Source organism: uncultured Streptomyces sp., from assembly GCF_947488945.1.
Classification (GTDB): Bacteria; Actinomycetota; Actinomycetes; order Streptomycetales; family Streptomycetaceae; genus Streptomyces.
Window position 1 is genome coordinate 173,015 of sequence record NZ_CANLBS010000005.1, and the last position, 115,343, is coordinate 288,357.

81 protein-coding genes, 2 pseudogenes and 1 riboswitch (2 of these 84 running past the window's edge) are annotated in these 115,343 nt (G+C 73.9%); of the genes and pseudogenes, 44 read left to right on the top strand and 39 right to left on the bottom strand.

The window, feature by feature from the left end; genetic code table 11:
• The 14 genes from gvpJ to Q0994_RS09660 all read left to right on the top strand — a co-directional run.
• Positions 1–119 carry the end of a gas vesicle protein GvpJ gene (gvpJ, locus tag Q0994_RS09595; protein WP_299531600.1) on the top strand. The gene continues 352 nt to the left of window position 1, outside the view, so the window shows 119 of its 471 coding nt (coding positions 353–471); the start codon falls outside the window, past its left edge; it ends in the stop codon at positions 117–119.
• A gap of 2 nt (positions 120–121) precedes the next feature.
• Positions 122–895 (top strand): GvpL/GvpF family gas vesicle protein, encoded by a 774-nt coding sequence (locus Q0994_RS09600; RefSeq protein WP_299531603.1) that lies wholly within the window; start codon positions 122–124, stop codon positions 893–895.
• A complete protein-coding gene (locus Q0994_RS09605) occupies positions 886–1,143 on the top strand; it encodes a gas vesicle protein GvpG (protein ID WP_299531605.1) in 258 nt (85 codons plus the stop codon). Before Q0994_RS09600 ends, Q0994_RS09605 begins: the two co-directional genes overlap by 10 nt.
• A gap of 3 nt (positions 1,144–1,146) precedes the next feature.
• Complete coding sequence (locus Q0994_RS09610) at positions 1,147–2,133, top strand: histone protein (RefSeq protein ID WP_299531609.1); 987 nt, start codon at positions 1,147–1,149, stop codon at positions 2,131–2,133.
• A gap of 6 nt (positions 2,134–2,139) precedes the next feature.
• Entirely contained in the window at positions 2,140–3,243 is a 1,104-nt protein-coding gene (locus tag Q0994_RS09615) for an SRPBCC family protein (protein ID WP_299531612.1), read from the top strand.
• Positions 3,236–3,628, top strand: coding sequence for a gas vesicle protein (locus Q0994_RS09620; RefSeq protein ID WP_299531615.1), 393 nt, complete (start codon positions 3,236–3,238; stop codon positions 3,626–3,628). Before Q0994_RS09615 ends, Q0994_RS09620 begins: the two co-directional genes overlap by 8 nt.
• Positions 3,625–4,503 carry a GvpL/GvpF family gas vesicle protein gene (locus tag Q0994_RS09625; protein ID WP_299531618.1) on the top strand — a complete coding sequence of 293 codons (879 nt, stop codon included), beginning with the start codon at positions 3,625–3,627 and terminating at the stop codon, positions 4,501–4,503. The genes Q0994_RS09620 and Q0994_RS09625 overlap by 4 nt, the downstream gene beginning before the upstream one ends.
• Positions 4,500–4,727, top strand: coding sequence for a gas vesicle protein (locus Q0994_RS09630; RefSeq protein ID WP_299531621.1), 228 nt, complete (start codon positions 4,500–4,502; stop codon positions 4,725–4,727). Before Q0994_RS09625 ends, Q0994_RS09630 begins: the two co-directional genes overlap by 4 nt.
• Positions 4,724–5,002 (top strand): gas vesicle protein K, encoded by a 279-nt coding sequence (locus Q0994_RS09635; RefSeq protein ID WP_299531624.1) that lies wholly within the window; start codon positions 4,724–4,726, stop codon positions 5,000–5,002. Before Q0994_RS09630 ends, Q0994_RS09635 begins: the two co-directional genes overlap by 4 nt.
• Before the next feature lie 24 nt (positions 5,003–5,026).
• Complete coding sequence (locus Q0994_RS09640) at positions 5,027–6,013, top strand: iron-containing redox enzyme family protein (protein ID WP_299531627.1); 987 nt, start codon at positions 5,027–5,029, stop codon at positions 6,011–6,013.
• Positions 6,014–6,302: 289 nt separating this feature from the next.
• On the top strand, positions 6,303–7,484 hold the full coding sequence (locus tag Q0994_RS09645; protein ID WP_299531629.1) for a zinc-dependent alcohol dehydrogenase: 1,182 nt from the start codon (positions 6,303–6,305) through the stop codon (positions 7,482–7,484).
• Positions 7,485–7,618: 134 nt separating this feature from the next.
• Positions 7,619–8,302: a HemK2/MTQ2 family protein methyltransferase gene (locus Q0994_RS09650; protein ID WP_299531632.1), complete on the top strand. Its 684-nt coding sequence runs from the start codon at positions 7,619–7,621 to the stop codon at positions 8,300–8,302.
• 115 nt (positions 8,303–8,417) lie between these two features.
• Positions 8,418–9,308: an SDR family oxidoreductase gene (locus Q0994_RS09655; protein ID WP_299531634.1), complete on the top strand. Its 891-nt coding sequence runs from the start codon at positions 8,418–8,420 to the stop codon at positions 9,306–9,308.
• Between the two features lie 91 nt (positions 9,309–9,399).
• Positions 9,400–9,726, top strand: a complete 327-nt coding sequence (locus tag Q0994_RS09660; protein ID WP_299531636.1) for a plasmid stabilization protein — start codon at positions 9,400–9,402, stop codon at positions 9,724–9,726.
• A 44-nt stretch (positions 9,727–9,770) separates the two neighbouring features.
• Here Q0994_RS09660 and Q0994_RS09665 read toward each other — a convergent pair whose 3' ends face one another.
• Together Q0994_RS09665 and Q0994_RS09670 are read right to left on the bottom strand one after the other, a co-directional pair.
• The gene (locus Q0994_RS09665; protein WP_299531638.1) at positions 9,771–10,025 is read right to left on the bottom strand and encodes a CDGSH iron-sulfur domain-containing protein; all 255 of its coding nucleotides are present in this window, start codon (positions 10,023–10,025) and stop codon (positions 9,771–9,773) included.
• A gap of 132 nt (positions 10,026–10,157) precedes the next feature.
• Positions 10,158–11,096, bottom strand: coding sequence for an adenosine kinase (locus Q0994_RS09670; RefSeq protein ID WP_299531641.1), 939 nt, complete (start codon positions 11,094–11,096; stop codon positions 10,158–10,160).
• 307 nt (positions 11,097–11,403) lie between these two features.
• Between Q0994_RS09670 and Q0994_RS09675 the strand changes: the two genes are divergently transcribed.
• From Q0994_RS09675 to Q0994_RS09690, 4 genes are all read left to right on the top strand, one after another.
• Positions 11,404–12,765 carry an FAD-dependent oxidoreductase gene (locus Q0994_RS09675; RefSeq protein ID WP_299531644.1) on the top strand — a complete coding sequence of 454 codons (1,362 nt, stop codon included), beginning with the start codon at positions 11,404–11,406 and terminating at the stop codon, positions 12,763–12,765.
• 167 nt (positions 12,766–12,932) lie between these two features.
• Positions 12,933–13,565, top strand: a complete 633-nt coding sequence (locus tag Q0994_RS09680; protein WP_299531646.1) for a bifunctional 2-polyprenyl-6-hydroxyphenol methylase/3-demethylubiquinol 3-O-methyltransferase UbiG — start codon at positions 12,933–12,935, stop codon at positions 13,563–13,565.
• Positions 13,566–13,632: 67 nt separating this feature from the next.
• Entirely contained in the window at positions 13,633–15,408 is a 1,776-nt protein-coding gene (locus Q0994_RS09685) for an ABC transporter ATP-binding protein (RefSeq protein ID WP_299531648.1), read from the top strand.
• Positions 15,409–15,530: 122 nt separating this feature from the next.
• Positions 15,531–15,893, top strand: a complete 363-nt coding sequence (locus Q0994_RS09690) for a DUF779 domain-containing protein (RefSeq protein WP_299531651.1) — start codon at positions 15,531–15,533, stop codon at positions 15,891–15,893.
• Between the two features lie 34 nt (positions 15,894–15,927).
• On the opposite strand, the gene Q0994_RS09695 is transcribed toward Q0994_RS09690, so the two are convergent.
• Together Q0994_RS09695 and Q0994_RS09700 are read right to left on the bottom strand one after the other, a co-directional pair.
• Positions 15,928–16,668 (bottom strand): hypothetical protein, encoded by a 741-nt coding sequence (locus Q0994_RS09695; RefSeq protein WP_299531654.1) that lies wholly within the window; start codon positions 16,666–16,668, stop codon positions 15,928–15,930.
• 207 nt (positions 16,669–16,875) lie between these two features.
• Positions 16,876–17,070 carry a hypothetical protein gene (locus tag Q0994_RS09700; RefSeq protein ID WP_299531656.1) on the bottom strand — a complete coding sequence of 65 codons (195 nt, stop codon included), beginning with the start codon at positions 17,068–17,070 and terminating at the stop codon, positions 16,876–16,878.
• 272 nt (positions 17,071–17,342) lie between these two features.
• Here Q0994_RS09700 and Q0994_RS09705 point away from each other — a divergent pair, with 272 nt between their 5' ends.
• A complete protein-coding gene (locus Q0994_RS09705) occupies positions 17,343–18,566 on the top strand; it encodes a S1 RNA-binding domain-containing protein (protein WP_299531658.1) in 1,224 nt (407 codons plus the stop codon).
• Between the two features lie 76 nt (positions 18,567–18,642).
• Here Q0994_RS09705 and Q0994_RS09710 read toward each other — a convergent pair whose 3' ends face one another.
• The 7 genes from Q0994_RS09710 to Q0994_RS09740 form a co-directional block, all read right to left on the bottom strand.
• Positions 18,643–19,776, bottom strand: coding sequence for an acyl-CoA dehydrogenase family protein (locus Q0994_RS09710; RefSeq protein WP_299531660.1), 1,134 nt, complete (start codon positions 19,774–19,776; stop codon positions 18,643–18,645).
• Positions 19,773–20,981, bottom strand: coding sequence for an acyl-CoA dehydrogenase family protein (locus Q0994_RS09715; protein ID WP_299531662.1), 1,209 nt, complete (start codon positions 20,979–20,981; stop codon positions 19,773–19,775). Before Q0994_RS09715 ends, Q0994_RS09710 begins: the two co-directional genes overlap by 4 nt.
• Positions 20,978–21,946, bottom strand: a complete 969-nt coding sequence (locus Q0994_RS09720) for an NADPH:quinone oxidoreductase family protein (protein WP_299531664.1) — start codon at positions 21,944–21,946, stop codon at positions 20,978–20,980. Before Q0994_RS09720 ends, Q0994_RS09715 begins: the two co-directional genes overlap by 4 nt.
• 210 nt (positions 21,947–22,156) lie before the next feature.
• Positions 22,157–22,891, bottom strand: a complete 735-nt coding sequence (locus Q0994_RS09725; RefSeq protein WP_299531666.1) for a helix-turn-helix domain-containing protein — start codon at positions 22,889–22,891, stop codon at positions 22,157–22,159.
• Positions 22,892–23,011: 120 nt separating this feature from the next.
• Positions 23,012–24,307: an alpha/beta fold hydrolase gene (locus Q0994_RS09730; protein WP_299531668.1), complete on the bottom strand. Its 1,296-nt coding sequence runs from the start codon at positions 24,305–24,307 to the stop codon at positions 23,012–23,014.
• Positions 24,308–24,568: 261 nt separating this feature from the next.
• On the bottom strand, positions 24,569–24,766 hold the full coding sequence (locus Q0994_RS09735; protein ID WP_299531669.1) for a hypothetical protein: 198 nt from the start codon (positions 24,764–24,766) through the stop codon (positions 24,569–24,571).
• A 52-nt stretch (positions 24,767–24,818) separates the two neighbouring features.
• A complete protein-coding gene (locus tag Q0994_RS09740) occupies positions 24,819–25,091 on the bottom strand; it encodes a DUF2087 domain-containing protein (RefSeq protein WP_299531671.1) in 273 nt (90 codons plus the stop codon).
• A 184-nt stretch (positions 25,092–25,275) separates the two neighbouring features.
• Here Q0994_RS09740 and Q0994_RS09745 point away from each other — a divergent pair, with 184 nt between their 5' ends.
• Complete coding sequence (locus Q0994_RS09745) at positions 25,276–26,520, top strand: FUSC family protein (protein WP_299531673.1); 1,245 nt, start codon at positions 25,276–25,278, stop codon at positions 26,518–26,520.
• 8 nt (positions 26,521–26,528) lie between these two features.
• Here the strand turns inward: Q0994_RS09745 and Q0994_RS09750 are convergent, their stop codons facing one another.
• The 3 genes from Q0994_RS09750 to Q0994_RS09760 are packed head-to-tail and all read right to left on the bottom strand — an operon-like array spanning position 26,529 to position 31,404.
• On the bottom strand, positions 26,529–27,104 hold the full coding sequence (locus Q0994_RS09750) for an HAD domain-containing protein (protein ID WP_299531675.1): 576 nt from the start codon (positions 27,102–27,104) through the stop codon (positions 26,529–26,531).
• Positions 27,101–28,009, bottom strand: a complete 909-nt coding sequence (locus Q0994_RS09755; RefSeq protein ID WP_299531677.1) for an aminoglycoside phosphotransferase family protein — start codon at positions 28,007–28,009, stop codon at positions 27,101–27,103. Before Q0994_RS09755 ends, Q0994_RS09750 begins: the two co-directional genes overlap by 4 nt.
• Before the next feature lie 59 nt (positions 28,010–28,068).
• Positions 28,069–31,404: a right-handed parallel beta-helix repeat-containing protein gene (locus Q0994_RS09760; protein ID WP_299531679.1), complete on the bottom strand. Its 3,336-nt coding sequence runs from the start codon at positions 31,402–31,404 to the stop codon at positions 28,069–28,071.
• 175 nt (positions 31,405–31,579) lie between these two features.
• Between Q0994_RS09760 and Q0994_RS09765 the strand changes: the two genes are divergently transcribed.
• Complete coding sequence (locus tag Q0994_RS09765) at positions 31,580–32,848, top strand: S8 family serine peptidase (RefSeq protein WP_299531682.1); 1,269 nt, start codon at positions 31,580–31,582, stop codon at positions 32,846–32,848.
• Positions 32,849–33,219: 371 nt separating this feature from the next.
• On the opposite strand, the gene Q0994_RS09770 is transcribed toward Q0994_RS09765, so the two are convergent.
• Together Q0994_RS09770 and eccCa are read right to left on the bottom strand one after the other, a co-directional pair.
• A complete protein-coding gene (locus Q0994_RS09770; RefSeq protein WP_299531685.1) occupies positions 33,220–33,663 on the bottom strand; it encodes a hypothetical protein in 444 nt (147 codons plus the stop codon).
• A 56-nt stretch (positions 33,664–33,719) separates the two neighbouring features.
• Entirely contained in the window at positions 33,720–37,688 is a 3,969-nt protein-coding gene (gene eccCa, locus Q0994_RS09775; protein WP_299532132.1) for a type VII secretion protein EccCa, read from the bottom strand.
• 348 nt (positions 37,689–38,036) lie between these two features.
• Here eccCa and eccD point away from each other — a divergent pair, with 348 nt between their 5' ends.
• The 12 genes from eccD to Q0994_RS09835 all read left to right on the top strand — a co-directional run bounded on the left by eccD (position 38,037) and on the right by Q0994_RS09835 (position 65,029).
• A complete protein-coding gene (gene eccD, locus Q0994_RS09780) occupies positions 38,037–39,431 on the top strand; it encodes a type VII secretion integral membrane protein EccD (protein ID WP_299531687.1) in 1,395 nt (464 codons plus the stop codon).
• Between the two features lie 64 nt (positions 39,432–39,495).
• Positions 39,496–40,986: a type VII secretion protein EccB gene (eccB, locus tag Q0994_RS09785; protein WP_299531689.1), complete on the top strand. Its 1,491-nt coding sequence runs from the start codon at positions 39,496–39,498 to the stop codon at positions 40,984–40,986.
• A gap of 147 nt (positions 40,987–41,133) precedes the next feature.
• Positions 41,134–41,469: a hypothetical protein gene (locus Q0994_RS09790; RefSeq protein WP_299531691.1), complete on the top strand. Its 336-nt coding sequence runs from the start codon at positions 41,134–41,136 to the stop codon at positions 41,467–41,469.
• 88 nt (positions 41,470–41,557) lie between these two features.
• On the top strand, positions 41,558–41,878 hold the full coding sequence (locus Q0994_RS09795) for a WXG100 family type VII secretion target (RefSeq protein ID WP_299531693.1): 321 nt from the start codon (positions 41,558–41,560) through the stop codon (positions 41,876–41,878).
• A 92-nt stretch (positions 41,879–41,970) separates the two neighbouring features.
• A complete protein-coding gene (locus Q0994_RS09800) occupies positions 41,971–42,435 on the top strand; it encodes a type VII secretion system-associated protein (RefSeq protein ID WP_299531695.1) in 465 nt (154 codons plus the stop codon).
• A gap of 2 nt (positions 42,436–42,437) precedes the next feature.
• Positions 42,438–45,752 carry an AAWKG family protein gene (locus Q0994_RS09805; protein ID WP_299531697.1) on the top strand — a complete coding sequence of 1,105 codons (3,315 nt, stop codon included), beginning with the start codon at positions 42,438–42,440 and terminating at the stop codon, positions 45,750–45,752.
• A gap of 5 nt (positions 45,753–45,757) precedes the next feature.
• Entirely contained in the window at positions 45,758–46,255 is a 498-nt protein-coding gene (locus Q0994_RS09810; RefSeq protein WP_299531699.1) for a YbaB/EbfC family nucleoid-associated protein, read from the top strand.
• Complete coding sequence (locus Q0994_RS09815; protein WP_299531701.1) at positions 46,252–46,617, top strand: hypothetical protein; 366 nt, start codon at positions 46,252–46,254, stop codon at positions 46,615–46,617. Before Q0994_RS09810 ends, Q0994_RS09815 begins: the two co-directional genes overlap by 4 nt.
• On the top strand, positions 46,618–58,911 hold the full coding sequence (locus Q0994_RS09820; protein ID WP_299531703.1) for a hypothetical protein: 12,294 nt from the start codon (positions 46,618–46,620) through the stop codon (positions 58,909–58,911).
• Positions 58,912–59,127: 216 nt separating this feature from the next.
• Complete coding sequence (locus Q0994_RS09825) at positions 59,128–62,286, top strand: hypothetical protein (RefSeq protein WP_299531706.1); 3,159 nt, start codon at positions 59,128–59,130, stop codon at positions 62,284–62,286.
• 342 nt (positions 62,287–62,628) lie between these two features.
• On the top strand, positions 62,629–63,678 hold the full coding sequence (locus Q0994_RS09830) for an RICIN domain-containing protein (RefSeq protein ID WP_299531708.1): 1,050 nt from the start codon (positions 62,629–62,631) through the stop codon (positions 63,676–63,678).
• Positions 63,679–63,880: 202 nt separating this feature from the next.
• Complete coding sequence (locus Q0994_RS09835; RefSeq protein ID WP_299531710.1) at positions 63,881–65,029, top strand: aromatic acid exporter family protein; 1,149 nt, start codon at positions 63,881–63,883, stop codon at positions 65,027–65,029.
• Positions 65,030–65,077: 48 nt separating this feature from the next.
• Here the strand turns inward: Q0994_RS09835 and Q0994_RS09840 are convergent, their stop codons facing one another.
• Complete coding sequence (locus Q0994_RS09840; protein WP_299531712.1) at positions 65,078–65,332, bottom strand: DUF6332 family protein; 255 nt, start codon at positions 65,330–65,332, stop codon at positions 65,078–65,080.
• A gap of 125 nt (positions 65,333–65,457) precedes the next feature.
• Between Q0994_RS09840 and Q0994_RS09845 the strand changes: the two genes are divergently transcribed.
• A complete protein-coding gene (locus tag Q0994_RS09845; protein WP_299532135.1) occupies positions 65,458–66,663 on the top strand; it encodes an MFS transporter in 1,206 nt (401 codons plus the stop codon).
• Here Q0994_RS09845 and Q0994_RS09850 read toward each other — a convergent pair.
• From Q0994_RS09850 to Q0994_RS09865, 4 genes are all read right to left on the bottom strand, one after another.
• Positions 66,630–66,956: a hypothetical protein gene (locus Q0994_RS09850; RefSeq protein WP_299531714.1), complete on the bottom strand. Its 327-nt coding sequence runs from the start codon at positions 66,954–66,956 to the stop codon at positions 66,630–66,632. The genes Q0994_RS09845 and Q0994_RS09850 overlap by 34 nt on opposite strands.
• 56 nt (positions 66,957–67,012) lie before the next feature.
• Entirely contained in the window at positions 67,013–67,288 is a 276-nt protein-coding gene (locus Q0994_RS09855; RefSeq protein WP_299531716.1) for a DUF5133 domain-containing protein, read from the bottom strand.
• 175 nt (positions 67,289–67,463) lie between these two features.
• Entirely contained in the window at positions 67,464–69,176 is a 1,713-nt protein-coding gene (locus Q0994_RS09860) for a RecQ family ATP-dependent DNA helicase (protein WP_299531718.1), read from the bottom strand.
• 134 nt (positions 69,177–69,310) lie between these two features.
• Positions 69,311–69,991 carry a ScbR family autoregulator-binding transcription factor gene (locus Q0994_RS09865; protein ID WP_299531721.1) on the bottom strand — a complete coding sequence of 227 codons (681 nt, stop codon included), beginning with the start codon at positions 69,989–69,991 and terminating at the stop codon, positions 69,311–69,313.
• Positions 69,992–70,602: 611 nt separating this feature from the next.
• On the opposite strand from Q0994_RS09865, the gene Q0994_RS09870 reads away from it, so the two are divergent.
• Positions 70,603–71,301, top strand: coding sequence for an HAD family phosphatase (locus tag Q0994_RS09870; RefSeq protein WP_299531724.1), 699 nt, complete (start codon positions 70,603–70,605; stop codon positions 71,299–71,301).
• 268 nt (positions 71,302–71,569) lie between these two features.
• Here the strand turns inward: Q0994_RS09870 and dhaL are convergent, their stop codons facing one another.
• The gene (dhaL, locus tag Q0994_RS09875) at positions 71,570–72,235 is read right to left on the bottom strand and encodes a dihydroxyacetone kinase subunit DhaL (protein WP_299531727.1); all 666 of its coding nucleotides are present in this window, start codon (positions 72,233–72,235) and stop codon (positions 71,570–71,572) included.
• A gap of 50 nt (positions 72,236–72,285) precedes the next feature.
• Positions 72,286–73,284 carry a dihydroxyacetone kinase subunit DhaK gene (locus Q0994_RS09880; RefSeq protein WP_299531729.1) on the bottom strand — a complete coding sequence of 333 codons (999 nt, stop codon included), beginning with the start codon at positions 73,282–73,284 and terminating at the stop codon, positions 72,286–72,288.
• Between the two features lie 501 nt (positions 73,285–73,785).
• Between Q0994_RS09880 and Q0994_RS09885 the strand changes: the two genes are divergently transcribed.
• Positions 73,786–76,137 (top strand): AbfB domain-containing protein, encoded by a 2,352-nt coding sequence (locus Q0994_RS09885; protein WP_299531731.1) that lies wholly within the window; start codon positions 73,786–73,788, stop codon positions 76,135–76,137.
• Between the two features lie 340 nt (positions 76,138–76,477).
• Here Q0994_RS09885 and Q0994_RS09890 read toward each other — a convergent pair whose 3' ends face one another.
• Together Q0994_RS09890 and Q0994_RS09895 are read right to left on the bottom strand one after the other, a co-directional pair.
• Positions 76,478–76,687 carry a hypothetical protein gene (locus tag Q0994_RS09890; RefSeq protein WP_299531733.1) on the bottom strand — a complete coding sequence of 70 codons (210 nt, stop codon included), beginning with the start codon at positions 76,685–76,687 and terminating at the stop codon, positions 76,478–76,480.
• Between the two features lie 114 nt (positions 76,688–76,801).
• Complete coding sequence (locus Q0994_RS09895; RefSeq protein ID WP_299532138.1) at positions 76,802–77,764, bottom strand: zinc-binding dehydrogenase; 963 nt, start codon at positions 77,762–77,764, stop codon at positions 76,802–76,804.
• A 299-nt stretch (positions 77,765–78,063) separates the two neighbouring features.
• Between Q0994_RS09895 and Q0994_RS09900 the strand changes: the two genes are divergently transcribed.
• A complete protein-coding gene (locus tag Q0994_RS09900; RefSeq protein WP_299531736.1) occupies positions 78,064–78,738 on the top strand; it encodes a TetR/AcrR family transcriptional regulator in 675 nt (224 codons plus the stop codon).
• Positions 78,739–78,917: 179 nt separating this feature from the next.
• A pseudogene (locus tag Q0994_RS09905) lies at positions 78,918–79,264 on the top strand (DUF1330 domain-containing protein).
• An 80-nt stretch (positions 79,265–79,344) separates the two neighbouring features.
• Here Q0994_RS09905 and Q0994_RS09910 read toward each other — a convergent pair.
• Both Q0994_RS09910 and Q0994_RS09915 read right to left on the bottom strand, forming a co-directional pair.
• Positions 79,345–82,032: an FUSC family protein gene (locus Q0994_RS09910; RefSeq protein WP_299531738.1), complete on the bottom strand. Its 2,688-nt coding sequence runs from the start codon at positions 82,030–82,032 to the stop codon at positions 79,345–79,347.
• A gap of 197 nt (positions 82,033–82,229) precedes the next feature.
• The gene (locus Q0994_RS09915) at positions 82,230–82,700 is read right to left on the bottom strand and encodes a MarR family winged helix-turn-helix transcriptional regulator (RefSeq protein ID WP_299531740.1); all 471 of its coding nucleotides are present in this window, start codon (positions 82,698–82,700) and stop codon (positions 82,230–82,232) included.
• A 1,054-nt stretch (positions 82,701–83,754) separates the two neighbouring features.
• Between Q0994_RS09915 and Q0994_RS09920 the strand changes: the two genes are divergently transcribed.
• Positions 83,755–84,108, top strand: coding sequence for a tetratricopeptide repeat protein (locus Q0994_RS09920; protein ID WP_299531743.1), 354 nt, complete (start codon positions 83,755–83,757; stop codon positions 84,106–84,108).
• Positions 84,109–84,331: 223 nt separating this feature from the next.
• A complete protein-coding gene (locus tag Q0994_RS09925; protein WP_299531746.1) occupies positions 84,332–85,069 on the top strand; it encodes a dienelactone hydrolase family protein in 738 nt (245 codons plus the stop codon).
• A gap of 362 nt (positions 85,070–85,431) precedes the next feature.
• On the opposite strand, the gene Q0994_RS09930 is transcribed toward Q0994_RS09925, so the two are convergent.
• On the bottom strand, positions 85,432–86,211 hold the full coding sequence (locus Q0994_RS09930) for a CbtA family protein (protein WP_299531749.1): 780 nt from the start codon (positions 86,209–86,211) through the stop codon (positions 85,432–85,434).
• A 19-nt stretch (positions 86,212–86,230) separates the two neighbouring features.
• Positions 86,231–86,446, bottom strand: coding sequence for a CbtB-domain containing protein (locus Q0994_RS09935; protein ID WP_299531751.1), 216 nt, complete (start codon positions 86,444–86,446; stop codon positions 86,231–86,233).
• Between the two features lie 2 nt (positions 86,447–86,448).
• Positions 86,449–86,597, bottom strand: a riboswitch (adenosylcobalamin (AdoCbl) riboswitch).
• A 136-nt stretch (positions 86,598–86,733) separates the two neighbouring features.
• On the opposite strand from Q0994_RS09935, the gene Q0994_RS09940 reads away from it, so the two are divergent.
• Positions 86,734–87,300: a histidine phosphatase family protein gene (locus Q0994_RS09940; protein WP_299531754.1), complete on the top strand. Its 567-nt coding sequence runs from the start codon at positions 86,734–86,736 to the stop codon at positions 87,298–87,300.
• An 86-nt stretch (positions 87,301–87,386) separates the two neighbouring features.
• Here Q0994_RS09940 and Q0994_RS09945 read toward each other — a convergent pair whose 3' ends face one another.
• The 4 genes and pseudogenes from Q0994_RS09945 to Q0994_RS09960 all read right to left on the bottom strand — a co-directional run bounded on the left by Q0994_RS09945 (position 87,387) and on the right by Q0994_RS09960 (position 93,226).
• The gene (locus Q0994_RS09945; protein WP_299531757.1) at positions 87,387–89,501 is read right to left on the bottom strand and encodes a hypothetical protein; all 2,115 of its coding nucleotides are present in this window, start codon (positions 89,499–89,501) and stop codon (positions 87,387–87,389) included.
• A gap of 526 nt (positions 89,502–90,027) precedes the next feature.
• Positions 90,028–90,414, bottom strand: a pseudogene (locus Q0994_RS09950) (helix-turn-helix domain-containing protein); the annotation flags it as partial.
• A gap of 19 nt (positions 90,415–90,433) precedes the next feature.
• On the bottom strand, positions 90,434–91,606 hold the full coding sequence (locus Q0994_RS09955) for a winged helix DNA-binding domain-containing protein (RefSeq protein ID WP_299531760.1): 1,173 nt from the start codon (positions 91,604–91,606) through the stop codon (positions 90,434–90,436).
• Positions 91,607–91,984: 378 nt separating this feature from the next.
• Complete coding sequence (locus Q0994_RS09960) at positions 91,985–93,226, bottom strand: hypothetical protein (RefSeq protein WP_299531763.1); 1,242 nt, start codon at positions 93,224–93,226, stop codon at positions 91,985–91,987.
• A 526-nt stretch (positions 93,227–93,752) separates the two neighbouring features.
• Here Q0994_RS09960 and Q0994_RS09965 point away from each other — a divergent pair.
• A complete protein-coding gene (locus tag Q0994_RS09965; RefSeq protein WP_299531765.1) occupies positions 93,753–95,000 on the top strand; it encodes an amidohydrolase in 1,248 nt (415 codons plus the stop codon).
• Positions 95,001–95,039: 39 nt separating this feature from the next.
• On the opposite strand, the gene Q0994_RS09970 is transcribed toward Q0994_RS09965, so the two are convergent.
• Positions 95,040–95,975: a hypothetical protein gene (locus Q0994_RS09970; protein ID WP_299531768.1), complete on the bottom strand. Its 936-nt coding sequence runs from the start codon at positions 95,973–95,975 to the stop codon at positions 95,040–95,042.
• Between the two features lie 401 nt (positions 95,976–96,376).
• Between Q0994_RS09970 and Q0994_RS09975 the strand changes: the two genes are divergently transcribed.
• On the top strand, positions 96,377–97,486 hold the full coding sequence (locus tag Q0994_RS09975; protein ID WP_299531770.1) for an alpha/beta hydrolase-fold protein: 1,110 nt from the start codon (positions 96,377–96,379) through the stop codon (positions 97,484–97,486).
• A gap of 99 nt (positions 97,487–97,585) precedes the next feature.
• Here Q0994_RS09975 and Q0994_RS09980 read toward each other — a convergent pair whose 3' ends face one another.
• From Q0994_RS09980 to Q0994_RS09995, 4 genes are all read right to left on the bottom strand, one after another.
• Positions 97,586–99,286 (bottom strand): ABC transporter ATP-binding protein, encoded by a 1,701-nt coding sequence (locus tag Q0994_RS09980; RefSeq protein WP_299531773.1) that lies wholly within the window; start codon positions 99,284–99,286, stop codon positions 97,586–97,588.
• Positions 99,273–110,207 (bottom strand): non-ribosomal peptide synthetase, encoded by a 10,935-nt coding sequence (locus tag Q0994_RS09985; protein WP_299531775.1) that lies wholly within the window; start codon positions 110,205–110,207, stop codon positions 99,273–99,275. The genes Q0994_RS09980 and Q0994_RS09985 overlap by 14 nt, the downstream gene beginning before the upstream one ends.
• Positions 110,208–110,271: 64 nt before the next feature.
• Positions 110,272–112,059: an ABC transporter ATP-binding protein gene (locus Q0994_RS09990; protein ID WP_299531777.1), complete on the bottom strand. Its 1,788-nt coding sequence runs from the start codon at positions 112,057–112,059 to the stop codon at positions 110,272–110,274.
• 300 nt (positions 112,060–112,359) lie between these two features.
• Positions 112,360–113,706, bottom strand: coding sequence for a lysine N(6)-hydroxylase/L-ornithine N(5)-oxygenase family protein (locus Q0994_RS09995; RefSeq protein ID WP_299531779.1), 1,347 nt, complete (start codon positions 113,704–113,706; stop codon positions 112,360–112,362).
• Between the two features lie 249 nt (positions 113,707–113,955).
• On the opposite strand from Q0994_RS09995, the gene Q0994_RS10000 reads away from it, so the two are divergent.
• The gene (locus Q0994_RS10000; RefSeq protein ID WP_299531781.1) at positions 113,956–114,903 is read left to right on the top strand and encodes a methionyl-tRNA formyltransferase; all 948 of its coding nucleotides are present in this window, start codon (positions 113,956–113,958) and stop codon (positions 114,901–114,903) included.
• Positions 114,904–115,017: 114 nt separating this feature from the next.
• On the opposite strand, the gene Q0994_RS10005 is transcribed toward Q0994_RS10000, so the two are convergent.
• Positions 115,018–115,343, bottom strand: partial view of an alkene reductase gene (locus tag Q0994_RS10005; RefSeq protein WP_299531783.1) — the end only. The gene runs 778 nt beyond the window's last position; 326 of the gene's 1,104 nt are visible here — the last part of the coding sequence; the start codon falls outside the window, past its right edge; the stop codon is at positions 115,018–115,020.

The window sequence follows — 115,343 nt, forward strand, 5'->3', positions numbered from 1 at the left end:
ACGGCGACGACAGGGACGCCGGGACCGAGGAGACGGAGCGGCCCAGGAAGCGCCGCGCGCCGTCCCGCAGCTCCTCCGCCGCCAGCGGCACCACCCGACGACGCCGTGTGGAGGCGTGACCGTGACCGAGCACGGCGTGTACGTGTACGGCATCGTCGGCCGCGGCACGGCGGTGCCGGAGGGCATGGCCTGTGTCGGCGGTGCCGGTTCCCCGGCCAGGACGGTCGGCGCCGGCAAGGTCCGCGCCGTCGTCAGTGACGCCCCAGCCTCGTTGCGGGCCAGACGGCGCGACCTGCTGGCCCATCAGGAGCTGCTGATGCGGCTGGCGGAGAACGGCCCCGTGCTCCCGATGCGCTTCGGCATGGTGGCGACCGACGAACGGGCGGTGAGCGAGCGGCTGGCGGCCGACGAACGCGCCTGTCTCACCACGCTGAAGGAACTCGCCGACCGGGTCGAGGTCAACGTCAAGGCCTTCCCCGCACAGGACTCGCTCGCCTCGCTGCTCGCCGACGACGCGCGCATCCGGCGGTTGCGCGAGGAGGTGCGGCGCAGGCCTGGCTACGAGGCGAGCGTCCGGCTCGGCGAGGCCGTGGCCACCGCGCTGGCCCGGCGGGCCACCGAGGCGGGCCGCGACATCGCCCGTGAACTGGCCGGGCTGGCACGGTCGACGGTGCCGGGTCCCGAGGTCCACGGCTGCGTGCTCAACGCCTCGTTCCTGGTCGACCGGGACGTGCTCCCGGAGTTCCTCGACACGGCCCGGCGGCACGCGGGGGCGCGCGGCGAACACGTGGACCTCAGGATCGCCGGCCCACTCCCCTGTTACAGCTTCGTCGCGGACATCGCCTCCTCCCCCGCGCCCACGCCCGCCATGGTCGGGAGGCCGTCATGGGACTGATCACCGGACTGCTCACCCTGCCGCTCGCCCCCGTGCGGGGCGTGGTCTGGGTGGCGGAGAAGATCGAGGACGCCGCCGACCGCGAACTGCACGACCCCTCCGTGGTCCGCGCTCAACTCGCCGCCCTCAACCAGGATCTGGAGGACGGGCTGATCGACATCGAGGAGTTCGAACGTCAGGAAGAGACACTGCTCGACCGGCTCCACGCCACCCGCGTGGGCCCCGGCAGGACGATCGAAGGTGACTGACCCATGGAAGACAACACCAAGGTGACCCTCGCGGCGGCCGTGGTCGGCGGTTACGTGCTGGGCCGGACGAAGAAGGGCCGCGTGGCGCTCAGCGTCGCCACGTATCTCGCGGGCCGGCGTTTCGGGCTCGAACCCCGTCAGCTCGCCGCCGAAGGCGTGCGGCGCCTCGGCGAACTCCCCCAAATCGCCGAACTGCAGGAACAGTTGCGCGGCGAGGTCCTCGAAGCCGGCCGCGAAGCGGTGACGGCGGCGGCCAACCGGGGCATGAGCACGCTCGCCGACGCCATCGGAGACCGTACGGCGCGTCTCGGCCAACGCCCGGAGTCCGAGGAGGACGAGGAGGAGGAGGGCGAGGAGCCGGACGACGAGGAGTACGAGGACGAGGACGAGGGCCCGGAGGACGAGGGCCCGGAGGGCGAAGGCCCCGAGGACGAAGACGAAGACGAGGAGTACGAGGACGAGGAGTACGAGGACGAGGAGGAGCCGGACGACGAGGACGAAGAGCCGGACGGCGAAGAGCCGGACGACGACTACGAGGACGAAGACGGGGACGACGAGGAGGAGCCGGAAGAGGACGAGGAGGAAGAGCCGGAACCGCCGCGCCGGGAACGCAAGAGCGGTGGGTCCGGACGGTCCCGTCCCGCCCCCTCGAAGAAGGACGCCGAGGAGCCTCACGCCAAGAAGGCCGCCGAGGGCCCGGCGAAGAAGTCCGCGCCCGCCAAGAAGGCCGCTCCGGCCAAGAAGGCGCCCGCCAAGAAGACCCCCGCGAGCAAGACCGCCGCGAAGAAGGCTCCGGCCAAGAGGGCCGCGACCGGGAGGTCCGCCGCGAAGACTCCCGCCAAGAAGGCCGCCGCGAAGAAGACGGCCGCCAAGAAGGCGCCGGCGAAGAAGGCAGCCGCGAAGAAGTCGGCTCCGGCCAAGAAGACGGCGGCGAAGAAGAGTTCGCCGGCCAAGCGGACAGCGTCCAAGCGTGCCGACCGGCGGAGGTAGCCAGCGATGAGCAAGACCGAGAAGGACGAGAAGGACGAGGGCTCCGGCACCTCGGGAGTCGACCGGATCCGCGAGGAGCTGTCCGGCTATCTCTCGGCGCAGGTCGAGCGGCTGGCCGAGAAGGCCGGCGACAAGCTGACCGACGTGACGGGCAAGCTCGGCGACGTCACCGAGAACGGCGGATCGCTGCCGGCGATCGGCTCGCGCGTCCTGCAGGGCGAGTCCCCGGCGAAGGCGTTCGTGTCGGAGAAGGCCAAGAGCGTCAAGGACAACGTGGTCGACAAGGCGAAGAGCGCCTTCGGCGGCGGTGGCGGCAAGAGCAAGGGCAAGGCCGGCAGCGGCAAGTTCATGAACATCGTCGAGGTGCTCGACGTCGGAGTGCCGCTGCGGACCGCCTACGACCACTGGACGCAGTACGACAAGTTCGGCAGCTTCACCAAGGGCGTCCAGGACGTCACCAAGAACGACGAGTCGGAGAGCGACTGGAAGGTCAAGATCGGCCCTTCCAACCGGAGCTTCAAGGCGACCGTCCAGGAGCAGGTGCCGGACGAGCGGATCGTCTGGACCTCCGAGGGCGCCAAGGGCTCGGTGCGCGGCGCGGTCAGCTTCCACGAGCTGACGCCCACGCTGACCCGCGTCGTCCTCGTGATCGAGTACTACCCCTCCGGCTTCTTCGAGAAGACCGGCAACCTCTGGCGCGTCCAGGGGCGGCGGATGCGCCTGGACTTCAAGAACTTCCAGCGCTACGTCACCCTGACCGACGAGGAGCCCGAGGACGCCTGGCGCGGCACGATCCGCGACGGTGAGGTCGTCGTCTCCCACGAGGACGCCGTCGAGGAGGAAGAGGCCGCCGAGGACGAGGAGTCGGAGGGCGAGGAGTCCGAGGGCGAGGAGTCCGAGGAGGAGCCGGAGGAGGACGGCGAGGCCGAGGACGACGACGCGTACGACGAGGACGAAGAAGAAGGCGACGAGGAGGAAGAGGGCGAGGAAGAGCCCGGGGACGAGGACGAGGAGGAAGAGGAACCGGAGGACGAAGAGGAAGAGGAGCCGGAGGAAGAGGAAGAGCCGGCGCCTCGGCGGAAGAGGGCACGGGGACGTCACCGTGACTGATCTGGATCACCGCCGGGCCGACTATCCGGTCCCCGGGCCTCAGACCACCAACCTCGCGGACATTCTGGAGCGGGTCCTCGACAAGGGCATCGTGATCGCGGGCGACATCAAGATCGACCTGCTCGACATCGAGCTGCTCACCATCCGTCTCCGGTTGTTCGTCGCGTCCGTGGACACCGCGAAGAAGGCCGGCATCGACTGGTGGGAGACCGACCCGGCGCTCTCCTCGAAGGCGTCCCGCAGCGCGCTCCAGGACGAGAACCGGGAGCTGCGCGAGCGCATCGAGGAACTGGAGGCGAGATCGGGCGGCGCCGGATCCGACCGGGACGAGGACACCGCCCGGCTGCCGGGGACCGACCGGAGCAAGGAGAAGCAGCGCACATGACGACACCGCGCACCGGGTCCACGGACGCCGGATCCGCACTCTACGTGTTCGCCGTCTGCCGCGACGCGGATCCGTCCGCCGTGGCGGCGGTCCCCGGGTTCGAGGGCGGTGAGACCGTGCGCACCCTGTCGTTCGGGCCGCTCACCGCGGTGGTGCAGACGGTGCCCGCCGCCGACTTCACCGACGAGGTGTGGCAGGCGCGCCTCGGCGACCGGGGCGAACTGGAGCGGTACGCGCGCGCCCACCACGACGTGGTCACGGCGGTGGCGGCCTCCGCGCCGACGGTGCCGCTGCCGATGGCGACGCTGTACCACGGGGAGGACAGCGCCCTGACCGCGCTGGCCGACCGGGCCGCCGGCTTCGAACGGGTGCTGGCCCGGGTGGCGCACCACGCGGAGTGGGGCGTGAAGGTGTACGTACCGGCGTCGCCCGTGCCGGAACCGGAAGCAGAAACGGAACCGGAACCGGCACCGGAAGCGGCAGCGGCGCCGGCTCGGAGCGCCGCAGCGGTCGGGAGCGGCCCCGCGGGTCGCACTCCCCCGGCGCCCGGGGCGGGGCTCGCCTACCTGAATCGCCGGCGCGGCGTGCAGCGGCGGCGCGAGCGGCACCAGGTCGAGGCGGGGCGGGCGGCGGACACGGTGGACGCGGCGTTCCGCGAGGTCGCCGTCGAGGCGCGCCGGTTGCGTCTGCACGACGCGCAGGACACGGCCGACCGCCGGGTGCACGTCCTCAACGCCACCTATCTGGTGGCCGACGAACGTGCCGCCGAACTCGCCCACCTGGCGCGTTCATTGCGGGAGAGCAGCGGCGCGGAAGTGGTCCTGTCGGGGCCCTGGGTGCCGTATTCGTTCGTGGGAGAGGGAGTGGACGCGTGACCCGTGACCCGGTGCCCTGGAACAAACCCGAGCCGCTGAGCGGGCCCATCGGGGTGCCGCTGGTGGATCTGCTGGACCGGGTGCTGGCCACCGGGGTGGTGGTGAGCGGGGACCTGGTGATCGCCATCGCGGACGTGCCGCTGGTGCGCGTCTCGCTGCACGCGCTGCTGTCGTCGGTGAACGAGCGGGTGCCCGCGCCCTGGGCGGACGGCGGGCCGCTGTGACGGCGCAACGGCTGGACCTGGACCGGGACCAGTTGGGGCGTGACCTGGTCACCCTCGTCCTCACGGTGGTGGAGCTGCTGCGCCAGTTGATGGAGCGGCAGGCGATCCGGCGGGTCGAGCAGGGGGATCTGACCGACGCGCAGGCCGACGAGATCGGCACCACGCTGATGCTCCTGGACCAGCGCATGACCGAACTGTGCGAGCAGCACGGCGTACGACCCGAGGATCTCAATCTCGACTTGGGACCGCTGGGCAGCCTGCTGCCGCGCGACTGACACCGGGCCCCGAGGAGGGCGACCATGACCGCGACCGGCCTCCGTCCGCCACCCGACCTGCACTCCGCGCCGACGCCGCCGAAGGCGCGCGGCCCGCTGTCGGCGGCGGTCCTGGACCACCTGCGCGGCGCGGCGCCGGCGCCCGGCCCCGGGGCCGCGGCGGACGCCGAACCGTACGGCGAGGACCTGCAGTTGGCGCTGTACACCTGTTACGAGCTGCATTACCGCGGGTTCCGGGGCGTCGATCCGGCGCTGGAGTGGGATCCGCCGCTGCTGGCGGCGCGCGCGGCGATGGAGGAGCGGTTCCTGTCGGCGCTGCGGCGGGACGCGACACGGGACGAGCCGCTGGACGCCGTGCTCGGCGAGCTGCTGGTGGAGCCGGTGCACGGCTCCGGCGTGTCGGACTTCCTGAAGGATCGGGGCGAGCTGCGACAGGTGCGTGAGTACGCGGTGCAGCGCTCGCTGTACCACCTCAAGGAGGCCGATCCGCATGCCTGGGTGCTGCCCCGGCTGAGCGGGCGGGCCAAGGCGGGGATGGCGGCGATCGAGTACGACGAGTTCGGCGGCGGGCGCGAGGAGCGGGTGCACGCCCGGCTGTTCGCCGATCTGATGGCGGACCTCGGCCTGGTGACGACGTACGGCCACTACCTCGACGAGGGCAGCGCGGAGATGCTGGCGCTGGTCAACCTGATGTCGCTGTTCGGGCTGCACCGGGCGCTGCGGGGTGCGCTGGTGGGGCATTTCGCGGCGGTGGAGATCACCTCCTCACCCGCCTCCCGGCGGCTGGTGCAGGCGATGCGGCGGGTGGGGGCGGGGCCGGCGGCGGAGTTCTTCTACGCCGAGCACGTGGAGGCGGACGCGGTGCACGAGCAGGTGGTGCGCCGGGACGTGGTCGCCGGGCTGCTGGCCGACGAGCCGGGTCTTGAGGCCGACGTGACCTTCGGCGTCACGGCGACGTCGTTCCTGGAGGACCGGCTGGCGGACCGGCTGCTGACCGCCTGGCGGAGCTGACCGGGGCCGCCACTGGCGCGGCCGATCGTGCCGGGACGGGTCCGGGACGCGGGCCCCGGGAAAGGGGCGTATACCGGAAGGGAAGGCCGAAGACCGGCACCCGATCCTGCGGCACATCGCGGCGGGGCCGGTCGGTGAGGCGTGCCCCCTGCACCGGAGCCACGGTTCTCGGCCCCGGCCGACGCCGGGACCGCGGGCCGCCGGGGAATCCTGCCGCCGGGGTGGTACGCGGCCCCCGGCACGCGGAGCGCGCCCTCACGACCCACGCCCAGACATGCGGAGACGCGACATGAAGGCACTCACCTGGCAGGGCAAGCGGGACGTCCGGATCGAGACGGTCCCCGATCCCCGGATCGAGAAGCCCACGGACGTGATCGTGCGGATCACGTCGACCGGTATCTGCGGGTCCGATCTGCATCTCTACGAAGTCCTCGGGCCGTTCCTCGACCCCGGCGACATCCTCGGCCACGAGCCGATGGGGGTCGTCGAGGAGGTCGGGTCCGACGTCACCGCGCTGGCGGTCGGCGACCGGGTCGTCGTCCCGTTCAACGTGTCCTGCGGCAGTTGCTGGATGTGCGACCGGGGCCTGCAGTCCCAGTGCGAGACGACGCAGGTCCGCTCACGCGGCACCGGGGCTTCGTTGTTCGGCTACACCAAGCTCTACGGACAGGTCCCGGGCGGTCAGGCGGAGTTCCTCCGGGTGCCGTTCGGGAACACGCTGCCGGTGAAGGTCCCGCACGGGCCGCCGGACGACCGGTTCGTGTACCTCTCGGACGTCCTGCCCACCGCCTGGCAGGCCGTGGCGTACGCGGACGTGCCGCCGGGCGGCAGCGTGACCGTGCTGGGGCTCGGCCCGATCGGCGACATGGCGGCCCGGATCGCCCTGCACCGGGGCGCGGGCCTGGTCATCGGGGTGGACCTGGTCCCGGAGCGGCTCGCCAGGGCGCGGGCCCGCGGGGTGAGCACCCTGGACCTGCGCGAACACAAGGACGTCGGCGAGGAGGTGCGCAGGCTGACCCATGGGCGGGGGACGGACGCGGTGATCGACGCGGTCGGCATGGAGGCGCACGGCTCCCCGCTGGCGCACGGCGCGCACAAACTGGTCGGGTACCTGCCGGACGCGCTCGGCGAGAAGCTGATGGAGCACGCGGGCATCGACCGGCTGGCCGCCCTGCTCACGGCGGTGGACGCAGTGCGGCGCGGCGGAACCGTCTCGGTGTCGGGCGTGTACGGCGGTGCGGCCGATCCGCTGCCGCTGCTGAAGATGTTCGACAAGCAGCTGCAGATCCGGATGGGCCAGGCGAACGTGCTGCGCTGGGTGCCCGAGATCCTCCCGCTGCTCGACGACGGGGACCCGCTGGGCGTGGACGACTTCGCCACCCACCGGCTGCCGCTCGCCCAGGGCCCGGCGGCGTACCGCACGTTCCAGGCCAAGGAGGACGGCATGGTCAAGACGCTGCTGGTGCCGTGACCGCACGCCCGCCGCACGGGTGATCGCGACGTCACCCAGGGTGATCCCGAGTGGTGCGCCGAGGTGTCCCGGCGCAGCCTGGACGGGGACCGCGCACCGGCGGACGACGGTGTCCCGGAGAAGGGAACAGCGCGATGACCACCACCGACCTGGCGGCGCTTCCACCGCCCTTCGTCTTCACGTTTCCCGGCGTCTACGCGCCGCAGCACGACACCCGGCTGCTGATGCGTGCCCTCCAGGACGAGCACATCGCGCCGGGCACCCGGGTGCTGGACCTCGGCACCGGCAGCGGGGCGCTGGCCATCAGGGCGGCGCAGCTCGGCGCACGGGTCACGGCGGTGGATCTGGCCCGCCGTGCGGTCGCCACCGCCCGGCTGAACGCCTGGTTCCACCGGCGACGGATCGATGTGCGCCGCAGTGACCTGACGGCCGCCGTGGCGGGGCGCACCTACGACCTGCTGCTGTGCAATCCGCCCTACGTCCCGTCCCCCGATCCCGGGCTGCCCGGTCACGGCGCGGCGCGGGCCTGGGACGCCGGTTCCGACGGGCGGCTGGTTCTGGACCGGGTCTGCGACGGGGCGCGCGCCGCACTGCGTCCCGGCGGTGTGCTGCTACTGGTGCACTCGGGCCTGTCCGGCACCGGGCGCACGCTGGAGCGGCTGTCACGGGCCGGGCTGCGGGCGACCGTCGTCCACCGGGCGGTGGTGCCGCTGGGACCGGTGCTGCGCTCGCGCCAGGTGTGGCTGCGGCAGCAGGGTCTGCTGGCCCCCGGCGCCACCACCGAGGAGCTGGTGGTGATCCGCGCGCGACGGCCCTAGCCGGGCCGGGCGTACGCGCCGACGTCGCGGGCAGGCGAGCTTCCGGGCGGCCTCCCGCAGCTGAGCGCGGGAGGGCGAACGCCGTCCCGTACCAACACGAGGAAGGGGAAGCCCGATGAGCGAGAACGGGCAGCCGCAGCAGGATCCCACCGAGAAGCACCCGCAGCCCGACCTGCCCCAGCAGTCGCAGGAGCACCCGGGCACGACCGAGGCCATGGACCCGCGGCCGGACCACGGGGAGGACTCGTACCGGGGCAGCGGTCTGCTGAAGGACCGGCGGGCGGTCGTGACCGGCGGCGACTCCGGGATCGGCCGGGCAGTGGCGCTGGCCTACGCACGCGAGGGTGCCGACGTCCTGTTCACGCACCTGGCGTCCGAGGAGGAGGAAGCACGGGAGACCGTGCGCCTCGTGGAGGACGCCGGCCGACGGGCCGTTCCGGTCCAGTGCGACATCCGGGACGAGAAGCAGTGCCGGGCGCTGGTGGAGCGCGCGGTCGCCGAGTTCGGCCGGATCGACGTGCTGGTGAACAACGCGGCGTACCAGATGTCGCAGCCGGACGGGATCGCCGCGATCTCCACCGAGCAGTTCGACCGGGTGGTGCGGACCAACCTGTACGGGATGTTCTGGCTCTGCAAGATGGCGCTGCCGCACATCCCGGCGGGCGGCTCCATCATCAACACCACGTCGGTGCAGGCCTACAAGCCCAGCCCGCACCTGCTGGACTACGCCATGACCAAGGGAGCCATCGCCACCTTCACCCAGGGGCTCGCACAGATGCTGGCCGAGGACGGGATCCGGGTGAACGCGGTCGCTCCGGGGCCGGTGTGGACCCCGCTGATCCCGGCGACGATGCCGGACACCTCGGAGTTCGGCAAGCAGAGCCCGCTGGGCCGGCCGGCCCAGCCCGCCGAGATGGCGCCCGCCTACGTGTTCCTCGCCTCGGAACAAGCGAGCTACATCACGGCCGAGATCATGAACGCCACCGGCGGCACTCCGCTGCCGTAGCGGGTCCGGCACACGGCCCGTACGAGGCACGGCGGTGAAGGAGAGGGGTTCCGGCGGGCGCCGGGACCGGGACGACGAAGGAGGAGCGGCGATGCCCGCAGGTTCGAACCGCAAGCGTGAGCGTCAGTACGAGCACATCAAGGAGAGCGCCGAGAAGCGCGGCACGTCCGAGGGGCGGGCGAAGGAGATCGCCGCCCGGACGGTGAACAAGGAGCGCGCCCGCTCCGGTGAGTCGAAGACCGCGAGCCGGACTTCGTTGAAGGATCCGAAGTCGTCGTCGCAGCGGGGCGGTGAGCGTTCGCACAGCGGCGCGCAGGGGCCGACGCGGGACCAGCTCTACGAAGAGGCGAAGAAGAAGAACGTCCGGGGGCGTTCGTCGATGAGCAAGGACGAGCTGCGCAAGGCCGTCGGTCGCTGACCGGATCCGCAGCCGGTCAGCCGGGGCCGGTCAGCCGGGGCCGGTCAGCGGCTCGCCGCCGGGGGCGGGGCGCCGCCGCTGCCCGCGGGCCGCTCGGGCTTGGCGCGGCGGCGGTGGCTGGTGTCGCACCAGGGGTAGAGGCGGCTCCGGCGGCAGGCGCACAGGGCGACGACGAAGCGGTCGGAGACCACGGTGCGGCCGTCCGCGGTGGTCACCTCGACCGGTCCCTCCAGCAGCACCGGGCCGTCGTTTTCCAGGGAGGCGCGGACCCGGCACGGGTGTTCAGGTCGGTGGGCCACGGTGTCCGCCCTTCGTCGGCGGCCGCGCGGGGCGGCCGGGCGGCGGGGTCCGGCACGCGGACCGCGGACGCCGCCCTCCGATCCTCGCGCCGGCCGCCCGGCTCCGCACCCCGGGGCCGGTGGGCCGGCGCCTCAGGCCCCGCGGGACTCCACCGCCGCGACGGCCGCCAGCAAGGCGTCGCGGCCGATCGCGTCCGTGCGGGCCGCCCCGACGGTGCAGGCGTACGCCCCGGCGACGGCACCGTAAAGCCCGCACCGCTCCGGGGGTTCGCCGTCGAGATGGCCCAGCAGGAAGCCGGCGGCGAAGGCGTCGCCGGCGCCGTTGGAGTCGACGACGGGGGCCGGCGGTGCGACGGCGGGCAGGTGGGTGACCCGGTCGTCGGCCAGCAGGCGGGCCCCGTCCGCGCCGGCGGTGGCGACCACGAGGCGGGCCCTGCCCTGTTCCACGATCCGGCGCATGGTGCGCACGGGGTCGGCGAGCGCCGTCGCGGAGACGAAGACGATGTCCGCCCGGCGGGCGAACGCCTCGTGGTAGGGGTTCTCCCCGTCCCAGTCGTGCAGGTCGGTGGAGACGGTCACCCCCTCCTCCTCCAGCAGCGGCAGCGCCCCGGCGCACGGATGCGTGATCGAGACGTGGACGTGCCGGGAGGCGCGGGCCAGGGTGCGCAGCGTCTCCTCCGGGAACCGGTCGGTGTCGCGTCCGCGGCTGTCGTCGTAGAGGGAGAGCCGCCGGCCGTCCGGGCCCACCAGGTTGACCGCGCGCTTGGTGCCGCCTGCCGCCCGTACCCCGGTGAGGGGGATGGCGCGCTCGTGGTGGAGTGCGCGCACCAGGTCGCCCTCGTGGTCGTCGCCGAGCATGTCCAGATGGTGGACGCGCAGGCCGAGCGTGTGCAACGCCACGGAGACGAAGTCCCCGGTCTGCCCGGCACGGCTCTCGATGCCCGGCCGGATCATGTAGCTGTCGGCGTACGGCAGGGGAAGTTCCGGCACGTGCACGATGGTGTCGACGCCTGCGCCGCCGAGGACGAGGACGTCGTACTCGGTGGCCGTGGCGCCGTTTTCGCTGGTCAAGGTGGTACTCCCCCGCGTCGGGACCGCTCGGTGCGCAAGCGAGTCAAGCAGCGGGGCAGTGCTGCCGCAATGACTTGCGGAGAATTTCGGAAACTTCTTGCCGACTGCGCGCGGGGGTTCTGCGGGTGCGCGCCGCCCGTCCCCGGAGCCCCGCACCGAACCGTTCCACGGGGTGCGATCCCCACCCCGGTAGCGACCTCCGCCGCTGGACGACATAGCGTGTACCGGGGTGTAGTAAGTCAAGCCTTACTTTCACCCGACCGTGTACCGCGTTCGACCGCCCCAGGAACGAAGGAACTAGAGCCCCATGACACGCCCCGTCCGCGTCGCCATTGTCGGAGCCGGTCCTGCCGGAATCTACGCAGCCGACGCGCTGCTGAAATCCGAAGCCGCACAGGACCCGGGTGTCTCGATCGACCTGTTCGAGCGCATGCCCGCCCCCTTCGGTCTGATCCGCTACGGAGTGGCCCCCGACCACCCCCGCATCAAGGGCATCGTCACCGCGCTGCACCAGGTGCTCGACAAGCCGCAGATCCGTCTGTTCGGCAACGTCGACTACCCCAACGACATCGGGCTCGACGAGCTGCGTTCCTTCTACGACGCGGTGATCTTCTCCACCGGCGCCGAGGCGGACCGCGCCCTGGACATCCCCGGGATAGAACTCGACGGCTCCCACGGCGCCGCCGACTTCGTCTCCTGGTACGACGGCCACCCCGAGGTCCCGCGCACCTGGCCGCTGACGGCCGAGAAGGTCGCCGTGCTCGGCGTCGGCAACGTCGCCCTCGACGTCGCCCGCATCCTGGCCAAGACGGCCGACGAGCTGCTGCCGACGGAGATCCCGGCCAACGTCTACGACGGCCTGAAGGCCAACAAGGCGCTGGAGGTGCACGTCTTCGGCCGACGCGGCCCGGCGCAGGCAAAGTTCAGCCCGATGGAGCTGCGCGAGCTGGACCACTCCCCCAACATCGAGGTCATCGTCAACCCCGAGGACATCGACTACGACGAGGGCTCGATCGAGACGCGCCGCGGCAACAAGCAGGCGAACATGGTCGCGTCCACGCTGGAGAAGTGGGCCATCCGCGACGTGGGCGACCGCCCGCACAAGCTGTTCCTGCACTTCTTCGAGTCGCCGGTCGAGGTGCTCGGCGAAGACGGCAAGGTCGTGGGTCTGCGGACCGAGCGCACCGAGCTGGACGGCACCGGCAACGTCAAGTCCACCGGCAGCTTCACCGACTGGGACGTGCAGAGCGTCTACCGGGCGGTCGGCTACTACTCGGACGAGCTGGCGAAGCTGCCGTTCGACCCGTCCTCCGGCACGGTCCCGCACGTCGCGGGGCGGGTCATCGCCGGCAGCGAGCCGATGCCGTCGGTGTACGTCACCGGTTGGATCAAGCGCGGCCCGATCGGCCTGATCGGCCACACCAAGGGCGACGCCAACGAGACCGTCGAGTGCGTGCTGGAGGACCGGGCGGCCGGCCGGCTGCCCGAGCCGGTGCAGCCCGAGCCCGAGGCCGTCGTCGAGTACCTGGAGGGACGCGGCGTCCGGTACACCACGTGGGAGGGCTGGCACCGCCTCGACGCGCACGAGAAGGCGCTCGGCGCGGAGCAGGGCCGCGAGCGGATCAAGGTCGTGGAGCGGTCCGCGATGCTGGACGCCTCCGGCGCCTGACCGTCCCGCGCCGCCGCGCCCGATCCCGCCCCCGGCGGCCCTCCGTCTCCGGAGGGCCGCCGGGGGCGGGGCCGTCCCGGGGACCGTACCCGTACGGGGCGTTGTGGTGACGGGCGGCGGGTGCAACGATCCCGGTGGACGCGCGTCGGGCGACGGAGGGACACGGGATGGCTGCGGCACACGGTTCGTCTGCGGCGGAGGTCTTCGACGCGCTCGGGGCCGCCTACGAGACGGCTTTCGCGGACTCGGCGGCCCACCGGGCCTCGCTCGACGGGCTGCTGGCCGAACTGGAGCCGGGCAGCCGGGTGCTGGACGTCGGCAGTGGAACGGGCAGGCCGACGGCGCAGACGCTGGCCGCGGCGGGTCACCGGGTGCTGGGCCTGGACGTCTCCCCGGTCATGGTGGAGCTCGCCGCGCGGCAAGTGCCCGGAGCCGAGTTCCGCCGCGCCGACGTCCGGGAACTCCCGCTGCCGCAGGAGGAGTTCGACGCCGTGTGCGTCTACTTCTCGCTGCTGCAGATGAGCCGGGACGAGCAGCGGGATCTGCTCGCGCGGCTCCACGGGGCGCTACGCCCCGGCGGACGGCTGGTGGTGGCCACCGTCCCACTGGACGTCGAGGGGGTCACCGGTCTGTTCATGGGCCAGGAGGTGAGGGTGACCAGCTTCGGCGCGGACGCGTTCGAGGCGCTGGTGACCGGCGCGGGGTTCACCGTACTCGCGCGGGAGAGCGTCCTGTTCACGCCGTCACACCCGGCCGCGACGCCCGAACCGCACCTTTTCCTGCGCGCCCGGCGGGACTGACGCGCGGCGGCGACCAGCCCTCGGAACACGGTTGCGCCGACGGGCCGCGAACGCTTGCCTGGTCCGCATGCAGCAAGCGGTTTCCCCCTCCCTTCCGTCGGCGCTCGACCACCGTTACCGCGGCGAGCACCCGATCCGTACCCTCGGCTACCTCCTGCGGCCCGACCGCCGCCGGCTCGCGCTCGGCGTCCTCGCCTTCGTCGTGAAGCACAGCCCCATCTGGCTGCTTCCACTGATCACCGCCAACATCATCGACGTCGTCGTCGAGCACCGGCCCGAACGCGAACTGTGGCTGAACGCGGGCACCCTGCTCTTCGTCCTCCTCCTCAACTATCCGACGCACCTGCTGTACGTGCGGTGCCTGAACGGCAGCGTGCGCCGGATGGGCACCGCACTGCGCGAGGCGCTCTGCCGACGCATGCAGCAGCTCTCCATCGGCTACCACGCACGCACCAGCGCGGGCGTCCTGCAGTCCAAGGTGGTCCGGGACGTCGAGGCCGTCGAACAGATGGTGCAGCAGTCCGCGGACTCCGGTCTCGCCGGGATCGTGACGCTGACCGGCGGGCTGATCGTGATCGCGGTCCGGGTGCCCTCGGCGCTGCCCGTCTTCCTGGTGGTCGTGCCGGCCGCCGCCTACCTCGTGATGAGGCTGCGGTCCCGGCTGCGCAGCCAGAACGAGGCGTTCCGGCAGGAGGTCGAGCAACTCTCCGCCCGCGTCAGTGAGATGACCAGCCTGATACCCATCACCCGGGCGCACGGGCTGGAGCACGCCGCGCTCGGCAGGGTGGACGGGTCACTGCGGCAGGTGCTCGTGGCCGGTCTCCGGCTCGACCTGCTGAACGGGCGCTTCGGCGCGCTGGCGTGGATCCTGCTGAACTCGCTCGGTGTCGGCTGCCTCGCCGGGGCCGCCCTGGTCGCCTACCACGGGTGGCTGCCGATCACCGCGGGCGACGTGGTCATGCTGAGCGCCTTCTTCACCACCCTCACCGGCTCCGTCACCACCCTGCTCAGCCTGGCCCCGGCGCTCAGCAAGGGCCTGGAGTCGGTGCGTTCGGCGGGCGAGGTGCTCCAGGCCCCCGACCTGGAGAGCAACGCCGGGAAGGACCCGGTGGAGCACGTGGAGGGCCGGATCGACTTCGAGTCGACCGGCTTCGGCTACGAGGGCGGTGACGGCCCCGCCGTCAGCGACTTCACCCTCTCCGCCCGGCCCGGCGAGACGATCGCGCTGGTCGGCGCGTCGGGCGCGGGCAAGTCCACCGTGCTCAACCTGCTGATCGGCTTCATCCGGCCCACCTCGGGACGCATCCTGCTCGACGGCACGGACATGGCGACGCTCGATCTGCGGACCTACCGGCGGTTCCTGTCGGTGGTGCCGCAGGAGTCGATCCTCTTCGAGGGCACGGTCGAGGAGAACGTCACGTACGGGATGGGTCCCACGGATCCGGCGACCGTGCGACGGGCTCTGCGGGACGCCAACGCCCTCGACTTCGTGGAGGCGCTCCCGGACGGTGTACGGACCCTGGTCGGCGAGCGCGGAGCCCGGCTGTCCGGCGGCCAGAAGCAGCGCCTGGCGATCGCCCGCGCGCTGATCCGCGACCCGAAGGTGCTCATCCTCGACGAGGCCACCTCGGCCCTGGACACCCGCTCCGAGGCCCTGGTGCAGGAGGCGCTGGCGCGGCTGGTGCACGGCAGGACCGTGTTCGTCGTCGCGCACCGGCTGTCCACCATCCGGGGCGCCGACCGGATCGTCGCCATGGAGGGCGGCCGGATCGCCGAGGTGGGCACCCACGAGGAACTGCTCGACCGGGGCGGGGTGTACGCGGCCCTGCAACCGGTCGCCTGACGCGGCCCCGGCCCTCCGGACTCGTCCCGGAGGGCCGCCGGGCTCCCCGGTGCAACGGCGCGGCAACGTCGGTGGCGGTTCACTGGGGGCCACGAGGCGTACGCCCGGCGAGAGGCGGAGAGATGGACGACGTGCAGGCGCCCGCGGTGGAGATCACCCCGGCCGCCGCCGAACTGCTGCGGAAGCTGCGGCAGGACCACGGCGCGCTGATGTTCCACCAGTCGGGCGGCTGCTGCGACGGCAGCGCCCCGATGTGCTACCCGGCGGGCGAGTTCCGCACCGGCGGCTCGGACGTGCTGCTGGCCGAACTGGTCGTGGACGGCGTGGCGGAGCCGGTGCCCTTCTGGATGTCGAGGAGCCAGCACGAGGCGTGGGCGCACACCCGGCTCATCGTCGACGTGGTCGAGGGCCGCGGCAGCGGGTTCTCGCTGGAGGCCCCCGAAGGGGTGCGCTTCCTGATCCGCTCCCGGCTGATCGGCACCTGACGGGGGCCGCCCGGCCGGGCCCGCCGGGCGGTCGTCAGTGCGGGCGGCCCGGGGTGCGGGCCCGGTTGGCGACCAGGGAGCGCCGGATCTGCGCGGCGGACGCGCGGGCGTGCTCCGGGGTGGCCGTCCGGTCGGCGACCGAGGTGACGAAGCGGTACGTGGGCCTGCGGCAGCGGCCGCAGGGGACGTCGCCGTGCAGGAGGTAGCCGTCCTCGCAGTGCCGGTCGGAGCAGTCGGGGCGGGCGATCAGCCACTGGGCGATCACCTGCGGGGTGAACCGCCGGCGGCCTTCCTCGTCCAGCTCGTGCAGGGCGTGCGCCCAGCGGAGGTTCCAGCGGCGCTCGATCCGCTCCCGGAGCTGCACCGCGGAGCGGGCCCCCAGTTCCTCGCGGATCAGCTCGTGGACCTCCAGGGGCACCCGGTGCCCGAGGGCCTGCATGAGCGGGGCGGGCAGGGCGTTCAGCACATAGCGCTGGGGGTCTTCCTTGGACCGCTGGCGCCAGGTGTCGCAGTCGCAGGAGCCGTCGTGGCGCCGGGGGCCCTGGCAGCGGCCGCAGAGCCCGCGGCACTCGGCGCAGAGCCCGCCGTCCAGGCCGGCCAGGTGCGGCGCGGGGGCCCGCCCGCAGTCCCGGCAGCAGGACGCGCACAGCCCGCAGAGCCGTTCGCCGCCGGCCTTGGTGGTCCACGCACGCATCTGGCAGCGGCAGCACAGCCCGCTGTTGCAGTACTCGTGGTGGGCGGCGCCGGAGTGGCGTCCGGGGGGCGGGAGCGACATGGGCCGGGTCTCCAGGTGCGCGACGAGGTGCGGTCAGGTCCTGTCGGGTCGACGAAGCGGGCAGGTTCCTGGACACGACGTTACCGCCCCCGAGGGGGTGCCCGGGACGCGTCGCGGGGCACCGGTGGCGGCGGCGGACCATATGTCGTCCGTCGTCGGCCGACTGGTCGCCGGGACCACGGAGGCGGGTCGCCGGACCGGCCGAGGTCAGGGGCGCAGGCCGCTCACGATGTCGGCGGTGGCGACGATGCCGTCGTGGATGGTGGGGGCCATCCGGGTGCTCGCCAGCAGGAAGCCGAGCAGGGCGCAGACGATGGCGTGCGAGACCTTGAGCCCGCCGTTGCGCAGGAAGATCACCGCCAGGATGAACAGGAACAGCACCACGGAAATCGAAATGGCCATGACGAGCCTCCTCCGCCGCGCCGGATTTGCGGCTTTCGGCCGCCAGTGTGGCGTAACGGGGCGGCCGTTCGGAGGTCCGACGTGTCCGCCGAACGGGTGTTGACGCGCCGTGACCGTTTGGGGCCGGAGCCGGCGGAGTGCGCGCAAGCCACCCCGGCGCGGCGCGGACCGGGGGCTCCCCTACGCTCCGGGGCAGCGACCGCGCCGGGGGCCTCGGGGCTCCCGGCGGGATCCGCCATCCGCCGCTCCGATCTGCCAGGAGGACGCCCGCCGTGCTTCCGCATGTGTACCGGATCACGAAGTACGACCCTCGCGACCGGGGCGACCGGGGCCGCTTTCGAGGCACGGAGGAAGCGGTCGGCGACCACGGGCCGGTCGAGGCCGCCTGCCTGGACGCCGTGGCGGCGTTCGCCGAAGCTCGCGGGATCGGGCGGTTGACCATCCGTGAGCCGGAGGCGGGCACGGGCATCCGCTTCGGGGCAGGGCACCCGGTGCCGGGGCACGGCCTGGCCGGCCTCTTTCCGCCCGACCTGGCCGGCTATCACGACGGCGCGGTGGTGTCCCTCTCCGTCGCCCTGGAACTCGTCCGCGCCATGCTGCGCGAGAGTGGCGCGTGGTGCCGTCTGGAGGCGGAGGGCGAGTTCGCGGTGCATGTCGGCTGGGACCGGTGCCTGTACGTCGGCAGCAACACGGTGTGTGAGGAGGCGGTCGCCCGGACCCGCGGGCTCGGCCTCTTCGCCGAGCGCGTCGAGGGCTCGCCGTACGACTTCGAGGACGACCCGGACCTCGTGCGGCGGCCCGCCGACGACGACTTCTGGGGCCTGGTGCGCAGGTCGCTGGGCACCCTGCTGCTGGAGGAGACGCACGCCCACAACGCCTCGCGCTGGCACCGCCTGACACCCGGCAACCTCGAGTCCGTCCGTGCGCGTCTGGCGCCGCGCGCCATGCTCGCGGTGTGGCCGGACCTGTTCACCGATGTCCCCACGGCCCTGCGCTCGCTGCCGGACGAGGGCCTGGCGGAGATCCTCAGGGAGGACGCCGACGGCCGGATGTGCGGAACAGTCGTCGACATGGGCGTTTCCGAAGCGGTGGCCGCAAGCGTCGCGGGCGCACGGGCCGCGGCCGTCGTCTCCCTGTCCACCGACGAGCGTCACCCGCTGCACACAGCGGTCATGCCGGACCAGGACGGCGTGCTGCGGGCCCGGTGGCAGACCGATCCGACACCCGGCGACCGGGAGTGGGCGTTCATGTCGGTGCTGCGGCCGGGACAACTCGTCACCGGCACGGTCACGGCGGTCGCCGACTTCGGCGTGACCTTCGTGGACCTGGGCGGATGCACCGCGCTGATCAATCTTCCCGAACTCTCGCACGAGCCGGTCGGCTCCCCCGCCGACGCCGTCCGGGTGGGCGAGACGGTCACGGCCGAAGTGGTCGAGGTCGACCTCGGCCGGCTGCGGGTCTCCCTGTCGCTGAAGCGGGTGCGGACGCCGGATTGAGCCCGTCCCGGCACCCCGCCCGGCCGACGCCCTCGTTCGGGCTTCGGCCGGGCGGCATGCGGGCCGGGCGCGCGCATCAGGGGGCGGGCAGCTCCGCCAGGTCCGCGACGGTTTCGCGGTGGCGTCCCGCGGTGCCGTAGGCGATCGAGTCGGCCTTGGCGCGCTTGAGGTAGAGGTGGGCCGGGTGCTCCCACGTCATGCCGATGCCGCCGTGCAGCTGGACGCACTCCTCGGCCGCGTGGACCGCGACACCGGAGCAGTACGACTGGGCCACCGCGACCGCCAGGGCGGCGTCGGGAGCGCTGGTGGCCAGGGCGTCGGCCGCGTTGCGGGCGGCGGCCCGTGCGGAGACGACCTCCAGCCAGAGCTGCGCCATCCGGTGCTTCAGCGCCTGGAAGGAGCCGACCGGCCGGTTGAACTGGTGGCGCTCGCGGGTGTACCGGACGGTCTCGGCCAGGCACCACTCGGCGACGCCGAGCTGTTCCGACGCGAGCAGCCCGGCGCCGGCGAGCAGTCCCTGCCGCACCGCGTCGGTGGCGGCGTCCCCGGTGGCCAGCGGGACGGCGGTCGCGCCGTCGAGCCGTACGGCGGCGAGCGGACGGGTCAGGTCGAAGGGCACCAGCGGCTCGGCGGTGACCCCGTCCTGGTGCGCCTCGACGGCGTGCAGCCCGTCCGCCGCCCGGACCAGCAGCACGTCCGCGCCGGCCGCGTCCGCCACGCCCCGCACGGTGCCGGAGACCGTGCCGGCGTCGGCCGCGACCACGCCCGCGTGCGCGGCGTCGGCCGGCGCGGCGGAGAACGGGACGAGCAGGGCGGCGGTCCTGCGGCCTTCGGCGAGGTCGCCCAGCAGCGCTGCGGCCGGTCCCTGCGCGTCCGCCACCGCGAGCAGCACGGTGGTCGCCACCACGGCACTCGTCAGGTAGGGGGCGGGAGCGACGCTGCGGCCGATCTCCTCGGCCACCACGGCGGCCTCGCGGTAGGAGGCGCCCTGGCCGCCGAGCTTCTCCGGCACGAGGAGCCCGGCCGCGCCGATGCCGCCGGCGAGCGACTTCCACAGCTGGGGGTCGTACGGGGCGCCGGACTCGGCGCGGGCGAGGACGGCGGCGTGGTCGGCGCGGTCGGCGAACAGCGCCCGTACGGCGGAGCGCAGATCCTCCTCGTCCTCGGAGTAGAGCAGGTCGGGGGTGGCGGACGGCTGCGGTGCGGTCATCGGGCGAGGTCCTTCCAGGCGACGTCCTTGTCGTTGCGCGGCTCGGAGGGGAGTCCGAGGACGCGTTCGGCGACGATGTTCAGCAGTACTTCGCTGGTGCCGCCCTCGATCGAGTTGCCCTTGGAGCGGAGGTAGCGGTAGCCGGCGTCTCGGCCGGTGAAGTCGACCAGCTCGGGGCGGGTCATGGTCCAGTCGCCGTACAGCAGGCCCTCGTCGCCGAGGAGTTCGACCTCCAGGCCGCTGATCTGCTGGTTGAGGCGGGCGAAGGCGAGCTTCATGCCGGAGCCCTCGGGGCCGGGCTGTCCCGCGACGAGCTGCTGACGCAGCCGTTCGCCGGTGAGGCGGGCGACCTCGGCCTCCACCCAGAGGGTGAGCAGGCGCTGGTGCAGGTCGTGGGTGCGCAGGTCGGGACGTTCGCGCCAGGTGCGGGAGACGGGGCCGATCATGCCCCCCTCGCGGGGGATGCGGGAGCCGCCGATGGAGACCCGCTCGTTCATGAGGGTGGTCTGGGCGACCTTCCAGCCGTCGCCGACCGGACCGAGCCTGCGACTGTCGGGGATGCGGACGCCGGTGAGGAAGACCTCGTTGAACTCGGCCTCGCCGGTGATCTGGCGCAGCGGCCGGACCTCCACGCCGGGGTCGGTCATGTCGCAGATGAAGTAGCTGATGCCGCGGTGCTTGGGCAGGTCCGGGTCGGTACGGGCGATGAGGATGGCCCAGCGGGCGAGGTGTGCGCTGGACGTCCAGACCTTCTGCCCGTCGATCACCCAGTCGCCCCCGCCCTCGGCTCCGCTCCCTGCGTCGCGCACCGCCCGGGTGCCGAGGGCGGCGAGGTCGGAGCCGGCGCCGGGTTCGCTGAAGAGCTGGCACCAGACCTCCTCGCCGACCCACAGGGGGCGCAGGAAGCGCTGCTTCTGCTCGTCGGTGCCGAAGCCGAGGAGGGTGGGGGCGGCCATGCCGAGGCCGATGCCGATGCGGCGCGGATCGTTGTCGGGGGCTCCGGCGGCGGCGAGTTCGGCGTCGACGGCCGGCTGGAGGGAGCGGGAGGCGCCGAGGCCGCCGAGACCTTCCGGATAGTGGACCCAGGCGAGTCCGGCGTCGAAGCGGGCCTTGAGGAAGTCGGTGCGGCCGGTGGTGGCCGGCGGGTGCGCGGCGAGCAGTTCGCGGGTGCGGCGCAGCACCTCGGCGGTGTCGGGGGCGGTCATCGGGCGGCTCCCTCGGGCAGGACGACGAGGCGGCCGGTACTGGTGCCGTCGGCGACCCGCTGGACGGCGGCGGCGGCCCCGGCCATCGGGACCCGTTCGCCGATCAGCGGCTTGACGACCCCCTTGGCGGCGAGCCGGGTCAGCTCCCGGTGGCAGTCGCGGACGGCCTCGGGGTCCTTGGTGTTGTAGAGGCCCCAGTGAAGGCCGAGGATCGCGTAGTTCTTGACGAGCGCGTGGTTGAGCGCCGGGGCGGGGATGGTGCCGCCGGCGAATCCGACGACGACGACACGGCCCTCGAAGGCGATGCACTTGACGGACTTGGCGTAGGCGTCGCCGCCGACCGGGTCGTAGACCACGTCGGCGCCGCGTCCGCCGGTGGCCTCCTTGACGGCGGCGACGATGTCGTCGGTGTGCCGGTCGATGACGAGGTCGCAGCCCAGGGAGCGGGCGACGGCGGCCTTCTCGGCCCCGCCGACGACGCCGATGACGGTGGCGCCCGCGGCCTTGCCGAGCTGGACGGCCGCGCTGCCGACACCGCCCGCGGCGGCGTGCACGAGCAGGGTCTCCCCCGCCCGGAGGCGGGCCCGGCGGTGCAGGCCGAACCAACCCGTCTGGTAGCCGATGTGCAGGGCGGCCGCCTCGGCGTCGTCCAGCGCCTCGGGGACGGGCAGCAGCGCCGCCTCGTCGGCGACGACGTAGTCGGCGAAGCCGCCGTTCGGGAGCGCGGGGGTGGCGAGCACCCGGCGGCCGTCCTCGGTCTCGGCGCAGACCTCGACGCCCGGCGTGAACGGCAGCGGCGGCCGTACCTGGTACTGGCCGCGGCACAGGAGGGCGTCGGGGAAGTTGATGTTGGCCGCGCGGACGGCGAGCAGCACCTGTCCTTCGCCGGGGGTGGGCCGGTCCGTCTCTTCGAGCCGCATCACCTCGCTCGGCTCGCCGTTCCGGTGCACTCGCCATGCCTGCATGATCGGCCTCCACACACTGTCGGGCGTTTCCACTGCTCCGGCGCATACTAAGCGGTCGCTTGTCCACCTGGGAACACCCCTACGCGGCCGAAATGGCCTCACTGCGGCCGGGCGGGCGGTGGGTGACGACGGGCGGGGCGGCGGGGGCGCAGGCTCGGCGACGGGGGCGGCGGGAGGCGCGCGGACGCGGGCCGGAGAGGCGCATCCCCTTCAGTCCCGGCGCTCCTTCGGCCGGGCGATCACGTGCATCCGTTCCCCCTGCGGACCGAACAGGCTGAGGAATTCGACCGGTTCGTCGTCGGCCGGGCCGAACCAGTGCGGCAGCCGCGTGTCGAACTCGGCCGCCTCACCCGGACCCATCACCAGATCGTGCTCGGCGAGCAGCAGCCTGAGCCGTCCGGACAGGACGTACAGCCACTCGTACCCCTCGTGGGTGCGCTGCTCGGGGGACTCGCAGGAGGAGACGCCTTGCTGGATCAGCTTGAACGCCTGAAGGCCACCGGGGCGGGAGGTCAGCGGCAGTGCGGTACGGCCGTGGAGCACGATCGGCTTGGCCCGGACCCTCGGGTCACCGACCGGCGGCGCGCCCACCAGGTCGTCGAGGGGCACCTCGTGGGCGCGGGCGATGGGCAGCAGCAGCTCCAGGCTGGGGCGGCGGCCGCCGGACTCCAGACGGGAGAGGGTACTGACGGAGATGCCGGTGGCCTCGGAGAGCGCGGCCAGGGTGACCTCGCGTTCCTTGCGCAGCCGGCGCAGCCGGGGGCCGACACCGGACAGCACCGCGTCCAGCTCGGGATCGGCCCCCGCCCGGCCGCCGTCACCCTCGGAACCGGACGACGGACCGGACGACGGGCCGGACGCCGGGCGGGACGCCGGACCGGTCGGCCCCCGGCCGGTCCGTGCCGTGGACGGGTCTTCGTGCGGCTTCCGCCGTTCATGCTCCATACGGTCATTGCAGATTCGGCAACCGGGTTTGTCAAACCCGCCCGTTCCGGGGCCGGGGTTCGGGGCACCGGGTTCGGGGCACGCACTGGACCGGACCAGCGTCCCCGGCCCCGGCCCCGGTCAGATCTCGTCGCGCACCAGCGCCAGCAAACGGTCCAGGACCCGGGGGCCGCCGGCCCGCAGGCCGTCGTGCTCGAACTCGTCGGTCACCCACGTCCGCAGCCCCTTGACGGCCGCGGCCGTCTCCAGCGCGTGCGCGGTGTCCACGTACATGTCGTCGTGGTAGACGGCGGCGGCGACCGGCACCTCGTTGCGGGCGAGGCGCTCCTTGTCGTACAGGACCGGCCAGTCCGTGCGGGCGGCCAGCAGGTCGGCGGTCTCCCGGAGCGGGCGCAGCGCGGGGTCGACCTCGAAGTGCCAGGGGTGGATGGACTCGCCGGTGAAGTACACCGGGCCGTCGCCCGCGAGCGAGGCCGCCGCGTCGAACTGCGGGAACTCGGCGCGCACGCGCTCGGCCGACCAGCCGGTGGCCTCCTCGCCCTGCCCGTAGATCACCTCGTGCACGAGGGCGTAGAGCGGGTGGGCGGCGAACGAGTTGGCGGTACGCATCGCCTCCTGGAAGGCGTCGGAGAGCTCCGGCCCCGCCGGGGTGCGGACGAAGGCGTTCTCCAGCAGGTAGTGGAGCTGGTGGCTGCCGGTGGAGCCGCCCAGCATGATGCCGAGCGACTGGAAGCCCTCGACGGTCAGCACGTGCCCGGCCGACTCCGGGCGGTGCGCCGCGAGATGTGCGGCGATCTCGCGGGCGCGCTCGACGTCCATCGGGTACCGGGCGTAGTGCGCGGCCACCTTCCGCGCGATCCGCGGGTATGCGGCGCGGTAGACGTCGTCGGCGTGCGCGTCGAGCGAGGGCAGCCCGCCCGTGATCAGGACGGCGGCAAGGCCCTCGGGGGCGGCGGAGAGGTAGCGGACCGCGCAGAAGCCGCCGAAGGACTGACCGAGGACGGTCCAGGGAGCACCGCCGGTGAGCTGCGGGCGGATCAGCTCGCAGTCGGCGACGATGCTGTCGGAACGGAAGTGGGCGAGGTACTCCGCCTGCTCGGCGGGGCCGCCGCGGAGCGGCAGCGTCTGCCGGTTCGCCGGGGTGGACAGGCCGGTGCCGCGCTGGTCCAGCAGCAGGACCCGGAAGTCCCGCAGCGCCCGGCCGAGCCATGCCTCGGTACCGGTGAAGCGCCGCGCGCCGAAGCCGGGGCCGCCCTCCAGGTAGACCAGCCAGGGCAGGTCGGAGCCCGTACGGCCGCTCGCCACCGCCTCCCGTCCGAAGACCTCGATCCGCTCGCCACCCGGATCGGCGTGGTCGAGCGGGACGGAGAATCGGCGGTCGGTGAAGACGACGCCCGGATGACGGTAGCTGCTCACGTGGTGCTCCTGAACGAGATGGTTGTCCGACAGTTCAGCACATGACCGTGAGTCGTACGGTTCCGGCCCGTGCACACCGTCCGGCCGGACTCCTACGAGGACGTCCCGCCTGTCCGTGACGAGACGTCACCCGGCACGACGCCGCGGGTGCGACCCGGTCCCGGAGGCGTGGGAGACGGGACGGGAGCCGGCCGGGATGTCGGTGGTGGGCAAACACCTGCTCGCGGAGGCGTGGGAACGCGGGACCGGCGTCCGGGGCCGTCAGTCGAACAGGGCGCGCACGAGTGCGCCGACGGCCCGGCCGAAACCGCGCAGGACGCCCGGCGCGATTTCGCCGAGGTCCACCGCGGTCTCCGCCGCGTCCGGCAGACGGTCCTTGGCGCGGCACCGCCCGCAGCGGCCGCCACGCAGCGCGCGTCGCCGTCGGCAGTTTCCGCAGACCCCCCGGGTGCGTCTCATGCCGCCCAGTCTTCCGCACGCCGCCCGGTGATTCCGCCGGGGGGCCGGGCCGTCAGATCAGCCGGTAGCTGCCGCCGTCGCGGGTCCGGGCGAGGAATCCGCCTTCGACCAGATAGCGGCGCAGCGCGGGAAAGTCGTCGTGGACCGTCAGCAGCGCCGCGTTGACCTCCTTCTCGGAGTACGTGCGCTCCTGGGCGAAGAGCGTGCCGGCCAGGTGGGCGAGGAGCTGCTCCCGGCGGGCGGGCTTGCGTGGGACGACGGTGAGGCGGCCGTGGGAGAAGAGCGCGGCCACCTGGCGCGCGTCGGTCGTCGCGTGATCGGACATGAGCGGGAGTCTCGCAACGCCCCGGCGCCCGCGGCAACACCTTTTCTCCGGTGGCACCCGGGGCGGTCGCCCGCCCGGGGGCGCGGACCGGCCGGTACGCCGTACGGAGGCACCCGGCGACCCGTAATCGATCTTCCCGGCCTTGCGCGGCCATGGGACGGGAGAGGCGGGGCACGCTCTGGGGATGCCTGATGTCTCCTCCTCGTCCGTCGTCAAACTGGTCCGCCGCACCACGGAGCCCGCGTTCGTCCAGGCCGTGCGGTCCACGGCCGCCGCCGTCATCGCGTACTCGGTGGCCGCGTGGCTGCTGCCCCATCCGGCTCCGCTCACCGCCCCGCTGACGGCCCTGCTGGTCGTCCAGGTCACCCTCTACGCGACGCTCACGACCGGCATCCGGCGGGTGAACTCGGTCGTCGTCGGCGTCCTCATCGCCATCGGATTCAGCACCCTGGTCGGGCTCACCTGGTGGAGCCTGGGTCTGACCATCTTCACGGCGCTCATGATCGGGCGGCTGGTGCGGGTGAACGAGTTCGTGGTGGAGGTGGCGATCAGCGCCATGCTGGTGCTCGGGGTGTCGCAGGTGCAGGTCGCGTACACCGCCTGGGACCGGGTGCTGGAGACCCTGATCGGCGCGGGCGTGGGGCTGCTGTTCAACCTGCTGTTCGCTCCCCCCGTGTGGGTGCAGACCGCCGGCGCCTCGATCGAGGAACTCGCCGGGCGGATGGGCACGATGCTGCACGCGATGGGCCAGGAAGTGGTGGGCAACGCCCCGGTGCCCCGGGCGGCGGCCCGGCTGCACGAGGCGCGGCGGCTGGACCACGACATCGTCGAGGTGGACGCCTCCCTGCGGCAGGCGGAGGAGAGCCTGATGCTCAATCCGCGGGTGCGTCAGGGGCTGCTGCACCGGGTGGTGCTGCGTACCGGCCTCGACACCCTGGAGATCTGCGCCGTGGTGCTGCGCGTGCTGACCCGTACGCTCACCGACCTCGCCAAGGCGCGTACCGAGGAGTCGCTGTTCCCCGACGAGGTGGCCGAGGGGCTCACGGAGCTGTTCGACCGGATGGGCGAGGCGATCGAGGCGTTCGCCGAGATGATCACCACCCCGCTGAGCGCAGGCGCCGACGACGCGGAGGAGCACCTGGCGCAGGCGCTGGCCCGCGGTCGCGAGACCCGCGACCGGGTGGCGTTCCTGCTGCTGGACACGGTGCAGGAGCACCCCCGGCAGTGGCAGCTCCACGGCGCTCTGCTGGCGGAGGTGGACCGGGTGCTCGACGAGCTGGACATCGACAAGCGGTCGGAGCGGGTCCTGGAGGAACTGGACCGCCACTCCGCCCAGATGCACCAGCGCCACCCCCGCCTGCGCGCCGTCCAGCGCCGGCTGAGCGGTGCGGCGGCCGTGCGGCGTACGCACGCGGGGGAAGCGGACTGACCGAGGACCTACCGGGCCCCTCGACGCGCCGCCGGTGGAACGCCGCCCGAGCCGTCGAAGGCGGCGAGCGCGCGGAAGTCGGCCGCGCCAAGACCGGCGCGCGGGTCGACGTGGTGCAGCAGCGCGGGTCCGGGGTGGTGTGTGCGGACGTAGGCGTGGTCGAGTGCGCTCTGCTCGTCGTCCACCCAGACGAACGGCCGTCCGGCGGCGTGCTCGACGATCGCCTCGGTCTTCCAGTGCACAGCGTCGGGGCGCTCACGGAACAGGGCGTCGCCGAAGTCGACGAACGGCAGGTCGGGGAGGCCGAGGGCCGGGGCGATCCACCGGTTGGCGCTCTCCATCCAGGTCGTGGCCCATACGAGTGCGTGCCCGAGGGCGAGCAGCGCGGGGCCGTGCTCCGGGTTCAGCCAGATCCGCAGCGGCCGCCGCGGGGTCAGCGGGTTGGCGGGGACCGTGTCTTCGCGGGGCACCCGGAGCGTGGTGTAACCGTCGGGTCTGCGGTGCGGCTTGGCGGCGTACGGGTTGAGGGGCCCGTCCACGTCGAGGTAGAGCAGGGGCACGGTGGCTCCTCCGGGTCGGTTCATCGTGCCGCGGCATCGGTGAGGATCGCGTCGAGGCGGGCCCGGCACTCGGCCACGAAGGCGGGGATCGTGTGCCGGTAGTACGAGATCCCGCTGGCGCCCACCGCGATCGCCCAGGCGCGGGCGCGGGTCCAGGTCGGCTCGTCCAGGTCCAGGGCGTTCCAGTAGGCGGACCGTGCGTCCGGTGGAAGGTCCCAGACCGTGGCGTGCTCGGCGTCGGGGAGGCCGATGGACAGCGCACCGAAGTCGATGACGGCGTGCAGTGCGCCGTCCCTGACCAGCAGGTTGGTCGGTTTGAGGTCGCCGTGCAGCCACACCTGGGGTCCGACGGATTCGGGCAGGGCGACCGCGTCCCGCCACAGTCGCTCCAGGGTGCCGACGTCGAGTTCGCCGCCCACGAGTTCCCGGCAGTCGTCGAGGCACCGGCCGACCCACCGGTCGCAGGCTCCGAGGGGCCCGCCCCGGTACCAGTCGAGGCCGCCCTCACGGGTGGCGCCCATGAGGTCGACGCGGTGGAGCCGGTCCACGATCCCGGCGAGGGCGTTGCCGAACGCGGTCCAGTCCCGGACGGTCTTGGGGCCGGCCTCGTCGCCGTCGATCCAGCGGTGGACCGACCAGACCGCGGGGAAGCCGGCGGCCGGCGTCCCGCGGTGGACGGGGTCCGGGATCTCGCACGGCAGCAGAGGTGCGAGGCGCGGCAGCCACTCCTGCTCCTTGCGCACGGACCGCCCGCCGTCGACGGTGCGCGGAAGCCGCACGAGCAGGTCCTCGCCCAGCCGGTACATCGTGTTGTCGGTTCCCGCACCCGCCGCCGACAGCGGCAGGCCGGCCCACTCCGGGCGCTGGGCCGCCAGCAGGGCACGGATCAGTCGCTCGTCGACCGGGATCTCGTTCTCGTGGAGTGTCACGTCGGCAGTCTCACCGGTCTGGGGCTGGGGACGCGAAGGGGTTTCCCGGTGGGGGCCCGTCAGGGGACGGCCGTGGCCGCCCCGAGGGCCGGCACCGGGGCCGGGACGTCCCCGGGCAGCAGCAGCCGCAGGTCCTCCAGGCCGGGTGCCGCCATCGCGCCCAGCCTGCGGGCCTGACGGGTCGTCATGACCTCCAGGATTCCGCGTGCCGTACGGGCGTTGCCGAACGAACGGTCGCGCGGCAGGGCCGCCACGTGCGCCCGGACGGCCTCCAGGGTGTCCGGCGGACAGTCGTAGCCCGACTCGGCGGCCTGCCGGGAGACGATGTCGACCAGCTCCTCGGTCGTGTAGTGCTCGAACACCACGCTGCGGGTGAACCGCGAGGCCAGGCCCGGATTGGAGGCGAGGAAGCCCGCCATCTCCTCGGTGTACCCGGCCGCGATGACCACCACGTCGTCGCGGTGGTCCTCCATCAGCTTCAGGAGCGTCTCCACCGCCTCCCGGCCGAAGTCGCCGCCGGCCCCGGCGGGCGTGAGCGTGTACGCCTCGTCGATGAAGAGCACGCCGCCCAGCGCGGAGTCGAAGACCTCCTTGGTGAGCTGCGCGGTGTGGCCCACGTACCGCCCGACCAGATCGGCGCGCGCCACCTCCACCAGCTGGCCCGTGGGGAGCACGCCGAGCGAGTGGAGCAGGCCCGCGTACAGGCGGGCCACCGTGGTCTTGCCGGTGCCGGGCGGGCCCGAGAACACCAGGTGGTTGCTCATCCGGGGCGCGGGCAGTCCGGCCGCGCGCCGGCGGGCGCCGGCCGACAGCAGTTGGACGAGGTCGTTCACCTCGCGCTTGACCGCGTGCAGCCCGGTCATCCCCTCCAGTTCGGCCAGCAGCCCGGCCGAAGCGGGCGGCCCGTCGGCAGTCGCCGCCGGTCCCCCGACGTCGGCGGGCAGCAGCCGGGCCAGATCGCTCTCGGCGGGGTCGGGCACGGTGCTCAGCCGCACGGCCTGCCGGTCGACCATCTCCTCGAAGACCCGGCGCGCCTCGCGGCCGTTGCCGAAGGTGGCGTCGCGGGTGGTGGCGGAGTAGTGCGCGGCCAGGGCGGTGAGGGTGCCGGGGTCGAGTTCGTAGCGGTGGGCCCGGCACATCGACTCGGTGATGGTGACGAGTTCGTCCACGGAGTAGTTGGCGAACTCGATGGTCCGGGTGAATCGGGAGGCCAGACCCGGGTTGGAGGCGAGGAACCCGGCCATCTCGCCGGTGTAACCGGCCGCGATGACCACGACGTCCTCGCGGTGGTCCTCCATCAGCTTCAGCAGGGTGTCGACCGCCTCCCGGCCGAAGTCGGCGCCGGAGCCCTTGCCGTCGGAGAGCAGGGTGTACGCCTCGTCGACGAAGAGCACCCCGCCCAGCGCCTCGTTGAACGCCTCGGTGGTCTTGATCGCGGTACCGCCGATGACCTGTGCCACCAGATCCGCCCGCGACACCTCGACCAGGTGGCCGGAGCGCAGCACGCCGAGCTCGGCCAGGATGCCGCCGTAGAGCCGCGCCACGGTGGTCTTGCCGGTGCCGGGAGGGCCGGAGAACACCAGGTGCCTGCTCATCGGAGGGGCCGGCATGCCGAGACGCGCGCGGCGCTGGGCCAGTTCGTTGAGGTGCACCAGGGTGTGCACCTGCTGCTTGACGTCCCCCAGGCCGATGAGCGCCTCCAGTTCCTGGAGCGGTCCCGGCGGCGGTGCCGGTGCCGTCCGGCCGGCCGGTCCTGGCGGGGCGTCGGCGGTCCCGGCGGAGGTGTCGGACCCGTCCCAGGAGTCGGGGAGTTCGTTGCCCGCGCTCATCAGGTCGTCGACGGTGAACCGCTCCCCGGGCCGGGAGGCGCGCAGCCCGGCCCCGCGGTTGTCCCGGACGACGCACCCGGTGACGGTGACCGCCTCGCCGGTCTCCACCCGGATCCCGTCGCCCCGGCTGCCGGTGATCCGGCACGCGTCGAGAGCGGCCCGGGAGCCGTCGGCCAGCAGCACCCCGTGGGCGGCCGACTCGGTGATCCCGGTGCGCTCGGCCGCGATCTCGCCGCCGTGCTCCACCAGAATGCCGGAGGCGGCCCCCGCGTGCGCCCGGCAGTCCACGACGGTGAGCCGGCCGCCGGTTCCGACCCGGAACCCCGCGTCGCCCGCCGACTCCACCTGCACGTCGCGCAGTTCACCGCGCGCACCGGCTCCGGCACGGACGCCGCAGCCGCCCGGACGCTCGATCCGGCAGTCCTCCAGCCGTCCGCGCCCCTCGTCGGTGACCTCGACCCCGTGTCCGGCGGGGGCCACCAGACGGGCCCCGCGCACCAGGGGGTTGGCGCCGCCGCGGATCAGCAGGGCGGTGCCGGCCGCGTCCGTGATCCGCAGTCCGTCGAACTCGGCGACCGAACCGTCCTCCACGACCACCGATCCGGCCGGGTCCGCGCAGTCGCGTACGGAGAGGTGGTGGAAGACCGGCATGCTCGACCCGGCGACCCGGACCGCGGGGGCGGCGGAGGTGTCGAACTCGCAGTTCTCGAAGGTGCCTCCGGAGCGTTCGTCCAGGGTGAGGGCGTGGCCCTTGGTCCGGGTGGTACGGCAGCGGAGTACGTCCGGGACCGCGCCGGCGGCGATCACCAGGCCGGGGCCCGTGGTGTCGGAGACGGTGACCTCCTCCAGCACGGGTCGCGCGTCACTGGTGACGTACACGCCGACGGCGGTGTCGTGGACGTCGGTGCGGACCACGCGGGTGGTGCTGCTGCCCTCCAGGGCGACGGCGGGCTTCTCCGCGCCGGAGACGTCGCAGTCCTCCACGGTGCCGCCGGCCTGCCCGTTGGCGAGGACGCCGTTGCCGCGGGCGTCCCGGATGCGGCAGCCGCGCACGGTGGTGCGGGCCTCCTCGCCCAGGACGACGCCGGACGTGCCGAGGTTCTCGACGACGCAGTCGGCGACGACGCTCCCGGCGGGCGACGTGTCCACGATCCCCGCGCCCTTGGGGTTGCTGACCCTGCATCCCCGCATCGCGACGGCCCCCGACTCACGGGCGAGCACCGCCGTCCAGCCGGAGCCGACGACCGTGCAGCCGTCCATCGCGACCTGCCCGCGCACCGCGTCCACGACGGGGAAGTCCTCCGCCCCGCCGCGCAGGGTCAGATCGGTCAGCGCCACCGCGTCCGCGAGGAGCACCAGGGCGGTGCCGCGCCGGGGGCGTATCTCCACGCTGTCGCGGGGGCCCTCGCCGACGATCGTGACCCGGTTGCGCACCACCAGGTTCTCCGGGTACCGGCCGGGCCGGACACGTATCACCGCCCCGGTACGCGCCCTCTCCAGCGCCTCTCCGATCGTCCGGAAGGCGTCCGGCTGGTCCGGGCACACCGTGAGCAACTGCCGTGACACGCGCGGGCCTCCCTCTCTGCTGTCCTGCGGCCCGATCCTTGCCGCCCAAAGAGGGTGGTCAGTGGTGCGGCGGTGTGGGGCCGGTGAAGCCTGGGCAAACGCCGGGGGCCGCCGGGGGCGCGGGCGTACCGCCGGTGTCATCGGGGCGTCACCTGGCCGGGTTACCTTCCGCGCCATGCGACCCCCCTCCTCCGACCCCCTCCCCCGCGCCGCCCGACGGTCGCGGGACCGGTCCGCCGCCCCCGCACCCGCCGTTCACCGGCCGGCGGCCCGGTGGGCACGGGCGCTGCCCGCGGTGCTCCTTCTGCTGGCGTTCCCGGTGCTGGCGCCGGTGGAGGCCCGCGCGGCCGACGCGGTGGAACTGCCCGTGCTGCCCTCGTCCGTGGCGGCGGACGGGCGCTGCACGAGCGCGTCCCCGCGGACCGCCGAGGCCGTCCCGTGGACCGTGGCGGCGCTGGGCCTGGACCGCGGACAGCGGCTGAGCCGCGGCCGGGGCGTCACCGTCGCCGTGGTGGACACCGGGGTCGGCGTCGTCGTGCCGTCCCTGAAGGGCCGGGTCCGGTCGCTGGGGGCGGGCGGTGGATCCGGGGACTGCGTGGGACACGGGACCTTCGCCGCCGGTCTGATCGCGGGCTCGCCGACGGAAGGGGCCGGTCCGGTGGGCGTCGCCCCGGAGGCCGAGATCGTCTCGGTGCGCGCCGGGAACCGCCAGGGGCAGGTCACCCCCGGTCAACTGGCCGACGCCATCAGGGAAGCCGCGGACTCGGGGGCCGGTGTCGTCTACGTCGCCTCGGCGCTGCGCACCGGCGAGCGGGTGCTGACCGACGCGGTGGCGCACGCCACCGGGCGGGACGCCCTGGTGGTGGCGCCGGCCGCGCCGGACTCCCTCGCACAGGACGCGTCGGGCGACCCGCTCCCCGACGTGCCCTGGTACTGGCCGGCTTCGGCCCCCGGAGTGCTGTCGGTGCTCGACTACGGACCCGGCGGGACCCGGCCCGAAGGCGCTCCGACGGTCGCGGGCGCGGACCTCGCCGCGCCGGGCGACCTCGTCGTCGGTCCGGGTCCGGTGGGCCGGGGCCACTACATCGGCTCCGGCTCCTCCCTCGCCGCCGCGCACACGGCGGGCGCCGCCGCCCTGCTGCGGGCGCGGCACCCCGAACTGGACGCCGGGGAGGTCGCCCGCAGGCTGGTCTCCACCGCCTACCCGGACACGGTCCCGCGCCTCGACCCGTACGCGGCGCTCACCGCGCTCCCGCCGTCGGCGGCGGGGAAGGCTCCCGGGCCCGAGGCCGCCCGCGCCTACCGCCCGCCGTCCTCCGTCCCCCGCGACCGGTCCGTCCTCATCGCGCTGGGAGCGGGGTGCCTCGTCCTGCTCGCCGGGGCGGCGGCCGTGGTGGTACCGCGGGGCAGGGCGCGGGGGTGGCGCCCCGGCGGGGCGGGGTGAGGACCGCCGGAGGGGGCGGAGACCGGCGGGACGGGGTGCCGGGGCGGGCCGGGGGGCCGGGCGGGGCGGCGGGACGGGCCGGCGCGCGGCGGTGCGTGGGGTGGCAAGTCTGAGCTGGTCGGTCAGCCCTCGTGGGGCCCTCGCCGCCGCCGGGCTCCTCCTCGTCTACCTCGCCCACGGCGGCCGGGCCGCGTCCCGCGACCCCCGCACGGGGGCACCGGCGCCTCGCCACCGTGACCGCCGCCGCCTTCACACTGGCCGCTTCGACGGCCGTGTTCCTGGCCCTCTACGCCTCGGACTGCGGCTGCCTGTGACACCGCCCGCACTGCGGACCCGGGTCCGCCCGAGTGCGGGCGGCCGGGCTCGCGCCGTCAGGGGCGCCGGGACGGCACCGGGCGGATGCGCGGCCACCGGGCCGGCATGCGGTCGAGCAGGTCGGCGCTCAACCTGCTCACCGCGAGCAGGTCCGTCCGGTCGGCGGTCAGACGGCTCACCACCCCGAGCCGGTGTACGAGCCGTCCGCGGGCCGTCGTGGTCCCCCAGGTCCAGTCCCGGTCCGGAATCCGGGCCAACTGGTCGGTGGTACCGCGCTCGGCCCGTTGGACCAGGGCGTCACCGCGCAGCGGCCGGCCGACGCAGGCGCCGGTGAGGTCTCCCGCGGACGCGGTGCCCGTAGCGGCGCACCAGGCCGCGCGGTAGGCGGCCTCCGCCCCTTCCAGCAGCGGCTCGGCGGCGGCCGTGACACTGGGCCGAGCCCGGCCCCGAGAGCCTCCCCGCCGTGCGGCGTCCTCGTCACGGCGGACACCCTCCCCCACACCCGCCCTCCTCCGCAGGAGTCCTCCCGGCGGGCGCGCCACCCGCATCGCGCCGCTCAGCCCGGCCGGCCCTCCGTCGGCTCCGCGAGCGCCGTCTGGACCCGGACCGTCTTGCGGCGCGCGATGCGGGTGGCGCGGCCCGGGGGCAGGATCCTGCCCTTGGCGCTGCCGAAGACGTATCCCTCGGAGGGCGGGCAGGACAGCAGCAGACCAGGGGTGTTGACCTCCTGGAGGCGGCGCATCAGGTGGTCGCCGAGGCCCCGGCCGGCGCCGGACGCGGAGCGGGCGACCACGATGTGCAGGCCCACCTCGTGGCCGAGGGCGAGATGGTCGAGCAGAGGGTCGAAGGGCGCGTTCATGGGGCCGGTGCCGAGCATGTCGTAGTCGTCGACGAGGATGAACAGCCGGGGACCCGTCCACCAGTCGGCCAGCTTCATCCGGGCGGGGGCGATCTCGGGGCCGGGGATACGGGTCTTGACCGCGCGGGCGACTCCCCCGACGAGTTCCTTCAGCCCGTCGGTGGACACGGCGTGGCCGAGTCGGTAGTCGTCGGGGACGGCCTCCACCAGTTCGCGCCGGTAGTCCACCAGCATGATCCGGGCCTCCGCCGGGGTGTAGCGGTCCATCACGGCCTTCGCGACGAGCCGCAGCAGGTTCGTCTTGCCGCTCTCGGTGTCCCCGACGACGATCATGTGCGGGTTCTCCGCGAAGTCGTGCCAGACGACGGACAGTTCGTCCTCCTCCAGGCCCAGTGGCATCCGCAGCCGGCCCTCGGCGGGCGGCAGCGCGGAGGCGGCCAGTACGGCGGGGAGCATGCGGACGGGCGGGGCGGGCGGGCCGGACCAGCTCTCGTCGACGGCGGCGACCAGGGCGGCGACGCCCTCGGCGAGGTCGTCCGCGTCCTCGACCCCGTCGATGCGGGGCAGCGCGGTCAGGTAGTGGAGTTTGGCGTCCCGGGTGAGGCCCCGGCCGGGTGAGCGGGGCACCGTGGCCGCCCGGCGCATGTCGATGCCGGAGTCCATGGGGTCGCCCATCCGCAGCTCCAGGTGGGTGGCGGCCTGGTCGCGGACGGCGGCGGAGAGTTCGACCCACCGGGACGTCGTGACGATGAGGTGGACGCCGTAGTTGAGGCCACGGGCGGCCATCGCGTTGAAGGTCGTGATGTGCCGGTCGTAGTCCTGCCGGACGGTGGACCAGCCGTCGATGACGAGGAAGACGTCGCCGTGCGGTTCGTCGGGGAACTCGCCCGCCGCGCGCCTGCGCCGGTAGGACGCCATGGATTCGATGGACTGTTCCGCGAAGAACCGTTCGCGGGCCGCCAGCAGGGTGTTGACCTCGGCGATGGTGCGTCCGACGCGCTCCTGGTCGAGGCGGGAGGCGACGCCGCTGGTGTGCGGCAGGCCGGAGAGCGCCGCGAGCGCACCTCCGCCGAAGTCGAGGCAGTAGAACTGGACTTCGCGCGGGGTGTGGGTGAGGGCGAGGGCGGTCAGCAGGGTGCGGACCATGGTCGACTTGCCGCTCTGCGGGCCGCCGGCGATGGCGATGTGGCCGCCCGCGCCGGACAGGTCGACGGTGAGCAGGTCGCGGAGCTGGTCGAACGGGCGGTCGACGATGCCGATCGGCACCCGGAGTCTGCCGCGTTCGGGCCAGCCGACGGTGGTGAGGCCCAGTTCGGGGTCGGGGGTGAGCGGCGGCAGCACCTGGTCGAGGGTGGCCGGGCGGTCGAGCGGGGGCAGCCACACCTGGTGGGCGGGCGGTCCGGCGCCGATCAGCCGCTCCACCGCGACGGACAGCAGCGTGTCGCCGGTCTCCTCGTCGTCCGGTTCGGCCGCCGGCTCGTCGGGCTCCTGGCGCGGCACCACCCAGCCGGTCGTCCACGGCACGGTCTGGCCGGCCACGCGGGCCTGCGCGGCGTCCCCGCCCCGGTGCCGGTAGGGACCCGAGACGAAGGCGGCGCGGAAGCGGGTCAGCGACTCCACACCGGACTTGAGGTAGCCGCTGCCGGGGGCCGGGGGCAGTTGGTAGGCGTCGGGGACGCCGAGGACACCGCGGCTCTCCATGGCGGAGAAGGTGCGCAGGCCGATGCGGTAGGAGAGGTGGCTCTCCAGCTGGTGCATGCGGCCCTCGTCGAGCCGCTGGGAGGCGAGCAGCAGGTGGACGCCGAGCGAGCGGCCGAGCCGGCCGATCATCACGAAGAGTTCCATGAACTCGCGGTGTGCGGCCAGCAGTTCGCTGAACTCGTCGACGACCACGAAGAGGCTGGGCAGCGGTTGCAGCGGGGTCCCCGACGCGCGCGCCTTCTCGTATTCGAGCAGCGAGGTGTAGTTGCCGGCGCTGCGCAGCAGTTCCTGGCGGCGCATCAGTTCACCGTGCAGGGCGTCCTGCATGCGGGAGACGAGGGCCGCCTCGCCCGCCAGGTTGGTGATGACTGCGGAGGTGTGCGGGAGGGCGTCGAGGCCGAGGAAGGTCGCGCCGCCCTTGAAGTCGACGAGGATGAAGTTCAGCGTCTCGGAGGAGTTGGAGAGGGCCAGGGCGAGCACGAGGGTGCGGAGCAGTTCGCTCTTGCCGGAGCCGGTGGCGCCGATGAGCATGCCGTGCGGTCCGGTGCCGCCCTGGGCGGACTCCTTGATGTCGAGTTCGACGGGCGTGCCGTCCGCGCCCACGGCGATCGGCACCCGCAGCCGGTGGGGGCCGGTGTTGCGGCTCCACAGGGTGGCCGGGTCGTGGCGGGCCAGGTCGGCGATGGAGAGCAGGGTGGTGAGTTCGACGTTGGAGGCGAGGGGTTCGGCCACGTCCGTACCCATGCCCATGCGATAGGGCGCGAGCCGCTTGGCGAGCGCCCGGGTTCCGGCGGGGCCGAAGGAGTCGGGGCGGCCGAGGCCGGTGGTCTGCTCCTTGCGGTCGCGGTCGGTGCGCACCAGGCCGAGCGAGTCCGCCGTCACGTCGAGGCGGAGCGTGGTGCGGCCGGGTCGCCAGGTGAGCGCGCCGTCGAGGTCGAGGACGACGGTGTTCCGCAGGCCGGGCCCGTCCAGCCGGTGGCCGCCCGGCACGCTCCCGCCGTCCACGACGAGAACGGTGTACGGCTCCTCCCGGCCCGGCACCGCGTCCGGGTCGAACGGCGGACGCTCCAGGAACTCCGCGCCCAGCAGGTCCTCCAGCTCGTTGAAGGCGGAGCCGAACATGCGGGCGGGGCCCGCGCCGTCGGACTCCTGCGGGTGCAGATGGTGCGGCAGCCACTTCGCCCACTCCCACTCCTCGCGCCGCTCGTCCGCGACGCAGAACGCGATCCACACATCCTCGGGCGAGTGGAAGGTGACGAGCTGGCCGAGCATCGCCCGGACGACGTCCCGGGTCCGCTCCGGGTCGCCGCGGAACAGCACCCGCGCCCAGGCCCGCAGGTCGACGGAGATCGGCTGGTCGGGGATGGTGGCGTAGGCGCGGACGAAGCTGCGCAGGGCGTGTGCGGCGAGCGGTTCCAGGTCCTCGACGGGGCTGGTGGAGACCGGCATCAGGCGCAGGCCCAGCTTCTGGCTCCCCACCGCGGCCCGTACCACCCCGAAGTCGTCGTCCTGCGGGCGGCGTTCCCAGAGGCGGGTGGTGCCGACCAGCGACCAGAGTGCGGCGGGCTCCGGGTGGCGCCAGGCGAGCGCCCGCTGCTGGTCCGCGACGGCGGCCCTGACCTTGCGCCGGGTCTGGGTGAGGTAGCGCAGGTAGTCGCGGCGTTCGCCCTTGAGCCGCTGCTTGCGCTCACCGCTGCGCCGCATGACCTGACCGACCATCATGGCCCCGGCGGAGAGCACCATCAGGCCCAGGGCGAGGTAGATGAAGCTGCCGCCGCCGCTGGTCATGCCGGGGCGCATGAACATCAGCATCATGGACACCGACATCAGCGCCATCGGCAGGTACGTCCACACCGCGGAGGAGTCGGGGACCACCTCCGGCAGCGCGGGCGGCTCCTGGAGGCTCACCTCTCCCTCGGGCATGTCCGGACCACGCCGGCGGGCCGGCCTGCGGAACAGGACCACACTCAAGGGACGTACTCCTTCGTGCTGTTCGGACCGGGGCGGGTGCGCGGGTCCGGGGTCGGACGACCATCGAGCCGGTCCGGGGAGCGCTTTGGGTGACGGGGCGGGGAACGCGCGGGGCCGGGGTCATGAACGCTTGCGCGGTCACGGTCATAACCGGCGGCCGAGGCTCCCGGACGGTGCGCCGACGCCCTTACGATCCACCCGGCGGCGCACCGGGGACCGACCCGGGCGGACCGCCTCCGCCGTCCCGGCCCGCGCCCCGTTTCCTCCGGCGCGGGACGGGTGTGCCCGGGCGCGGACCCTGCGCCGGGCGGCCGAGCGACCGGGAAGGTGTGACCCAGCACGATGAGCGACAACCAGGTGGCGGGGCTGTGCCGCCTGACGGTGAACGCCCCCGCCAGGACCATCGATCTCGCGGTGCCGTCGGACGGGCCGGTCGCCGACCTGCTGCCGGCGATCCTCGACTACGCCGGCGAGGAGCTGCGGGAGACCGGCATCGAGCACGGCGGCTGGGTGCTGCAACGGCTCGGCGGCGAACCGCTGGACGAGGAGCGGACGCTGGCGTCGTTCGACGTGCGGGACGGCGAGACGCTGTACCTGCGCCCCCGGACCCGGGCGCTGCCCGAGGTGCGGCTCGACGACCTGGTGGACGGGATCGCCACCACGATGAGCGGGCGTCCGTACGGATGGAGCCCGCAGGCGGGCCGGCGGACCCTGCTGGGTCTGGCGGTGGCCGTCCTGGTCACCGCCCTGCTGGCGCTGGCCCTGCCGGGGGGTTCGCTGTCCGGGCGGGCGGCGGCCGCGGCCGCGGTGGGCCTGCTCCTGCTGGCGGGGGCGGGCGCGGCGAGCCGGGCGGTGGGCGACGCGGGGGCGGGCGCCGCGCTGGGCGCGCTGGTCGGCCCGTATCTGGCGCTGGCGGGGTGGCTGCTGACGGCCGGTGAGCCGGCCGGGCCGTACGGGCAGGACGCGTGGGGCCCCGGACTGCTGGCGGCTTCGGCGGCGTGGACCGGGGGTTCGGTGCTCGCCCTGGCGGCGGTCGCCGCGTTCGCGGCGCTGTACCTGTTCCTCGCGGTGCTGTCCGTGTTCGGGGCGCTCGCGGCGCTGCTGGTGCTGGCGGCCGGGGTGACCCCGGCGGGTGCGGCGGCCGTGGTGGCGCTGGCGGCGGTGGTGCTGGGGGCGTTCGTGCCGTCGCTGTCGTTCCGGATGTCGGGGATGCGGATGCCGCCGCTGCCGACCAACGCCTCGCAGTTGCAGGAGGGCATCGAGCCCCACTCGACGTCCGCGGTGGCGGCGCGCGCGGTGGTCGCGGACGGCTGGATGACCGCGTTGTACGGGGCGGTCGGCCTGGTCTGCGGCGGCGCGCTCACCGTGCTGGTGCTGCACGACGACTGGCCGGAGACCCTGATGGTTCTGGCGCTGGTGCTGCTGCTGGTCCTGCACGCGCGGGGCCTCGGGCACGTGGGGCAGCGGTTGTCGCTGACGGCGCCGGCGGCGTGGGGCGGGCTGCTGCTGGCCTTCGCGGCCGTACGGGAGACCTCGCCGGAGGCGCGGCTGCCGGGGGTGGCGGGGCTGCTGGGCGCGGCGGCGGTGCTCTCCGTCCTGTCCTGGAGCGTGCCGGGGCGACGGCTGGTGCCGTACTGGGGACGGGCCGGGGAGATCCTGCATTCGGCGGCCGCCATCAGCCTGCTGCCGCTGGCGCTGTGGGTGCTGGGCGTCTACGGCGCGCTGCGGGCCCTGTAGCGCGGACTCCGCGCCGTTCGACCGACGCCCCGACGACCCCACGACCGATTGAGGAGACGCCGCCGTGCAGTCCAGGCGCGACCAGGTGCAGGCCCACATGTTCGTGATGGGCCGGCTGACGTCCGGCATGCTGCGTACCGACCCGGACGCGCCGGAGAGCCCGCAGGGCCGCACCAACCGGGGCATCGCGATGGGCATCGTGGTGGCGGTGCTGCTGTCGGCCGGGGCGTTCGTCTTCGGTCTGCTGAAGCCGGGCACCACCGACGCGTGGCGGGAGGCGGGGTCGCTCGTCGTCGACGAGGACACCGGCTCCAGCTATCTCTTCCAGGACGGGCGGCTGCGGCCGGTGCGCAACTACGCGTCCGCGCGGCTGCTCGCGGGGGCCGACATGAAGACCGTCACGGTGCGTTCGGCTTCGCTGGAGGGGACCCCGCACGGTACGCCGGTGGGGATCACCGGGGCGCCCGACTCGCTGCCGGTGGCCGGGAAGACGGACACCGGGCCGTGGCAGGTGTGCCAGGACCCGGCCGGCGGCGCCGTCACCCTGGCGGTCGGCTCGGGTCCGGCGGGGGCGGGGCTCGGGGCCGGCGAGGCACTGGTGGTGGCGGGTCCGGACGACGCGGAGTACCTGGTGTGGCGCGGCAGCCGGCTCCGGCTCGACGGCGAGGGCGGCGCGGCGAAGGCGCTCGGTTACGGATCGGCGCCCCGTGCCACGGTCGGCGCGGCCTTCCTCGGCGCGTTGCCGAGCGGTCCCGATCTCACGGCCCCGCAGGCGCCGGGACTCGGTGAGGACGGGCCGGTGGTCGACGGGGAGCCGACCCGGATCGGCCAGATCTTCGAGGTGACCGTGCCGGGCGCGGACGGCCGGTACTACCAGATGCGCCGGGAAGGGCTCGCTCCGGTGACCGCCACCGGGGCCGCCCTGGCGCTCGGCGACCCGTCGGTGCGGGAGAAGGCGTACGCGGGCGCCCGGGCGGCCGCCACCCGTATCGGGACGGACGCCCTGCCTTCGGGGACCGGGTCGGCCGCGGCGGTGGACGGGCAGGTGCCCGACGTGCCGCCGGAGCCCGTTGCCGTCGCCCCCGGTACCGCGGTGTGCGCCCAGGTCACCGCGTCGGCGGCGGGCACCAGGGTCGCGGTGGCCCTGGTGGCGGCGGGCTCCCTGGGGCCGGTGGCGCAGGCGCCGCCCGAGGGGCTGCTGCCCGCCTGCGTGCCGGTCGACCGGATCACGGTGCGGCCGGGCGGGGGCGCGCTGGTGCACGCGCTGGGCGCGGACGGCCGCGACGTGGGCGGCACCGTCTACCTGGTGACGGACACCGGGATGAAGTACCGGGTGTCCTCGTCCGAGTCTCTGGCGGCGCTGGGGCATGCGGCGGGTGCGGCGCTGCGGTTGCCTTCGACGCTGCTGGCCATGCTGCCGACCGGTCCCGACCTGTCCCGGACGTCGGCGGAGACCGGGCGCGCCACCACGACCTTGCCGCCGTGCGCGAGGACGCAGGGACGGGCGGAGGCGGAAAAGGGCAGCGGATCGGCGAAGGCCGCCGCCCCGAGATGAATCACGGATGAATACCCGGAACCGTCGCGGCGGGACGGGGCGACGGTCCAGGAAACACTTCGGACATCTGATTCAACATCAACTCCGGTCTGCATAGGTTGGGTCGTCGTCCGCACCGTTCTTTTCGCACCTCAGGAGGTCCCGCTCATGGCCGGTATGCAGCAGTCGGAGGTCCAGGCCACGCGGAATGGGATCAACGCCCTGGAGCAGGCCTTCACCGGCATTCAGAACTGCCGCCAGGACGTGGAGAACATGAAGCACAACCTCGCCTCGGGCCTCAAGGGTTCCGACGGCAAGGCCTATCAGGATCTGCTCAAGCAGTGGGACGACCAGGCCGAGGTCATCTCCGCCAACGTGCGCGAAATGATCGACACGATGAACGAGACGCTGCGCACCCAGGGCCTCACCCAGGGAGCCTCCAACGACGCCATCAACCAGGCGTACAACGGCTCGCAGGCGATCTTCGACGCCCTCAGGGGCTGAAACCGCCCTGGCTGAAACCGCCCTTTCCCCAGTCCGGTTCCGGCCGGCCTTCCCCGACCTGCCCCCGCATCCCGAGACGAGGACGACGATGAGCGACTTCACCGACGGCTACATCTACGTCGACTACTCCCACATGAACAACGCCGCCGACGACATGGTCAATCAGACCAAGGCGATCGCGAGCATCCTGACCAACCTGGAGGCCGAGCTCCAGGAGCTGAAGAACACCTGGCAGGGCGACGACAAGGCGATGTACGAGCGCAAGCAGGCCGCCTGGGACAACGCCGTGGACAACATGAAGAGCCTGCTGGCCAGCCACTCCCGGCTGCTCACGGACGTCTCCGACAACTACCAGTACAGCGAGAAGTCCCTCACCCAGCTCTGGGAAGGCGTGCGCGTCGGCCGTTGAGCCCACCGCGCCCCACCGGGGCGGCCCGTGCCCCTCCCGTGGGCGGTCCGGCCGCCCCGGCCCGTCACGAACCGAGAGGCCAGGAAGGCGACATGGCGAACACCGCTCCGGTCAATCTGGACAAGGCATGGCTGCAGAGTTTCCTCGACACGGATGTGAAGCACTTCCTGGCGGAGATCAAGAAGATCATGGCCGACGGCACGGTCGGGGGCGAGGTGGTCCCCGCACTGTTCAACCTGCTGCCGGCCGGCGAGCACGGCAGCGGCGTCCTGCCGGGAGCGGCCCTGCCGCTGACGATCGGCGGGATGCTGAAGGACGCGGAGACCAACGGCTCGCACCTCGACACCGCTCTCACCGAGCTGATCACGGCCGTGCATACCATCTTCAAGGACCAGAAGCTGCTTTTCGAGAGCATCGAGGACGGCCTCGAAGACACCCTGGAACAGCTCTTCAAGACGCAGGGCGAGAACCTGGAGAAGATCGACGGCGAGAAACTCCTCGACATCTTCTCGGACGTCGACGACAATCTCGGCGGCGGAAACGGCGAGGACGACTGATCATGGCCGACGGCCCCATTCCGCTGACCAGTGCCAACGATTCCTGGCAGCGGGCCGTGAAGCTCTTCACGGGGTACGACGCCCCCGCCCGCGACACGTTGTTCGAATCGCTCGTGGGCAATGAGGGAATTCCCCAGATGAAGGTGGAGGTCACCAAGCAGGGAAAGGTGACCTACGTCGACGTCGACGATCTCGACTGGATGGTCGAGAACTCCGGCTGGCGCATCGAGAACACCGACTTCGTGATCCCCTTCTACGCCACGAGCGACGACTCGGCGGCCGAGGGCGACCAGGTGTCGATGTACAAGGCGCGCTTCACGCTGCTCGGCAACAAGAGCACCGACGGGCCGCCGGTCGGCGGGGTCGTGGAGGGCGGGGAGTTCAAGAGCCAGTACGACGACCACCTCGGCCTCAGCGGCGACAAGGCCACCTGGAGCACCAAGCCGCTCACCCAGTACAGCTACGGGACCGGCAGGGCCCTGGAGGCGCTGCTGTACCAGGACAACGGCACCCACGGATTCTCCTGGAACGGCAAGAACGTCAGCAACGACCAGGCCGTCACGCTGTCCTCGTTCGACACGGCGGCGGACTCCTTCGACCGTGCCGCCCAGTTCTTCGTCGACCGCTCGGCGGCGATCGAGGAGTGGCAGACGCGCCTGGGCGTGGAGGAGAACGACGCGTGGCGCGGCCAGGCGGCCGGCGTCTTCTGGAACCTGGTCCACACCCTCGGCAAGCAGTACGCGGGCTACGCCGACGACCTGCGTCCGGCCGGGACCGTCGGGTCGAAGCAGGGCACGGAGATCCGGCAGGCGAAGACGGACTTCCGCAACGCCGTGGTCGAACTGCACCGCCGGTGGATGGACTGGGAGCTCTACATGGGCAACCCGCTGCGGTGGCTGCACGATCTGCTCAAGGAGATCGCCGACCACGTGTGGCACCACAACATCCGCCAGATCACCTACAAGATCAATTCGGTGGGCAGCGGGTACTCGTACTCGACGTACACGACCTACCACACGACGGGCGCGTTCAACCAGAACGCCCGGCGGATGGCGAGCGGGTCGGACGACTTCGGGCCGCTGACCGAGCTGTCCACCTGGAAGACCGTCGGGGAACGGGCCATCTCCAACTGGCAGGCGTCCGTCGTCGAGAACCTCGTGAAGCCGGCCGACGAGGCGCTGCGCGCGATCCACAACAGCTGGAGCACCACGGGCTTCGACCCGGGCTCCATCCGGACGCGGTCGGGCGAGTCGCTCTCGGAGAGCTACACCGGGGACGTGAACGAGAAGGAGAAGGAAGCCGCCGAGAAGGCCGCCGCGGACGCCGCCAAGCAGCAGGCGGAGTTCATGCAGTGGCAGAAGGACCAGGCGGCCAAGGCCGAGGCGGCAGCGGCGGCGGCGAAGGCCGAGGCGGAGCGCAAGGAGGCCGAGGCGAAGGCCGAGGCGGAGCGCAAGGAAGCCGAGTACAAGGCCGAACAGGCCGCCGCCAAGGCCGAGCAGGAGCGCAAGGAGGCGGAGGCCAAGGCGGAGCAGGAGCGCAAGGAAGCCGAAGCCAAGGCGGAGCAGGAGGCCAAGGAAGCCGAAGCCAAGGCGGAGCAGCAGGCGGCCGAGGAGAAGGCGGAGCAGAGGGAGAACGAGGCCAGGGCCGAACAGGAACACAAGGAAGCCGAAGCCAAGGCCGAACAGGAAGCCGCGAAGAAGGAAGCCGAAGCCAAGGAAGCCGAACAACTCGCCCGCCAGGAAGCCGCCCAGAAGGAAGCCGAACAGAAGCAGCAGGAAGCCGTGGCCCGCCAGGAGGCCATGCAGCTGACTGCCCTGAACCAGTCGAAGGCCGACCAGGAGCGGGCGCGCAAGGACCAGGAGGCCCAGGTCGCCGCCGCCGAGGAGAAGGCGGAGCAGAAGGAGAACGAGGCCAGGGCCGAACAGGAACACAAGGAAGCCGAAGCCAAGGCCGAACAAGAGGCCGCGAAGAAGGAAGCCGAAGCCAAGGAAGCCGAACAACTCGCCCGCCAGGAAGCCGCCCAGAAGGAAGCCGAACAGAAGCAGCAGGAAGCCGTGGCCCGCCAGGAGGCCGCCCAGTCGGAGCAGCAGGCCCGCCAGGAGGCGGCGGTGGCCGAGGCGGAGCGGGAGCAGGCCGAGCAGCAGGCCCAGCAGCAGGCGCAGTTCGCGGAGCAGCGGGAACGCCAGGAGTCCGTGGTCGCCGAGCAGGCCGCCCGGCAGGAGGAGGCGCAGCGGCAGGCCGAGGCGCAGTACCAGCAGGCGCGGTCCGCGTCCGAAGGGCTGCTCAACGGCGGCCAGGGAGTGCTGAACGGCGGCGAAGGGCTGCTGAACGGCGGCGACGGGCTGTCCTCCGGCACTCCGATCAGCGGCCCGGTCTACGGGGACGGCGTCGACCTGTCGAGCCTCGGCGACGGCCGTACCACCGTCGGCCCGGACGGGCGGGTCGTGACGGACTACCCCGACGGCAGCAAGGTCACCATCGACCCGGCGACGCACGCGGCCACCGTCACGCTGCCCGACGGGTCCTCCGTCTCCGGCCCGCTCAACGCGGGCGATCTGCTGACCAACCCGGACGGCAGCGTCACGCACCTGGACGACCTGGGCCGGGTGGTGACGGAGTACCCCGACGGCGGCACGTCGGTGATCGACCCGGACACGGGCCTGACCACGTACACCGCGCCGGACGGCTCGACGACCAGCGGCTACCTCAACGGCACCGGCCCGGCGGGGACGTCGTACGGCACGGGTTCCCCGTACGACACGCCGTCCTACGAGGAGGAACTGTACGACGACACGCCGTACGAGTCCTCCCGGCCGAGCACCACCGGCGGCATCGGGTACGCCGACGTGGCCGCCGCGGCGGCGCTCAACGGCTCGACGCCGCTGAACACGGGGACCATCCCCGGCTCCGTGCTCAGCGACAGCGACCTGGCGTCCTCGCAGGGCGGGTCCCCGGCGGGCGGAATGCCCATGGGCGGCATGCCGATGGGCGGTGGCGGCGGTCAGGGCGGTCAGTCCTCCGAGCGGGTCCGCAACGTCATCGACGGCGGGCAGACCGGCGGACGGCCCTCCCGGACGGGCCGCGGCGCCCGCACGGCGGCGGGCCGCCAGTTGGAGGAGGCCGACATCACGCTGCCGGGCGCGACGCGCCCCACCGCGACCACCGGCTCCTCCCCGTACCCGATGCAGGGCGGCGCCGGCGGACCCGGTCAGACCCAGACCCAGAGCGGCGACCGGCTCCGGGACGCCTGGGTGCAGGAGGAGGAAGACGTCTGGGGCACCGACGAAGGAGGCGCGCCCGCCGTGATCGGACGATGAACGACATGCCGAGGGAGTCGCTGGAGCCCATCGAGCGGCGGATCGCCCGCGCACGCGCCGAACTGGAGGCCGTACAGGCGGCGGTGGCGCGGGCGGAGAGCGAACTGCGTTCCGCGTCGGTGACCACGCGGTCGCGGGACCGCGCGGTGGAGGCGACGGTCGGACCGCAGGGTCAGCTCACGCATCTGCGGTTCCTGGACAACAAGTACCGGAACATGACGGCCACCCAGTTGGCGTCCTCGGTGCTGGAGGCGGCCGAGGAGGGCCGTTCCGCGATGGCGCACCGGGTCGTGGAGACGTTCGAGCCGCTCACCCGGCCGAGCGGTGACACCCCGGAGTTCGGGGGCATCGACATCGACTGGGAGCGCCTCTTCGGGGACGCCCTGGACGCGGGCGGGGACGGACGCGGCCGGCGTTCGCGCGACCGGCTGCGGGACGAGATCCAGGAGGACGACGCGGACTACTCGCCCGGCGGGCGGCCGAGGGGGGCGAGCCGGACATGAGCGGGACGTACGAGGCGGACACGGCGGGGCTGCGGCGCAGCATCGAGAACATGAAGCGGCTCCCGGAGATGGCGAAGAAGCTCGGCGCCGACTTCCGGCGCCACGAGAACGACTACACCGAATGGCCCGGCTGGACGGACGACTTCGCCCTGGAGGTCCGGCCCCGCTACGACGACAACAACCGCTTCAGCACCGGCTTCGCCGCGGCCCTGTACAACGCGCTGGACGGCCTGGTCGGAGCGACGCTGGCCAACCTGGAGAACATCGAGGGGACGCGCGCCGACGGCACCGACATGATCCGGGAGCACGCGCACAAGACCGACGAGATCCTGGGCGGCTCCGGCGGGAGCGGCAGGCACTGAGTGCAGGAGATCAATTTCCCCCCCGAGGTCGCCACGATGCTCTTCGTGCTGCTCGGCTCCAAGCCGCTGCAGGCGCGCGAGAACCTGGCGTACGACAGCCGGGAGCTGTACCTCGACCACGGCCGGGGCCTGCGCGACCTGCGGGAGGCCGTACGGCAGTCGGTCTCGGAGGCCGGCACCAACCTCCCGCCCGAGGTGGCCAAGCGGTACGTCGCCGGTCTCTCGATGCTCACCGACGACGGCGGGGTCGACCACATCCAGCGGATGATCGACCAGCTCGACGACCTGGCGATGGGGCAGGTCGACCACTCGATGAAGATCCAGGCGTCGAAGTGGGAGATCATCGCCGAGATCGTGATGCTCCTCATCGAGCTGGCCTTCATGGCCGCGCTCGCCGCCTTCACCGGCGGTACGTCGCTCTCGCAGATGGCGCTCGCCCGGGCCCGCAGCCGGCTCGCGGTCCTGATGATCATCGACCGGCTGGTGCGGCTCTCCAAGTTCGCCCCCACCCTCGGCGGCGCGCTGGAGGAGGCGGTCCAGGCGCTCGCGGTACGGCTGGCGCAGATGGCCATCAACCCTCCGGGGCGCAGGCCGGACGGGATCGACTGGAGCGACATCGGGAAGGCGGCCGCCTTCGGCGCGGTGGCCGGGGCCTTCGAGTCCCTCCTGGAGGGCGCCGGGAACTACTTCAAGAAATACTTCAAGAACACGTTCGACGACGTGGACACCTACTTCAAGAACAATCCGTTCGTCGGCGGCGTGGTCAACCACGGCGCGGAGATCCCCGAGGTGTTCATCGTCTCCGGCCTCAGCGAGGGCGCGGCCGAGACGCTGGTCAACTGGGCGTTCGAGGGCAAGCTGGAGTGGAACTGGGACACCTTCCTCGGCGCGGGTTCGGCGGGGGTGGCGACCGTGGCCGCGATGTCCCTCGCGGCGGGCGGCGGGCTGTGGCTGCACAACACCTTCGGCCCCGACGGCCTCAACACCTCGTCGCCTCCGTTCACGGCCGGCGGCTCCTCCCCCGGGTCGGGGCACGGTACGTCGAAGGGGCCCGGCGCGGCCGCCCGGACACCGTCCGCGACGACGAACGTGCCGGGCCCGGCCACCCCGCACCCGTCGGCGGCCGGCGCCTTCACCCCGACGCCGGGCGGGCCGGGCTCCGTCCTGCCGTTCACCCCCGCACCGGCACCGACGCCGACACCGGCCACGGTCGGCGGGACCGGCCGCGGCACCGGCGGCGCCTCCGCCGACACGTCGTCCAAGGGGACTCCCCCGACCGGCCGGTCCGGCGACGGGACCACTTCCTCGACCGGCCTCCCTGCCGGCACGCCCCGTTCCGCCACCGGCCTCCCCGCGGACGTCACCGCGCCGGCCGGCCGGGCCGGGACCGGAGGCCCGGCCCCGGCCGCCCGCCCGACGACGGTCGCGGGGCCGGAGACCGGGGAAACCGCCTTCGACGGGGCGGGTTCCGGAAGGGACGAGCCCGGTGCCCCGCACATGGACGGGGCTGCCGGTGGTACGCCGTCGGGGGGCGCTGCCCCGGCTTCCCGGACGAGCACCGCACCGGGCGGCGCCACGGGCGCTCCCGGCTCGGTCGACTCCCAGGGCTCCACGGGCAGGCGCCCGGAACCGGCGACCGCCGCGGGATCGGAACCGGGCGACATCGACGGCGAGGAGAGCGGCACGCCGGGGGCCGTGGACGCGGGGAGCTCCGTCGGCGGCGTGCGGAACGGCAACGTCGCGGTGGGCACGGGCGCGACGGGCACGGGCGCTGTGGGCACGGACACGACGAACACGCACACGACGGGCACGGACACGACGGGTACGGACGCGACGGGTACGGACGCGACGGGTACGGACGCGACGGGTACGGACGCGACGGGTACGGACACCGTCACGCACGACATGGGCACGGGTGCTGCGGGATCGGTCCCGACCGGTGCCCCGGGATCAGGCACACCTGTCACGGGAACGGGCACGCCGGGAACGGGAACCCGCGCCGCGGGCACGGGTGCCGGCGGCACGAACATCGCGGACCCGGCGACGGGCAGCCGGCCGCAGTCCGCCGGGTCCTCGCAGCCCCGCCCGGCGCCGGCCTCCGGCGCTTCCCCCCGCAGCGAGGCGTCCACGGGCGCCGACCGGTCCCCCGCCCACGCAGCCCTGTCCGGCAGAGAGACGGAGACCGACACGGGCACCGGCACCCGCACCGACCTGGGCGATGCCGCCGACGCTCCGGCGCCGGCCGTCGGCGGGCACCCGTTCGGGCAGGGGCCGGCCTGGGAGACGGCGCGCGCGGCGGCCCCGCCGGTCACCCGTGCGCACACCTGGGTGGACCCGGTCGCCTCGCCGCCCGACCCGGCCCGTCCGGGAGAGACCACGCAGTACACCGTGCGTTCCAAGTTCGACGCGCGCCGCTTCGCCCACGACGGGGAATGGGTCACCGATCTCACCGTCCAGATCGGTCTGCGCGGACCGGGCGGGATGCCGCAGGACGTCATGGACAAGGTCCGGGCCGGCGTCGAGGAACTGCTCAACTCCCCCGCCCACAAGCTGCCCAACGGTGACCGGCTGCACGTGACCATCGAGCAGGTCGCACACGATCCGCATCCGCACGGCCTCAACATCGCGTTCGTCGGGCCCGACCAACAGATGACCCGGACCCACTGGTGGGCCGACGCCGAGGCGGTCGACTACGTCCACGAGATCACGCACCAGTTGGGGCTGCGGGACGAGTCGGGCCACGCCCACGCCCCCGGCCGGGCCGACGTCGCGGGAAGTCTGCTCGGCGACTACACCCGTCCGGCGCCCGCCGGACTCCTCCAGAGCGGGTTGCGCGGACGGCATCTGCAGTTGCTGGGCGCGGTCGTCGGGGACCTCACGCAGCGTACCGGGGGCGACGGCCGTCCTCCGGACGACGAGATGCCGACCGCTCCCCGGCCCGTCACCACGACCGGCGGTTACCTGCCCGGCGCGGAACCGTACGCCCCGAAGAAGCCGGCGGCCCCCGCGCCGCCCGCTCCCCCGACCCTGTCATCCACCTCTGCCGCGCTCTCCTCCGCGCCACCGCCGCTCCCGTCCACACAACCGACACGGAGCACGGGGACGACGCAGGTCCCGGGCGGTTCCACGACGGTCACCGACGCCGTCGTGAAGGACACCGTCACCGTCGCGACCGACCCGCCGCCTCCCCCGCCCGCGCCGAAACCCGATGCCGGGACTCCGGCTCCGGAGAAGGCTCCGACCCCGGCTCCGGAGAAGACCCCGGCTCCGAAGAAGGCCCCCGCCAAGAGCTGGATCACCGCGACGCTCGACCGCGAGCGGCCCGCCGCCCTCGATCCCGACGCGAAGCCGCCCGCCCCGGGGGCCGTCTCCCCCGCGTTCAAGAACGGCAGCCGCGTCCCGGCGTACATCGACGATCTCCGGTCCCTGCTCGACGAGGTGCCCGCCGGGGTGGCCGCCGAGGCGCTGATCAGCTTCGGCAACGCCGAGGTCACTCTGCGCGGCCGGGACCTGGCGGTCGCGGAGATCACCCGGCTGCTGCGCGATAACCCCTCGCTCGCGCCCGCGGTCGACGGGGCGACGGGGCCGGACGGTATCGGTCCGGGCTCCGCCGCCGCCCGCGCGCTGACCCGTATGTACCGGGCGATGCGGGGCGCCCGTCCTCCGCGGCCGGACACCGTCGGCTCGTCCGAACTGATCGCCGAGATCACGCACGCCCTGGCCCACGAGCCGCGGAGTCTCACCGGCGAGGGGCGCGGTTTCGCGTACACCGACGGCGCGGGACGCGTACGCGTGCTCCATCTGGCGGTCAGTCACCACCGGGACAGCTGGGAACAGTTCGCGGACGGCTACGGCGCTCCGACCAAGGTGGACGGTATGCAGCGGTCGGTGGTGAGCGCGGGGCAGAGCAAGAGCGTGCAGTCGTCCACGCCGCTCGCCCTCGGCGTCCCGATCGGGCCCCTCAGCACCCTCGCCACCGGGGGGTTCGGCCGGATCGGGCTGCGCGGCGGGTTCACCCGCAAGGCGGGATACGGGCAGGGCGACCAGGGGACCAGCCAGACCGAGACGCGTACGCTCGACGGCTCCCACGTGCACCTGGCCCGGACCTGGTACCGGATCACGGTGACCGACGCCGACGGCCGCCCCGTCGACCTGCCGGCCACGTCCACCGGGACCGACGGGAAGGGCAAGGGTCCCGCGCCCCTCACGTCCCCGGCGCCCGCCGGGGACGGTCGTACGGAGTCCGGGACGGCCGGCGCGACCAGGTCCGCCGTCTTCGGGTTCGGGATGCGCGACGGGCTGTCGGTGCGCCTCCCGGACAGCGCGACGGCCGACCCCTCGGTGAAGGCGGCACGGATCCCCCGGTCCATGGTGCTGAGCGGGGACTCGACGTACCGGCTGGTGCGGCCGGAGGACTTCGGGCCGGTCGGCCACATCCTGGCCTGGGCGGTCGCGGAGACGGGCGTGGCGCCGGGGAGCGACGCCCACCGCGAACTCAGTTCCTTCTTCTCCTCCGAGAGCTTCCACCGGCACGCCCGGACGCTCGCCAACGGCCGCGTCATCAGTCCGCCGCTCTTCTCCGACGACGGGCGGGCGTCGCTGGGCGCGTTCGTCGTGGACGTGGTGCCGGTCCGGGCCGTCCGGCTGTCCCGGACGGCGGACGCCGAGATGCGCGACATCAGTCTCTCCACCGTCCGCAACGAGCGGTCCATGGCGCGCACCACCGTGGTCGGGCTGGAGCTCGCCGCCGGTCCCGCCTTCAACTTCCTGGGGCTCGGCGACGGTTTCAACCTGCGCTTCCAGGCGGGCGCGGTCGGCCGGTACCTCTTCTCCTGGACGCGGTCGCGCGGCATGGGCGGGGCGGGATCGACGAAGACGGCCGGGCAGGTGAAGGGGGACGACTCGGCTCTCTACCTGGTCCGCAAGGACGTCTTCGTCGCGCGCACCGGCACCGGCGCGGCACGGCGGTTCCAGACGTGGAGCCTGGACCGGATGACGTACACGGAGGCGCGCCGGCTGGCGGGGTGGGACGACGGCACGAGGCTCGCCCTGGACAACGGTGCTCCGGCGCCGTTCGCACCGGCGCAGCTCACCGTGGACCGGCCCCGCACCCTGGGCATGCACCGGGTCGAGGAACTCACCTACGCGGACGGGCGGTCGAGGCACGGTGGGGTGCCGGGCACGAGCGCGGGCACCACCTTCCTGGACGCGTTCACGGACCGGGTGGTCGCGGCCGCCGCGCAGGCGTACCCGCGGCTGGTCGCCCCGCTGTCGGCACTGGCCCCGCCGCCCGGCACCCGGGCGCGGCTGCGGGCGAAGCTGGGCGGCGCCCCGCTGCCGCCGGCCGCTCCGGGGCAGCCGCAGTGGCGGAACCGGGCGGAGTACGAGGCGGCGGTCGCCAACACGCGGCAACTCGTCGCGATGCTCTCGGACGCCTCGCTGCGGGCCAACCTGGAGGCTCTGACGACGACCGGTCTGCTCGTCCCGCTGTACGAGACGGGTGTGTTCGGACAGGCGCACCGCTACGTGCGGGTGCGGGGCGAGCTGACCCGGCGGCGCTACGAGGGCGCGCAGCCCGACTTCCGGCACCGGTTCAGCTCGGTGGGCGCGGAACGGCTGGACGGGAGTGCGGGAGCGAAGCGGACCGGCGAACTGGGCCTGGAGGGCGCGCTCTCCTTCCGGGACCCGGCGTCCGACGACATCCGGGCTCCGCAGAACGCCGGCACGATCTCCGCCGGGGTGCGCGAGGGGTGGCAGTCGGAGGACGAACTCGGGTTCGGCTCCACCGCCACCAACGAGCCGATGACCGTGAGCACCGGATCGGCCCACCTGTACGCCTACGACCTCACGCTCTCCGCCACCCACGGCGGCTACTGGCGGGTGCGCGGGATACTGCGGGGCACCGCGACCCTCGGGCTGCTGTCGACCCAGCCGTTCGTGTTCAGCCGTGCGGAGGACCTGCTCCTCGGCACGGCGACGACCGGTGCCAGGACCGGGCCGGTGGGGGGCGGTCCGTCGAGGGGGCGGGTGCTGATCAGCGTCCCGGCCATGCACGCCCCGGCGTCCGATCCGCACGCCGACGGCGCGCTCAATCCGTACGGTCCGAACGCGGCCCCCGTGACGACGGTGGCGATGCGGCGCGAGCGCGCCGTGGTGCTGGCGACCGGCCGCACGGTCGGCACAAGCCCTCTGGTGGGGCCGTCCGACCTGGTGGGCGCTCCGGCACCGGTGCGCCCGGACGGCGACGGCGGGACCGCGCTCACGGCGGACCCGGGCCGGCTGTTCCGGGCGCTGCGGGCCCACCCGTTCGTGACGGTGAGCGTGACGGCGGCACCCGAACTGACGGTGAGCCTGGACCGTGTCGTCCGTGACGCCTCGGGCTCCACCTGGCAGCTCACCGAGGAGGGGGCGCCCACCCGTTCGTCGATCCTGCGGGTCCTCCAGCCGCAGTTGCTGACCTCCAACTTCGACCAGACGACCGGTCCGCTCGGCTGGAGCGCGGCCGGGCTGATGGGCAAGGGCCCGTACGGCTCGCTGTGGGCGACGTTCCGCCAGTTCACCACGGTGACGGAGATCCGGGCGCTCACCGGGTCCGTCCCGATGGACAGCGAGATGATCGTCGGCTCGACCAGCCAGTCGGCGGGGAAGACGAGCACCTCCCGCACCGTCTTCACCGGCGGGCAGCTCACCTACGCCAAGGCGCACGCGGCGGGTTCCGGGCTGCTGGGCACCTACGGGCTGGTGGCGAGCCCGTACTCCGCGTCGGCGTCAGAGAGCTTCGGGGTGGTGCGGATCGCGGTCTCGGACATGAACCGCAAGGGCTTCGGCCATCAGGTGCTGGTGGCGGGCACCGCCGAGCACTGGTTCGCGCTCGCGTCGAGCTGGGTCGGCGCCTCCGCCGTCGGCATGTCGTTCGTGCCGAAGTCGCTGGCGGGCGCGGCGGGTTCGCGTACGACGGTGCCGGGCGGCTGGCAGGCGCACGTTCCCGAGAAGAGCGCCTACGAGGTCGGGCTGATCGAGGACGGGCTCGGTGACGTGCCCCGCTACACGCAGCGGTCCTGGTCGCCGCAGCCCTGGCTGAACGGGCACGGGTTCGGGACCTACCCGGTCGACTCGCTGGACGCGTCGGCGGCGCTCGCCGCGTTCGACCAGGAGGTGGCGAAGCTCGGCCTCGGCGACGACGACCGGGAGCGGGTCCGCGCGCTGGTGTCCTCCCGGGTGGCACGGTCGCTGGGCAAGGAGATGACCGGCTCCGGCTCCTCCGTTCCGGTGCGGACGGGTGGCTGGGGCTGGTCCGGTGGGCGGATCGGCGGGCGGAACGCCCGGGTGCGGGTCCGGCTGGTCCCCGGCCGCGCCCGGCTCCACATGCTCGACCACGGGGTGGAGATGGAGGAGAACCGGCGTTCGCTGGAGACCCTGACCCGGGGCAAGGACCGCTCCTCGGGAGCGGACCTCGGCCATCTGGTCAGCGAGGCCGTGCACACCGGGATGCCCGGCGACAAGGGGCCGATGGCGGCGGGCCCTTCGCTGACGGAGACCGCAGGCGAGCGGTCGGCGTTCGGGGCGGGCCGTTCCACGTCGGTGCTCACGGTGTACCGGGTGGCGACCACCGAACCGCACGCCGTGACGGACACCCCGTACGACATCCAGATCACCCTGGAGCTGGAGAACACACCGTCGGAGACCCCGTCGGCGTCGTCCCGTGCGCAGGACGCCGGGCCGCTCGACCGGTTCACCGGCAACGCCACCGTCAGCGTCCGCCGCCCGGCCGGGACCCTGCGCGAGAACGTGCCGCTCAGCCTGATGGCCCCCGACCCGGCGACGGACGGGGACGGTGAGGATCACGGTGGGGATGATCCGCTCCGCCCGCCGGACCTGGCGGCGCTGCCCGCTCCCCGGCAGATCACCACCCCGGCGCAGGTGCCGGCGATCCGGCGGGCGGACGGCACGACGGGCCCGTTCGTCTATCCCGAGCATGGCTTCGACGTGCGGCGGATCGTCGGCCGGGGCGGTGTCCGGGCGGCCAACAACTACGCCGTGGCGCTCTCCTACGACGCGGGCTTCTCCCTGGACCGGCCCGACGCGGCCCGCCGGGCCGGGAACACCGGGCTGACCCGCGCCGGGACCGGCGCCGCCCAGACGATGGAGGACGGGACCAGCCACACGATGCTCACCGCGTGGTTCCACCGCGCGGTCACGGACGGCGGTTACCAGCTCACCGACCTGACGGAGAAGAACCTCATCGGCACCGAGTCCGCCACCGTGCACCTGCACGCCATGCCGGACTTCGGGGGCGCGGTGCTGCTGACCGTCGCGGACGGCGAGAAGATGGAGGTGCTGCGCCGGGCCGGCGAGGGCATCAGCACCTCGCAGTCGCACGACACCGTCCACGAGGTGACCCCCGGCGCGGCGCTGGTGGTCTCCTCGCCGCAGACGGGCCTCAACCAGTACGGCGTGTCCGTCCCCGGTCCGTACGACGCGACGGGCTCCGCGACCCCCGCCCAGGACGACCACCTCACCTCGATCAACGTGAAGCCGAAGACCGGCCGGATGTTCGTCTTCGCCGTCCCGACCGCCTGGGTGAGCCGGGCGGACGTGCGGCGGGGCGTGCGCGACACCCGGCTGCTGAGCAAGGTGGGCGGCACCTTCGGGCACGTCAGGCCGGGCCCCAAAGCGGTGCGCTCGGACACCCACGTCATCGTCCGGGTCCGGGACGACATCGCCAGGGAACTGGGGCTGATCGACGACGCCAACTTCCCGCCGCGGGTGGCGAAGGCGTGGGACGCGGTCGGCGCGGCGAGCAAGAGCTGGACCGCCGCCGACACCGCGTACTGGAAGAAGCGCCGGCCGGGCGCCGGCCTGTACACGGCGCTCGGGGCCGCGCGCACCGCCCTCGACGGCGCGCGGGCCGCGGCCGTCGCGCCGCTGCGCGCCCACGAGGAGGCGCGGGCGGCGGCCGGACGGGCGGACACCGCCCTGCGGGACGCCGAGGCGGCGGAGCGGACGGACCGGGACTCCGCGCGGGAGGCGGTGGACCTGGCGCACGGCCGGCTGGAGGAGGTCACGGAGGCGTGGCAGAAGCTCCCCGACGGCGAGCGGTTCGGCAAGAAGGCGTCGGCCGTCGTCTCGGACGCCGAGAGGGACGCGCGGACCGCGCAGGAGGCGGCTGACGACCTGGTCGCCGCGGCGGTCGGGCGGACCCGGTCGGCCCGCGAGGCCGCGGAGGCGGCGCTGGCCCGGCTCACCGGCCCCCGCGCGGCGGCGAAGGCCGCCGAGGAGCGGGTCGCCGCCGCGGAGGAGCGCCACACGGCGGCGCACACGGCCTGGGACACGCTGCGGACCCAGCTGGGCGTGGCGCGGGCCAGGGCGGAGGCGGCCGCCGTGGAGTACCACCGGGTACGGGCGGCGACCGACCGGCTGACCCGTTGGCACCGGCTCGCCGCCACCGCCGACGGCCGGCGGCGGCTCGAAGCGGCCGGCGTCGGGGAACCTCCGGAGGTCGTCCACGTCGCGCCGGCGGGGCCGCCCGCCGCGCCGAAGCCGCCGGCCCCGCCGGTGTACACCCGGACCACCGCGGAGGACGGGACGGACCTGCTGGTGTCGCCCGGCCCCGATCCGGCGACGTACCGGCTGCGGGACGTGCCGCGGGACGGCGACGCGTTCCTGCGGTCCCTGGTGCAGGGGATCGGCCGGGTCGCCCCCGGCGTCCTCACGGACGCCGGTCTGGACCTGAGCGACCCGGCGGCCACCTTCGCCCGTCTGCGCCGCCTGCTGGCCGACCAGCTCACCGATCCGGGCGATCCGGACCTGCTCGATCTGGTGGCCCCGGACAGCACGGACACCTTCACCCTGGAGGAGGTCACGGACGCCGGGCTGGCCGGCACCCCGACCGGCGCGCTGGCGGTGGGCACCCCGCACCGGCGGGAGTTCGACGCGCTCGCCGGGCGGATCCCGCCGGGCGCCCCGCTGAACCGGCGGGCGCGGGCCGCGCTCGCCGCCGCGCAGATCCTGCGGCCCGGCCACTACGACACGGCGAGCACCTGGGACCACGCGGCCGCCGACCTGCTGCCGCTGCTCGCCGCCCGCCGCTTCGGCATCGTCGTGACGGTCGTGGACGGCGACGGCAGGGTCCAGGAGTTCACCCCCGGCGACCGGCCCGGCTCCGGCCTGCTGCACGGCCACGGCCTCACCGACACGGCCGCCGCCCCGCCGCCACGGGTGGTACTGAGCCTGGACGACGGTCACTACCGGCCCGCCGTCCCGGCCGGCCCGGCGACGGACCACGTGCCCGCGCTCCCCACCGCCGGGGACCCGGCGGACACCGACGGCACCGAGGGGCCGGAGGTCAAGGAACCCGGCGACAACCCCGGCGACCACTCGGGCGACAACGGCGGGGGCGGGAGCGCGCCCGCGGCGAAGAAGCGGGTCGTCGCGCCACCGGTCCCCGCCAGGGGCACGCCGCTGCGCGTCCCCGCGACGGGCGAGTGCCTGCTGTACTCCTTCATGGCCGGCTCCCCCGCCACCGTGCGCCGGGCCCTGCCGGAACTGGCCCGCACCGCCCCGGAGGCGTACGCCTGGCTGGACGACCAGGAGGCGGTGCGCGACCAACTCGACTTCCAGGCGGCCCTGTTGTCCACCTGGACGCTTCCCCCGGCCGGGGAGTCGGTGACCGTGGCGGCGGCCATGCGCGCGCACGTGGCGCGGTACGTCCGCGCGAGCGGCGGCCGGCTGGACCCGCAGGTCCTCGGGCAGCTCCGGCTCACCGCGACGGACGGGAGCTTCGCGGCCCGTCTCGCCGCGATGGACCGCCGGGCGCTGGACGCCCTGCTCGCCCACCACGGAACGGACCCGGCGTCGACGCGCGCACTCGACGACGCCGCGGTGCGCGAGGAACTGACGGCGCTCCACCCCACCAGCGTGGCCCCGCTGGACGACGCCGAACTCCGCTCCCTGCTGCACACGGTGGAGAACTGGTCGAGCCACTGGATGACGTCGGTCGGGGAGGCGCTGCTGCCGCTGCTCGCCCATGCCTTCTCCACCCGGGTGGAGGTGGCCCGGAGCGGCCGGTACAACTCCGAGGCGGGCCCGTCCCACGCCCCGGTGGCCCTGGAGGTGCACTACGTCGGGCGCAACCACTACGAGGGTTCGACGGCGGACGCCTGGGACCCGGCGACGGCCCGCTTCGGCGACGCGGTCCCGCCCAAGCGCGTCAAGAAGGAGGAGAAGGACGCCGAGGGGGACGTACGCGTCAACCCGCTGTGGACGCCGCTCGACGAGATCGACCCGGACCTGATGATCAGCGGCAACAGGGACGCGGTCTGGATCTACACCGTCACCTCCGACCTGCGCGTTCTCGTCGGGAGCGAGAAGCCGAGCGACCTCGTCACCCCCGAACAGTTCGACGCGCTGCTCGCCGGGATGCGCGCCAAGGACCCGGACCTGACCCGGGAGAAGCTGCTGGCGCACCTGGACGGCCTCGGCCACACGGGGATCGGCGCGGACTTCACCGGCACCGGCCGCACGGTGCCGGGCGACAGCCGGGTGTCGGGCGAGTTCCGCTGGAACCCGACGCTGCAGCGCTGGACCGTGAACGACAAGTCCGGCCGCTACATGAGCGATTCGGTGCGGCCGGGGCTCGACCCGGCGGAGGCGGCCGTCTGGCTGGAGCACGTCGCCGCGCTCTTCGCGGACCGGCTCGGCGCGGTGGTGGTGCCGGACCAGGTCAAGACGGCGGCGGTCCCCGCGCCGCCCGCACCTCCGCCACCGGCACCCCGCGCACCCACCGTCCCCACGGGCGCGCCCACGATCGCTCCGGAGCCCGCACCGCCGGCTCCGGAGCCCCCCGTGCCCCCGCCGCCGCCCGCCCCCACGGGCCCCGGAACCGGAACCGAGGCGCACGGGTCCGGTGCCGGAGGCGGACCGCTGTCGGCGCTGGCCGCCCTGACGGCCGACCGCACGGTACTGCACGGGGGCAGCGTCACCCTCGCCGAACTGGACGCACTAAGAGTCGAGCTGACGAGTGGTCAGCGCACCCAGGCGGTGCTGCTCGGGGATGAACTCGGCGTGTCGGAGGTGGATCTCACCCCGCTGCTGCGGCTCCGCCTGCTGATCCTGCGGTCCGGTGGCACCCTCGACGCCCCTTCGGACCGCCCGGCCGCCGTCCGCACCGTCGCGGAGGCGCTCGGCATCCGGATCGCGCTCGAAGGACCGGACGGCGCGGTGGGCACTTTCGGCCCCGGGACGGAACCGGAACTGCGTCTGCGCATCGACGGCGACGGGTTCGCCCACATCTGACGGCCCGCCTGTTCACCTGCCATTCACGCGACAACGGCCGCCATTTCCCTGGCGGTTGCGACCGGACGGGTTCTGTACTCGCATACGTGTTCCCGCCGGGGACCGCCGACGAACTCCGAGGTGAATCCGGGTGCGTCCACCCCGCCGAGCGGCGTCCGCGCGCCCCGGAGCGCGTACGCGGACGGACCGCACCGTGCGCCGGGCGGAGCGCGCCCGATGAGCCGCTGGCTTCCCGCCCGCGGGCGCGCGTCCGGCCGCCCGGACCGCCCGCGGGCCGCGGCCCTCCGGGACGTGCTGGCGGTGGAGGAGTACGGCGGCGTCCGTCTGCTGAGGACCGCGGCGGACGAGACCCCGGGCCGCGCGGAGATCGACGACCTGGTGCGGGCCCTCGGTGCGGCCGACGCGGGGACGGTGACCGTGGTCACCGGGCCCCCCGCCTCCTCGGCGGACGCCCTGTGGGCCCGGCTGGGCGGCCTCCTCGACGACCTGCGGGAGGACGAGATCACCACCGTGCGACTCGCCATGTCCGGTGCGGGCCACGACCGTCCGGGGCGCCCGGCGGTCGCCCGCCGGATCGCGGACGCCTGGGGTCTCGACGTGATCGCCCCGGACGGCGGTGTCGTCATGGTGCCGGGCGGCGGCCTGTTCGCCGCGCCGCGCGCGGACGGGGGCGCACCGCCCGCCGCCGGATCCCGTGGACCGGGCTGGCTCCGCTTCGGACCCGGCACGGAGCCGGTCGCCCTCGGACCGCGCCAGCCGGCGCCGGACTGGCAGACGACCCCCGGCACACGCACGGTCCGCACCACCGCAGGCGGCTGCCTGGTCGAAGACATCCCGGCGGGGCTGCTGGTGCGCCCACGCGACGCGCGGCCGCCGCGTCCGGGCGACCTCTGTTTCGCCGTCCCGGTCGACCCGCGCGGTCCGACGGTGGTGGTGGGGGTACCGGACGGCGAGGACGTGCTGGCGAGCGACGTCCAGGAAGCGGTCGCGTCCCTGCCCGCCCCCTCCCGCACCCGTCTGCGGGTGTCGCCCGGCGGACGCAGGGACGTCCTCGGCGTCGGCCAGGCGCTCGCCGACGCGCTCGGCTGCGACGTCGTCGTCCACACCGGGCTCCCGCTGCTCACCGAGGGCCCGGCCGGTGGGGCGACGGTGCGCGCGACCCTCGCCGACGAGGAGGGCCTGCCGCTCTGGCACCCGTACGTGGACTCCGTCGCCTGCGCGCCGCGCCCGGCGGCGGACGCCCCGGCCCCCGCCCCGCGCCTGCTGCGCTGGTCTCCCCCGCTGCCCGGACGTGCCCACCTGGCGTCGGGCGAGGTACGGCTCTCCGACCGGTGGCGGGTGACCGTCACCCGGTCCGGCCTGTGGATCAGCGGCCGGAGCGGTCCACCGCCGCCGGTCGCCGCGCGCCCGGTCTCCGCCCAGGGCCCCGCCGTCGAGGTCGGACGCCCCGGCGAGCCGCTGGACGCCACGCTCTGGCCCGAACTGGCCCGCCTCCTCGGCGCGTCGGGTCCCGACTGGTGTGCCAGGGCCCGGTTGCACGTCCAGGGCGTGTGCGTGGACGGCGGACGCGAACTGCGCCGTCTGGCCGGTCTGCACCAGGTGCGGAGCCTGCGCTTCGGCGCCCCCGTCGCGGCCACGGCACCGGCTCCGCCGGGCACCGGCCGGCCCGGCCCCACCGCATCCGCCGCCCCGGCCGCCCCGGCCACCGCTGGTTCCCCGCACCCGGCGGGGGCGGCGGTGCGGGCGGCGGGGACGACGGGGGCGGCGGTGCGGGCAGCGGCTCGGGCGGCTCCCGCGCGGGTGCCCCAACCGTCCGGGACGGGGCCCGGAGCCACGGCCCCTGCCACCCGGCCCGTCCTCGTCGGAGAGCGGGCGGAGAGTGCGGCCCGGCCCGCCGTGCGCACGGGACCGGCCGCGCCGGCCACCGGCACGGCCGCCGTCTCCACGCCCGCCCCGTCGCCGTCAGCAGCGGCCGCCGCCGGGAGCGCCGGGGGCGGCACACCGCCGCCCGGACCGGCATCCGTGCCGGAACGGCCGCAGGCACGACCCGAACCGCGCGCAGAGGCGCACGCCTCCTCCGGGCCCGAACACCGGCCGGACGCCCCGTCCGGTCCCACGGCCGGCGACCCGGCACCCGCCTCCCCACCCGTTCGGACCGCCGTCGGCGTCTCCCCCGGCACCGCTCCGCCCGCCCCCGCGGTTCCCGCCGTCCCGGAGGCGCCGGAGCCCGCCCCGCCCATCCGTCCCCGCCTGGTCGGGGCCACGCCCTCCTCGGGCGTACGGCCCCCGGAGGCCCCGGAAACGGCGCGGGAAGCCTCCGGCCCGCCCGGCGGCACCACAGTGGACGGCGTACCCGCCGCCGGCCCGCGCAGGGGCGCGTCCACCCGGTCCGATGCGGGGGCCGGAACGGACCCGGCCGCCAACCCGGACCCGGCCGCCGCACCGGACCCGGCGGCCACCGGGGCCGGCCGGGCCACGGGCAGCGCCCTCGTCGCCCCGCCGCCCGTCCGCCCGGAACCGCCCGTCCGGAGCGAAGCGCCGACCGGCGATTCCGGCCGGCGGCCGGTCGTTCCGACGGCCACGGCGGCAACGACGCCGTTCCTGCCCGGACACCACAGCACCGAGGCGGAACGCGCGGCGTTCCGGGTGCTGGCGGACGGCGTGTGGGAACGCCACGGCGCTTCGGTGAACCGGACCCTCTCGCGCATGCCCGCCCTGCGCGGCAGCGAGCAGGAGTCCGCACGCGCCGACCTGATCGCCCTGCAGCTCTATCTCCGCACGGACGAGGGCGGGCTGAGCCATGAGGCACTCGGGCGCGCCCTGCGCTCGGGCGACGGGACGCTCCTCCCGTATGCCGCGTGCGTCGCCTCGGGCCTGCGGCGGCTCCCCTCCTACCGGGGTGCGGTGGTACGGGAAGCGCCGCCCGGCGCGGCCTCCGCCGGCGTCGGGGACGTACTGCTCGCGCCGGAACCGGTGAGTGCGCTGCCGGTGGCCGGTGAGACGGCCCCTCACCCGCCGGGGGCCGCGTACGCCGTCTGGTCGGTGTCCGGGCGACGGGTGCGGCATCTGCTCGACGCGCCGGGGCAGGACGGCGCGGCGGGTGAGGTGGTGTTCCCACCCGGTTCGGCCTTCCGCGTCCTGGACGTCCGTGCTCCGCACGGCGACGGCACGGGTCCGCTGGTGCTGCTGGCCGAACTGCCGCCCCCGCGTCCCGGCGTCCCTCTTCTCCAGGGCCCTCTGGGCGCGGGCGACCTGGCGACGCTGGCACGCCTGGACGCGGCCCTGTCCGCACGGCCTCCGACGCGGCCCGACGGCCCGGCACACAGACCGTGGCCGCACCGCTGCTCCGGGCCCATCGGGTCCCCCACCCACTGAACCGAAGGGACATCCATGTCACCCCACCAGGGTTCCGCCCCGCCGCCGCGGGTGCGCCGGGCCACCGCTCTGCCGGAAGCCCCCGGCGAGGACCCGTCCGCGGCCGCGCTCGCCCCCGCCCGCCCGTCCGCACCCCCCGCACCGGAACGGGAAGCGGAGGTCGCCCGGTCAGGGTCGGACACTGCCGGGGACGCTGCCGGGCCGTCGGCCCCGCCGACGGTGCCGGTGGCTTCCACGCCACCCGACGAGTCGTCGGCGCCCTCCTGGGCAACACCGCGCACCGGCGGAACGGCGGCGAGAACGGTCGGTGGGGCGGCGTCAGGAACCGGAACCGCAGCGGCCGTGACAGGGGCCGGGGGCACCGGGTCGCGGGCGGAGCCCGGCGCGGAACCGGAGACGGAACCGGAAGCAGCCTCCGCCACCGCGGGCGCGGCGGCGGACACCGGTCCGGGACCGGCGGCGGCCGTCCCGCGCCGGTCCCGGTGGGAACGCCGGCAGGCCGCCGGCGGGACCGCCGGGGCGGACACCGCGACCGTCCCCGCCGCGGACCCGGGAGCGGGTGCGGGAGCTGGTACGGATACGGACACCGCGGCCGGGACCGGGGGTGAGGAGGGGCCGGGTTCGGGGCGTCCGAAGAAGCCCTTGCTCGCGGCGGCGGCGATCGCCGGCGCACTGCTGATCGCCGTGCCGTTCCTGATCGCGTCCGGTGACGACGAGGAGAAGACCCTCGCCACCGAACGGACCGGTTCCGGCACGGTGCTGGACGATCCCCTTCCGGCGGCCCCGGACGTCTACGCGCCCACGTCGGCCTCCCCGTCCCCGTCGCCCTCACCGTCGCCGTCGGCCAGTCCCGAGAAGTCGGAGAAGAGGGAGGCCGCCCATGCCCCCTCCGCCCCGCCGACGCCTCGTCAGCAAGCTGCGGCGGAGAAGAAGAAGGAGTCCGGGATCGTCACCCCACCGAAGAAGAGCGCGGCGACCACGGGCACCCGCAGGACGACCGCGCCGGCCGCCACCGTCGCGGGGCGGCCCCTGGTGAACGCGTCGGGCAAGTGCCTGAGCGCGGGCGCCGGTTCGGACGGCACCCAGCTCTTCCTGTGGACCTGCGACGGCTCCGCCAACCAGAAGTGGGACTTCCGCCCGGACGGCACCGTCCGGTCCGTGAACCTCTGCATGGACGTGGCCTGGGGCGCGAAGGAGAACAACACCGTCATCCAGGTCGCCCACTGCAGCGGGAACCCCGCCCAGCAGTTCTACCTCAACTCCACCGAGGACCTGGTCGCCAGGATCGCCACCAAGTGCGTCGACGCGCAGGCGGGCGGAACGGCGAACGGCACCCCCACGGTCCTCTTCGACTGCCACGGCGGCGTCAACCAGACCTGGCGCCTGGGCTGAGTTCCGGGGCACGGGCGGGGCCCCGGCACCGCCTCCGCCCGCGCACCACCGTCCCGTTGCCACGCCCGGCCCGACCGGGCACACGTCCCCGTCCACCCGTGTCTCCTTCGCACTCCCGTGGATACCCCCGCGCCTCCGGGGCACCTGCGGGAGCAGAAAGCAGTCGACGCGGGCGGGTCCCGCCGTGAGGGGAGTGAACGGGTTGGCAGGAACGGAGAAATGGCCGGCAGCCGTCCGATGGGCCGGGCGGGAGTGGTCGGCGGTCCGGCTGTCCGTCCACAACGCCTTCGAGCAGGCGGGGCCCGAGCGGGACACCCTCGTCCAGTCGCTCAAGGCCGCGGCCGCGGCCATCGCGGCGTGGGCGCTGACGGGCTGGTGGCTCCAGGCCCCGATGGCCCTGCTCGCGCCGTGGACCGCCATCGCCCTGGTCGGCAGCACGGTCTACCAGTCCCTGCGCACGGGCGCCCAGCAGTTCGCCGTCATCGCCCTCGGCACCGTGTGGGCCTCGGTGGCCATGGAGGCGACCCGCGACATGACGATGCCGGCCATGCTGCTCACCCTGCCGTTCATGCTGCTGCTCGGGAACTACCGCCGGTTCGGCAGTCAGGGCCTCTACGGCGCCACCACGGCGCTCTTCGTCATCACGGGCGGTTCGTCGACCGCCTCGACGGTCGGGCACCGGTTGCTGGAGACGCTGATCGGCGCCGGCGTCGGCATCGCGGTCAACGCGCTGGTGCTGCCGCCGGTCCATCTGCGGAGCGTCCGGGAGCGGCTGGTCCACATCGCGGAGGCGTCCGCCGAACTGCTGGACGGCATGGCGGCCGGGCTGCGCGAGGCCGACGGACTGGAGAAGACGGAGGGATGGCACTCCAGGGCGTCCCGGCTGACGCTGTCCCTCCAGGGCGTCAGCGACGCCCGGACCTGGGCCACCGAGGGCTCCCGCTGGAATCCGGGCGGCCGGCTGCGCCGTACCGGTCCGCCGCCGCCCCCGATCGCCGAGGACATGAGGTGGGGCCGGGTGGTGACCCGGGTACTCGCCGTCGCGCGCACCCTGAACGGCATGGGCGACGGAGAAGGGCTGCCGGAGCCCTCGCCGCGCTTCCTGCGCGCCCTGTCCGACGTACTGGAACAGGCGGCGCGGGTCTGCGCCGAGGAGATCCAACTGCTGACGCCCTCCCCCGCCGACGGTCCGGCACGCGAACGCCGGGAGGCCGCGTTCAAGCAGGCGTGGGCCGACCTGGACGCGCTCACCGACTCCTTCCGGCAGCAGGAGGGCACCGCGGCGGCCGTCGGCGGCGAGCTGCTGCTGGAGACCCGCCGGCTGCTCGGCGACCTGGCCCCGACGGCGTGAGGACACGGCAGGCAGAACACCGTCGGCGCGGCGGTCCGCTCCACATGCTCAATGGCCCTTGCGGCGCTCCCTGTCGAAGCGGTACAGCACCCGCACCAGCCGCCATGTACCGGCCGCCCCGCCGACCACGGCTCCACCGGTCAGCACCCTGGTGGACACCGGGCCGGAGAGGCCGAGGACGAGGGTGACGGCGAGCGGGACGGCGAAGACCGCGGCGGCCAGCACGCCGGCGGTCACCAGGGCGAAGACGATCTCGACCGTCATCGCGTCCTTCTCCCACCATGACTCGCGCCCCTCGTCCATGCGGGAAGTCTCGCAGCCGTGACAACCGCGCCGGGGCCGGGCCCCTGAAACGCGGTTCCCGGTTCCGCGCCGCGCCGCGGGGGTGGCGCGGGCGGCGCCCGGCCGATCGTAGGGTGACGGGCGTGATCGTTCATGAGGGCGCGACACGCCCGCGCGCGGGACGGCGGCCGGGGTACGTGGCGGCGGCCCTGGTCTTCGCCGTCGGTATGGCCGGGACCACCCTGCCCACCCCGCTGTACGGCCTCTACCAGGAGCAGATCGGGTTCTCCGAGCTGATGGTGACCGTCGTCTTCGCCGTGTACGCGGTGGCGGTCATCGCCGTTCTGCTGGTGGCGGGCAACCACTCCGACACGGTGGGCCGCAGGCCGGTGCTGATGGCGGCGATGCTGCTGTCCGCGGCCAGCGCCGGGTGCTTCCTGCTGGAGCGGGGGCTGCCGCTGCTGTTCGCGGGGCGGCTGCTGTCGGGGTGTGCGGCAGGGCTGCTGAGCGGCGCCGCCACCGCCGCCGTCATCGAGTTGGCCGGCCCCGGCCAGAAGGGCCGCGCCGGGTTCGCGGCCACCGCGGCGAACATGGGCGGCCTCGGTTGCGGGCCGCTGCTCTGCGGGCTCCTCGCGGAGTACACCCGGTGGCCGCTGACGCTGCCGTTCTGGATCCATCTCGTTCTGGTGGCCGGGGCGTTCGGCGTCCTGTGCTACGTGCCGGAGACGGTCTCCGACGCCCGGCCCCGGGCGCGGCTGAGGCCGCAGGGGCTCGCGGTGCCGACGGAGGTGAAGGGCGTCTTCGTCCCCGCCGCCCTGGCGGCCTTCGCGGGCTTCTCGCTCCTCGGGCTCTTCACCGCGGTGGCCCCGAGCTTCGTCGCCCGGACGCTGCACGTGGACAACCTCGCCGTCACCGGCGCGGTCGTGTTCTCGGTCTTCCTGGCCTCGACCGCCGGTCAGTCCCTGACACCCCGTGTCGGCGAACGCCGTGCGCTGCCGCTCGGCTGCGCCGTACTCGTCGTCGGCCTGCTCGCGGTCGCCGCGTCGCTGGTCACGGAGTCGCTGGCACTGCTGGTGCTCGGCGCGCTGTGCGGGGGGACCGGGCAAGGACTGGCGTTCCGCGCGGCGTTGACGCTGGTCGGCGGAGCGGCGCCGGAGCACCGCCGCGGCGGCACCATCTCGGCGTTCTTCGTCGTCGCGTACACCGGCATCTCGGTGCCGGTGGTGGGCGTGGGCGCGCTCGCCACCTGGCTGGGGCTGCGCGAGGCCGGCCTCGTCTTCACGGGCTGCGTCATGCTGCTGGCGGCAGCCGGCGGCCTCTACGCCGCACGCAGGCCACCCACGGAGAGCTGACCTGCGGCACGGGCGTGCGCGTCCGGAGGCAGCCGGGTCCATGGGCGGACGGGAGGCGGGGCGAACAGGAGGCGGGGCGGACGGCCGGGGAAGGCGAGCTCCTCCTCGATGCCGTCGTGGCGGGCCGGCGACTCCAGCAGGTCGTCGGGGAACCGCATGCCCATGGCCCACTGCGCCTGCTCGCACCGCCCGCGGATCGGCGGGCGGTGCGAGGAGGAGTGGGAGGCGTGGACGCGGAGCCGGCGGTCGATGCGCGTCCACGTGGAGCGCACCGGAGAGGGTGTCTGCGACACGGTCGCAGTCCGCCCGACGGCACTGACAGTCCGGATTCCGACGCCGTCCGCCCGCGTCAGGCGGCCTGCGGTTCCTGGCGGACGCGCGGCGCCCCGGCCGGTGCGTCGGCCGCGGCCGGCTGCCCGTCCGCGAGCGTCGCCCGGCGCAGGATGGCGTCGGCGGCGAGCAACGCGTCCTGGACCGTGCGGGTGGCGGTGCTGACGCACAAGGTGTACGTGACGTCTTCCAGCTGCCGCTGCAACTCGTAGGTGGAGGACTGCGAGTGGCGCAGCTGCACTTCGTTGTAACGGGTCAGCAGGGTACGGATTCTCTCCGGGCTCGGCACCAGCATGATCCACCCAATCGTCGCAGAAGCGGTTGCGAACTCCTCCTGCCCCGTACATGTTTCTCCATGCCCCCCCGATTTTCTCCTCATCCCGCACGCCACGGGCACACGGGCGGCGGCGCCGTGACGTCGCTTCGTGCCGGCCGGTGGTCCGGCCCCGTGCGCCTTCTCCGGCGCCGCGTCAGGACACGGTCAGCACGCCGTTCCGCTCCACGACGTCCAGCGACAGCGTGCGGTAGCCGACCGTCTCGAAGAGCACCGTCAGACGGCGGCCGTCCTGGCTCATCACCGAGCCGTCGCCCCACTGCCCGTGCCGGACGCGGGCGCCGGGCTGGAAGGGATGCGCGGCGGCGTCGGCGCCGGGCTCGTCCTGCGGGGCGACCGGGCCGCCGGTGCCTGCCAGCACCTCCACCGCCGCCTTCGCGGCGCCGTCGCGCGTCAGCTCGGCCGCCTCGCACCGGTCGCAGGAACCGCAGGACCCCTCGTCCTCCGCCTGCTGACCGAAGTAGCCGAGCAGGAAGCGGCGCCGGCAGCCGGTGTGCTCCGCGTAGCCGCGCATCATGTCGACCCGTGAACGCTCCAACTGCTGGTGCGCGTCGCCGAGTTCGACCGCCTTGCGGGCGGCCTCGGCCGCGTCGGCGGTTCCGGTGGTCTCCAGGTCCCCGGACTCCGTGGTACGCACCGCCTCGACCTGTTCCAGCAGATTGACGACGGCCGTCAGCCGGCTGGCCGTCAGCCCGGTCTCGTTGCGCAGATCGCTGGGCCGGACCGGACCCGTGTGCTCCTCCAGCGTGTCCGCGACCCGTGAGACGGTGTCCGGGTCGGGGCGGCCGGCGGCGAAGAACCGCTGCATGCCGAGGTCCTGCGCGCGGTACGCCAGGATCGCCCGAGCCGGTTGGCCGTCGCGTCCGGCCCGGCCTATCTCCTGGTAGTAGGCGTCCAGCGAGCCGGGCACCGAGGCGTGCAGCACGAACCGTACGTCCGGCTTGTCGATGCCCATCCCGAAGGCGGAGGTGGCCACCACGACGTCCAGCTCCCCGGCGAGGAAGCGGTCGTGGACCGCGCCGCGCTCCTTGGCGGGCAGACCCGCGTGGTACGCCGCCACGTCCAGCCCGAGGTCGTCGAGCTCACGGGCGTACTCCTCGGCCTCCTTGCGGGTCGCCGCGTAGACCAGTCCGGGCTTCGGCTCGGCGGCGGCCCGTTCGACCACCGCGCGGCGTTTGACCGCCGCCTTCTGGAAGGGAATCACCTCCAGGTGGATGTTGGGCCGGTCGAAGCCGGTGACCACCTCCCGCACGTCGCGCATGCCGAGCCGCTGGACGATGTCCGCGCGGACCGGGGCGGCGGCGCTCGCCGTGAGGGCGAGCACCGGCGGACGCCCGATCCGGTCGATGACCTGCCCCAGCCGGAGGTATTCGGGACGGAAGTCGTGGCCCCAGTTGGACACGCACTGCGCTTCGTCCACGACGAACAGCGCGGGACGCGCCGCCGCGAGCTGCTCGACCACCTCGTCCTTGGCGAGCTGCTCCGGGGCGAGGAAGACGAAGTCGACGTCCCCGTCGCTGATCCGGTCCCAGACCGCGTCGTTCTCGTCGCGGCTCTGGGTGGAGTTCACCGCCGCCGCGTCCGCCCCGGCCCGTCTCAGCAGGCCGCTCACCTGGTCCCGCTGGAGGGCGATGAGCGGGGAGACGACGACGGTGGGACCGGACAGCAGCACCCCGGGCACCTGGTACACCGCGGACTTCCCGGCGCCGGTCGGCATCACCACAAGGGTGTCGTGGCGTTCCATGACCGCCTTCATGGCCCGCAACTGCTCCGGCCGCAGGCGCTCCCATCCGAACACCTTGCGCGCACTGCGCTGCAGCCGACGGGACAACGCGCTGAAGGTGAACATGGTGCTCCTCGGGACGACGGGGATCGGGGCGGGCGGCCGATGTACCGCCCGGGTGACCTCCGACTACCCCGCGACCGCCGCCTCACCGCCCCGGACGTCTGCGTCCCGCCGGTCCGCCCGACGGGCTCGCGCCGTCACCGCGCGGGGGCGCCGACCGGTTCCCGGACCGGGACGCGACGATCGCCCGTGCCGGCGAGCCGGGCCCTGGCGCGGGCCACCAGCGCCTCCGGGGCGGGGTGCGCCTGGAGCGAGTTCAGGACCAGGACCCACCACTCGTCGAGCCGGGTGGCCCAGTCCCGGCGGTCCGTCACCTCGTCGTTGAGGGTGCACAGCCCGAAGAAGGAGCACACCAGGGTGGTCGCGGTACCCGCGGGTTCGACGCCGTCGGCGAGTTCGCCGCGGCCCCGGGCCTCGGCGAGGAGCCGGGTGGCCGCCACGGCCCAGGAGTCGAACGGGGTGGGCACGGCCGCGTCGATGGAGCGCCGCTCGGCCCAGAGCAGCGCCCCGGCCCGCGCCACCACGTCCTCGCGGAGGGCCTGCCCCACTCCGTAGCTGAGAGCGACCAGCCGCTCCAGCGGGGGGACGTCCCGCGCGGTGTAGGGGGCGGCGAGCTGGGGCCAGGTGGCGAACTGCGCGCGGACGACGGCGAGGGCGAGCTTCTCCTTGCTGGAGTAGTGGAAATAGATCGCACCGCTGGTCCGGCCGGAATGGTCGCTTATGTCATTGATGCTGGTGCCTGCGTACCCCCGCTCGACAAAGAGATGCGCCGCCGATTCCAGCAGCGCTTTACGGGTCGCCCGAGCCCTGTCTTGCACGTGTGTTCTACTTTCGATCAATTGCACTGCCACATGGCACCGAAGAAATCCGACGCCGGGGAAACGGGCGTTCGGAAAGCGGCGCGACGGGATTTTATTATCCTTCCACCGCGTGCGCGTGCGGGTGATTTCCGCGAACCTGTCGTACCTCTCCCCGCGGCCCCGGCACGCTTGACGGGGCGCCGTCCGCACCACGGCCCGGAACTTCGGAAAGCCGCTGGTCAACACAGTCGGGCCGATACGGTTCCCGTCCGCGGCCAATCGTTTCCGCGCCCTCGCCGCAGCGGTCCGCCGGGTCGCCGCACGGCCGGTAAGCACTCGAATCGGTGATTGCACGGCTCGGCGACCCCTGATTAACGTAATGAGCACGATGTTTTCGGGTTCCGGCCCGCGCACGGTGGAAATTCCTCCGCACGCCCGGATTCGACGCACATCGTCCGAACTCCGCGCCGGTACGCGGCGGCCCCCGCGGCACCGCGTCCTTCCCCGCATCGTGCTCACGCGCAGTTCCGCATGCCACTTCCGCACAAGGGGCCGCCCACCGGCCCCGCACGCGCCTGGCTATCCGTCGCACCGCACGGGTACGCGAACTCATCGAGAACGGCAGACACATGACCTCTCAGCCCCTTTTCACCTGGACCCCCTCCGCGATCGTCTTCGACTGCGACGGGACGCTGATGGACACCGAACGGCATTGGCAGGACGCCCGGAACCAGGTCTTCCACGGTTACGGGCTGCGTCCGACGCCCGGTTTCGCCGAACGGGCCAAGGGTGTGCACTACGTCGACTGCGGCGCGCTCATGGCCGAGGAGTCGGGAAAGCCGGAACTCGCCGAGGAGATGGCCGAAGGGCTGCTCGCCCGCTTCATGGCACTGGTCGACGAGAACCCGGTCACCATGCCGGGGGCGCCCGAACTGGTGCGGACGGCGGCCGGCCGGATGCCGCTCGCGGTGGCGAGCAACTGCCCGCTGGAGATGGTGGAGTCGTGCCTCGACCGGGCGGGGCTGCTGTCCTGCTTCAACCACGTCGTGGTGGCCGGCGGCGAGGTGCGACCGAAACCGGAACCGGACGTGTACGCCGTCGCCGCCCGGCTCTGCGGTGTCCCGCCGCAGGACGCGCTCGCCGTGGAGGACACCGCGGTGGGCGTCGCCTCCGCGCGCCGTGCGGGGCTGCGGGTGCTGGGCTCGGGGCCGCGTCCCGGCGGCTCCGGCGCGGACAGCGCCGATCTGTGGGTGGCGAGCCTGGCCGATCCTGCGGTGGCCGCCTGGGCCCGCACCCATGTGGGCGGAACGGTCGAGCGCCCGGAATGACCGGGCCGCCGGCTCTGCGCGCGGACGGTGGACGAGGGAAGGGGGACGACGGATGGCGAACGGCGGACGGCCGGCAGCCGCGCAGGAGCGGGCCGGCGACGGCGGGCCGGCCCGTGCGGCAGGCAGTCGGCGGAAGCGGCCGGAGGCGGGGGCGCAGGGGGAGGCGGGGAGGACGCGCCCGAACCGGCATGACGCGGGGGCTCGGGGCGAGGACCGGCGGGCAAGCGGGCAGGCCCGGAGCGGGCGCCGTACGGGGACCGGCTCCGGATCAGCGCAGGTGCGGAGCGACCTCGCGGACCGTGTCGGCGGCCGACGCGAAGAACAGGGCGATGCCCACCGCGCCCGGGTCCGGCACGCCGGTGACGCGCTCCCCCAGGTAGCTCGCCCGCCCCATCCGGGCGGACAGGTCGGCGGTGTCCCGCACGCCCTGCCAAGCCGCCTCCGCGGCCCGTTCCAGCGCCTGGTCGGCCGGGGTCCCGTCCGGTGCGGCGCGCAGCGCCTCGGCGGCGGGCGTCAAGGCGTCCACCAGCGTCTTGTCGCCGGGCGCCGCGTCACCCACCCGGCGGATCGCGGCGAGCCCCTCCTCCGTGCCCGTCGCCAGCGCGGCGGCGGTCAGGGCGGAGCCCGCCGACTCCGCGGTCCTGGCGAGCGCCTGGAACAGCAGTCCGAAGAGCGGCCCGCTGGTGCCGCCGATCTCGTCCAGGAAGGCGGCGGCCATGCTGCCGAGCGGTGCGGAAGGACCCCCGTCAGGGTTGCCGTCCGCGTCCAGCAGGCGTTCGCCCGCCTTCACGCCGGCGGTGAGGTTGACGCCGAAGTCACCGTCGCCCGCCTGCTGGTCGAGCGCGGTCAGCTCTGCCTCGGTGGCGTACGCGGTGGCGGCGAACCGCCGCATCCAGTCGCTCGTGGCCCGTCCGTCGAAAGCACCCGTGGTCATGACGTCGTCCTCCAGTGTGCGGGGGTTCCCCGGTCCGGTGCGGGGGGCGGTCACCACCGCAGGGCCGCCGTCCGGACCGGTGCGTCGTAGAAGGGCAGCATCGCGGGGTCGGCCACGAGGAGCGTGAGCGAGAAGCCGCGCATGTCGAGCGCGGTGACGTAGTCCCCGACGAGGTGCCGGGCGAGGTGGACGCCCCGGGCGTCGAGCACCCGGCCGAGCTCGCCGAAGATGCCGTAGAGCTCCAGCGAGGTCACCGCCCCCAGGCCGTTGACGAGCGCCAGCACGGGCTCGCCGGGCCCGGGACGCACCGCCGCCAGCAGGGCGTCCGTCATCTCCTCGACCAGGGCGGCCACCGGCTGCTGCGGCCGGGTGCGGTTCGCACGCTCGCCGTGGATGCCGACGCCGTACTCCAGTTCCCCGGCCGGGAGCGTGAAGGCGGGTTCGTCGGTGGTCGGGGCGGTGTGCGCGGCCGAGGCGACCGCCAGGGTCCGGCAGCGGCGCACCGCCGCCGCGCCGAGCTCGGCCAGTTCGGTGAGGCCCAGCCCGGTGTCCGCGGCACCGCCGAGGATCTTCTCCACCAGCAGGGTGCCACCGGTCCCGCGGCGGCCGGCGCCGACGGCCTCGGAGTCGGAGGCCAGGTCGTCGTCGACGAGGACCCGTGCGCAGGCCACGTCCTGGTGCGCGAGGCGCTCGGCCGCGATCCCGAAGTTGATCCGGTCACCCGTGTAGTTCTTGACGATGTGCAGCACGCCCTCGGGCCGGGCGACGGCGAGCGATGCCTGATAGATCTGCCGGTTGTGCGGGGAGGCGAAGACCCGTCCCGGACACGCGGCGTCGAGCATGCCGGCGCCGACGAAGCCCGCGTGCAGCGGTTCGTGTCCCGATCCTCCGCCCGAGAGAAGGCCGACCCGCCGGGCCGCCGCGGTGTGGCGGGCGACGAGTGAGCCGCTGTCCGCGTGGTGCTCGACCACATCGGCGTGCGCCCGGGCGAAGCCCGCGAGCGCGTCCGGAACCAGATCGTCGGTGCTGTTCTCGAAGTACCGGGCCATGCGCGCCGCCCTTCCGTCCCGGGGCCGCGGGCGGCCTGTTGACGCGTCCTGCGAAGAGGTCACTCCATGGTGAAGGGGCCGTGCGCCGGTGGCAACTCACGGGAACGGATCAGTTACTTTCGCACGCTCCCGCGACGAACTCCTGCACGGTCACCGCGGTCGCACCTCGACGCGGGACCGTGGCAGTCGTGTGAACCGCGCGGCGCCGCGCGACCCCTGGACACCCGGGCACCGGCGTGCTGTCATACCGCCGAGACCATTTTCCAACGTTGAAAGTCAGCCGTCGCGCCCCCCGGCCCCACGGCCGAGGGGCCCCGGGGCGATGGCCGGCACCGCATGCCCGACCGCCGCTGCGGCACGGGCCGCGGCACCGACGCCCCGGTCGGCGACGACGGCGCCCGCTTCGTGCGACTGGCCCGACACCAGCACCGACGACCACCTCCGGCAGTCGCTCCGACCCGTACGGCCCGCCCGCCCGCACGCCGAGAAGGAGTCAGACCGATGCATTCCGCACGCGTACCCGCACCGCGGTCCTGGTGGAGACGGCTGACCGCCTCCGCCGGCCTGCTCGCTCTCGTCGCCACCGCCCTGGTCGGGGCCGGCACCGCGCCCTCGCAGGCGGCCGTGACGGCGTGGACGCCGAAGCCCTCCCCCATGACCACCCCGTGGACGAACCAGGTCTCCGTCGACAACCCGCTGCCCGAGTACCCGCGCCCGCAGCTCACCCGCCCCGACTGGGCCAATCTCAACGGCATCTGGGACTTCGCGGTAACCGGCCGCGACGCCGGGCAACCCGCCGCTTTCTCCGAGCAGATCAGGGTGCCGTTCGCCGCCGAGTCCGCGCTCTCCGGCGTCAAGCGGAAGATCACCGAGAATGACAAGCTCTGGTACAAACGTGCGTTCACCGTACCGACGGGCTGGAACGGCCGTCGGACCGTACTGCACTTCGGCGCCTCCGACTGGCAGACCACCGTGTGGGTCAACGGCACCCGGGTCGGCGAGCACAAGGGCGGCTTCGACGCCTTCTCCTACGACATCACACCCCAGCTCAACGGCGGCGCCAACACCGTCGTCGTGTCCGTGTACGACCCGACCCAGACCGGCGGCCAGGCCGTGGGCAAGCAGCGGATCAACGAGGTCGACCCGCACTCCGGCGGCGGGATCTTCTACACCGCCGCCTCCGGCATCTGGCAGACCGTGTGGCTGGAGCCCGTCGCCGCGTCCCACATCACCCGCCTGGACATGACACCGAACCCGGGCGCCGGCGCCCTGCGGGTCAAGGTACAGGCCGCGGCCGGAAGCGGCCGGACCGCCCGGGTCACCGTCTCCACCGGCGGCACGGTGGTGGGCACGGCGACCGGCGCCCCCGGTGCGGACCTCTCCGTCCCCGTTCCCAACCCCCGGCTGTGGAGCCCTGACGACCCGTTCCTGTACGACGTACGCGCCGAACTCCTCGACGGAACCGCGGTGGTCGACTCCGCGGGCAGCTACGCCGGCATGCGGTCCATCGCCCTCGCCACGGTGGACAACATCCTGCGCCCCGTACTGAACGGGAAGTTCGTCTTCCAGACCGGCACCCTCGACCAGGGCTACTGGCCGGACGGCATCTACACCGCGCCGACCGACGCCGCGCTGAAGTCGGACCTCCAGGCCCACAAGGACCTCGGCTTCAACATGGTGCGCAAGCACATCAAGGTGGAGCCGCAGCGCTGGTTCTACTGGGCCGACAGGCTGGGGTTGCTCGTGTGGCAGGACATGCCGGCGATGGACACCGGCAAGACGCCCGCCGCGGCGGCCCGCACGCAGTGGGAAGCCGAGTACCGCTCGGTCATCGACCAGCACCGCAGCTCCCCCTCGCTGATCCTGTGGGTGAACCAGAACGAAGGCTGGGGCCAGTACGACCAGGCCAGGATCGCCGACGAGGTGAAGGCGTACGACCCGTCCCGGCTGGTGGACAACATGAGCGGGGTCAACTGCTGCGGAGCCGTCGACGGCGGCAACGGCGACGTGGTCGACAACCACGTCTACGTCGGACCGGGCAACACCGCGCCGACCGCCACCAGGGCGGCCGTCCTCGGCGAGTTCGGCGGGCTGGGGTACAAGGTCCCCGGTCACGAGTGGTATCCGGGAGGCGGCTTCAGCTACGAGGACCAGGCGGGCACCGCCGCTCTGAACAACCGGTTCGTGGGTCTGCTCGACGGCATCCGCGTGGGCCAGATGCCGGCCGGGCTGTCCGCCTCGGTCTACACGGAGATCACCGACGTGGAGAACGAGGCCAACGGCCTGCTCACCTACGACCGCCAGGTGGTCAAGGTCGACACCGCACGGGTCAAGGCCGCCAACCAGGCGCTGATCCAGGCGTCGAAGGACCGCGTACCGCCGGCCGCCCTGCCCACCGGCCAGTACACCTCGCTGCGGGTCACCACACCGGGACACACGAACAAGTACCTGCGTCACTCGCAGGGACTGGCCTACACGGCGGTCGTCGACGGTGCGAGCAGCGCGCTGCTGAAGAACGACGCGACCTGGAAGGTGGTGGCCGGTCTGGCCAACGGCACCTGCTACTCGTTCGCATCACGGAACTATCCGGGCGAGTTCCTGCGCCACCGCGACTTCCGGATCCGCCGCGACGCCGACGACGGCTCGGCCCTGTTCCGGGACGACGCCACCTGGTGCGCCGTCGCCGGTTCCGGCGGGGTCCGGCTGACCAGCGCCAACCTGCCGGGCAGCTACCTGCGCCACATCGACTCCGAGGTGTGGCTGGCCACCCCCGGCGGCGGTCACGCGTGGGACAACCCGGCGACGTTCACCGAGGACACCACGTGGTCGGTCGACGCGCCGTGGGCGCCCTGACGGACGATCGGGCGGAGCGGTGAGCCGATGACCGGACGGCCCGGCGGCCCGGTGGGGTCCGGTGGTCCCGGAGTCCGGTGGCGCGGACGCGGGGACGGTCCGGCAGCCTGACGATCCGGGGGGCTGACGAACCGGCGAGAGGGTGACCGGTTCGTCGGGATCTGCGGTCACCCGATGATCCCGACGAACCTGCCCGGTCCCGGTCCCGGGGGCGTGATGCGTCCTCCGCTTCCGGGGCCGAACCGCTCGGCGGAAGTGCGCGGCGGCGGGGCCGGGCGCCCGCCCGGGCCGAGGCGGAGAACGGCGCTACCCGGGAGGCGGAGTCACCGGAGAGACAGGGTCAGGCGGGCGGGACGTCCCCAGCGGTGCGCTCCAGGCGCGCCAGTTCGTCGCTCTCGATGCCCGCGGCCTCGGAGACCTCCTCCACGGGCTCGCCCTCACGGACGGCGGCGACCGCTTCGAGTTCGACATCATTGCGCGCCGCTTCCGCGGCGGCATCGGCGGTCCGCTGCCGCTGTGCGGCAAGCTCGACGGAGGAGATCGTGTCCATGCGCCCCATGGTTCCACATCGCCCGCCGCGCTTGCGCCGGGCACGCCCGATCCGCGCGGGCGGGTTCGTACCGGCCCCCGAGGACAACGAGGGCCCGTTCGGTGGGGCAACGGGCTACGGCGTCAGCACGAGGCGGCCGAAGACCTCGCCGTCGTCCATCCTCCTGTGGGCGCGCGCCGCTTCGTGCAGCGGCAGCACGTCGTGCACCACCGTCTCGATCTCGCCCCGGACAGCCGCGGCGAACTGCTCGGCGCGGACGGCGCGGAGCTCCTCCGGGGCGACGGTGGCGGCGCTGAAGGTCGCGAAGGACATCGACTTCTGGAACGCGGCCATCATCCGGGTGCCGAAGTCGGCGGGCGGCCGGCCGCCGACGGCGCCCACGGCGACCATCCGGCCGTTCGGGGCGAGCCGGTCGAAGAACGCCGACAGATCGGGGCCGGCCACGACGTCGATGATGACGTCGAACGTGGCGGGTGCGCCTTCCCCGCCTCCGCCTGCCCGGTCCAGCACGTGGGTCGCGCCGAGTCGGCGCAACTGCTCCCCACGGGCTGCCGATGAGGTCGTAACCGCCACCGCGGACGCGCCGGCCCGTACCGCGAGTTGCACGGTCATGATCCCGATGCTCCCGGCCGCCCCTCGCACCAGGACCGTCTCCCCCGGTGCGAGACGGGCGTGCCGCAGCCCGAAGTGGGCCACCGCGGCCGAGCTGCCGAGCGTCACCGCGTCCGTCGCGGACAGGGCGGGGGGCAGGGGGACGATGTCCATGACCCGGGCGCGTGCCTGCTCGACGTATCCGCCTCCGCTGCCGGTGAACGCCCACACCCGTCGGCCGATCCACGACGCGTCGACACCGTCACCGACCGCGGTCACGGTACCCGCCACCTCGCCGCCCGGGATGTGACCGGGACCGAACCCGTAGGCGGCCAGCGCGCCGCTCCGGATCAGGGCGTCGGCCCCGCCGACGCCGACCGCCTCGGTGGCGATCACCACCTGCCCGGCGGCGGGAACCGGTGCCGGGAGGTCGATCACGGCGAGCCCTTCGGGACCGCCGAACGTCTGGATCGCGATTGCCTTCACTGTCATCTCCACGTTCTTCCGTGCGGGTACGGCCAGGCGCCGCCGTCCTCGGTCGGCGCGCGCCGTCGTCGGTAAGCCGCCAGGGGCACCGCCGCCGTGGGCCGCCGGGACCGGGCTCGCGACCGGGGCGGCGGCTGCGGGGGCGGTTCGTCACCGGGCCGCGTCCGGTGCGCCCGGTGCTTTCAGGTGCGTTCGGTGCATCGGTGCATCCGGTGCTTCTGCGCGTGAGGCGCATCCGGCTCGCCCCGCCGTTCCGGACGTTAACGGACGCCCCCGTCCACTTGGCTAAAGTGAGAGTGGTGACCGCCTCTTTGCCTCAGCCCCTGCGCTCCGACGCCCTGGACAACCGCGAACGCATCCTGGACGCGGCCCGCGAGTTGTTCTCCGCCGACGGCCTGGACGTGCCGATGCGGGAGATCGCCCGGCGGGCGGGAGTGGGGCCGGCAACCCTGTACCGGCGCTTTCCGGCCAAGCAGGATCTGGTGACGGAGGCATTCGCGGACCAACTGCGCGCGTGCCGCAGGATCGTCGACGAGGGGTGCGCCGACGACGACCCGTGGCGGGGCCTGTGCGGGGTGATCGAACAGATCTGCGAGCTGCACGCGCGGGACCGGGGGTTCACCGAGGCCTTCATGTCGACGTTCCCGGGGACGACGGACATGGCCGAGGGGCGCACGTACACCTTGAAGGCGGTCGCCGGGCTGGCGGAGCGGGCCAAGGCCGCGCGGCGGCTGCGGGGCGACTTCGTCCTGGACGACCTGGTCATCATGATCATGGCCAATAAGGGGATCCGCGCCGCCTCGCCGGAGGCCCGGGTGCGGGCGTCCCGGCGGTTCGCCGGATACGTGATCCAGGCGTTCGCGGCCGGCCCCGTACGCGCGCCGCTCCCCCCGGCGACACGGCTCGCCGCCGGTGGACAGGACGACGGCCGGAAGGGGACGGACGAGCGGCACGGGGAGGACGCCCCGCCGTGAACGGCGCGTACACGGAAACCCGCCGGCACCGTGAGACGCACCCGGCACACCCTGGTGCGAGCCGGGCACCGGATCTCGCCACGAGGTTCGGGCATCGTCCGGGGAAGCGTCGTCCCGCGTCGACTCCGTGTGCGAGGGTCGGCGGCGTACGGAGCCCGATCCGCCGGAAGAAGGACACCATGCCCGCCTACGCCGTCGCACACCTGCGAGATGCCGCCCCGGCCCCCGACATCATCGAGTACATCGAGCGCGTCACCGCCACCTTCGAGCCGTTCGGCGGCCGTTTCCTCGTGCACGGCGCGCAGCACGAGGTCAAGGAGGGAAGCTGGCCCGGGCACCTCGTGGTGATCGGCTTCCCCGGCATCGCCGAGGCGCGGGCCTGGTGGGACTCCCCGCGTACCGGGAGATCGCCCCCCTGCGCTCACGGCACATCGAGGGCGACATCATCCTGGTCGAGGGCGTACCCGAGGACTACGACGCGACCGCCACCGCCCGCGCGATGCGCGAGGCCCTGCCGTCCCAGTAGGAGACGTCGGGGCCGGCGGCGCGTGACGGTCGCGGCGGCCAGGCCCCGTCATGGCCGCCGGCCACGGTCCGTGCCCCGCCTCACAGCCGCAGGTCGTGGCTGATCGGACCCGGTCCCGAGGTGTGCCGGACGGTCAGGAGTTCCGCGTGCGGGGTGTGGGACGCGGCCGACACGATCAGGGTGTGGTTGCCGGGCCGTACGCCGGTGACCCGGTAGCGCCCCGCCTGCACGGGACCCGCGGCGACGCGCTTGCCCCGCGCGTCGATCAGGGTCACCCAGCCGGCGCACCCGCCGGGGTGTTCGGCGCACCGGACACGTCCGGCGACGGTGGTTCCGCCGGACGGGACCGCGGCGGGGCGCACCGTGGCGGCGGACGTGGTGGCGGCGGAAGCGGTGGCGGGTCGCGCGGCGGCCGGGGGTGCGTCGTCCGGCCCGGCGGCCCGGACTTCGCCGGTGGCGGCGAGCACCGGTCCGGACGGAGCCGCGGGCGTGGGGACGGTGCCGCCGGTGGTGCTCCGGGGCTCCCGCCGGGTGGCCCAGTCGGCGACGAGCGCCCGGGTGCGGCGCTCCATCGGCGAGCTCGCCACCGGCTCCGAGGGGCTGGTCCGGACGGTCAGGCCGCGGCTCTCCGCGTACCCGGCGAGCGTCTCGTCCAGCGCGGCCAACTCCCGCAGGGCGGTACGTACGCGAGCCGCGCGGGGGCCGGGCGGCGCCATGGACAGTTCCGCCTTCAGCTCCTCGACCAGGGGACTGACCCGCTGCCAGCATCCTCCCGGGGTGGGCGCGGCGAGCGAACGGTCGAGGGCGCGGAGCGAGCCGGTCAGCGTGGTGGCGATGAGCGCGAACCGCTCGGCGAGGCGCGGCGCGAAATCGATGTCGATGTCGGCCGCCGCCGCGAGGGCCCGGGCGTGGCCCGTGGCGGCGGTGAGCAGCGCGGTGCGGTTGTCGGCTCCCCGTCCCCGTACACCGAGCGGCATCCGGACCAACGGGCGTGCCAGACTGACGACTTGGAACAGTGCCGAGTCTACCGCACGGGCTGCCCCACGGAGGCGGACCGGGGCGTCGGGGTCGTCCCAACGGGTGGCGAGCTGGATGACGAGGTCGTCCACGGCCGAGACGTACCCGCGCTCCGCCTCCCGCGTGATCCGACGGCTGGAGAGGGGGAAGATCAGTGCCGCGCAGGCGGTCGCGACGAGTATGCCGAGGCCGTTGTCGAGCAGCCGCTCGCCGAGCAGGTGGTCCATGGAGCCGTAGGGCGTGGTGAGCCCGTAGAGCTGCACCAGCGCGACGACCAGGCCGACGACCCAGATGGCGTACGCCCGTTGCATGCCCCAGGCGCCGAAGGCGAGGCCGGCCACGATGACGGCGAGCGTCCAGTGGACGTGGCCGGGTCCGACGAGGTGGAGCAGGAGGATGCCGAGTACGGCACCGGCCACCGTGCCGGCCATCCGGTGGCCGAACTTTCGCAGTCGCTCCTGAGTGGTGTTCGTGCCGAACAGGGTGATCATCACGCCGACCAGGCCCCAGTAGAAGCGCCCGGGATCGATGGCGTCGGTGATCGGGCAGACGATGGCGGCGGCGACGCCGGCGTGCAGCGGTACGCGTACGAACGGCACGGCGCGCCGCCAGCTCGTGCCGGTGCGTTCCGCGAGGACACGCTGGGTCGCGGCGGCGGAACCGGCCGGCAGATTGCGTTCGAGCGCCACGGTCGGCTGGAAGGGGACCTTGGCCGGGGCCGACGGCGAGCTCCAGCCCAGCGACAGCCAGTGCGCGAGTGAGCCGGCCAGGGAATCGAGGAGGTCGGCCACACGGTGCGCGAGTTCGGCGGTCTCCGCGTGGCCTCCGCCGCGGGGGTGTTGCCCCACCCGGTCTGCGCGTCGGCGGATGAGTTCGGCGGCGGGGCGCAGGCCCTGCGCGCTGTCGAGCGGGGTGTCCCGTGCGACGACGAGCCCGACGGCCAGCGCCTGGCGCAGGGGCGGCGGCACGTCGAGGGCCGTCAGCTCCTGCACCGCCCGGCCGATTCCGCGCAGGGCCAGTTCGGCGTCGAAGAGGTGGCGGTGGAGCAGCTCGGCCATGTCGGGGTCGGCGGCGACCTCGGGCTGGGCGAGCCGGCCGTCGATGGTGACGGTGGTGATGTTGAGACGTCGCAGGGAACGCGCCATCCTGCGCACGGCCCGCCGTTGGTCCGCGTCGGGGTCGAGCGCGTCGACGGCGGCGTCCGCCACCCGGCGCGCCTCCACCACGAAGGCCCGCTGGGTGCGCAGCAGGTCCTCGCGCGGCATCGGGTAGCACAGCAGCAGCCGGGTGAGCAGTACCGCCACGGCGGAGACCAACGCGATCGCGAACGCCTTGCCGACGAGCGGCGCGGGGATGTTGGCCATCATGCCGACCATCAGGCCGTTGAACAGCATCATGCCGGTGAGCAGCGCGAGTTGACCGAAGCGGGCGAGGAAGAAGGTGAACGCCAGGGCCACGACCATGAGGCTGATCTCCAGCACCCTGTCGCCGTGCAGTTCGGCCGCCACCCACAGAACGGCGGCATAGGGGAAGGGCATCCACAGGATCGCGCGGGCGAGCCGCTGCCAGGTGTTCTCGGCCACGGCGAAGGCGCTCATCAGGCCCATCATTCCGCCGACCATCATGCCGATCATGGCGGGCACGTCGAGGGCCGACGCCGCCACGTAGCCGACGGCGAGGGAGGTCACCATCGCGACGAGGGTGCGCCACCCCGCCTGCAGTTGCCCCAGGCCCGGGTCGGCGGCGAGCACCCAGTCCCACCGCCTGCGGGGTCCGCCCACCCGGCGCGGCGCAACGGCCCGGCGGAGGCCGGGCGCGACTGCGGGGATGGGTTCGAACGGTCCGGGGGCAGGTTCGAGCGGTGCGGAAGCAGCTTCGAACGCTGCGGGGGCAGCTTCGAACGCTGCGCGGCGCGCGGCCGTGTCCGACGGCCTGGTGCCAGGGGTGATCAACAGTTCTCCGGTTCCATCGCGTTCAGCAGGGTGGTCAGCGCATCCCGTGCAGCGCCGACGGCGCGCTCGGAGTCGTCCACGCCGGCGTCCAGGCCACGCAGCAGCGCGGCGGCCATCCGGCGGCGTCCTTCGTCGAGAACCTCACGCCCGGCAGCCGTCAGGGACGCCTCCACGACACGCCGGTCGTCGGCGCGCCGGGCGCGCGACGCCAGGCCGCGTTCTTGGAGGCCCTGCAGGACCACGGTCACGCGCGGCTGCGCCATCCCCGTGTGCCCCGCGAGTCCGGTGACCCGCAGGGGTCCGCCCTCCAACGCGTCCAACACGGCCACCTGACTGCGGGTGAGCCCGAAATCGCCGTTGCGGAAGAGGGTCTGCGAGAGCCGCCCGATGCTCCGGAGAAGACCCCGGGCGGCGCATTCGATGCGCTGCTCGTCGGTGGGCTCCTCGGAGGACGACGATTGATGCATATACCAATTATATATATGTGAAGACGTGCCGGAACCATGTGCGGGCAAAATGCACCAACCGTGGCGCTCGGAGCCGACGCGTCGCTCCGACCAGGGGGCGCGCGCGGTGCGGGGTTCGTCGGGGGCGCGTCGTGCGGGACCCGTCGACGTGCGCGCGGCATGGGGGCCGCCGGGGGGCGAGTACCCGACGCCGGACGTGGATCGCGCAGCGGGACGGGGGCCGATAGCGGGCCTGGTACGGGGTCGAGAGGCGGGAAGGAACCTGGTGCGGGCCGAGCGGCGGGCGACGGCCCGGTGCGGGCGGAGCGGCGGGGAGGGGCCCGATGCGGGATCGCACGACGGGAACAGGACCCGGCACGGGATCGAGCGGCGGGGAGATCGGGCCCGGTGCGGGCCGAGCGACGGGCCTGATGCAGCAAGACGCGGGCCGACCGGCGGGTGCGCGGCGTAGGGCCGGGCGGCGGCACCCACGCGTCATGGCATGGCTCACGCCACACGCCTGCATCCGGGTGGTGTATCAGGCGTCGCCGTGGCGGGTAAGGGCCCTAGTGGCTCCTGGAGCCGACAATCCGGTGGTTGGTTCACATCGGTAGTGGAATCGTCACAGAAAGAGGAGGTTTCGATGTCCTCGAAGCGACGTCGTAAGAAGAGGGCCCGCCGCAAGAACGGCGCGAACCACGGCAGCCGTCCGCAGTGCTGAAGGACGCAGCGCGGTGATCGGGGGGTGGCGGATCGCCACCCCCCGAGTACGTTCGCGCATAACGAACCGCGCGTGGCTCACGAGCCGGGCCAACGGTTCTCCGAGATCGAGGGGACCTCGACGACGCGGGCGGACGACCACCGCGCCCCACGGAGTGAACCGCCCGCACGGACCCGCAGGCCTGAGCTACGCGCGCCCGCCGGGCTTCCTCCACAGCACACCGCCGCCACCCCGGACACCGTTGGCGCCTCGGACACTTCGAACACTCCCCAAGTAGTGGAATATTCAACCAATACCCTCGGTTGAGGCGTCCGAAGGGGTGGACAGCACCTCTGAGGAACGAGGAGAGAGCAGATGGAGCAGGAGTACTTCGAGTTCGGGACGGCGGCGGACCGGTGGAACCGGGCGCAGATGTTCTTCGACGCCAAGGAGTACCTGACCGCGGCCCGCATTCTCGGTGGCCTGGTGAGTGAGGCCCCTGAGCAGGTCGGCCCCCGTCTGCTCCTGGCCCGCGCCTACTATCACTCCGCCCGGCTCGGCAAGGCCGAGACCGAACTGCGGGCGGTACTGGAGCGCGACCCGGTCGAGGACTACGCGCGGCTGATGCTCGGCCGCACTCTGGAACGCCAGGGGCGTCACGACGAGGCCGCACCGCACCTGCGCATGGCCGCGGCCCTGAACGGCGACTTCGAGTCGCTCGCTCCCTGATCCGCGGCGGCCCGCCCTCCACGGCAGCCCGGCTTCCCCGCGGCATCCGTACCCTCCGCGGCATGAGCGGCACGGGGGGCAGGCGCGCGAGAGCAGCGGTACACGGGCGGTGCATCCTCTTCCGGACCGGGGATGCACCGCCCTTCCGCTGGTCAGCCGAACTGTTCAGCCGGCGGCGGAACACCGGCCGGACCGGCCTCGACGCTCATTACGGTCCAGACGCATGACGACGATGACGACGCGTACGGTCGCGTACCCGGCCGACGGTTTGACGATGATCGGGTACCTCGCGCTCCCGGCCGGTGTCGGCCGACGGCCGGCGGTGCTGCTCGGACCGGAGGGCATGGGGCTCAGCGACGTCGAGCGTCGCCGGGCCGACGCACTCGCCGAGCTGGGATATGTGGCGCTGGCCTTCGACCTTCACGGCGGGCGCTATCTGGGTGACCCCGAGGAGATGCTGGCCCGTTGCATGCCACTGCTCGCGGATCCCGACCGGATGCGGGGCATCGGCCATGCGGCGCTCGACGTGTTGCGCACCGAACCGCGGGCCGACCCCGACCGGATCGCCGCCGTCGGTTACGGCACCGGGGGCGCCATCGGGCTGGAACTCGGGCGGGACGGCGTCGGCCTCCGCGCGATCGGGACGGTCAACGCACTGACGACGGGGCGACCGGGCGAGGCGGCGCGCATACGGTGCCCGGTGTGGGCCGGGGTCGGGTCGGAAGACCCGATCATGTCGCCCGCGCAACGAAACGCGTTCACCGCCGAGATGCAGGCCGCGGGCGTCGACTGGCGGCTCACGGTCTACGGCGGCGCCTTGCACGCCTTCCACCACCCGCCGGTCGACCACCCCACAGTCCCCGGCGTCGGCTACCACCCACGGCACGCGCAGCGCGCGTGGCGCGACGTCGTCGACCTGCTCGCCGAGTGCCTGCCCGTGGCGGAGGATCTGAAGGCATGAGCCAGGTGAGCGTGCCGGCACCGGGCCCGGACGGCTTCGTACGCTGACCGCCCCTCCCCTGTAGTCCCTCCAACGGAACCGCATCGCCGGAAGGGTGGAGCGGCCTCGCGCTCGGAGCCGTTACCGAACTCGAGGGCGGGAAGATCCCCTTGCCCTTCTGCGCGAGTCCCGGTCACCCCCGGTCGCGCCGATGCCCGCCGCGCCACGGTGGCGCGACGGGCATCGGAGAAGTAGCGAACGTCCGAGAAGTGACGGGCGTCGGAGGAGCGGTACGCGGACAGCGGGACCGGTGCCGTCGGAGCGCCGCTTCCGTCTGTCCGGTACCGGCCCCTCGGGTCTGCGTCCCCGCAGGACGCCGCGCGTCAGCCCACCACCCCCGCCGGACGCGGAGCCGCGTCGGCACCACTCGCCGAGGCAGCCGGGTGCGGCGCGAGGAGCCGGTCGGTGAGCCAGCCGAAGATCAGCCCGAAGCTCAGCCAGAGCGTCGCCTGGACGGCGAGCGTGGTGAGCCGGAACTGCCACAGGAGGGTCGCCGGGAAGTCCCCCACCTCGTCGAACGACGGCAGGAAGACGTACGCCAGGGTGATGGCGGCCACGAAGGCGGTGGACGCGGCCACCGTCGCGTTCCAGTTGCCCAGACGCGGAGCGAGTCGTCTGCCGAAGAGGACGGCCGCCACCGTGAGCAGCAGACTGAGGGCGATCATCAGGAAGAACAGCCCGGTGCGTTGCCCGATGGTGTCCGGATTTCCGACGGCCGGCGGGTTGGCCGGGTACTTGAGGAACGGCACGACGTAGACGGTCAGCAGACCGCCGGTCGCCACGAGGACGGCGGTGGACCGGGGGCCGAACCGGCCGATCCGGCCCAGGGCGTACGCGACGACCAGTGCGAGGATGCCGCCAATCGCCACGCCGAACACCAGGACGCCGGTGGCGAGGCCACCGGTCGCCTGCATGGTGCGGCTGACGAGTTCCTCGCCCGCCGCACCGTGGTCGTGCGCGTGGCTGTGTCCCTCTTCCAGGGCGATCGCCGCGTCCACCCGGGACTCGCCCAGGAAGTAGGCGACGGCGAAGGCGAGCGCCCCCGCCACGAGACCCGCGAACATGCCGCGGACCAGAAGAGCTCTGACGGATATGGAGTTCACGGTCTTCTCCCCCGACGCGTCAGTGGCAGGGGAAGCCGAGGAGGTGACGGCCGTCGTGCACCCACTCGTGGACGCCTTCACCGGAGAAGAGGGAGGTGGCCCCCTGCTCCGCGCCCACGAAGTAGAGCAGGACGAGCATGAGGATTCCGACGAAGACGGCCCACGGGGCGAGGGCCTTCGCGGAGACGGGGGTGATGGCCGTTGTGCCGGTCGCAGGTGCGGCGGACTGTGCCATGGCAGAACCTCCTGAGGGAACACGCGTCCCGAACGTGGTGCCTTGGACGACGGCGCTGGGTCTGACTCACCGCACGAGGCGGATTCACAGTGGCGCGACCGTGCCGGATTCCCACCGGACTTCCATCTGCGCCGTCGTCTTGGAGCCTTGACCATACCGCCCCGGCCCTGCCCGCCGCCATGGCCCGTCCCACCCTCGCCCCACCCCCGTCCCGCCCCCGCCCCGGCCCCCGCCCGCGCCGTGCGGCAGGGTGGGCAACGGCGTTAGGGAGCAGAGGAGTCGGGCCGATGACGGTACGGGTGACGTTGATCTCACCCGCGACGAACGCGGGTTTGCGGGAGGCGCGGTTCGGCGGTGACGGGCCGCTCGACCCGGAGGGCGAACGCCGGGCCCGCGCTGCGGCGCTCGCCCTCCCGAGCGACGCGGCCCACCGTTGCGGGCTCTCCGGGCGCTGCCGCGCGACCGCTGCCGCGCTGGGGCTGGAGGCGGTGCCCGAACCGGCGCTGCGGGAATGGGAGATGGGGCGGTGGACCGGACTCCGGCTGTCCGAGGTGACCGAGGCCGATCCGGCGGGCGTGGAGGTGTGGCTGCGGGACCCGGACGCACAGCCACACGGCGGGGAGTCGCTGAACGGCCTCGTCGCGCGGGTCGGCGGATGGCTGGACCGTACGGATCCTGCGGACGGGCCCTTCGTGGCGGTCGCCGAACCCGCGGTCGTACGAGCAGCCGTCGTGCACGCCCTTCGCCTGCCACCGGAGACCTTCTGGCGGCTGGATGTCGCACCCCTGACGGCCACTCGCCTCGTCGGCCGGGCCGGGCGGTGGAACCTGACGATCGGTCACCCGTGGGCCTGAGAGGATAGCTTCAGGTTTTGGGGTTTCAGGTTTCAGGGCTCTTGAGGAACGGCCTTCCCCGCCCTGCGGGGCCGTGGGCCCGCAGCTCAGTGCCTGCCGGACGTGAGATCGGCTTCCGGTCGATCGGCCGCCGCCGCGCGGAGGGGCGCGGTACGCGGAGCCGGGGTCTGGCCGCCGCCCCCCGCACCCGGCGACGACTGCCCGGAGGTGTTCCGGGAGGGCTCAGGCACGGACAACGGGCGCGGGGACCGTGTCGTGCCGGGTCGCGGTGCCTTCTGCGGCTTACGGGACTTCGGCGCGGTCCGGGGCTTCGCCGCCTTCTCGGTGGCCGTCCCGCCCTCCGTGGCATCGGAGCCTTGTGCCCTGGCATCCGTCGCGGGCACCTCCCCCGTCATGTCCGTCGCGCCGGCGTCGGCCCTGCCCACGGGGACCGCGGCAGCAGTGGATGCGGCGGGGGCCTTCGGAGCAGCCCGCCGACCGGTTCCCGCAGCGGCCTTGCCCGACTCCTCCGCTCCGGTTGTGCCCGCAGTCTCCGTTCCGGCAGCGGTCTTCGTGCCGGCCGCCGTCCGGGCGGTGCCTCGCGCACCCGCAGCCACCCGCGCCGAACCCGCAACGGCCGCCACCCTCGCCGAGCCACCCGGAACTGACGCTGCCCTGGCGGCTCCACTCGTCACGGCACCGCTCGCCGCGCCCGATTCCCGGGCCACGGCCCGCGTCTTGCCGGCGCCGCTCGTCACGGCCGCGCACCCGGTCCACGTACCACCCGTTTCCGTACCGCTGGGCTCCGCGCCTCTCGTACGCGCACCGTGCACCTCCGCACCGCGCACCTCCGCGGCCCTCGTCGGAGCATCACCCTTCCCCGTGGTGCCCGCCCCCGCGACGTTCGGGGCGGCGGACGGCCGGGCCGGGGCGGCGGACGGGCGCGCGGGACCGGGAGCGGCCCGACGGGCGCCGACCCTCGGCGCGCCGCCCACCGAAACGTCGCTGTCGGTGCCGGGGGCCCGGACGGGCCGATGCGTCACCGTCGCCTGAACCGGTCTGCGCGCCCCTGTGGCGGGGGACGGAAGACCGATGCTGCTCGGCACAGGTGCGGTCTTGCGGCGCGTCCCGGCAGGCACGGGTGCGGTCTTGCGCCGCGTCCCGGCAGGCGCGGGCGGGGCCGTGCGCCGCCTCCCGGCGGCGGGGGGCGGGAAGGGCCTGCCGCGCGTTCCGGTACCGGCCTGCGCCGGGCCGTGTACGGGCACACGGAGCAAACCGGCCACCGCGACTGCCACCGCCACGGCCGGGACGAACCCGGTGAGGGGGTGCAACACTCCGGTGTGGATCAGCACGGCCGAGAGGCCGCCGAGTGCCGCGACGGCGGCCAGGGCGACCGCCGTCCCCCGCTGGGTCAGCCGCAGCCTGCGGAGGCGGTGCACAAGATGGTCGGGCGCGGGGACGAGCAGCGGCCGGCCGGCCCGCCGCCGGGACGCCGCGACCAGCACCACGTCCGCCAGGGCCACCAGCAGGAAGAGCGGCAGTGCCGTCCAGGCGGCGTTCCCGTCGGGGGCCTGCGCGAGCAGCAGCACGGCGGAGCCGGCGAGCAGGAACCCCGCGAAGAGCGCGCCGCATTCGCCGAGAGCGGCGTGTGCGGGCTGCCAGTTGCGCACGAGGAACCCGCCGAGCGCGGCGACGAGTACGACGAGCAGGACGAGCGGACCCGTGCTGCCGTCGACAAGAGCGCAGACGAACAGCCCCAGGCCCGTCACCACCGCCACCGTTCCGGTCGCTCCGTCCGAACCCTCCAGCAGCGCGAAGCCGTTGGTGAGGAGCGTGATCAGCAGAGCGGCCAGCAGGGCGATCACCGGGGACAGCCCGGAGGTCGCGGCGACGATCACCGAGGCCACACCGGTGACCACCAGCCTGGGCACGGGGCCGACCGGCTTCACGTCGTGCACCTGGCCGAGCACCGCGATCACACACGCGGCGGCGAGCAGGCACCGGACCCGTACGCCCGGTTCGGGCAGGCCGAGCGGCGTGCCCACCAGGAGCACGACGGTGGTCACCAGCACGACGGGCGCGCCGCACGGGACGGCCTTGCGGCGCGCCCCCGGGTGGTCCGGGAGCAGCCGGCCGGGGCCGAATCTGCGGACCCCCGCGACGACCGCCGCGGTCGTCAGCAGCGCGACAACTGCGGAGATGATGACGCCGGCCACGTTCACCTGCTCTGCCTTTCCTGGGCCCGGCCGCGCCCCGTCGCTGCCGCCGCCCGTCAGCGACGACGGTGCGCGGAGGGACGGCGCCCGCCGGGTTGGGGTGTCTGAGGAGGTGACGCGGAACGCCACCCGAGTGGAGTCGTCCCACAACCTAAGGGTCAAATGCAGCGAAATCCGGCAAATAACACGCAGAACGGTGCATTGATTGGAGTTCGAGCCCTCGAACGAACGTCTGTCCGGGCAACGGTCCGGGCGAAGCCGCCGTGCTGCGGAGCTGCTGTACCAGAGTTGCTGTACCGGCGGAGCCGGTGCGGACCGGTCCGGCCGCCCGACAGTCCGACAGTTCGACCGCCGGTCGTACGAGCCTCCGTGACGGCCCCCGATCCCCGTTCGTCTCCGGCGCTTCGGCAGTCGGCATCCGGCGTTGACCGCCGCACCTGAACGGCCTCCGACCGGCGACCGGTGCCCGCGTCGCGCGTCCGGCTACCGTCCGGCCGCGCCGCGCCCCGTCCGCCGAGGGGTCCGTCCCGCGTCCGAAGGACCGGCGGTAGCTGTGCGGGCTGACGCCGGTCGTCTTCTTGAAGCGGTCGCGGAACGCGGTCGGCGATCCGAAGCCGACCTGGGTGCCGATCCGTTCGACGGTGAGCCGGGTGGAGTCGAGCAGGTGCTGGGCCTGCCTGATGCGGGCGCGGTGGAGCCACTGGAGGGGCGTGGTGCCCGTCTGCTCGCGGAACCGGCGGATCAGGCTCCGGGTGCTCATACCCGCCTGCTCAGCGATGCAGGCGAGGGTGAGATCGTCCGCGAGGTGGGCCCGCAGCCAGAGCAGCAGAGGTTCGAGAGTTCCGCCCCGGGGCGTGGGCGCGTGGTCATGGACGATGAACTGCGCCTGCCCGCCCTCGCGTTCGAGCGGCATCACGGACCGGCCCCGGCTCTCGACGTCAGCGGGGGGCCGGGGCGATCCGTACCCGGTCCGCGCCGGCGGCCGCCTCGCCGTCCGACAGGAACGACGCCAGCGCCCGGCCCTCCTCGCCGACCGCGGCGCGGTCGGCGCGGGAGAGGCGGCCGAGCGGAGTGACGGTGACGGTGCCGTCCGTCTCGTGCCAGGTGGCGGCGACCCGACCGTCCACGAGCACGACCCGGGCCCCGGCGACGGAGAGGCCGCGGTGGGCGTCGTCGATGATCCGGCCGCGGTCGTGGTAGCCGAGGATCGCGTTGTCGAAAGCGGGCAGGAACCGTACCGGCGCCGGGGTGTCGGGGTCGGGGCGCGGGGCGTCGGGAAGGTCGAGGAGCAGCCGCCCGCGTGCGTCCCGGAAGGTGATCAGTTCGCCGCGCATCGCCGCGACCGCGGCCGGCAGGCCGGCGAGGCCGCACCAGGCGCGGAGATCGGCCGAGGCCGCCGGGCCGAACGCGGCCAGATAGCGCCGGACCAGTGCCTGCCCGACCGGGTCGGAATTGTCGTCGGACGGCGGAGTGATGTCGCGCCCCAGCCATGCGGCCAGGGGGACGTTCCGCACCCCGCCCTTCGCGCGCCAGAGCCCGCGCGGCGGCGTCTGCACCACCGGCAGCAGCGCGGCGACCACCATCTCCCCGAGCGACCGGGGGCTCGCGGTCGGCCGGGCGGTGTGCAGGGCCCTGCCGATCTCGCCCATCGAGCGGGGTACGCCGTCGGCCATGAGCGCCCGGCCCGCCGCGCCGAGTTCCTCGAGATCGATGCCGGCCAGTTCGTCCCGGTACACGCCCAGTACGCGCTGGCGCAGCATGGCGTCGTGGCGGGCCCGCCAGGCGAGCGCGTCGTCGGCGGTGACGAGGTGGACCGTACGGCGCATCAGGTGCGTACGCACCACCCTCCGGTCGGTCAGCAGCCCGGAGAGCACCGAGGGGTCGAAGGCGCGCAGCCGCGACCAGAGGCCGGGGTAAGGCTCTTGGGGCTCCTGCGCCTGGAGGCCGCCGAGATGGGCGACCGCGTCGAGGACGGGCAGGTCGGCACGGTCGAGGAGCAGTTGACGGGCGAGGGTGGCTCGGTTGAGCGCGCGGTCGCCGAGCACGGCGGGCGGCTTCCCGGCGGGCGGCGGACCGGAGGCATCCGTTCGTGGACGCGGGGTGGCGGGCATGAGGTCTCCGTGGTTCCGGGATCGGCGGACGGGGACCGCGTCGGGGAGGGGGAGGGTAACGTCCGTGCGAGACGCCGTCGGCTCGGGCGTCCGGGGCGCGCGGGCCGTTCGGCGGGCTCTCGTCGGTGCGGACCGTGGCCGCCGTGTGCGCCTCGGGCAGGCCGCCGTCGAACCCGCCCGCTGGATCGGCTGCTCGGGCGTCCGGGCCTCCCCTCCGGTGGGGAACGCGTGTCCGGCACGAGGCTAGAGGTGGATCAGGTCAGTTTCCGACCTGATCCGCCCCGCGCGTCGAGGTCCCGACAACAGCGGGGTGACGCCTCCGCCGGAGCCCGCAGCCGGAAGCGGAACCGAACCTGCGCCTGCGCCTGCGCCTGCGGATCAGGGCGTGCGCAGTGCGGAGCGGGGGAGGCGGGGTTCCACATTGAGGTACGGCTCGAACCAGGCGGCCGGCCGGAGGTCACCCATCCGCAACTGCCGGTTGGTGGCGTCGTCGGGGTCCTCTATGCCGTCGAAGCCGACGTCGTAGAGGAGCAGCACGTCGTCGTCCTGGAAGAACATCTCGACGCACAGGTCGTAATCGTGGTCGTCGGGGTGGACGGGCAGCGTCCCGTCCGCGTCCCCCTCCCGGTCGGCGCGGGCGTCCGACAGGGCGAGGCGGAGGGCCATCTCCTCGGCCGTGCACACGGGCTGGGGCCAACGGCCCGTCTCCAGGTCGTCGCACAGGTCGTCCAGGGCCCGGACGAACCGCCGGCGCCAGGCGGAATCCGTGCGGAAGGTCAGTTCCGGCAGCCGCGCGAACACCCCGTGCGCCTCCCCCGACACCTCACGCCGGTCGAACGCCGAGAACTGGTCGAATGCCGAGGACCGGTCGGGCCCCGAGGACCGGTCGTCCGTCACGGGCCCGTCGCCGAGCCCCTCCGCCTCGTCGTGCGCGTCGTCGGCCAGCCGGCACAGCGCCCGGTGGAGAGCGGCGGCGGTACGCGGGGTGAGCTGCCACCCGCACCGTTCGTCCTCGCACCCGGCGTCCTCGCAGTGCGGGTCCTCCGGAGCGAACAGAGCCGCGAAGTCCGGCCCCTGACTGCCCGGTGCCTGACCGTCCGGTGCCTGACCGTCCGGTGCCTGACCGTCCGGTGCCTGACCGTCCGGCCCCTCTCCGTCCGGCCCCTCTGCGTGGGGCTCGGGACGCTCGGGCCCGGCCCCCTCGGACGCCCCGGCCCCCTCGGACGCCCCGGCCCCCTCGGACGCCCCGGCCGCCTCCCGGACTTCGCCGGGGAGCTGCCGCCATTCCAGCTCGGTGCCCGGAACGGCCGGCCAGGTGCCCGCGCGCGCGTGCTCCACGGCACCGCGCAGCGAGGACGCCGGGGCGTCGGGCAGCCGCGCACACAGGTCTTCCAGTGCGCCGGGGTCCCACGCCGTCTCCGGCGAGCCGCCCCGTGAGTCGGCGGCACGCTGGAGCAGGCGGGCGGCGAGATGGGCGAGTTCGGGCTGTTTGCACGTCAGGACGGCGTGCAGGGAGGCGGGTCCGGCCGCACGCTCGACCAGAGCGAGCACGCGGCTCCGGCTGGGGGTGTGTTCGCAGTGGAAGGCACGGAGCGGGGCAGGGGTCGACCGAGGCGGCATGCGGGGATTCTCCGGACGGATGAGGGCGCGCGGGGGCACGGTACGGATCGGAACGTGACTCCGCGGGCAGCCGCGTCGCCGACGCGGCCACGGGCGGTCTTCCGGGGCGGGAACAGGCGGTCGACCGCGGCTGGTTCCGTCGGTGCTGCCGACGGTCCGGACCCGGTACAGCCGATACCCTACCCAACTCCTGCCCGACGGAACGGGGTAGGTCACCGCCCGCATCCCCGGGCCGGCCGCAGCGCGCGGCGGACGCCGGACGGAGACACCCCGGGCCGGGCCGGACACCGGGACGAAGGCACAGCGACGACCGGCCGGACGCCGGGACGGAGACAGGGCGGGGGCCGGCCGGGTGACAGCACCGGACGCCGACGACACGGGCCCGTCGGCATCCGTTCTCGCGGTCGGCTCCCTATCCTGACCACCCGACATCCTCGCCACCCGACATCCTGGCCACCCCACGAGGGACGCCACGGGGACGCCGGTCCACGACCGGCGGCCCCGGAACCGCGACAGGGAGAGACACGTGACGGCAGGACCCACGGCGGACGAACTCGGTGCGGTGTACCGGGATCTCCACGCCCACCCCGAACTCGCCTTCCAGGAGACCCGCACGGCGGGGATCGTGGCCGACCGCCTGCGCTCCCTGGGGTACGAGACGGTGACCGGCGTCGGAGGCACCGGGGTCGTCGGGCTGCTGCGCAACGGGGAGGGGCCGACCGCGCTCCTGCGGGCGGACATGGACGCGCTGCCGGTGCGGGAGCGTACCGGTCTGCCCTACGCCAGCACCGCCCGTGGCCCCGGCGCCGACGGCACGGACGTGCCCCTGATGCACGCCTGCGGCCACGACGTGCACGTGACCTGTCTGCTGGGCGCGGCGGCCGAGCTGGCCGGGGACCGGTCCGCCTGGCGGGGCACCGCGATGCTGGTGTTCCAGCCGGCGGAGGAAGTCGGGGGCGGAGCCCGCGCCCTGGTCGACGACGGGCTGTACGACCGGTTCGGCACGCCGTCGGTCGTCCTCGGCCAGCACGTGTCCCCGTTGCCGGCCGGGTTCCTGGGGCTGCGCCGGGGCCCGGCGTTCGCGACCTCGGACACCCTGCGGGTCGTGCTGCACGGCCGGGGCGGCCACGGCTCGCGGCCGGAGGCCACGGTCGACCCGGTGCTGATGGCGGCGGCGACGGTCCTGCGGCTCCAGGGCATCGTCTCGCGCGAGGTGGCCGGAACCTCGACTGCCGTGCTGACCGTCGGCTCCATGAGCGCCGGAACCGCCGCGAACGTGATCCCGGACCGGGCCGAACTCCTGCTGAACGTGCGGACGTTCGAGACGGGCGTACGGGAGGGAATCATGTCGGCGATCGAGCGGATCGTCCGGGCCGAGGCGGCGGCGTCCGGGGCTCCGAGGGATCCGGAGATCACGAACCTGGAGTCGTTCCCGGCAGTCTCCAACGACCCTGAGGCGTGCGCCCGGACCGAGCGGGGCTTCGCCGCCGACCTGGGGGCGGGGCTGGTCGTGGACCCCGGCCCGGCGACCGGAAGCGAGGACGTGGGCATCCTGGCGACCACCGCCGGGGCGCCGTGCGTCTACTGGCTGCTGGGCGGCGCCGACCCGGCCCTGTTCGCCGCCGCGAAGGACTTCGCGGCACTGGAGCAGGTCGCCCGTGGGCTGCCCTCCAACCACTCCCCGCACTTCGCGCCGGTCGTGGAGCCGACGCTGACCACCGGCGTACGGGCGCTCGTGTCGGCGGCCCGCACGTGGATGCCGGCGGTGTCCTGAGCGGGCGCTGCGGGGCACCGTCCGGTGCCTCCGGCGGGGTCAGAGCCGGCCGACGCTCGTCCACAGCTCCGTGTCGGAGTTGATCAGCCGGCCGGGCCGCTGCTCGGCGGTGTCCGGGACGATCGCGCGCACCACGGGCAGTTGACCGCCGTCCACGGTCACCTTCGTGCCGTCGAAGGCGGGCGCCTCCTCGTCGACGACCGACCGGAGCCGGGTGGCCAGCCGCTGGGCCGCGTCGTCGTCCTGGACCACGAAGCACAGCACTTCGGTGTGGGCCGCGGCGGATGCGGCGCGCTGGCCCAGTGCGGCGAGGCGGCCCGGACCGGCCGGGTCGAGCGGGTTGAAGTCGGCGCGGTAGACGTCTCCGAGGCAGTCGGCCGCGCGCCGGAACTCCTCGTCGTCGGCGAGCGAGGCGCCCTTCTCCGGGGAGACGGCGGCCAGTGAGGCGTCACCCGTCGCGGAGTAGGCGACCGCGTCCGCCGAGACGCGGAAGTTCACCCCTGAGCCGCCGGAGTGGGTCCACACTTCGGCGCCGTCCTCCTCGGACCGGCTGTAGCCTGCCGACTTCAGCGCCGCGCTGAGCGCCGTCGCGTCGAAGGACCCCGTCCAGCGGCCCGCCTCGGGCGTGTCCACCGCGGTGTCGATACGGTCCGGCGCGAGGTACTTCGCCCACGGGACGTCCTGGTGGCCGCTGAGCAGACCGCCGCCCGGCCGGGCGACGAAGGAGAACCGGCCGGGGTCGCTGCCGCTCAGTTTCCGGACCTTCTCGGCGTCCAGATAGGTCACCTGGCGCGTACCGCCGTCCTCGGCCAGGGCTGCCAGCCCGCCGACGAGGCCCGACGCGGCCGAGGCCGCTCCCCCACCGTCGCCGCCGTCGTTCGCGTCGTCACCGGACGAGCATCCGGCGATCGCGGCCAGCAGGACGGAGACGAGGGCCGCGTGAACGAGGGCCGGACGGCGTGATGTCGTACGCATGGCCAGTGATCCTATCGGGGTGCCGGCCGCTGTGCCGGTGGGTACGCCGGGAGGCGCACCGGCCCCGAAGGCTGCGGGCGAGCCGGCCGGAAGCGTGCTCCCCCGGCACCCCGGCCGGCGTACCGGACCAACAGCCGCCCACGGGGCTCGGCCTGCCCACGGGCCCGGCCTGCCCGCCGACCCGAGGGCGCTTCCGACGGAGGCCGCCGACGAGCCACTCAGGGTAGGCTAAGTCGGCGCGTCCGGCGGTCGGAGCGCCAGGCTCCCCCGGGGTGCGCCGTCCATTGTTCCGGTCGGCCGGGGAGCCGCCCACGGGCCCGTCCAACGGCGGCTCCTGACGGCCGGTCCGGCTCCCGCCACCGCCACCCCTCTGCCCCTTCGCACCCCCGCAGGAGACGGCCATGACCGCAGCTCAGCCCGACGCCACGACCGGCGCCCGCAGCCCCTTCGCCGCGTACGGGCTGCCCGAGCCCGGTGACGGTGACTTCTGGAGCGCGCCGCGCACGCCGGCCATGGCGCCGGCGGGCGACGGCGGCTGGTCAGCCCTGTTCCTGTGGCGCGGACCGGCGGCCGAGGTCGAGTTCGAGAGCTGGTCGGACCCGGTCCCCCTGCGCCGGTGGCGCGGTACGGACTGCTGGTACGCGGAGGTGCGGATGCCGCCCCGACTGCGGGTCACCTACCGCTTCCTGTCCGGCGGTGAGGCGTACGCCGACCCGTTCAACCCGGTGGGCGCCGGGGGCGAGCGCTCGATCGCCGCGACGCCGGACGCACCCGAGCAGCCGCACTGGCCGGCCGTCGGCGCGGACGACGTGCTGCCGTTGCCCCGTACCCGCATCCGCTGGGCGAGTGAGCGCCTCGGCGGACGGCGGACCGTGCGGGTGCACCCGGTGGGCGGCGGCGGACCGGTGGTGCTGCTGCTGGACGGGGACGACTGGCTGCATCTGCATCCCGCGACGACCGCCTTCGACCTGGCCTTCTCGCGGGGCGAGATGCCGCCGGCCACCCTCGTCTTCCTGCCGGCCAGGGACCGCGAGACCGAGTACGCGGCGCGGCCCGAGCTGTGGGAGGCGGTGCGGGACGAACTGCTGCCGCTGGTGGCGGAGTGCGGCGTGACCGCCGACACCGGGCGGCTGGTGGTCGCGGGGCAGAGCCTCGGCGGTCTGAGCGCGCTCTACGCGGCGCTGGAGTTCCCGGAGCTGGTCTCCCGCGTCGCCTGTCAGTCGGCGTCCGTCTGGTGGGCGCCCGGCGCACCCGACCCGGCAGACCCGCTGGGCGGCCCGGTCGGCGGCGCCATCGCCGCACGACTGAGCGAGGAACCCGATCTGTCCCACCTGCGCTGCGCGTTCGACGTGGGGGAACACGAGACGCGGATGCTGCCGCACTGCGAACGGGTCGAGAGCCTGACCGAGAAGGCGGGGGCGACGGTGCGGGTGTCCCGGTCGGCGGCCGGGCACGACCGGGCGGGCTGGCGGCACGCGCTGGTCCGCGACGTCGCCTGGGCGCTCGCCTGAACCCGAAGAGGTCTGAACCCGAAGAGGTCCGAACCCGAAGGCGCCTGCACCGGGAGGGGAGGGACCCGCATCCGGGTCCCTCCCCGACGATCCCGCGACTCAGCGCGCCACGGCCAGGCAGTAGTTCTCGTCTCCGGCCAGCAGGTTGCGGTGGGTGTCCTCGGCGGTGACGACTCCGTCGTCCAGGACGAGGACCCGGTCGGCGGCGTCCAGCAGGGCCGGGCTGCTGGTGATCACGATCGTCGTACGGCCCCGGCGCAGGTGCGCGACGTTGCGGGCCACCAGTTGTTCGGTGACCGCGTCGACGGCGGTCGTCGGATCGTGCAGGACCAGCACGTCGGCGTCGGCGGCGAGCGCGCGGGCTAGGGAGAGCCGTTGGCGCTGGCCACCGGAGAGGTTGGCGCCGCGGTCGCGGACCTCGTGGTCGAGTCCGGCGTCGTGGAGGGCGACGACGTCGGTCAGCAGGGACGCCTCCACGGCCTCGGCCACCATCCGGCTGGTGCCCGACGGGTCGATGTTGGTGCGCAGGGTGCCGGCGAAGATCTCTCCGTCGTAGGGGTTGACCAGCATGTGCTCCCGGACCGCCTCGACCGACAGGTCCGCGAGCGGCGTGCCGCCGACCCGTACCTCTCCCTCGTACGCGCCGGGGGCGACGTTCACCGCGAGGAGCCGGGCGAGGTCGGCGGCGGCGCGCGGTTGGTAGACGGCGATCGCCACGAACTCTCCGGCGGAGACCTCGAACGACAGGCCGCGCAGCGCCCCGTGGCGGACGTTTTCGACCCGGAGGCCGTCGCCCGGTTCCGGGCGCCCCTCCCCCGGCACCGTGACGGGCGGCGCGGAGAGCACCAGCGCCATCCGGTCGGCCGAGGCGCGGGCGATCATGACGTACTTGGGCATCTCCGAGAAGGTTCTGAGGGGTTCGATGATGAACTGCGCGAGGCCGACCGCCATGACGAGTTCGCCGACGGTGATGAAGCCCTCGAAGGCCAGCCAGCCCGCGGTCAGCGACACCGCGGCGGCGAGCACCGCGTTCAGCGCCAGCGCGACGCCCGCGTAGGTGCCGTTGATCCGGGCGACGGTGATCGCCTGGCGCCGGGCGTCCTCGCTGACCCCGCGGTAGGAGGCGAACGCGGCGTGGTTGCCGCCGAATCCGTGCAGCGGGCGCAGTCCGGTGATCAGGTCGGCGACCTTGGCGCCCGCACGGGCCACCCGGGCCTGCTGTTCGCGGGTGGAGCTGCCGATCCGGCGGGACATCACGGCCAGCACCGACAGGATGGCGACGGTGCCGGCCACCACCAGCAGCCCGAGCCGCAGGTCGGCGAGGGACAGCGCGACCGCGGCGACCGCCACCGCGACCAGGGAGCTGATCAGCATCGGCACCACCTCGACGATGTCGGCGGTCTGATCGGCGTCCTCGGTGGCGATGGTCAGGACCTCGCCCGACTTCAGGTCGACGTCACGGGCCACCGGCTGGAGGCCGCAGGCCGCGACCCGGACCCGCCAGCGGTGCGCCTCGGTGGTGTTGGCCTTCTGGAGCACCCGCATGCCGAACCGCCACGACAGCGACACCGTGGTGATGATCAGTGCCAGGGCCCCGATCGACAGGCCGAGGGAGCCGAGGCTGCGGTGTTGCATCGTGTGTTCCACGATGAGGCCGAGCGCGATGGGGAAGGCCGTCTCCCCCGCCTGGTAGAGGCCCATCAGGACGGTGCCCCGGATCATGGCGCCGGTGTTGCGGCGCAGCGCGGTCCGCAGGATGTCGGCCCCGGGGCGGGACCGCTGTGCGTCAGGAGTCTTCATCAAGGTGGCGGGCAATCGCTTCCGGGGTTCGCAGGGTGAACAGATCACGGATGGTGATCACAGGACCGTACTCCCGGCGGAGCAGCCCGATCAGCCGCACCGCCAGCATCGAGTGTCCGCCGAGGGAGACGAAGTCGCTGACGGCGCTGACCTCGTCGTCGTCGAGGTCGAGTGCCTCGGCGAAGAACTCGCAGACGGTCGTCTCGGTCCCGGTGGCGGGGGGGCGCTCGCCCGCGGTGGTCAGCGCGCCGAGCGGCCTGGCCTCCGGGAGCGCCTTGGTGTCGGCCTTGCCGTTGACGGTCAGCGGGATGGCGTCGACCTGCGCGTAGTGGGTGGGGCGCAGGAAGTCCGGCAGTCCCGCGCCGACCGCGGCGGCGACCGTCGCCAGGTCGGCGCCGTCGACCACGAGGTAGGCGGCCAGCCGGTGGGCGCCGTCGACCTGCGGGTCCGGCTGGGCGACCGCGGCGACGAAGCGCACCGCCGGGTGGGCGGCGAACACTGCCTCCACCTCGCCGAGTTCGACCCGGTGGCCGCGGATCTTGACCTGCTGGTCGGTGCGGCCCAGGTACGACAGGTTGCCGTCGGGCCGCCGCAGGACCAGGTCCCCGGTGCGGTACATCCGCTCGCCGGGTGCGCCGAACGGGCAGGCGACGAAGCGGTGCGCGGTCTGGGCGCTCTGTCCGAGGTAGCCGCGTGCGATGCCGACGCCGGAGACGTAGAGCTCGCCGGGGACGCCGTCGGGCAGCGGTCGCAGCCACGGGTCGAGGACGTACACCTCGGTGTTGTCGATGGGGACGCCGACCACCGGGTCCTGGCATTCGAAGGTGCCGACACCGAGGGTGTTGATGGTGTACTCGGTGGGTCCGTACAGGTTGTAGCCGACGGTGCCCTCCGTTCCGGCGAGCCGCTGCCAGAGGGCGGGGGTGACGGCCTCGCCGCCCAGCAGCACCAGCGCGGGCCGGCGATCCGGGTCGTCCAGCAGCCCCTCGGCGACGAGTTGCTGGGCGTAGGTGGGGGTGACGTTGACGACGTCGACGCGGTGCTCGGCGCAGTACGCCACCAGCCGGGGCGCGTCGCGGCGCAGTTCCTCGTCGCAGATGTGGACCTCGTGGCCGTCGGCGAGCCAGAGCAGCTCCTCCCACGACATGTCGAACGCGAACGACACGGTGTGCGCGATCCGGAAGACGCGGTGGCCGTGCGCGGCGAGGACGGGTTCGAAGATGCGGCGCTGGTGGTTGATCAGCATGTTGGTGAGTCCGGCGTACTCGGTCACCACGCCCTTGGGCTTCCCGGTCGAGCCGGAGGTGTAGATGGTGTACGCGGCGTGGCGCAGCCGGTCCGGGTCGTCCGGGGTGAACGTGGCGACGGGTTCGGCGGCGGGCAGCGGCCGGTCCAGTTCGATCAGTTCGCCGGTGAGGCGGTGTGCGACGGTGCTCACGGTGAGGGTGACCTCGGGGCGGGCGTCCTCGGTGATCGCCGCGATCCGCTCGTCCGGGTGGTCCAGTTCCAGCGGTACGTAGGCGGCGCCGACGCGCAGTACGGCGAACAGGGCCACGATGGAGTCGAGGGAGCGCGGCACGGCGAGCGCGACGCTCGCGCCGGGTCCGACGCCCCGGAGGGCGAGCACCCCGGCCACCGCGCGGCTGCGGTCGCGCAGCTCGGCGAAGGTCAGGGTCGCGCCGTCGGCGACGAGGGCGACCCGTCCGGGGTGGCGGTCGGCGGCGAGGTCGAACCGGTCGACGACGGTGTCGGTGCCGATGTCGGTGCGGTGGGCGGGCCCGGGGGCCGGCCCGGTGCCGGGGAGCGCCCCGAGGGGGCCGGTGGAGCGGGCGAGGTCCTCCAGGACGCGCAGGTAGTCGTCGAGCAGCCGGCGGGCGTCGGCGGTGTCGCCGGCGCGGTGCTCCAGCTTCACGGTGAGCCGGTCGCCGGGGGTGACGACCCAGGTGTACGGGTAGTGCGTGGAGTCGTCGGCGAGGACCGAGGTGATGCCGTGCCGGGCGTTCATCTCGGCGAAGGCGTCCAGGTCGAGGAAGTTCTGGAGCACGAACAGGTTGTCGAACAGGGTGTCGTGGCCGCCGGCGCGCTGGATCTCGCCGAGTCCCAGGTGTTCGTGGTCCATCGCGGCGACCCGGGAGTCCTGGACGGCCGCGAGGTAGGCGCCGACGGTGTCGTCGGGGCGGGCCTTCGTCCAGAGGGGCACGGTGTTGAGGAGCACGCCGACGATGCCGGAGTGGCCCTCGCCCTCGCGTCCGGAGACGGTCACGCCGAACACGGCGTCGGCGCGGCCGGTGCGGGAGCCGAGGAGGAGGCCGAACGCACCGGTCAGCACGGTGTTCAGGGTGACGCCGTGTGCCTTGGCCGCGTCCCGCAGCAGGGCGGAGAGCTCGGCGGACAGGGTGTGCACCAGGGCGGGCGGGAGCCCTTCGGTGAGGGCGGGCGCGGTCCCGGCGAGCAGGGTGGGTCCGGGCAGTCCGGCCAGTTCGCCGGCCCAGAAGGCTTCCGAGGCCGCCGGGTCCTTCGCGGCGAGCGTCCGGGCGTACTCCTCGAAGCCCGGTGTCGCGGGGGTGGCGTCCCGGGGTTCGCCCGCGAGGACGGCCCGGTAGGCGTCGAAGAGGTCGCGGAGCACGATCTCGCGGGACCAGCCGTCCCAGAGCAGCAGGTGGTAGCTGAGGAGGAGGGCGTCCCGGCCGCCGGGGAGCCGGACCACGGTCAGCCGGACCAGGGGCGGTTCGGCGGGGTCGAAGCCGGTGGTGCGGTCGCGGGTGCGCAGGGCTTCGGCCTCGGCCTCCGAGGCGGCCTCCACCACGTGGACGCCGACGCGGCGGCCGGCGCCGAGGATCTGCACCGGGTTGCCGTCGTCGTCGGTGCCGAACCCCGCGCCGACCACGGGGTGGCGGGCGATCACGTGGGCCATCGCCTCGCCGAGCGCGTCGGTGTCCAGACGCCGGTCGAAGGTGAACCAGCTCTGTGCGACGTAGTGACCGGCCGGGCCCGCCAGTTGGGCCTGGAAGTACAGGCCGCGCTGGAGCGGGGTGACCGGGGCGGTGCGGGTCGCCGTGGTGGCGGCGTCCGCGAGGTGCAGCAGCGCGTCGTGCCAGTGGGCGGTGATCCGGTCGGGGATCCCCTCGGCGAGGGTGAATTCGGCGTGCAGGCTGCCGGTGGACTCGTCGGTCCAGGCGTTGACCTCGACGGCGTACGGGAGCCCCTGGTCGCCGGGGGTGAGGCGCGGGGCCTGCGACTCGGAGCCCCGGCCGAGGTAGTTGAAGAGCACCTGCGGGTGGGCGGTGAGCAGCGGGGCGGCCTGCGCGTCGAGGTACCGCAGCAGGCCGTAGGCGACGTGCCCCTCCTCGCCGCTCTGGCGTGCCGCGACCTCGCGGGCCGCGGCGACCGGGTCGGTGTGGGCGGTGAGGCGTACGGGGGCGATGGCGGTGAACCAGCCGACGGTGCGGGTGTAGTCGTGGTGGTCGAGGGCGGGGACGCGGCCGTGGCGTTCCAGGTCGACGGCGAGGTCGGTGGGCGTGTCCTGCACCTGGGTGAGGGCGGTGCGCAGGGCGCCGCAGAGCAGTTCGGTGAGGCCCGTGCCGAGGGCGGCGGGCGCCTCGCGGGTGAGCCGGTCGCTCGGCCCTGGGGGGAGCACCGCGGTGACGGTGCGCGGGTTGCGTGCCGCGGGCAGCAGCGGCGGGGCGTCGAGGGTGGTGATCCAGTCCCCGAGGCGGTCGAGGGCGTGCGCGGACCGTGCGGTCAGCGCCTCGGCGTATGCGGCGTAGGAGGTGGTCGGCGGGGCCGGGGGCCTGCCGTTCAGGGCGGCGGTGAGGTCGTCGAGCAGGATCAGCCAGGACACCGCGTCGACGGCGAGGTGGTGGGCGGTGACCACCAGGGTGCGGGTCGCCGCCAGCCAGGCGAACGCGACGACGTCTCCGGTCTCCGGGTCGAGCCGGGCCGCCGCCTCGTCGGCCACGGCGGTGGCGTCGGTCGTGGCGGGCCGGGCGACCGGCACCTCGCGGGCGGGCTCGGTGCGCAGCGCCCACACGCCGTGTGCGGTGTTCAGCCGCAGCCGGAGGGCGGGGTGTGCGGCCACCACCGCGTTCGCGGCGCGCACCGCGTCGGCGTGACCGGTGCCCTCGGGGGCGGTCACCGTCCGGGCCTGGGCGAACCGGTGGAGCGATCCGCCGCGCTCGCGCAGCCGCAGCACGATCGGGGTGGCGGGCAGCGGGCCGTCGGCGCGGCGGGCGGGTGCGGGCGTCCCGGTGGGCGGGGCGTTCCGCGCGAGGTGGCCGGCGAGGGCGCGCGGGGTCTTGAGGAGGAACACGTCGCGCGGCGCGATGGGCAGGCCGAGCGCCCGCGCCCGGTTGATGACGGTGATGGCGACGATGCTGTCGCCGCCGGCCGCGAAGAAGTCGGTGTCGGCGTCGACGGGGCCGGCGGTGGGGAGCGCCTCGGCGAAGAGTTCTACCAGGGCGGGCAGCGCGGACGGCGGGGTCGGTGCGGCGGGGTCCGCGGCGGCCGGGGTGCCGTCCTGGGCGGCGGCGTGCGTGGCGAGCGCCTTGCGGTCGAGCTTGCCGTTCACGGTGAGCGGCAGGGCGTCGACGGTCAGCACCCGACCGGGCACCATGTGGGCGGGCAGGGTGCCGGCGAGCCGGGCGGCGAAGTCGGCGGGCGCCCGGCCCACGACGTGGGCGACGAGGTGGTCACCGGCGGCGGCGACGGTGACGGCCGCGTCCACGACGCCGTCGAGGTCCCGGACCGCGGCCTCGACCTCGGCGGGTTCGATGCGGAACCCCTTGAGCTGGACCTGGTCGTCGGCGCGGCCGACGAACTCCAGCTCGCCGCCGAGGGTGCGGCGGGCGAGGTCGCCGGTGTGGTACATCCGGGAGCCGTCGGCCGCGAACGGGTCGGCGACGAACCGGCCGGCGGTGAGTCCGGGCCGGCCGAGGTAGCCGAGCGACACCTGGTCGCCGGCCACGTAGATGGCGCCGGTCCGGCCGGGCGGCACGGGCCGCAGCCGGTCGTCGAGGAGGTGGGCGACCAGGCCGGGGAGGGGGCCGCCGATGGGGCTGGCTGCGTCGGCGGGGCCGAAGTCCTCGTCGGTGAGCACCCGGTGGGTGACGTGCACGGTGGTCTCGGTGATGCCGTACATGTTGACCAGTTCGGGCGAGCGGGTGCCGTGGCGCTCGACCCAGCCGCGCAGCCGTGCGAGGTCCAGTGCCTCGCCGCCGAAGACGATCCGGCGCAGCGAGGTGGCGGGCTCCGCGGACAGCCGGTCGGCTTCGGCGAACTGGTGGAAGGCCGACGGCGTCTGGTTGAGGACGGTGACGGAGTGTTCGCGGACCAGCCGGTGGAAGTCGACCGGGGAGCGGGTCAGCGCGTAGTCGGGGACGAGGAGTTCGGCGCCGTGGGTGAGGGCGCCCCAGAGTTCCCAGACGGCGAAGTCGAAGGAGAAGGAGTGGAACTGGACCCACACGTCGGCCGGGCCGAAGCCCATCTCGTCGCGGGTGCGGGCGAGGAGGGTGACCACGCTGGAGTGGGGGACGACGACGCCCTTGGGGCGGCCGGTGGAGCCGGAGGTGTAGATGACGTAGGCGGGGTCCTGCGGCCGGGGCCCTGCGGTGGGTTCCGTCTCCCCGCCGGGGGCCGGTCGCGGCGCGTCGTCGCCCAGGACGAGCATCCGGGCGGACACCCCGGCGCGGTCCAGCAGGCGGGTGAAGCGGTCGCGCTGGGCCGGGTCGACCAGGACGACCTGCGGGGCAGCGTCGGCGAGGACGTACTCCAGCCGCTCGTCGGGGTACGCCAGGTCGAGGGGTACGTAGGCGCCTCCCGCGGAGACGACCGCGACCAGGGCGACGACCTGTTCGACGGAGCGGGGCACCGCGACGGCGACGCGCAGGCCGGGGGCGACGCCGGCGGCCCGCAGGGTGGACGCCAACGCGTCCTTTTGTGCCGCCAGTTCGCCGTAGGTGACGGAGCGGGTGGTGCCGTCGAGGGCGCACTGGGTGACCGCGGTGGCGGCCGGGTCGCGGTGCGCGGCGGTGTCGAAGAGTTCGCCCAGGGTGACCGGCGGGACGTCGGCGGGGCGCGGGCCGGTCCCGGCGGCGAGGCCGGCGACCGGGGCGTCGGGGCGTTCGAGCAGGGCGGTGAGCGTCCGGTCGAAGGTGCGCAGGATCGCCTCGGCGCCCTTGCGGCCGAGCAGTTCCTCGTCGTGGATGAGCTGGAAGTGCGGGCGGCCGTCGTGTCCGCGCACCACCACCAGGGTCAGCGGATAGTGCGGGGCGCCCTCGTTGGCGATGCGGGTGATGACCAGTGTGTCGTCGGGGCGGCGCAGCGCGTCCACGTCGGTGGCGACGTCGAAGACCACCAGGGTGTCGAAGAGGGAGCCGGCGCCGGTCTGCCGGCCGATCCGGGCCAGCGAGACATGGCTGTGCGCCACCAGGGCGTTCTGGTGCTCCCGGACCGCCGCGAGCAGTTCGCCGCCCGTGCCGTGCTCCTCCCAGCGGGCGCGTACGGGGACGGTGTTGATGAACAGGCCGACCATCTGGCCGATGCCGGGCACGTCGGCGTCGCGGCCGGAGACCGTGGAGCCGAACACCACGTCCCGGCTCCCCAGCAGGGAGCCCAGGGTCACCGCCCAGGCGCTGTGCACCGCGACGCTCAGCGGCACGCCGGCCGTCCGGGCCGCCGCGTCGACGTCGGCGGCCGGTTCCACGGTGACGTCGGCGAAGCGCTCGGAGGGGACGTGCCCCTCGGCGACCAGCGACGGGCCGGGCAGCCCGGCGAGCTCCTCGCGCCAGACGCGGTCGCTCTCCTCCTGGTCGCGGGAGGCGAGCCAGCCGATGTAGTCGCGGTGGCCGCCGAGCGGGTAGGCGGTGCCGGGCGCATGGTATTCGGCGAGCAGGGCGCGGAGCATCGGCGGCACGGACCAGCCGTCGGCGACGATGTGGTGGACGGTCTGCACCAGCACGGTGCGGCCGGAGCCGGCGCGGACCAGCGTGTAGCGCATCAGCGGGCCGTCGGCCAGGTCGAATCCGGTGCGGCGGTCCTGTTCGGCGAGGTCGCGGATCTCCTCGTCGGTGAGGCCGGGTCGGTCCAGGACGGTGAAGGGCGCTTCGGCGCCGCCCTCCAGGACGGCGACCACCCGCCCGTCGGCGAGGGCGGTGAAGCGGGCCGCGAGGTTGGGGTAGAGGGCGAGCAGCCGGGTGGCCGCCGCGGCGAGCCGCCCGGGGTCCACGTCCCCTTCCAGGGTGAGCAGTTGCTGCTCGACGTAGCTGCCCGTGGTCTCGTCGTCGTAGACCGAGTGGAAGTAGAGGCCCTCCTGGAGCGGGGTCAGCGGCAGGACGTCCAGCAGGGCCGGCCCGTCCAGGGCGTCCACGTCGGCCTGGGTGAGCGGCACCAGCGGGAAGTCGCTGGGTGAGTGGCCGCCGCCGTCGAGCCGGGCCAGGGCGGTCAGCGCGGTCTCGTAGGCGTGGCAGAGGAAGTCGATGTCCTCGTCGGTGAACAGCCCTTCCGGCCAGGAGAGGGTGGTGACCAGCCGGTACGCGCCGTCCGCACCGGGCTCGGCGATGGCGTTGAGTTCCAGGGCGCGCGGCATGCGCATGGCCGGGTCGCGCCTCTCGCCCAACTGCTCCGTGGAGTCGGTCGGTTGCCAGTCCTCGGTGGAGCCCGCCTCGAAGCGTCCGAGGTAGTTGAAGAGGACCTGGGGCGCGGGCGCGGGCAGTTCCGCGTCGGCCAGGTGGCGCAGGACGCCGTAGGAGATGCCGCGGTCCGGCACGGCGGCGAGGTCCTCCTTGACCACCTTGAGGGCGGCGGCGAGGTAGTCGGGTGCGGTGAGGTCGGGGGCGGTGCCCGGGTCCACGGTCACCGGGAAGAGCGTGGTGAACCAGCCCACGGTACGGGAGAGTTCGGGTTCGAAACCGGCGCTGTCCGCGACGAAGCCGGGCTCGCGGCCGTGCCCTTCCAGCTCGATGTGGGCGAAGGTCTGGTCCTGCCCGCGGTGGCGGCGCCAACGGGCGAGGGTGACGGCGAGCGCGGTGAGCAGCACGTCGTTGGCGCCGGCGTGGAACCGGGCGGGCACCTCGCCCAGCAGCGCGGCGGTGTCCGCGGGGGCGAGCGGCACGGCGCGGGTGCGTTCCCGGGCGACGGTGTCCCGCTCGGACGGCGCGCGGCGGCCCACCAAGGCGTCCGGGCCGGGCAGCGGCCGCAGCCAGGGGGTCGGGTCGACGCCGTGTGCGGCCTGTTCCTGCAGTTGCGTCCAGCGCCGGAACGAGGTCCCCACCGGCGGGAGTTCGACGCCTTCGCCGCACACGTGGCGCCGCCAGGCGGTGGCCAGGTCGTCCATCAGGATCCGCCAGGACACCCCGTCGATCACGACGTGGTGGGCGACGAGCACCAGCTGCCGTGCCTCGCGGCGCCAGACGGCGCGCAGCATCGCGCCGCGGTCGGGGTCGAGTCCGCGGGCGGCGAGCGCGACGCACTCCGTGACCGGCAGGTCGCTCTCCTGCCACACCGCGCCGGGTCCGGCGGTCCGGGGGATGTCGAAGCTCCAGCGCTCGCCGCGCACCAGGACGGCGCGCAGCATGTCGTGGCGGCCGAGGACGGCGGCGAGGATCGTGTCGAGAGCCTCGGCGGTGAGGGTGTCCGGGGTGTTCAGCACCACGGACTGCACGAAGCCGTCGACGGCGTCGGTGGTGCGGCCGAGCCACTGCAGGATCGGAGGTCCGGTGACGGGTCCGGTCGCCTCGTCGTCGTGGTCGACGGCGGAGAGGTCCTCGCGGCTCGCGACGGCGGCGAGCGCCCCGACCACGGTGTGGGTGAAGATCTGCCGGGCGGTGACGTGCAGTCCGGCGTCGCGCAGTGCGCTGAGCAGCGAGATCGCGAGGATGCTGTCACCGCCGAGCTTGAAGAAGTCCTGGTCGGTGCCGACCCGCTCCAGCCGGAGGACGGCGGCGACGGCCTCGCACACCAGGCGCTCCTCCTCGGTGACGGGCTCCGCGACGGGCCCGGTGCCGGTTTCGGGCTCCGGGAGGGCCCGCCGGTCGAGCTTGCCGTTCGGGGTGAGCGGGAACTCCGTCATCACGACGAGGTGGGTGGGCACCATGTACTCCACCAGGTGGCCGGCGGCCCAGGCCCTGACCTCGTCGGCCCGCAGGTCCTCGTGGCCGGCGGCCGGGATCACGTAGCCGACCAGGTAGGTGCCGCCCGCGGTGTTCTTCTTGGCGACGACGCAGGTGTGGCGGACGCCGGGGTGTTCCGCGAGGCCGGCCTCGACGTCCTCGATCTCCAGCCGCATGCCTCGGATCTTGACCTGGTTGTCGGCGCGTCCGAGGAAGTCCAGGGAGCCGTCCGGGGCGTAGCGGGCCAGGTCGCCGGTCCGGTAGAGGCGGGAGCCGTCGTCGGCGAACGGGTTGGCCACGAAGCGCGAGGCGGTGAGGCCGGGCGCCTGCACGTACCCGCGTCCGAGCAGGAGTCCGCCGACGTACAGTTCGCCGCCGACGCCGACCGGGACCGGGCGCAGCTCGTCGTCCAGCACGTAGAGCTGGGTGTTGGGGTTGGCCCGGCCGATGGAGGTGGACAGGCGGGAGGCCTCGCCCCGGTAGACGACGTGCGAGACGCCGATGGTCGTCTCGGCGGGGCCGTAGCCGTGGTACAGGGGGATGTCGAGCCGGCTGCGGAAGCGCTCGTACAGCTCCGGGGTCAGCACCTCGCCGCCGCACCACACGTGCCGCAGGCTGTCGAGGCGGCCCGAGTCGCCGGCCATCTCCAGCAGCACGTCCAGCATGGAGGAGACGAGATAGGTGAAGGTGACGCGCTGTTCGGCGATCACGCCGAGCAGGTGGTGCGGGTCGCGTTCGCCGCCAGGGCGCAGGATCACCAGCCGGCCGCCGGAGACCAGTGGCAGGAAGATCTCGTTGATGGAGATGTCGAAGGAGAGCGGCGCCTTGAACAGCGAGGCGTCGTCGTGGCCGAAGCCGAGGATCTCCTCGCGCTGCCACAACAGGCGCTCGCTGATGGCCTCGTGGCGGATCATGGCGCCCTTGGGCCGTCCGGTGGAGCCCGAGGTGAAGATGACGTAGGCAAGGGCGTCGCCCGGAACGGCCGGGGACGGGCCGTCGTCGGGCAGCGCGCCGAACCTCCAGTCGTCGAGGTCGACCGCCACGGCTTCCGGCTCGCCCTCGGGGCGCTCGCCGGTGGCGTTGAGCTGGAGCACGACCCGGGCGTCCTCGATCACCACGGCGCGGCGGGCGGCGGGCCACTGCGGGTCGAGGGGCACGAAGGCGCCGCCCGCCCGCAGCACGGCGAGCAGGCCGACCACCATCTCGGCGGAGCGGCCGAGCGATATGCCCACCAGCCGCTCGGCGGTCAGCCCCCGGCCCACCAGATGGTGGGCCAACTGACCTGAGAGGGAGACGAGTTCGCGGTAGGTCAGTTCGCGCCGCCCGTCGACGACGGCGACGGCGTCCGGGCGGCGGCGGGCCTGGTCGAGGATCAGTTCCATGAGGGTGGGGCGCGCCCGGTCGGCCCGGTTGTCGTTCCACCGTGCCAGGGTTGCGAGCCGGGTGGCGATGTCCGACGGGCCGACGGTGGAGAGCGGCCGGTCCGGGAAGTCCATCAGGTCGTCCAGGGCGCGCTGGGCGTCGGCGACGAGGACCGTGTCCGGGACGGCGATGCTGCGGCCGTCCTCGGCGACCTCCCACTCCGCGTCCCCGGCTCCGCCGTTGCCGACCAGGCCGAGGACGTCGGCGAAGAGCGTGCCGGGGGTCAGTTCCAGCCCTTCGGGGCTGCGGCCGGACGCCCAGTACGCCAGCGCGACGGCGCAGGCCCCGGCGATGGTCCGGTCGTCGTGGTCACCGGCCCGCCGGCGTACCGCGTCGAGCCGTTGCGACGGCAGCAGTACGCGCGAGGCGATCGATTCCAGCACCGCATCCGTCATCGCAGCAGCATCCTTCCGAGCATGAACATCGACCACAACCGAGGCTTGAACGAACGAGGTGGAGCTAACTTGCTTCGCGCCACGCCCGCCACAGGCGGGCGTAGCGGCCGCCGAGGGCGACCAGTTCCGTGTGCGTCCCCTCCTCGACGACCCGGCCGGCGTCCAGGACCGCGATCCGGTCCGCCGCCATGGCCTGCGTCAGGCGGTGCGCGACGAAGAGCGTGGTGCGGCCCGCGCAGGCGGCCAGCACGGCACGGTCCAGTTCGGCCGCGCCCTCGCTGCCGGCCTCCGCGGTGGACTCGTCGAGGACGACCACCGGGGAGCCGGCCAGCACCAGCCGGGCGAGGGCGAGCTGGGCCACCTTGGTGCCGTCGAGCCGCTCCCCGCCCTCGCCGACCGGCGTGTACAGCCCTTCGGGCAGTGAGGCGACCCACTCCCCGGCGCCGACCGTGCGCAGCGCCTGCCGCAGGCGGTCGTCGTCCGCGTCCGGCGCGGCGAGCCGTAGGTCGTCGGCGAGCGGGCCGGAGAAGACGTGCGTCTCCTGCGTGAGGATGCTCACCAGCGCCCGTGCCCCGGCCTCGTCGAGACCGGCGAGGTCGTGCGGTCCGATCCGCACCGATCCGGACCGCGGGGTCCCGATTCCGGCGATCAGCGCGGCCAGGGTGGACTTCCCCGCCCCCGTCGCGCCGACCAGGGCCAGCGAACCGCCCGCCGGGACGGTCAGGGTCACGTCGCACAGCACGGGCCGCGCGGCGCCGGGATAGGCGAAGGTCAGCCCGGACACCTCCACCGGGTACGGGGCGGCCTCGGGGCGTGCCACGGAGACGTCCCCGACCAGCCGCTCCTCGGCGGGTTCGCCCCACACCCCGACGAGCCGGGTGAGGCTCGCGCCCGACTTCTGCGCCTCGTCGAAGGTGAACATGATGGCGCCCAGCGGGGTGAACAGCCGGTGGAACATCAGCGGGGCCGCCGCGACCTCGCCGAGGGTGGCGGCGTCGGCCTCCAGCAGCGCGTAGCCGACGACGAGGATCAGCACCAGACCGACGAACTCCGCGCGGTTCTCCCGGCCGACGAACCTGCCGAAGAACCGGAACACCTCGACACCGAGCTCGCGCACCCGCCAGGACTCGCTGGTCACCTTCTCCCGGACGGAGTCCTCCAGGCGGTAGGCGCGGACCGTGTCGATCCCGTTCAGCCCGCTGATCAGCGCCTGGGCGCGGTCGGCCTGGGCGACCCGCTGCTTCCGGTAGAGCGGTGCGGAGCGGGGCAGGTACCAGCGCAGCGCCAGCGCGTACGCGGGCAGCGCGCCGGCTCCGGCGAGGCCGAGCCGCCAGTCGAGGCCGAACATGCCGAGGGTGGCGATGACGACCAGCACCCCGGCCGAGAACACCGTGGGGACGGCCGTCCGGATGCCGTTGGAGAGCACCGCCACGTCGTCGCCGACGCGGGACAGCACGTCCCCCCGGCCGACCTGTTCGACGCGGGCGCTCGGCATCCCGAGCACCGCCCGGACGGCGCCTTCGCGCAGCCGGGCGAGCAGGTCCGCGCCGAGCCGGCCGATCAGGTAGGTGGAGGCGGCGGTGGCCACCGCGCCGAGCAGGGCGGCGGCCGCCATCAGCACGCCGACGGTGACCAGCACGGAGCGCGTCCGGTCCTCGACGACCCCGTCGACGACCCGGCCCAGCAGCAGGACGGGGACGACCTGGAGCGCGGCGCCGGCCACCGTACTGAAGACGGTGGAGGCGGCCAGCCAGGGGACGCGGCGGCAGTGCGCGGCGACCCAGCGGGCGGCTTCGCCCCCGGTCGCCGTGCGCAGGGCCGTCGGGGGGACGTGTGTGTCGACAGTAGTCACTCGGGAACCACATCTTGCTCGGGGCGGGGGTGATCGGTGGGCGACGCCGCTCGGCCGGACCGGGTGCGGTGCCGGGCCGCCGTCGCCCCCGGGGCGGCGGCGCCGGGCGCCGGGTCTCTCACGGTCCGGCACGCGGGAGACCTCTGCGTTCGTGACGGCGGGCGTGCGGGTGAACGGTCCGGGCTGCCGGGGGCTGACCGGGCCGCCACGTCGTCGGTGGCGTCGACGCGTACGTTATCCCGTGTCCCGGCCCGTCCGTACGGGCCGTCCGGGACACCTCGAAGCCCCCGGCCGGGGCCGTCAGCGGCCGCCGACCCCGGTGACCGGACGGGCCTCGTCGGAGGCGGACTTGACGCTCCGGCCGATCAGCGAGTCCAGGATCTCCCCGACCCGGATCGCGGTGTTGGACAGCAGCGACGTGGTGATGCCGTGCGTGTGCTCGGTGCCGCCCTGGAGGTAGATCCCGCAGTCCAGTGCGGGGTCCGTCGCTATGCGGTAGTCGCGCTCGACGCGCAGACGGCCGGCGTCGTCGCGCAGGCAGTGGTCGGCGACCTCGCCGAGGAGCGCGAGCGGGTCGGCGGGGCTGTAGCCGGTGGCGAACACCACCACGTCGGCGTCCAGCGGCGTCTGCTCGCCGGTGACCAGGGAGGTGACGCCGACACGGACGCCCTCGGGCGTCTCCTCGGCGTCGGTGACCCGGGACACGTTGAGGAAGCGCAGCCGCTGGGTGCCGAGGACCTTCTCCTGGTACATCTGCCGGTAGAGGTCGTCGATCAGATCGATGTCCACCACGGAGTAGTTGGTGTTGCCGTGGTAGGCCATCAGCCGGTTCTTGACGCTGTCCGGCGCGGCGAAGAAGTCGTCCACCGCGGCGGGGTCGAAGATCCGGTTGGCGAAGGCGCTGTCGTCGGCCGGACTGTAGCCGTACCGGGAGAAGACGGCGCACACCTCGGCCTGCGGGAACCGGCGGTGCAGGTAGGCGACGTTCTCGGCGGCGCTCTGGCCGGCGCCCACGACGACGAACCGCGTGGGCGAGGTGCCCTCCAGCGCGTCGACCTTGCGCAGCAGGTCGGAGTTGTGCCAGATCCGCTCGCCGCGCTCCACGCCCTCCGGCATGAGGGGGCGCAGCCCCGTGCCGATGACCAGGTTGCGGGCCCGGTGGGTCTGGAGCCCCGCGCCCGAACGGACGGTCACCTCCAGGTGCTCCACGACGCCGTCCCGCAGGCACGGCATGACGGAGACGACCTCGTGGCCGTACGAGGCCATGTCGGCGACCTTGGCGGCGGCCCACTCGAAGTAGTCGTGGAACTCGACCCGGAGCGGGAAGAGGTTCTTGTGGTTGATGAAGTCGATCAACCGTCCCTTGCTCTGCAGGTAGCAGAGGAAGCTGAACTCGCTGGACGGGTTCCGCAGGGTCACCAGGTCCTTGAGGAAGGACACCTGCATGGTGGCGTCGTCGATCAGCATGCCGCGGTGCCAGCCGAAGGACGGCTGCTGCTCGAAGAAGCGCGCCGTCACCGGCTGCTGCGCTCCGGCACGGGCGTTGTGCTCGCTGATCGCGATGGCCATGGCCACGTTCGACGGGCCGAAGCCGATGCCGATGAGGTCGAGAACCGGTGATGCGTCGCCAGGAAGAACCTGTGACATGTCACTCCCATCGTGTGGGAAAGACGCCTGTCAGGCGTGGGGAAAGGTCAGCGGAACGGGCACGCCGCTCCACGGCCCGCCCAAACTTAGGTGAGCCTAACCTCAACACGCGGTGCTGTCGAGAGGGTGAATGCAGTGACGACGGCGACCTGAGCGACGGTCAGATACCCGCCCCCGAGGGCCCATTGCACACTAAGGTAAGCCTTGCTTTACTGCTCGTGGACTGTCCCTGGCTCAAGGAGGAACCCCATGCGGGTCGTCATGTTCGGTTACCAGACCTGGGGGCACCGCACCCTGCAAGCCCTCCTGGACTCCGAGCACGACGTGGTCCTGGTCGTGACCCATCCCAAGAGCGAGCACGCGTACGAGAAGATCTGGAGCGACTCGGTGGCGGACCTCGCCGAGGCGCACGACGTGCCGGTGCTCATCCGCAACCGCCCCGACGACGAGGAGTTGTTCGAGCGCCTGAAGGCGGCCGAGCCGGACATCATCGTCGCCAACAACTGGCGCACCTGGATTCCGCCGCGCATCTTCGGCCTCCCCCGTCACGGCACCCTGAACGTGCACGACTCACTTCTGCCGAAGTACGCCGGATTCTCCCCGCTGATCTGGGCGCTGATCAACGGCGAGTCCGAAGTGGGTGTGACCGCCCACATGATGGACGACGAACTGGACGCCGGCGACATCGTCCGGCAGGAGTCGGTCCCGGTCGGCCCCAGGGACACCGCCACGGACCTCTTCCACAAGACGGTCGACCTGATCGCGCCCGTCACCGTCGGCGCGCTCGACCTCATCGCCTCCGGGCAGACGGAGTTCACCCCGCAGGACCGTTCGCAGGCCACGTTCTTCCACAAGCGCGCCGACGACGACATCCGCATCGACTGGTCGTGGCCCGCCGAGGACCTCGAACGCCTGGTGCGCGCCCAGTCGGAGCCGTACCCGAGCGCCTACACCTTCCACAAGGGCAGGCGGCTGGAGGTGCTCGCCGCGGTGGTGTCGCAGAACCGCTACGGCGGCACGCCGGGCCGGATCTTCTACCGGGAGGGCGAGGGTGTGGTCATCGTCGCCGGAGCCGACGCCCGGACCGGCCGCAACCACGGCCTGGCCCTCACCCGCGTACGCACCGAGGACGGCCGGGAGTTGCCGGCCACGGAGTACTTCGCCTCCATGGGCGGCTACCTCACCGGCCGCGCCTGACGACCGCGGCGGGTCCGCACGACGGCGGCCCCACACGACGGCCGTTCCGCACGACGGCGGCGGGGCGACGGTTCATGAGAACCGTCGCCCCGCCGCCGTCAGGAACGGGTGGACTCAGCCGGCCCGCAGGGCCGGGTAGTCGGTGTAGCCCTCGGCGCCCGACGCGTAGAGCAGTTCGGCGCGCAGCTCGTTCTCGGCGTGCCCGCCGCGCCAGCGCTCGACCAGGTCCGGGTTGGCGATGACCGCGCGGCCCACGGCGACGGCGTCGGCGTGCGTGGCCCCGATCAGGTCGGCCGCCTCCTCGCGCGTGGTCACGGAGGAGAAGCCGCTGTTGGCGATCACCTTGCCGCCGAAGCGCCGGCGCAGCTCCTGGACCAGTTCGCCGGCCGGCTCCTTGTGCAGGACGGAGAGGTACGCGAGGCCCAGCGGTCGCAGGCGGT

Bases quoted from the DNA above. Each gene is read 5' to 3' on its own strand.
- Q0994_RS09605 (WP_299531605.1), top strand. From the start codon at position 886: ATGGGACTGATCACCGGACTGCTCACCCTGCCGCTCGCCCCCGTGCGG.
- Q0994_RS09610 (WP_299531609.1), top strand. From the start codon at position 1,147: ATGGAAGACAACACCAAGGTGACCCTCGCGGCGGCCGTGGTCGGCGGT.
- Q0994_RS09615 (WP_299531612.1), top strand. From the start codon at position 2,140: ATGAGCAAGACCGAGAAGGACGAGAAGGACGAGGGCTCCGGCACCTCG.
- Q0994_RS09625 (WP_299531618.1), top strand. From the start codon at position 3,625: ATGACGACACCGCGCACCGGGTCCACGGACGCCGGATCCGCACTCTAC.
- Q0994_RS09640 (WP_299531627.1), top strand. From the start codon at position 5,027: ATGACCGCGACCGGCCTCCGTCCGCCACCCGACCTGCACTCCGCGCCG.
- Q0994_RS09645 (WP_299531629.1), top strand. From the start codon at position 6,303: ATGAAGGCACTCACCTGGCAGGGCAAGCGGGACGTCCGGATCGAGACG.
- Q0994_RS09650 (WP_299531632.1), top strand. From the start codon at position 7,619: ATGACCACCACCGACCTGGCGGCGCTTCCACCGCCCTTCGTCTTCACG.
- Q0994_RS09655 (WP_299531634.1), top strand. From the start codon at position 8,418: ATGAGCGAGAACGGGCAGCCGCAGCAGGATCCCACCGAGAAGCACCCG.
- Q0994_RS09660 (WP_299531636.1), top strand. From the start codon at position 9,400: ATGCCCGCAGGTTCGAACCGCAAGCGTGAGCGTCAGTACGAGCACATC.
- Q0994_RS09675 (WP_299531644.1), top strand. From the start codon at position 11,404: ATGACACGCCCCGTCCGCGTCGCCATTGTCGGAGCCGGTCCTGCCGGA.
- Q0994_RS09680 (WP_299531646.1), top strand. From the start codon at position 12,933: ATGGCTGCGGCACACGGTTCGTCTGCGGCGGAGGTCTTCGACGCGCTC.
- Q0994_RS09685 (WP_299531648.1), top strand. From the start codon at position 13,633: ATGCAGCAAGCGGTTTCCCCCTCCCTTCCGTCGGCGCTCGACCACCGT.
- Q0994_RS09690 (WP_299531651.1), top strand. From the start codon at position 15,531: ATGGACGACGTGCAGGCGCCCGCGGTGGAGATCACCCCGGCCGCCGCC.
- Q0994_RS09695 (WP_299531654.1), bottom strand. From the start codon at position 16,668: ATGTCGCTCCCGCCCCCCGGACGCCACTCCGGCGCCGCCCACCACGAG.
- Q0994_RS09700 (WP_299531656.1), bottom strand. From the start codon at position 17,070: ATGGCCATTTCGATTTCCGTGGTGCTGTTCCTGTTCATCCTGGCGGTG.
- Q0994_RS09710 (WP_299531660.1), bottom strand. From the start codon at position 19,776: ATGACCGCACCGCAGCCGTCCGCCACCCCCGACCTGCTCTACTCCGAG.
- Q0994_RS09715 (WP_299531662.1), bottom strand. From the start codon at position 20,981: ATGACCGCCCCCGACACCGCCGAGGTGCTGCGCCGCACCCGCGAACTG.
- Q0994_RS09720 (WP_299531664.1), bottom strand. From the start codon at position 21,946: ATGCAGGCATGGCGAGTGCACCGGAACGGCGAGCCGAGCGAGGTGATG.
- Q0994_RS09725 (WP_299531666.1), bottom strand. From the start codon at position 22,891: ATGGAGCATGAACGGCGGAAGCCGCACGAAGACCCGTCCACGGCACGG.
- Q0994_RS09735 (WP_299531669.1), bottom strand. From the start codon at position 24,766: ATGAGACGCACCCGGGGGGTCTGCGGAAACTGCCGACGGCGACGCGCG.
- Q0994_RS09740 (WP_299531671.1), bottom strand. From the start codon at position 25,091: ATGTCCGATCACGCGACGACCGACGCGCGCCAGGTGGCCGCGCTCTTC.
- Q0994_RS09745 (WP_299531673.1), top strand. From the start codon at position 25,276: ATGCCTGATGTCTCCTCCTCGTCCGTCGTCAAACTGGTCCGCCGCACC.
- Q0994_RS09750 (WP_299531675.1), bottom strand. From the start codon at position 27,104: ATGAACCGACCCGGAGGAGCCACCGTGCCCCTGCTCTACCTCGACGTG.
- Q0994_RS09765 (WP_299531682.1), top strand. From the start codon at position 31,580: ATGCGACCCCCCTCCTCCGACCCCCTCCCCCGCGCCGCCCGACGGTCG.
- eccD (WP_299531687.1), top strand. From the start codon at position 38,037: ATGAGCGACAACCAGGTGGCGGGGCTGTGCCGCCTGACGGTGAACGCC.
- Q0994_RS09790 (WP_299531691.1), top strand. From the start codon at position 41,134: ATGGCCGGTATGCAGCAGTCGGAGGTCCAGGCCACGCGGAATGGGATC.
- Q0994_RS09795 (WP_299531693.1), top strand. From the start codon at position 41,558: ATGAGCGACTTCACCGACGGCTACATCTACGTCGACTACTCCCACATG.
- Q0994_RS09800 (WP_299531695.1), top strand. From the start codon at position 41,971: ATGGCGAACACCGCTCCGGTCAATCTGGACAAGGCATGGCTGCAGAGT.
- Q0994_RS09805 (WP_299531697.1), top strand. From the start codon at position 42,438: ATGGCCGACGGCCCCATTCCGCTGACCAGTGCCAACGATTCCTGGCAG.
- Q0994_RS09810 (WP_299531699.1), top strand. From the start codon at position 45,758: ATGCCGAGGGAGTCGCTGGAGCCCATCGAGCGGCGGATCGCCCGCGCA.
- Q0994_RS09815 (WP_299531701.1), top strand. From the start codon at position 46,252: ATGAGCGGGACGTACGAGGCGGACACGGCGGGGCTGCGGCGCAGCATC.
- Q0994_RS09825 (WP_299531706.1), top strand. From the start codon at position 59,128: ATGAGCCGCTGGCTTCCCGCCCGCGGGCGCGCGTCCGGCCGCCCGGAC.
- Q0994_RS09840 (WP_299531712.1), bottom strand. From the start codon at position 65,332: ATGGACGAGGGGCGCGAGTCATGGTGGGAGAAGGACGCGATGACGGTC.
- Q0994_RS09855 (WP_299531716.1), bottom strand. From the start codon at position 67,288: ATGCTGGTGCCGAGCCCGGAGAGAATCCGTACCCTGCTGACCCGTTAC.
- Q0994_RS09860 (WP_299531718.1), bottom strand. From the start codon at position 69,176: ATGTTCACCTTCAGCGCGTTGTCCCGTCGGCTGCAGCGCAGTGCGCGC.
- Q0994_RS09870 (WP_299531724.1), top strand. From the start codon at position 70,603: ATGACCTCTCAGCCCCTTTTCACCTGGACCCCCTCCGCGATCGTCTTC.
- dhaL (WP_299531727.1), bottom strand. From the start codon at position 72,235: ATGACCACGGGTGCTTTCGACGGACGGGCCACGAGCGACTGGATGCGG.
- Q0994_RS09880 (WP_299531729.1), bottom strand. From the start codon at position 73,284: ATGGCCCGGTACTTCGAGAACAGCACCGACGATCTGGTTCCGGACGCG.
- Q0994_RS09885 (WP_299531731.1), top strand. From the start codon at position 73,786: ATGCATTCCGCACGCGTACCCGCACCGCGGTCCTGGTGGAGACGGCTG.
- Q0994_RS09890 (WP_299531733.1), bottom strand. From the start codon at position 76,687: ATGGACACGATCTCCTCCGTCGAGCTTGCCGCACAGCGGCAGCGGACC.
- Q0994_RS09915 (WP_299531740.1), bottom strand. From the start codon at position 82,700: ATGCATCAATCGTCGTCCTCCGAGGAGCCCACCGACGAGCAGCGCATC.
- Q0994_RS09920 (WP_299531743.1), top strand. From the start codon at position 83,755: ATGGAGCAGGAGTACTTCGAGTTCGGGACGGCGGCGGACCGGTGGAAC.
- Q0994_RS09925 (WP_299531746.1), top strand. From the start codon at position 84,332: ATGACGACGATGACGACGCGTACGGTCGCGTACCCGGCCGACGGTTTG.
- Q0994_RS09935 (WP_299531751.1), bottom strand. From the start codon at position 86,446: ATGGCACAGTCCGCCGCACCTGCGACCGGCACAACGGCCATCACCCCC.
- Q0994_RS09940 (WP_299531754.1), top strand. From the start codon at position 86,734: ATGACGGTACGGGTGACGTTGATCTCACCCGCGACGAACGCGGGTTTG.
- Q0994_RS09955 (WP_299531760.1), bottom strand. From the start codon at position 91,606: ATGCCCGCCACCCCGCGTCCACGAACGGATGCCTCCGGTCCGCCGCCC.
- Q0994_RS09960 (WP_299531763.1), bottom strand. From the start codon at position 93,226: ATGCCGCCTCGGTCGACCCCTGCCCCGCTCCGTGCCTTCCACTGCGAA.
- Q0994_RS09970 (WP_299531768.1), bottom strand. From the start codon at position 95,975: ATGCGTACGACATCACGCCGTCCGGCCCTCGTTCACGCGGCCCTCGTC.
- Q0994_RS09975 (WP_299531770.1), top strand. From the start codon at position 96,377: ATGACCGCAGCTCAGCCCGACGCCACGACCGGCGCCCGCAGCCCCTTC.
- Q0994_RS09980 (WP_299531773.1), bottom strand. From the start codon at position 99,286: ATGAAGACTCCTGACGCACAGCGGTCCCGCCCCGGGGCCGACATCCTG.
- Q0994_RS09985 (WP_299531775.1), bottom strand. From the start codon at position 110,207: ATGACGGATGCGGTGCTGGAATCGATCGCCTCGCGCGTACTGCTGCCG.
- Q0994_RS09995 (WP_299531779.1), bottom strand. From the start codon at position 113,706: ATGTCACAGGTTCTTCCTGGCGACGCATCACCGGTTCTCGACCTCATC.
- Q0994_RS10000 (WP_299531781.1), top strand. From the start codon at position 113,956: ATGCGGGTCGTCATGTTCGGTTACCAGACCTGGGGGCACCGCACCCTG.